Raw genomic sequence first — 115,343 nt, 5'->3', positions numbered from 1 at the left:
AACCACTGGACTGCAGCCGGTGCCACCTGGGTCCAATGGCACGACAGCTGGGTCGATACCTACCATCTCACTCGCATCCGCTTCTCCGCTGATGGGCCCAGTCGTGTCCTGCGACTGAAAGACGCCCACGGCAACAAAATCCAATCGTTCAAGATCAGCGAGATCCAGCGCAATCCCGACCTGTGGTATCTGGTCTACAACGGCATCCTCCACTCCGTCGCCTTCGGCAACTGCGACATCGACGCCAAAACCCGCCACATCCTGAAGATCCCCTACGAACTCGGGCCGCGCCCCTCCCGAAGCGAGCGCACCAGAGGGCGACGCCGCAGATGATGAGCCCGCCGTACCTACGGCAGTCGTGAGGCCAGCAACTCGGCCAGGTGCATGCCGCGCCGCGTCGTGAGGTCGCCGAGCTGGGTACGGCACGAGTACCCGTCGGCGAGGATCACCGCGTCGTCGGATGCCGCCTCGACCGCCGGCAGCAGTTGGGTTCGCGCGACCGCCACCGACACGTCGTAGTGCCCGCGTTCGACTCCGAAATTCCCGGCCAGACCGCAGCAGCCGGCGAGGCGCTGCACGTCGGCACCCGCGCGTCGCAACAGGGCGGCGTCGGCGCCCCATCCCATGACGGCGTGGTGGTGGCAGTGGGGTTGTGCGACGATCCGTGTGCCGTCCAGCGACGGTGGTTCCCAGTCGGCGAGGAGTTCGGCGAGGGTCGTGGTGCTGTCGGCCACGAGACGCGCGGGTGCGGACCCGAGCAGTTCGACTGCGTCGGAACGCAGGACGGCGGTACACGACGGTTCGAGACCGACGATCGGCATGCCGCTGCGGAAGAGTTCGGCGACGGTGCGGCCCAGGATCTCCCGGGCCTGGTCGAGCTGGCCGGTGGTGATCCACGTCAGGCCGCAGCAGCGGGGTTCGTCGGTGAGGTGCACGCTGTGTCCGGCGGCTTCGAGCACGCGCACGGCGGCAACCCCGGTCTCCGGGGTGAAGTACTCGGTGAAAGTATCGACGAACAGCAGCACCGGATCGCCCGTGCGGGATCGTCGCGAGAGGGTGTCGGCGAACCACTTCCGGAAGGTGCGGGGCGCGAACCTCGGTACACGGCGGCGGCGGTCGAGACCGGCGACGGTCAACCCGAGCGGGGCGACCCCCGGAACACGGACAAGGGCGTTGACGGCGCGTGGCGCACGGGAGGCAATCGCCGCCCACTGCGGCAGCCTGCCGAGACCGTAGTGACTGGTGGGCCGTCGCCGTCCCCGGTAGGTCTGGTGCAGCACTTCGGATTTGAGGGTTGCCATGTCGACCCCGGTCGGACAGTCCGACAGACATCCCTTGCACGACAGGCACAGATCGAGCGCCTCGTGCACCTCCGGCGACTGCCACGACTCGTCGACGAGGTGCCCGTTGAGCATCTCCTGCAGCGCCCGGGCTCGTCCGCGCGTGGAGTCCTTCTCCTCGCGGGTCGCGAGGAAGGACGGGCACATCACCCCGCCGGTGCCGGTATTGTCGGCGCGGCACTTGCCGATCCCGGTACACCGGTGCACTGCCTGCGTGAAGTCGCCGCCGTCCTCGAGATAGCGGAAGGCCAGGCCCTCCCGGATCTTCCCGGCCGCCGGGACGCGCAGGTCGGCGTCGACGGGCCGCGGGTCGACGAGCACGCCGGGGTTGAGGACGTTCTCCGGATCGAAGACCGACTTCACAGCCCCGAACAGTGCGAGCGCGTCGGGTGAGTACATCACGGGCAGCAGTTCGCTCCGGGCACGCCCGTCGCCGTGCTCCCCCGACATCGACCCGCCGTACTCGGCGACGAGTTGAGCTGCCTCGAAAAGGAATTCGCGGAACAGACCCGGAACCTCGAGGGGGATGTCGAGGCGGATGTGGATGCAGCCGTCGGCGAAGTGCCCGTAGGGATAGCCGGTGATGTCGTATCCGGCAAGCAGTTCCTCGAAGTCGCGGAGATAGTCGCCGACGCGGTGGGCAGGGACGGCGGCGTCCTCCCATCCCGCGTGCGCGGGCAGTCCCTTCGGACTTCTCGCCGACAGGCCGGCTCCCTCCTCCCGGATACGCCACAGCGCAGCGGCACGCGCCTGGTCCTCGACGTGCAGGACGTCGGTCGCGGCGGCGGCCTGCGCGAGTGCCTTCGCCCGGCCGCGCACCTCGTCGGCGTCGTCACCGGCCAGTTCGACGAACAGCCAGGCCGCACCCGACGGCAGGGGCGGTACCGCCTGCGGTCCGCGCCGGTGCCGGACGATGTCGACGATCCGCGAGTCGAGCCCTTCGCACGCCGTGGGCCGGAAACCCAGTAGTCCGTGCGCGGCGTTGCCGGCGGCGACGATGTCTGGATAGCCGAGCACGACCATTGTGCGGACGGCAGGGTCGGCGACCAGCTGCACCGTCGCCTCGGTCGTGATCCCGAGTGTGCCCTCGCTACCGACGAACAGCTTCCGAACGTCGAAACCGTTCTCCGGCAACAGATGCTCGAGTGCATAACCCGACACCTGCCGGCCGAAGCGACCGAATTCGGTGCGGATGGTCGCGAGGTCGCGGGCGACGATCTCCCGCAACGGTTCCAGCACCGGATCCTCGCCGGGCAGCGTCAGCGGGTGCCCGGTGCCGGTGAGCACTTCGAGCGCGACGACGTTGTCGGACGTGCGGCCGTAGCCGAGCGCCCGCGCCCCGCACGCGTTGTTACCGATCATCCCGCCGATCGTGCACCGGTTGTGGGTGGACGGATCGGGGCCGAAGCGCAGACCGTGCGGTGCCGCGGCGCGCTGCAGTTCGGCCTGCACGACACCCGGTTGCACCCGCGCGGTCCGGGTCTCTGGGTCGACGGAGAGCACCCGGTTCAGGTGACGCGAGAAGTCGATGACCACGCCAGGCCCGACAGCGTTGCCCGCGAGCGAGGTGCCGGTGCCGCGGGAGGTGAGGGGGACACCTTCCCGGCGGCACACGTCGAGGGTCGTGGCGACGTCGTCGATCGATCGGGCGCGCACCACGGCCTGTGGCGGGACGCGATAGAGAGAAGCGTCGGACGAGTACAGCGCGCGCGTGGTCGAGTCGTCGCAGACCTCCCCGATGCCCGCCGCGCGCAGAGCGCGCCCGATCGGGGTGGAAGTCCTCATAGACAGCGATGCTAGTGGCGGGAGGCATCACTCCGGACGTGGTCGGACAGAACCGCGGAGTACCCGCGAGTGGTGCGAGCGGAGCGGCACGCGCCGGCCCCGTGACGGGACTCGCCTAGCATCGACGCTTGTGCCAGCCGATACCGCTTCGCCCGGGAAAACCGATTCGTCCGACCCGACATCGCGCGTCCGCACAGCTCGGATCGTCGCGATCGTGTCGGGACTGCTCGGGTTCGTGCTGGCTCTGACCCTTCCGTTCCTGCCGGTCCGGCAGGAAACCGGCGAACTGCAATGGCCGCAGAACGGCAGCATCGACAGTGTCGAGGCGCCGCTCGTCACCTACGCCCCGCTCACGCTGCGGGCCAGCGTGCCGTGCGCGGCAGCAGCGCAGCTCGGTTCCGACGGCGGCACCCTCGTCTCGACCATCCCGTCCGGCTCCCCCGACGCCACGGCGGAGGGCCTGGTGATCCGCGCGATACCCGGTGAGGACGGCGCTCCCGGCACCGTCGAGGCCGTCCTGCGCAACTCGGTGCTCGTCTCGGCGCCGCTCGACGAGCCGTGTACGGCCGTGACGGTCGCATCGAACTCCGAACGCACCGCCGCCGAGATCGTGGGCGCCGACCCGCCGGTGGCGATCGAGCTCGAGGGCGACGAGCGGCCGCAGATGGTCGGTGTCTTCAGCGACCTCGGCGGCCCGGCCGGCGCCTTCGAACCCGACGGTGACGACTCCACCGAGCGGTTGTCGGTGCGCGCCGAGCTCGACTCGCGGTTCACCTCGACCCCCACGGTGCTCAAGCTCCTCGCGATGATCGTGTGCGCGCTCGCGACGCTGGTCTCCCTCGTCGCTCTGCATCGACTCGACGGGATCGACGGGCGCCGCGCGCGCCGGTTCCTGCCGGCCCGCTGGTGGCGGTTCACCCTCGTGGACGCGGTGGTCGTGAGCACTCTGCTGCTCTGGCACATCATCGGCGCGAACACCTCGGACGACGGCTACATCCTCAACATGGCGCGGGTGTCCGGCGACGCCGGATACATGGCCAACTACTTCCGCTGGTTCGGTGTGCCCGAGGCGCCGTTCGGCTGGTTCTACGACGTGCTCGTCGTGTTCGCACAGGTCTCGACGTCGAGCGTGTGGATGCGCCTGCCCACGCTCATCGCGGCGATCCTGTGCTGGATGGTCATCAGCCGCGAGGTCATCCCCCGGCTCGGCGTCGCTGTCCGGCACAGCCGGGTGTCGCTGTGGACGGCCGGGCTGGTCTTCCTCGCCTTCTGGCTCCCCTACAACAACGGTCTGCGCCCGGAGCCGATCATCGCGGTCGGTGCGCTGCTGACCTGGTGTTCGATCGAACGCGCGATCGCGACCGGGCGCATGCTGCCCGCCGCGATCGCGGTCCTCATCGCGGCCTTCTCTCTCGCCGCCGGCCCGACCGGCCTGATCGCGGTGGCCGCACTCGTCGCCGGGATGCGCCCGCTGGTGAAGGTTCTTATCGCGCGCCGGCATCTCGTCGGTGTCGTCGCGCCCCTCGCGCCGATCCTGGCGTCGGGCACCGTCGTGCTCATCGCCGTCTTCGCCGACCAGACGCTCGCGTCGGTCCTCGAAGCGACCCGCGTGCGTTCGGCCGTGGGCCCGAACGTGCCGTGGTTCGACGAGCGACTGCGGTGGGACGCACTGCTCACCGTCTCCCCCGACGGTTCGCTGGCCCGCCGGTTCGGCGTGTTCGTGATGCTGTTGTGCCTGGTCGTGTGCGTCATGCTGATCCTGCGCAAGGGCCGCATCCCGGGCACCGCTATCGGACCCTCGCGGCGCATCCTCGGCATCGTCTTCGCGTCGTTGCTGCTCATGATGCTCACGCCGACGAAGTGGACACACCACTTCGGTGTGTACGCGGGCCTGGCCGCGTCGGTGGCTGCGCTCGCCGCGATCGGAGTGGGCTCGGTCGGCATCCGATCGGCCCGCAACCGGGCGCTGTTCACCGCCGGGGTGCTGTTCGTCCTGGCGATGGCCTTCACCGGTTCGAACGGCTGGTGGTACGTCTCGAGCTACGGCATCCCGTGGTGGGACAAGCCGCCGTCGATCTCCGGTTACGCCTTCTCCACGGCACTGCTCGGCCTCACGGTGCTCGCCCTGCTCCTCGCCGCGTGGTTCCACCTGCGCGAGCCGTTCACCACGCCGCGACCCGACCGCAACGGCAGGGTGCGGGCCCTGGCGTCGGCCCCGCTCACGCTGGTCGCGGCGGCGGTGGTGCTGTTCGAGGTGCTGTCGCTGCTCAAGGGCGCGGTCTCGCAGTACCCGGCCTATTCGATCGCCAAGTCGAACGCGGCGGCCCTCACAGGCAACTCCTGCGGACTCGCCGACGAGGTGCTCGTCGAGTCCGAACCGAACGCGACCATGCTTCAGCCCCTCGACGGTGATGCGGGCGAGGCCCTGGGTGCGGGCACGGCCGTCGGTTTCACCCCGAACGGCGTGGCCCTCGACCTCACCGCCGACGCGGAGACCACCACGACCGGTGGCGCCAACACCGTCGACAGCGAGGAGGGCGGCACCACCACATCCACCAGCGCCGGCACCGAGGGCGGTCGCACCAGCGACGAGGGCATCAACGGCAGCACCGTGAAGCTGCCCTTCGGCCTCGACCCGCAGACCACGCCCGTCCTCGGCAGCTACCGCTCCGGCGTGCAGCAGTCCGCCGAACTCGAATCCGGCTGGTACGCGCTGCCGGAGCGCACCGACGAGACACCGCTGCTGGTCGTGACCGCGGCGGGACGCATCCGCTACGTCGACCCCGACGGTGTCATCACCCCCGGTCAGGACGTGCTGCTGGAGTTCGGTTCGTCATCCGGGGACGACGTGACGCCGCTGGCCACGCTCGCCCCGATCGACATCGGCCCGTCGCCGTCCTGGCGCAACCTGCGCGTGCCGAGCGACGCGATCCCGGCCGACGCCGACGCCGTGCGGATCGTCGTCGACGACGGTGACCTCTCCCCCGACCAGTGGGTCGCGGTCACGCCGCCGCGGATGCCGCGCATGCAGACCCTGCAGGAGGTCGTCGGATCCGACGCCCCGGTCCTCATCGACTGGTCGGTGGGTCTCGCCTTCCCGTGCCAGCGACCCTTCGGGCACCGCAACGGTGTCGCCGAGGTCCCCGAGTACCGCATCCTCCCGGACCGGGTCGGGGCCGACGCGACGAACGGCTGGCAGGACGACATCGGCGGCGGACCGCTCGGCTGGATCCCGCTTCTGCTGAACGCCGAGGCCGTCCCCACCTATCTGAACCACGACTGGGATCGCGACTGGGGATCGCTCGAGCAGTACCGTCCGATCGACCCGGATGCCTCCCCCGCGGAGGTCACCACCGACGTGACGACCCGCTCCGGCCTGTGGTCGCCGGGCCGCATCCGTGACGGGGTCCCCGTCCTGCTGGAGTAAGGGCGAGTGCCGTCACACCACGTCGCCGGATACCATCGACTCCCGTGCCCGACGACGTGACGACCTCACCCGCGCCCGCTCCGACCGCCCCCCGGTCGATGGGCGAGGACCTTCGCACTCGGTACCGGACTGCGCGACTCGTCGCCGTCGTCGCCGGGTTGCTCGGCATGATCTTGGCGCTGGCCACACCGTTTCTCCCGGTCCGCGTGACCGAGGCGACGATGTCGTGGCCGCAGGACGCGGCGGCGACCGACGTCGAACTGCCGCTGATGTCGCAGGTCCCCCTCCAGCTCCGCGCCACCGTGCCGTGCAGCGCCGTCGCGGAGATGCCCGGCGACGGCGGGATGCTGCTCGCGACCGCCCCCACCAACGGGCAGGACGCCGCCCTCAACGCGATGTTCGTGCGGGTCGGCGCCGAGAACGTCGACGTGCTCGACCGCAACGTGGTGGTCGCGACCGCGCCGCGCGCCGACGTCGAGTCGGGTGCGTGCAGCGAACTGCAGATCTTCTCCGACTCCGAACGCACCACCGCCGAGTTCGTCGGCCTCTCGGACGAGAACGGCAACCCGCGGTCGGGTGAGCTCACCGGCGACCTGCGGCCGCTCGTCGTGGGCGTGTTCAGCGACCTGCCGACCGCGGTTCCCGGCCTCGACGTCACCGTCGATGTCGATTCCCGGTTCACGTCGTCGCCGACGCTGGTCAAGTCCCTCGCGATGGTCCTCGCGGTGCTGTCGACGGCACTCGCGCTCGGCGCGCTGGCCAAGCTCGACGGCACGGACGGTCGCGGTCACCGCCGCTTCCTGCCGTCCCGCTGGTGGAAGTTCACCGGCGTCGACGTCGTCGTGGTCCTCACGCTCGTCGGCTGGCACTTCTTCGGCGCGAACACCTCGGACGACGGCTACCTGCTGACCATGGCCCGGGCGGCGGAGAACTCCGGCTACATGGCCAACTACTTCCGCTGGTTCGGTGTCCCCGAAGCTCCCTTCGGCTGGTACTACGACGTGCTGGCGGCGTTCGCGAAGATCTCCACGGCCAGCCCATGGATGCGCATCCCGGCACTGATCGCCGGAATCCTGTGCTGGATGGTCATCAGCCGTGAGGTGGTGCCGCGTCTCGGCCGGGCCGTGCGGCACAACCGCATCGCACTGTGGACCGGCGGACTGGTCTTCCTCGCCTTCTGGCTGCCCTACAACAACGGTCTGCGGCCCGAGCCGATCGTCGCGCTCGGTGCGCTGCTGACCTGGTGCTCGATCGAACGCGCCATCGCGACCGGTCGTCTGCTGCCCGCCGCGACGGCGGTGTTCATCGGCGCCTTCACCCTCGCCGCTGCACCGACCGGCCTGATGTGTATCGCCGCGCTCATCGCCGGCATCCGGCCGATGACGCGGATCATCGTGCGCCGCCACCGCGAGGTCGGCACCCTGCCACTGCTCGCCCCGATCGGCGCCGCCGGGATGCTCGTGCTCGTCGTGGTGTTCTCCGACCAGACCCTCGCCGCGGTCCTCGAGGCGACCCGCGTGCGCACCATCATCGGCCCCAACGAGGAGTGGTGGAACGACTTCCTCCGCTACTACTACCTGATGGTGCAGACCGTCGACGGGTCGCTGCCGCGCCGCTTCGCGTTCCTCACGATGCTGCTGTGCCTGTTCACGACGCTGTTCGTGCTGCTGCGCCGCCGCCGGATCCCCGGCGTCGCCGTGAGCCCGACCTGGCGTCTGCTCGGCATCGTCTTCGGCACGATCTTCTTCATGATGTTCAACCCCACGAAGTGGACCCACCACTTCGGGGCGTACGCAGGCATCGCCGGATCGCTCGCGACGGTCACCGCCGTCGTGGTCTCCGCGAGCGCATTGCGGTCGCGGCGCAACCGCACGATTTTCCTCGCCGGAGTGCTGTTCGTCCTGGCGGTGTCGTTCGCCGGCATCAACGGCTGGTGGTACGTCTCGAGCTACGGCGTGCCGTGGTTCGACAAGACCGTCTCGCTGAGCGGCTACCAGTCGAGCTCGCTGTTCCTGGTCCTGTTCGGACTCGCCCTGGTGCTCGTCGCGTGGCAGTACCTCCGCGAGGGCTACGCACCGCCGCCGGAGTCGCCCGAGACGAAGAAGGGCCGGCGGATCCGCGCCCTCGCGGCTGCGCCGCTCACGGTCGTCGCCGCGGTGATGGTGCTGTTCGAGGTGCTGTCGCTGCTCAAGGGCGCGGTGTCGCAATACCCGGCGTACTCGCTCGCTCGCTCCAACATCGGGGCGGTCGCCGGGCAGACCTGCGGTCTCGCGAACGACGTGCTCGTCGAGGCCGACCCCAACGAGGGACGCCTCGCACCGATCATCGACCCCGCCGATCCGCCGGCAAACGACGACCCGCTCGCCGGTGCGGCGCCGCGCGGTTTCACTCCCGACGGCGTGCCGTCCGACCTGACCGCCGACTACGTCGAGGTCAAGCCGGGTCAGGGCAACACCGACAACCAGAGCGTCGGCCCGACCTTCGAGACGGGCGCGGGCGGCGGCACCACGGGTGGTTCCGGTGAGCAGACCGTCAATGGCAGCACCGTGCGTCTGCCCTTCGGGCTCGACCCGTCCGTCACCCCGGTGCTCGGCAGCTACCAGGAGGGTGTGCAGGAACCCGCCGCGCTCACCTCCAGCTGGTACGCCCTTCCCGGGATCACCGACGAGACGCCGCTGGTGATCATCTCCGCGGCCGGTCGCATCTGGTCGTACGACGACACCGGTGCACTGACCTATGGCCAGTCGCTGCTCGTCGAGTACGGCACCCGCCAGGCCGACGGCAGCGTCGAGGCGAAGGGCACCTACCTGCCGCGCGACATCGGCCCCGCACCGTCGTGGCGGAACCTGCGTGTGCCGCTCGCCGACCTGCCCGACGACGTCGACGCCGTCCGCATCGTCGCCAACGACCCCAACCTCACCGGCGACCAGTGGCTGGCGTTCACGCCGCCGCGCGTCCCCACCCTCGAGCGGCTCGACGCCCAGCTCGGTTCCGAGCAGCCGCTCCTGCTGGACTGGGCCGTGGGTCTGCAGTTCCCGTGCCAGCGGCCGTTCGACCACTGGGCCGGTGTGGCCGAGATGCCGAACTACCGGGTCCTCCCCGACCGTCCGCTCGCGGTGTCGTCGACCGACACCTGGCAGTCGGCCGACAACGGTGGCCCGCTCGGCTTCGCGGAGGTCCTGGCGCGACCCGAGCAGGTGCCCACCTACCTCGAGAACGACTGGGGGCGCGACTGGGGTTCGGTGGAGCGGTACGTGCGCTTCTACCCGAATGCGCAGCCGGCCGAACTGACCACCACCGAGGTGACGAGGTCCGGGTTGTGGAAACCCGCGCCGATGCGCGTCTACGAGTGACGGATGAGGCGCGAGTAACGGAAGTGACGCCGACGGGCGACACACATGGCATGACGACCTCGAGAAAGATCGCATTCACGGCAGCCCTGGGCGCGGCGCTCGCGCTCGGTGTGGTCACCGCTCCCGCAGCGTCCGCGGAGCCTGTGGCGGCTACGACCCTGAGCCCTGTGATCGGCGCGGTCGGTGGCACCGGTTCCGCAGGGTGGGGAGGTCTCCTCGTCAACGAGGGCGTGACCGTCGGTGTGGACCCCGAGCGTCCCGGCTTCTCACGATTCGGCAGCAGCTTCCAGTGCCCGTGCCTCGTGAACTGGACGAACGTCACCACCGGACAGCGTGGCACCGTCACCCTGCCGATCTACCCGCCCATCCCCTCCGCAGGATGGGAATACCCCTGGTTCGAGACCGGCTCCGGACGTATCGAGGCGGTCGTGACGACCACCGACATCACCTTCCTGCCGGGCCGGGGTTCCTGGACCGTTCCCTGACCCCCGGCCCGGTGGGGCGGCGTCGGATACACACGACGGGGCCTGTGCACGCACTGGTGCACAGGCCCCGTCGGCAACGGCTCTACAGCGGCAGCAGGTGATGCTTCCGCGGGTTCTTGAACACTTCCTTGTCGCGAAGAAGGTTCAGCGCCTTGCGGATCTCGAGACGGGTGGTCGACGGCTCGATCACCGCGTCGACGTATCCGCGCTCGGCCGCGATGTACGGCGTGGCCACGTGCTCGTTGTAGAAGTTGATGAGCTGCTGGCGCACCGCCGGAGCGTTCTCGCCCGCGGCCTCGATCTGCCGGCGACCGATCACCGCGACAGCCGATTCGGCACCCATCACGGCGATACGCGCGGTGGGCCACGCGAAGTTGATGTCGGCGCCGAGCTGCTTCGACCCCATCACGGCGTAACCGCCGCCGTAGGCCTTGCGGACCACGACGGTCACCTTCGGGACCGACGCCTCGACATATGAGAACAAGAAGCGGCCGCCACGCTTGATGACGCCGATCTTCTCCTGCTCGACACCGGGCAGGAAGCCGGGGGTGTCGACGACGAACACGAGCGGGATGTCGTAGGCGTCGCACACGCGCACGAAGTGCGCGGCCTTGTCGGCAGCAGCCGCATCGAGGGCACCCGACAGGTACAGCGGCTGGTTCGCCACCACGCCCACCGCCCGGCCGTCGACGCGGGCGTAGCCGGTGATGATGTTCGGCGCGGTCTGTGCGCGGACCTCGAGGAACTCGCCGTCGTCGAAGATCTTCAGCAGGATGTCCTGCATGTCGTAGCCGGAGTTGTCGGCGTCGGGCATGAACGTGTCGAGTTCGAGATCGTCGGGCGTGAGCTCCGGTTCGAGACCGGGATTGATGATCGGAGGCTTCTCCTGCGCGTTGGACGGCATGTAGCTCAGGTACTGCCGCACCCACTCGAAAGCGGCCTTCTCATCCGGCGCGACGTGGTGCACGTTGCCGTACTCGGCCTGCTGACGGGCACCGCCGAGCTCCTCGAGGCTCACGTTCTCACCGGTGACCGCCTTGATGACGTCCGGGCCGGTGACGAACATGTGCGAACCCTCGGTGGCGACCACGACGTCGGTGTTGATCGGCGCGTAGACCGCACCACCGGCGCAGTTGCCGACGATCACCGAGATCTGCGGGCACAGACCCGACAGCGGCTCGTGACGCTTGCCGATCTCGCCGTACCAGGCGAGCGAGGTGACGGCGTCCTGCACGCGGGCACCACCGGAGTCGTTGATGCCGACGACGGGGCAACCGATCTTGAGGGCGAAGTCGAGGACCGCGGCGACCTTGCGGCCGAACATCTCACCGACGCTGCCGCCGAAGACGGTCTGGTCGTGGGAGAACACCGCGACGGGGCGGCCGTCGACCGTGCCGTGCCCGACGACGACGGCGTCGCCGTACATCGCATCGTCGCGGCCCGGCATCTTCATCAGCGCGCCGATCTCGACGAAGCTGCCCCTGTCGAGCAGCATGTCGATGCGCTCACGAGCGCTCGGGATGCCCTTCTTCGCGCGCTTGGCGATCGCGAGTTCGCCGGCAGGCTCCTTCGCGATCTCCAGCTTCTCGCGCAACTCGGCCAGCTTCTGTGCCGTGGTGCTCACTTCTTCGTTCAGCTCCTCGAGGCCTCGATGTCGGCCAGCTTGCGGGTCAGGTCTTCCCCCACCTTCGAGATGTACGGCTCGTCGACGATCTGCAGGTGATCGCCGCCGACGTGCACGACCTCGAGATCCGCGACGACCTCGCCCCACCCACCGTCGGGCTGCCGGGTCCCGAAGGCCGGCTCGAGATCGATCGCGTCGTCGTGATACTTGTCGGCCATGTACAGCACGACCTTGCCGTCGTAGGGCAGCAGATCCGCGGTCTGGATGGCGCGGTTGTCGAGCCACGACGTGCGCTGGTGCTCGATGATGCCGCCGGGGATCTGCGCCCCGCTCAGCTCGAGCAGACCCATCAGGATGCCGATCTGCTCCTCGTCGCTGCCGGCCTCGGCCAGCAGGTCGTAGGGCAGCGGCGCGTCGACCCCGTAGGTCTTCTTCGCGAACGCCGAGTAACGCTGCCAGCGCTTGCGGATCTCGTCGGGCGTGTCCTCGACCTTCTCACCGGCCATGACGGTGTCGATGAGGCCGACGAGACGCACGTCCTTGCCCTCCTCGCGGAGCAGACGGGCCACCGCGTAGGCCAGGACACCGCCGAGCGACCAGCCGCACAGCACGTACGGGCCGTTGCCCTGGATCTCCTTGATGAGCGGCAGGTACGCCTGTGCGCGGGTGTCGATCGGGCCCTCGGTGCGCTCGAAACCGAACACCGGGGTGTGCGCGGGCAGGCGGCGCAGCAGGGGCTCGTACGCGACCGTCGAACCACCCGCGGGGTGGAAGACGAAGACCGGCACGGTGTCCGATCCCTCGGCGCGGGGCCGCAGGGTGCGCACGAGTCCGTCGATGCGATCGGCGGATTCGAGATGCTGACGGACGGTCTCGGCGAGCTGCTCGACGGTCGGGGCGGAGAGCACGTCGTCGACGGTGATCTCACCCTCGGCCCGCTCGGTCAGCCGTGCCGCGAGCTTCTCGGCGACATCGCGGTCGAGCTTCGGCAACGGGTTGAAGATGCCCTTGGCCGACTTGCCCGTGACCACGGCCCACGAGGCGAAGGTCAACCGTTCCGCGGCGTCGCGCGGCGGCACGTCGACACCGCTCGACTCCTGCTCGGGCTCGGCCGTCTCGGGCGCGGTCTGTGCTTCGGCTTCGGCTTCGGCTTCGGCTTCGGCGAGAATCTGCTCGGCCTCGCCCACCGCGGTGGTGTCCTCGACCTCGGGAAGATCGTCCTGCTCCGCAGCGGCGGCGCGTTCGGCTGCCTTCTCGGCGGCCTGCTGCTCGGCGAGCTGCGCGACCTCCTCGCGGTTCTCGACGGCGTATCGCAGGTACTTCGCGACGTCGCGCAGGCTCGCGTCCTTGACCGCCGACAGCTGCAGCTGCGGGATGTCGAACTCGTACTCGACGCGGTTCTTGATGCGGACCGCCATGAGCGAGTCGAGGCCCAGCTCGATGAGCGGGATCTCGGCGGGCAGATCCTCGGGCGCATAACCCATGGACTCGGCGACGATCAGCGTCAGGCGGTCGTCGAGGCTCTGCGATCCGTTGGGATCCCACTGGTCGCCGAACGACTCGACGACCTCGGGAAGCTCCTCGGCCTGCGCGGCCGGCTTCGCGGCCACCGCGACGGGCGCGGGCAGCGGCTCACCGGAGGTGACGACACCCTCGTGGACGAGCGTGAAACCGTCGCCGGTGTTCGCGTGCACCTGCAGTGACGCGCCACCCGGGTGCCGGGTGAGCGTCGTGGTGAGGGTGCCGGTCGCGGGGACGTCGGTGTGCGGGATGGACGCGGTGAGCGTGACATCGGACAGCACCTGCGAGGCCGCCGCGACGACCAGCTCGGCCGCATCGGTGACGGCGGATGCCTGCACCTCCCACACGTAGCGGCCGTCGGGCAGTGCGACCCGGGCGCCGGGCGCGCGGCCGTTGCCGGAGGTGCCGATGCTGGCGTCGACCCAGTACGGCTTGCGCAGGAAGGCGGTGCGCGGCAGGTCGGCGTAGTCGCCTTCCGGCAGCAGCGTCCTCAGATCGACGGACTGCCCGTGCACGTACAACTGCGCGAGCGCGGTCAGCACACCGAGGGACTCGTCCTCCTTGCGCTTGAGCGTCTGGATGAACTGGCCGTCCTGCACACCGGCGTCGAAGGCCGTCGCCGCGACCGACATGAGCGTCGCGGGGTTGGCGTTGAGCTCGACGAAGGTGGTGTGCCCGTCGGACAGCGCCTGCCGGATCGCCTGCGTGAAGTACACGCTGTGGCGCATGCCCTTGGTCCAGTACTCGACGTCGTGGATGCCCTCGTGACCTGCACGGTAGAGGGTCTCCTGGTCGACCGACGAGTACAGGTCGACCTTCAGGCGGTGCGGTTCGATGCCGGCGAGCTCGGCCGCGAGCTCGCCGAGGATCGGATCGACCTGCGAGGTGTGGCTCGCGCCCTTGGTCTGCAGGACCCGGGCGAATTTCTCCTCGGCCTCGGCACGCGTGACGATCGCGTTGACCTGCTCCTGCGGGCCACCGATGACGGTGTGCGTCGGCGCCGCGTAGACGCAGACCTCGAGCTGCGGGAAGTCGGGCAGCACGTCGGTGATCTCGGCGGCGCTGTACTCGACGAGCGCCATGAGGCGGATGTCGTCGCCGGTCAGGCCGGATTCGGCCTCACCCATCAGACGCGAACGCGAGCAGATGACGCGCACGGCGTCCTCGAGCGAGAGTCCGCCCGAGATGTAGGCGCCGGCGGCCTCACCCATCGAGTGGCCGACGACCGCGGCGGGCTCGGCACCGTGGTGGCGCAGCAGCGCGGCGAGACCGATCTGGATCGTGAAGATGCCGACCTGCGCCGTCTCGACGTCGTAGTCCTGCGCGTCGTCGAGGAACTTCTCCTTCATGGAGTAGCCCGACTCGTCGTAGATCAGCTCGTCGACCTCGTCGACGGCCGCCGCGAAGACAGGGTTCTCCAGGTACAGCTGCTTGGCCATTTTGCGGTGCTGGGCACCGAAGCCGGAGAGCACCCACACCGCGCCCTTGGAGGCGGGAGCGTCGGCGGTGAACACGCCCTGCGCGGGCTTGCCGGCGGCGACGGCACGCAGACCGGCGATCGCCTCACCGTGGTTGCTCGCCACGACGATCGCGCGGGACCGGCCGTGGTTGCGACGAGCGAGCGTGCGGGCGACGTCGGCGAGCGGCGTCGTGCTGCCCTTCTCGGTCTCGAGCCAGTCGGCGAGATCGGCGGCGGCACGGCGGCGACGCGACGGCATCGCAGCGGAGACGGCGAGCAGGACGGGCAGCTCGCGGGCCTGCTCGGTGGTCTCCGCGGCGGGGATCTCCTCCGGCAGGACCTCGACCTCGGCCTCGGACGCTTCGAGCCCCTCGGGGCCGGTGTACTCGCGCACGACGACGTGCGCGTTCGTGCCACCGAAACCGAAGCCGGATACACCGGCGACGGCGCGACCGGTGTAGCGCGGCCACTTCGCGCCCTCGGGGATGACCTTCAGGTGCGCGCTGTCGAACGGGATGTACGGGTTGGGCGCGGTGTAGTTGAGCGTCGGGGGCAGCTGATCGTTCTGCATCGCGAGAACGACCTTGATGAGACCGGCCGCACCCGCGGCGGACTCGAGGTGACCGAAGTTGGTCTTGGCCGAACCGAGCAGGACCGGCTTGTCGTCCTCGCGGCCACGACCGACGACGCGGCCGAGCGCGTCGGCCTCGATCGGGTCGCCGAGCACCGTGCCGGTGCCGTGCGCCTCGATGTAGTCGACACCGGACGGCAGGATCTGCGCGTCGCGGTAGGCGCGGCGCAGCACGTCGACCTGCGCTTCGGGGTTGGGAGCAGCCAGGCCGTTGGAGCGGCCGTCCTGGTTGACGGCCGAACCGGCGATCACCGCGAGGATGTCGTCGCCGTCGCGCTCGGCGTCCTCGAGACGCTTGAGCACGACGAGACCCCCGCCCTCGGCGCGGATCATGCCGTCGGCGTCGGCGGAGAACGCCTTGATGCGGCCGTCGGGTGCCATGACGCCGAGTTCGTCGAAACCGAGGGTGCCGGCCGGGGCCAGCAGCATGTTGACGCCACCGGCGAGGGCGACGTCGGCTTCGCCGTTACGCAGCGCACGTACGGCCTGGTGCACGGCGACCAGCGACGACGAGCACGCCGTGTCGAGCGTGACCGACGGGCCGTGGAAGTCGTAGAAGTACGACACGCGGTTCGCGATGACCGCGGTGGAGGTGCCGGTGAGCGCGTAGGGATGCGCTGCGGACGGATCGCCGACCGCGAGGAGCATGTAGTCGCTCGCCGAGCTGCCGATGAACACACCGACCGAGCCGCCCTTGAGGTCGCTCGGCGGGATGTGCGCGTGCTCGAGTGCTTCCCAGGTCAGCTCCAGCGCGAGGCGCTGTTGCGGGTCGACCATCTCGACCTCGCGCGGCGACATCGCGAAGAACTCGGCGTCGAAGCCCTTGACGTCGTCGAGGTAGCCGCCCCTGGTGTTGGCGTTGCGGATCGACTCCCACACGGCGGGATCGTTCTCGAACTCCGACCAGCGGCCCTCGGGCAGATCGGAGATGCCGTCGCGTCCGGACGCGAGCAGCTCCCACATCTGTTCGGGGGTGTCGACGTGGCCCGGCAAACGGGTGGACAGACCGACGATGGCGACGTCCTTCGAACCCGCCGCGGCACCGACCGTGTACAGGGCGGAGTCGTCCTCGGCGGGTGCCTCGGGCTCACCTTCGATGATGCGCGTCGCGAGCGACGCGATCGTCGGGTGCTGGTAGGCGATCGTCGCGTTGAGGGTGACACCGAGGAGTTCCTCGATCTCACCCGCCATGGCGACGGCGTCCCGGGAGGACAGCCCGAACTCCTCCATCGGACGATCGTCCGAGATCTGGGAGACCGGCTGCCCGGTCGCGTCGGCGATCCAGTTGCGCAGCCATTCGCGCAGCTGCGCAACCGTCATTTCAGTGTCAGACATCAACCCACCACGCTACCCGGGAAAGAGGACATTCGTTCTTACACGCTGTCCGGGAATGCCTGCTGCTGGTAACCACCACGCAGCGTTCCCTCGACATATGCGGTCTTGCACGCCCGACGCGCGATCTTTCCGCTGGACGTACGGGGAATCGAACCGGCCGGCACGAGCAGCACGTCGCGGGCGGTGACACCGTGCCGGGACGAGATCGCGGCACGTACCGCGTCGGCGATCGGCTGCGGATCGGCCTTGCCGGCGCCGGGGGCGCGCTCGGCGACGATCACGAGCTGCTCCGACGAATCGTCGGCATCGAACTGCAGGCCGGAGGCGTCGTTGTCGAACACCTCGCGCGGCAGCTGGTTGGCCGGCACCGCGAACGCCGCGACGAAGCCGGGACGCAGCGCGGAGCTGGCCTCCTGCGCCGAGAACTCGAGGTCCTGGGGGTAGTGGTTGCGGCCGTCGACGATCACGAGGTCCTTGACGCGACCGGTGATGTAGAGCTCGCCGTCGATGTAGACGCCGTAGTCGCCGGTGCGCAGCCACTTGCTGTCGTCCGGGGTGCCCTCGGCGTGGCTGCCCTCGGCCAGACGCTTGGTGATGCGGTTGTGGAAGGTGTTGTCGGTCTCTTCCTTGCGACCCCAGTAGCCGATGCCCATGTTCTCGCCGTGCAGCCAGATCTCGCCGACCTGCTCATCGGGCATCTCGGTGCCGGTCTCGGCGTCGACGATCGCGGCCCACTGGCTGCGTGCGACGTAACCGCAGGAGACCTGCGGGATGGCGTTCTCGGCATCGGGCTCGACGCGCATGACCCGGCCCGCGTTGAGTGCGGTGCGGTCGACGTAGATGACCTTCGCCTCGTCGCTGTGACGGGTGGAGGAGACGAACAGGGTGGCCTCGGCCATGCCGTAGGACGGCTTGATCGCCGTGCGAGGCAGACCGTAGGGCCCGAATGCCTCGTTGAACTTGCGCATCGACGACGTGGTGACCGGCTCGCTGCCGTTGATCAGGCCGATGACGTTGCTCAGGTCGAGTTCTTCGCCCGGCTTGGGGACCGCGCGTGCCGCAGCGTGCTCGAACGCGAAGTTCGGGGCGGCGGCGAAGGTGCCGGCACCGTCGGAGACGGCGGCAAGCTCGCGGATCCAGCGGCTCGGCCGGGCCACGAAGGCACGCGGGCTCATGATGGTGATGTACTTGCCGCCGACCGCGGGCAGGATCACCGTGAGCAGGCCCATGTCGTGGAACAGCGGCAGCCAGGTCACGCCGCGCGACGACTCGTCGAGCTCGATGGAGTCGGCCATCTGGATGACGTTGGTGAGCACCGAGCGGTGAGTGATCTCGACGCCGGCGGGAACGCGGGTCGAGCCGGAGGTGTACTGCAGGTACGCGATGTCGTCGGTGCCGATGGGCGGCCGGTTCCAGGACTCGGCGACCGAGTCGGGGATGGCGTCGACGGCGATCACGCGGGGACGCTGCGCAGCGGGGAGCGGGCGGAAGAACTGCCGCACGCCGGCCGCGGACGAGGTGGCGGTGAGGATCGCGCTGGGGGTGCAGTCGCCGAGAACGGCGTGCAGGCGATCGGTGTGGCCGGGCTCGTCGGGATCGAACAGCGGCACGGCGATGGTGCCGGCGTAGATCGCGGCGAAGAAGGACACGACGTAGTCGAGGCCCTGCGGAGCGAGGATCGCGACGCGGTCGCCGGGAGCCGTGACCTGTTGCAGGCGCGCGGCGATGGCCTTGATGCGCACGCCGAACTGATCCCAGGTCAGCTCGTGCACCTCGCCGTCGCGTTCCCGCGAGTAGTCGATGTACCGGTAGGCGAGGTCGTCACCGTTTGAAGCGAAGTTCCCCTCGAGGTGATCGAGCAGGGTCTGCCCTTCAGGCAGCCTGATCCGCCCGTTCTCATCGATGAACTCTTCGAACCCGACGCTCAATTCCTTCTCCCTGTCGAAGCGATCCCACAACCACTCGACATGGTTGCGCCACTAACTTTTCCTCCGCGCCGGCGGATCGTCGTACCGATACCGCCCCCCACGGCTTCCGGCGGTCCGTTCCTCGAACGTGTCCATCGACCCCAGATCACGAATATGTTACAGATCGGCATCACGCGCACCCACGCAAAGTGCGGTCGCCGGGAAGAACGCTTCCCCTCGCACACGGGAAACACAAAGATACGACATGGTCGTCTTCACACACACATTCCGCGCCCGTCGAACGAGACGAGCACACGATCCGATTGTGTGCGAGGGTTTTTCGACGCCGACACCGACCGACGGTGCAACCCGCCGCCCTCTGCTGCCCAGGATCGGCGCCCCGGTACGTACGCCCGACCGAGGCGAGAGCTCGTGACAAGGATCATTCCCGGTCGCGGGCCGTCGCTACGCCCCCGGAGGGGGCCGGCCGTTCGCCGTGCCGTCACTGGCACCATGAACCTCTTCTCCTGTGGCAGTCGTCGTGCGCCACGATCCCGGACGGCCGGGCCGCAGCCGAGGGATGAGTCTAAAGGCAGTCCGTCTTTCGAGTGTACCGGGTGGTGAGATCGGACACTACCGGCGAGTAATATGTGGGAGGGTTCACTCGGGCCCGAACCTCCCCCGCGTGCAGCGACGGCCGCACCTCATTCTTCTGCGGGTTCCGGTGCGGCATCGATCTTCTCCGCCGCCCAGTTCACGATCCACTGCGTCGCGGTCGTGCCGTTCTCGTCCACGACGTAGGTGTTGTACATCGCGTGGATCGGGTTGTTGACGTACTCGAGCAGGCGCGGAGCGGCCGACATCCAGTTGGCGGGATTCAGCGCGTTCGGTGGTGCGTCACAGATACTGTCCGTGGGCGCGCAGATTTGGATCGTGCGGTCGTCGAGCTCCCCGAAGCCACCGGGACGCGCGCCGGTCATCGTGATCCCCGGCAGCCGCAGGCCGTCGAGCGACAATTCGGCGCCCACTCCGGCGACGGGCGCACCGATGTCGGTGCCCGAGACCCCGTCGCGGCGACCGTCGGCAACGAGTGCGACACCGAGCACCCGGTCGGCGGGGACCGGGCCGTTGCCGGCACCGATCTGCGCGGCGACGTCGCCCACGATCACGGCGCCCTGCGAGAAACCGGTGAGCACGTAGGTGGTCAGCGGGCACTCGGCCGAGCGTCGCGCGAGGATGTCGGTGGTGGCCGCGAATCCCTCACTGCGGCTGTTGTTGTAGGACTGCTGGCCGTCCGGCGGGATCGCAATGGGGTTCGAGAACTGCGCGACGTACGGCACCGTGTAGACATCGGCGCGTTGGGCGTCGAAACGCTCCTGCAGCGGCCTCGTCACGTTGAGCATGAGCGAGTACGGGTTCGCGGCCGGAGCGTACGGATCGTCGCCCACCGCGGACTCCCAGGTGCCCGGCACCGCGACGACCTGCACGTCGGGGCACGAGGCCGGCTGCGACTGCGGCTCCTCCGGCCCGGGCGGGGTAGGAATCGGCGACGGGATGTCCAGCCGCCCCGCGAGCATGTACCAGAGCACCAGCACGATCGCCAGGACGAGCAGCGCCCCCACGACCACGATCCTGCGTCCGCGACGCTGCTTCGTCCTGACCATTCGTGCTGTCCCCGCGTTCCCTAGTTGCAGTACGTCTCGCCGGCGACGGCGATGTACGTGTCGGCCGTCGAGGAGGCCTGATCCTCCGACAACTCGACACCACCGGCTGCAGCATCACTACCCACGAGCGCGGTCACGAACACCTTGATCTCCTCCGGCGACCCGCCCTGCGCCTGGGCGCTGCAGATGTAGTCGGCGATGTTCACCGCGCCGGTCTCGTCGCTGGGCTCGACGCCCTCGGCGCGGAGACCGTCGAGGAAGGCCTGTGCGCCGGGCGTGGGAGCGGGTGCCGCGCCCGTGTCCTCTCCGGCATCGTCGTCTCCGGCAGCGGGCGAGGACGGAGCCGGGGACGCCTCGCTCGTCTCGGTCTCGCCCGTGGTCTCGGCCCCGGCCGCGCCGGGGGATGTCTCGGCCGCGGAGGTCGATGTCGACGCCGAGGTTTCCGTGGCGGCAGACGTCGTCGGCGTGTTCGTCGCGGTGGAGTCGTCGCTTCCGCACGCGGAGAGAACGGCCGTGGCGGTCAGTGCCGCAGCGAGGGCGCCGAGGACTCGGGTCGAGCGTGAGCGGGTCCGTGCAGGCATGTGGTGGGGTCCTCACATCCGGGATGTCGGTCGAACTTGGTCAGATGCGCCCCAGGCTACAGAGCGGCCCGTGCGGCCGGTAGGAGCGTCCCTCCTCCCCCGGTTACACGGGCCGACCCTGCTGTCGTTCGGTTACGGCTGCAGCTTCACTTCGTCGCCGTCGAGGGTGATGAAGCCGTTCTGAAAGTTCTGCTGGACACCCTTGCCGTCCACGGCCGGGAACTCGTCGCTGATCGGCAGGCCCAGACGTCCTTCGGCACCCTTCTCGGCGAGCCACGCCTCGAGGATCTTGCCGCGGACCGGCCAGGCACCGGTGAGCGGGCTCCAGTAGATGTTGCCGTGCTGGAACTCGTTGAAGCGACCGTCACGCCCTGCGGGCTGCTCGCTGGCCGTCGGGTAGCCCAGGACTCCCGTCTCGTAGCCGAGCTGGGAGTACTTGTCGAGGATCATGCCCTGCACGCCGTGGGCGCCGGTGTCCTCGCTCCAGTACATGGCGCCGATCTCGAAGCCCTGGACCGCGCCGCGGCCGTCGGGGGTCGCCGCCTCGTCGAGGATCGGGTAGCCGAGCGGTCCGCCCTCCCAGCCCTGGTTCTTCCATTCCTCGAAGATCTTTCCGCGGAGCGCATGGGCGCCGTGCTCGGGCGTCCAGTAGATCGCGCCGTTCCGGAAATGGTTGAACCGTCCGCGTCCGTCGGGTGCGACGCGTTCCTCGGTGGTCGGATAGCCGAGCTGCCCGGCCGGACCGCCGACACCCTGGTAGGCGCCGCCGATCGCACCCGCGACCGGCACCGTCGTGCCGTCGGACGAGAAGACGCGGCCGAAGCGGAAGTCCTGCACCTTGCCACCGGCGACGTCGTATTCACCGGTGAGGCAGTCGCCGAGCCAACCGTTCACGTTCGCCACATCGCCGAAGGCGCCGGTGGGGTTGCACTCGGGCTTGTCGACCTCGACCCCGAGGGTGTTGGCGAGCTGCGGCCACAGCTGGTGCAGTTCGAACTCCCAGTACTTCCACGTGTGGGTGCCCGACGGCCGGTACACGATCTGGGCGGGGATGCCCTGCTTCTCGAGCTTCGTCGCGAACGCCTGCGAGGTGAGGCGCGAGAGGATCTCGAGGCCCATGCCGGCGTAGTTGGTGCTGACCCCGGGGATGCCCGACGGATCGTCGTGGGGGCCGGTGGTGCCGCTGCCGCTCGAGACGTACAGGCTCACGCCCTCGAGCTTGTCGGCGAGCAGGTAGGGATCGTGCGACTCCCAGCCCTCGGAGCCGGGCGCACCCCACATCGCCTCGGAGTCGAAACCACCGGCGTCCTGCATCGCGTAGTGGATGGCCTCGGGCATGCCGAGGGTGGTGGTGGTGAGGATGCCGGACAACGACGCCGCGAACTGCGCGAAGCCCGGGTTGCGGGCGGGTAGGAACATCGCGGCGGTACCGCCCATCGACAGGCCGACGACGCCACGCTTGTCGGTGGTACGCCAGTCGCGTTCGAGCAGCGGAGGGAGTTCCTTCGTCAGGAAGGTCTCCCACTTGTAGTTCTGTCCGTTGTTCTGATCGATCCAGTCGGAGTAGAAGCTCGACTGGCCGCCCACCGGCAGCACGACGTTGACGTTCTTGTCGGCGAAGAAGGCCTCCGCATCGGTCTCGAGCGTCCACCCGTTCTCGTCGTCGCGCGCGCGCATGCCGTCGAGCATGAACACCGACGGGAACTTCGCGTCGGGCTTGCTGTTCCAGTCGCGCGCGAGCAGCAGCTGCACCTGGATCGGCGTCCCCATCGACGGCGAGTCGATCCACAGAGCGACGCGGCGATCGGTGAGCCAGTCGACAGAGCGGACGGTCGCACCGGCAGTGCTCGTGGGGCCGGACTGGGCGATGAGCGGATCGGCGGTAGCCACCGAGACAGTGGTCAGACCTGCGGCGACGGGCGCGACGAGAGCTGCGGCGATCAGTGCGAGCGCACGGGATCTTCTGCGCCGCGCACCCGCGACGCGAGCCGCTCTCCTGCTCGGACCCGTCCGTCGCTCACCGTGCTCGAGCTCAGTTCGCATCTGCATCGCTCACTTTCTGCGTTGCCGGATTTCCTGCCGAAGTGCGGCTTCGGGTGGACCGCGACGGCGGCAGTGGCAGGGCGCCCCGGCTGGGTATGCCGACTCGGGATACCGGAGTCCCGGATGTTGTTTCTACACCGGCGGCACCCGGAATCGCGGGTGCCGCGCTGTGACAGGTGAGAAAATTGTTGCAGAAAGTTACGACGCCGCCCACTCACCGGATCGGTGAGCGGGCGGCGTCGTTGCTAGCAGTGCGTACCGGAGATCAGAACGCGTTCAGCGCCTCGAGGATCTGCGGGCGTGCCTTCCACAGCTGATCCTCCCAGTACTTCCATGCGTGCGTGCCGCGCGCCGGGAAGTCGAAGGTAGCCGGGATGCCGAGCGTCGCCAGCTTGAGCTGGAACGCGCGGGTCTGGGCGAGGGACAGCGCCTCGAGCGCCATGCCGTTGGCGGTGTTGTAGTAGCCGACGAAGCCCTGCGGGTTGTCGTGCTCACCGGGCAGACCGCTGGCGGCCGAGATGTACAGCGACAGACCCTCGAGCTTCGGAGCGAAGACGAACGGGTCGTTGCGCAGCCACGCCGGGCTCCACGGCGGGCCCCACATCGAGTCGACGTTGAAGCGGCCGGCGTCGAGCATCGCCACGCGGATGGCCTCACGCATGCCGGGAGCCGACAGGTTCAGGTAGCCGGACAACGACGACGCGAACTTGAACTGGTCGCGGTGGTAGGCGGCCAGGGTCAGGGCGGCGGAACCGCCCATCGACAGGCCGAGAATGCCGTTGTTGTTGCGCGACACGCCACGGGTGGCGAGATAGTCGGGCAGCTGCTCCGTCAGGAACGTCTCCCACTTGTAGGTGATGTCCTGGCCGTTCAGGTTGGACGGCGCGTACCAGTCGGTGTAGAAGCTCGACTGTCCGCCGACCGGCATGATCAGGCTGACGTTGTCGTTCGCGAACTGCTGCAGGGCGTTCGTCTCGAACGTCCAGGCGTTCGCGTCGTCCCGAGCGCGCAGGCCGTCGAGCATGTAGAGCGCCGCGTCGCCACCGCGCGCGGCCCACTGGATCTGAACCTTGATCGGGCCCATGTCGGACTCGACGAAGACCTCTTCGAAGCCCCCTGCAGGCGCGCGGTGCGAGACCGGCGCTCCCTGCGCCGGCGCGGCGACGGCGGCGGTGGTTCCGACGAGGCCGGCAGCCACGGGGAGGACCAGAGCTGCGGCGGCGGTGCCGAGCAGTCGCCGTCGAAGGCCCTGCCTCAACCTCGGGACAAAACGCATGAACAATGCTCTCTTTCTCGTCTGCGGCGTCCGCGTTCGCGTCCCCCGGATTCCGGCGATGACGACCGCGGAAGGCCGCCCCAAGTCACACTGCGGTCAAAACTGTAAAGGACCGCGTGATCTCTGACAAACCCTGGTTTCAACAGCTCTTGGGCACCTCTTGACCTATAGGTCAAGCACGCGCTGCCGGAATGTTACCCATCCGTGATGCGTCGTGATCCTATCGAGACAGTCGAAGGGGGCCAAGTTGATCTCGGTGTCCGGCCGTCACCCCCGCGGCGGTGGCATCGGCAGGTCACAGCGCTGGATCTCGTACTTCGGCACCCGTTCGATCCGGTACGAGGCGTAGTCGAACGCGTTGCGCAGGTTCCTCTTGAACAGTGCCCACGTGAGTTCGGCGCTCGAGGAATCGATCATCTCCCGGGTCTCGGGACAGGTCAGCGCGGTCTTCGCCATCGCGACCCAGTCCTCGTCGAGATAGCCCGGCATCCACGGATGGACGTCGACCATGCCCGAATCGGCGACCACCCAGTCGGGGAACAGGATCTTGTCATGGCCGATCCGGCCGTCCTCGAGACGCTCAGTGTGCGCGGCGAGCGGGTAGGCCAGGCCCATCTGGTCGACGACCCGCACGTCCAGACCGGTGTTCATGCTGGTCATGCCCAGGTTCAGGAAGAACACCGTGTGCCCGGCACCGCCCGGTGGGATGGGCTCGGGTGGCGGCACGACGTCCCACGCGTCGAAGGAGGGGGTCGGCAGCAGCAGCCCGCCGTTCGGGGTGTTCGCGATGGCCTCGACCATGGCCCGCATACGTGGGTAGTCGAGATAGTCCTCGGCCAGGATGGGATGCAGATGCCCGGTGTTGAGGGCGTAGAAGGCGCGCTCGTCGACGATGCCGGATCGGCCCACCACGGCGCCCTCGGTCATGCCGGTCGTGTTGGCCGCGGCGGCCGTCCACACGACGGTGCCCAGCCACAGCACGGCCAACGCACCCGCGACCTGCGTCGGCCGGTTGTTGCCGAGCTCCGCCCGGTCCGGGATCCGCAGCGGGACGACGGCGACGGGCAGGAGCAGGCAGAACAGCGGCGGCAGGAGGACGCGGCCGTGCATGAAGTCGCCGCCCACACGCAGCGAGTACAGCGCGAGCAGCACACCGGAGCCGAGGAACAGCACGACGACGGCGGTCGGCGTGCGCAACAGCTTCTGCGCCCAGGTCAGCGTGGCCCGCACGTCGCGCGGATCGGGACGCGCCGCCGCTGCGGTGAGGCCCACCACCTCACGGCTGGTCGCGAGGACGAGCGCGGCGAGGACCGCGAGGACCAGCAGCGGCAGCCACAGCAGGTACGGCGAGACGAGGTTGCCGAGATATTCGAGGCCCTGCGACCACTTGGCACCACCGGCGTCCTTGGCGACCGCGGTGTTGGGATAGGGCAGTCCGTAATAGCCCATGCGCCAGATCTGGTAACCGATCGGGATCATCCCGGCGACCGCGACCATCGCGACCCGGATGCGCAGGTCGAGGCCGGGCGCGAGGAACAGCATCGCGAGTGCGAGCACCGCGACCAGCGCGAGTTCGGGTCGCACGAGCGGGCCGAGTCCGGCGACGAACGCCGTGGCGAGGATCTGCCCGGTACCCGGGAGCGATCCGTCCCCTCCCGGCGTGGGGGTCGCCCACCGGGCCATGAGCAGCCACAGCAGGCCGAGCCAGCAGATCACCAGGCAGGACTCGAGGCCCGAGGTGGCGAAGTCGCGGGCCGGGGGCACCGCGATGTAGACGAGGACACCGGCGGGCAGGAGCAGCACGGCGCCCGTGGTGGCGCGCAGTCGCCACCGGTACAGGCGTGCGGCGCCGAGCATGGCGAGGACGATCGCGCCCGTCGACAACACGAGCGCGATCGTGAGCACCACGTATTCGAGGCGGAGGCCGGTGAGCCATCCGCCCGCGTAGACGATGTACGTCCACGCGGTGGAGGTGTTGGCCTCCACACGCTCCCCCGCGTTGAACACCGGCCCGTTGCCGGCGAGGAGGTTGCGCACGGTTCGCAGGACGATGAGACCGTCGTCGGCGATCCAGCGCCGCTCCCACGCTCCCCAGAACATCAGGAACGCGGAGACGACCACACCCGCGGCGAACACACCGCCGGTGAGGCGGTCACGCCGAACGGGCCCGACCGTACTGGACGGTCCGGCCTCGGTGTCGTGGACGCCGTGCACGACGTCAGAAGAGGTAGACAGCACCGCCGACCACCAGGATCCACACCACTGCGAGCAACTGCAGCACCCGGTCCTTCAGGGCGATCTCCTCGGGTTCGCCGGCTTCACCGCCGTCGACGTCGACCGCGTAGCGCAGGATGGCGACGACGAACGGGACCATCGAGATGGCGTACCAGTTGGAACCGGCCACGTTGTCCTGTTCGAACGCCCACAGGCCGTAGCAGAGCACGACCGCCGTCGCCGCGACGGTCCACACGAACCGCAGGTAGGTCTCGGTGTAGTACTCGAGCGACTTGCGGATCTTCGCGCCGGTGCGGGTCGCGAGGCGCAGCTCGGCGTACCGTTTGCCGGCCGCCATGAACAGCGACCCGAACGCCATGATCAGCAGGAACCACTGCGACAGCGGGATCTCGGCGGCCACGCCACCGGCGATGGCACGGATCAAGAAGCCCGACGAGACGATGCAGATGTCGAGCACGGCCTGGTGCTTGAGCCCGAAGCAGTACGCGAGCTGGATGCCGATGTACACCGCCATGACGACGGCGAGCTGCCAGTTCGCGATGAACGACAGCGCGATCGAGCCGACGAGCAGCACCGTCGCGAGGATGTACGCGAGTCGCACCGGGAGCACGCCGGCCGCGATGGGCCGGAACCGCTTGGTGGGGTGTGCACGGTCGGCTTCGACGTCCATCGCGTCGTTGACGAGGTAGATGCCCGAGGCGGCCATACAGAAGACGACGAAGGCGAGCGCGACGGGCAGCAGCACGTCGACCTGGGTGACCGAGCCGGCCGCCATCGGGGCCGCGAGCACCAGGACGTTCTTCACCCACTGTCGGGGACGGACCGCCTTGACGATCCCGGCGCCCAGGCTCTTGGGCGCCTCCTTGACGGGCGCCGGTTCCTCGCTCATCGATCTCCCCACTTCGTCTCTGCCCGCGCCACGACGGCCGCGGACGCCGCACCGAGTGCCGCACCCGCCAGCACATCCGTCGGATAGTGCACGCCCAGCACCAGGCGGGACAGCATCATGGGCGGCACGAGCACCGCGGGAAAGGGTAGCCCGGTGGTGCGGGCGAGTAGCACGGCCGCCGCAGTCGTGGACGTCACATGCGACGACGGGAAGCTCAGCCGGCTCGGCGTGGACACGTTGACCTGCACCGTCGGGTCCACCGGCCGCGGACGGCGCACGACCCGCTTGATGACGACGGACGCCGCGTGGGCACCGAACGCGCCGACCGCCACGCTCGCCCACTTGCGGCGACGGGGACGGTCGACGAGGGCGCCGGCGGCGCCGATCGCGATCCAGCCGAGAGCGTGCTCACCGAAGTGCGACATGCCGCGGGCGATCGTCGTCGCTGCGGGTACGGCACCGGCGGTGGCCTGGACGGTCTGCAGCACCCGCACCTCGGTGTCGGTGCTCTTCCAGTGACGTGCAGCCGCAGTGCCGGGGTCAGTTGCCGATTCCGAAGACACGCTCCCACTCCTCCTTGCTGGTCAGGGCGGGAACCGCGTCCCGGTACCGCTTCTTCATCTCGGGGAACCGGCGCGCGAGTTCGCGTCGCAGCCTGAGCGCCTCGGTGAGCAGGGCCTGGGCCTGAGCACGGTCGCGCTTACGGTAGACGACACCCCGACCGTCCGCCGTGGTGACCGTCACGCCGTCGACCTGCGAGAGCAGGAACCACCGCGCGTCGATGGTGGGCACGTTCAGCTGCGGCCGCTCGTGGTGCTCGCGGTTCTCGGGGCGCACGTTGTGCAGCACACCCTTCGCGAGACGCCTGACCTTCGCGACCGCACCCTCGGGCAGTCCGACGGCCCCGACCTCGGCGCCGGATGCCATCGGCAGTTCGGTCGACGACGGCAGCACCACGGCGTCGGGGAAGTTCTTCCGGAGCGCGTGCACCTCGCCGAGGGCACGCGGCAGCAGCTCGAACAGGTTCTCCGGACCGGCGAGGAAGTCCTCGATGGCCTTGTTCTGGATCGCGACCGTCGAGTACTCGAGACACACGAGGTGCTTGATCGTGGCCTTGATCGTGTCGAGCACCATCGGCTTGGCGTCGCCGTGCTGGTGCAGCGCGGCCACGACGAGCCGGTTGCGCAGATGGAAGTACGCCTGCCAGTCGATGGCGTCGTCCTTGTCGCTCCACGCCATGTGCCAGATCGCGGCGCCGGGCATCGTCACCGTGGGGTAGCCGGCGTCCCGTGCCCGCAGGCCGTACTCGGCGTCGTCCCATTTGATGAACAGCGGCAGGGGCTGGCCGATCTCCTCCGCGACGACACGCGGGATCATGCACATCCACCAGCCGTTGAAGTCGACGTCGATGCGTCGGTGCAGGAGCTTCGAGTTCTCCCGGTCGCGCAGCGGCTTGGTGGAGAAGTCGTGGTCGTACTCGACGTTCGGCGCGGCACCCCACATGAAGTTCGAGCGGTGGATGACCTCGCCCATGGTGTGCAGGTGGCTGCGTTCCTGCAGGTTGAGCATCTGCCCGCCGACGAGCATGGGCTTCTTCGCGAATCGCGACAGGGCGAGCGCGCGCAGGATCGAGTCGGGTTCGATCTCGATGTCGTCGTCCATGAACAGGATGTACGGGCTGGAAGTGGTCTTCAGCGCCTCGTACATGATGCGGCTGTAGCCGCCGGAGCCACCGAGGTTGCCCTGGTCGTGGATGACGAGACGGTCGCCGAAGGGTTCGGCGGCCTCCGCGAAGTCGGCCTCGTCGCGAACCTTGCGGGTGCCCTGGTCGGGGATGATGACGGCGTCGACGACGTCCATCACCAGCGGGTCGGACGCGAGCGCACGCAGCGCCTTCACGCAGTCGGCAGGGCGGTTGAAGGTCGGGATGCCCACTGCGACCGAGGCGTGTCCGGGCGCCTCGACAGGTGCGTACCAGCCGGCGGCGTGCAGCGTGACCTCGCTGTCGGTGGTGACGTCGAACCACAGCCAGCCGCCGTCCTCGAACGGCCCCAGGTCGGCTTCGATCTCGACGACCGTGTCGGACCCGCGGAACTCGCGGCCGGTGACGTGGATGCGGCTCGAGTCGGCCTTGCTGCGGTACAGGTCGACGCGGCCGTGGCCGGTGAGTTCGAGTCGCAGCACCACCGAGCCGAGCGTGCTCCAGCGACGCCAGTAGCTCGCCGGGAAGGCGTTGAAGTAGGTGCACAGCGACACCTCGGACTCGGCGCCGATCGCCAGCGTCGTCCGGCTCGTCGCGTGGGCGCGACGCGCGTTGGTGGGCGACTCCTCGAGGTAGAGCGTGCGCACGTCGAGGGGCTCGCCCGGGCGCGGCAGGATGATGCGCTGCAGCAGCGACCGGCCGAGCAGTTCGTCCTCCGTGGCGGGGGTACTCGCCGCCTCGTGCTTGGCGACGGCCGCGTGCTTCGCGGCGCTCACGAGGCGTCCCCGGCGATGGGCGCTCCCGAGTCGAAATGCGGGGCGAGGACGTTGTCGAACATCGAGAGCGCGCTCGCGATCGCCATGTGCATGTCGAGGTACTGGTAGGTGCCGAGCCGGCCACCGAAGAGCACCTTGTTGTCCGCGGCTTCCTTCTTCGCGAGGGAGCGATAGGCGTTGAGTTTCTCGCGATCCTCGGGGGTGTTGATCGGGTAGTACGGCTCGTCGTCGTTCTCGGCGAAACGCGAGTACTCACGCATGATGACCGTCTTGTCGGTCGGGTAGGTGTCGCGCTCGGGGTGGAAGTGCCGGAACTCGTGGATGCGGGTGTAGGGCACGTCGGCGTCGTTGTAGTTCATGACCGGGGTGCCCTGGAAGTCGCCGGTGGGCAGCACCTCGGTCTCGAAGTCGAGGGTGCGCCATCCGAGCCGGCCCTCGGAGTAGTCGAAGTAGCGGTCGAGCGGGCCGGTGTAGACGACGGGGGCTTCCGGGCTCGCGGCACGGACCTCATCGCGCACCTCGAACCAGTCGGTGTCGAGCCGGACCTCGATCCGCTCGTTCTCCGCCATGTTCTCCAGCCACGCCGTGTACCCGTCGACCGGCAGGCCCTCGTAGGTGTCGTTGAAGTAGCGGTTGTCGAAGGTGTAGCGGACGGGCAGCCGGGCGATGTTGCCGGCGGGCAGTTCCTTCGGGTCGGTCTGCCACTGCTTGGCCGTGTAGTCGCGGACGAACGCCTCGTACAGGGGGCGGCCGATCAGGGAGATCGCCTTCTCCTCGAGGTTCTTCGCCTCGGCGGTGTCGATCTCGGCGGCCTGCTCCTTGATGAGGGCGCGTGCCTCGTCGGGGCTGAAGTACCGGCCGAAGAACTGCGACACCAGTCCGAGACCCATCGGGAACTGGTAGGCCTGGCCCTTGTGCATCGCGAACACGCGATGCTGGTAGCCGGTGAAATCGGTGAACTGGTTCACGTAGTCCCACACCCTCTTGTTGGAGGTGTGGAACAGGTGGGCACCGTACTTGTGGATCTCGATTCCGGTTTCCGGTTCGGGCTCGGAGTATGCGTTGCCACCGAGGTGGTGGCGACGCTCGATCACGAGCACTCGCTTGCCGAGCTGCGTGGCCGCGCGCTCGGCGATCGTCAGTCCGAAGAATCCGGAGCCGACGACGATCAGGTCGTACTCACCGGTGGAGGGCTGGGGCGCTGATGCAGCAGTCACGGGAGACCAGGGTATGCGACTCCGTCGCGGAGGTGCCCTCTCGGTCCGGGCGGACCGAGAGGGCCGTCACACTCACACGTAGTAGGTGAGCGCGTCACGGACGAATTCGGCGCCCTCCCGTCCTCCGTAGTTCGCCGCGAAACGCTCGTCCTCGACGTACATGTCGGCGAGACCGAGCACGTACTCCCGCGGACTGCCCGCCGCAGTGCCGCCTCCCGGGGTGCCCGGAATCGACGACAGCCAGGCGACGTGCCGCCGCGCGAGGTCCTGCGCTTCGGGGCCCGCCGGGTCGAGACCGGCCCGGGCCGCCGCGATCCAGTCATGGTTCAGCTGCTCGACCTGCTTCATCCAGTCGTGCCTGGCGGCGTCGTCCATGCCCCGCCACCAACGATCGCCCGAGTCGTAGGCGTCCTTGCCCCACCGTTCGATGACCTCGTCCCGGTACTGCGTGTGGTCGAACCCGTCGAACACTTCGTCTGCCACGAGTTCCTCCCCTCTCTCCGTCTTCGCCAAGGTGGTGCGCACCGCCGCGATACGGCGGTCCAACTGCCGGCGCTCGTGTTCGAGCAGGTCGAGGTGGGTGCGCAGTGCGCTCGCGGTGTCGTCGTGACCGGCGAGCACGTCGCGGATGGCGGGCAGGGCCAGTCCCAGATCGCGGAGCAGCAGGATGCGCTGGAGACGCACGAGTGCGTCCTCGTCGTAGAACCGCATGCCGTTGCTGCCGGTGCGGCTCGGATGCAGCACCCCCACGTCGCCGTAGTGCCGCAGTGTGCGGCTGGTGACACCGGCGGCGCGTGCCAGTTGCTGGATCGACCATTCCCGCACGTGCCCACCTCCTTCTTTCCGGCTACGCCCAGCGTGCATCTTGACGTTGCGTCAATGTCAACCATCGTCGTCGCGGTGCCGGAACGCCACCGGCCGGCCGCCCTGTTCGGGGCGACCGGCCGGTCGAGATGTGCCGTCGGGTTACTCGGCGCTACCCGTGCTCGGGAACCAGTCCTTCAGGAAGCTCGCGTCGATGACCTGAGCACCGAGGTCCGGTGTCCACACGATCGCGCCGCCGGTGAAGATCCGGAACTTGCCGATCTCGTCGGGCAGCATCAGCTCGGGGCCGATGGGCGAGCCGAGCACGCTGTCGACGCCGCCGAGGTCCAGATAGGCCTGCTCGATGGGCGAGGTGCCGGTACCGCTGCCGAAGGGATCGGTGCCGGTTTCGGGGCCGGGTTCGGGTGCCGGAGTGATCTCCGGGGCGTCCTCGTCGATGCCTTCCTTGACGGTGAACCAGTCGGAACGCAGTCCCAGCTTGGTCCGTGCCTCGGCGCCCGTCGTTTCGATGGTGCGGTCGGAGCCGACCACGCGGACCCGGGTCACGCGACCGCCTTCGGGTCCGAGATTGTTGCGGGAGAGCACCTCGAATGCCTGGAGGTCGCCGACGCCGAACTTGCTGCCGATCTCGGCCGCGGTGAAGGTCTTGGCCCATTCGCGGTTCGGGGCGACCTTGTCACCCTCGTCCTCGACGGGCGGGAAGGTGCCGCCGGCCGAGTAGCCGCCGGTGGAGGCGGAGAACTCGCTGCGCACGACCTCGCCGTCCTTCATCAGGACGGTTCCGCGGGTGGTGCGCACACCGTCGTCCGTGCGCGGATCCTCGACGCCCGACCCGCCGTAGACCTGACAGTCCGTGGTGTCGCAGGTCTGCCACTTCTCGTGACGCTTCTCGGCGAGGGCGTAGGACCGCGCGGCGATGGCCTGCGCCCGCAGCGCCTCGGCACCACCGGTGTCGGCCCAGGCGGGCAGCGCCTCGGCGGGGACCACGCTGCGCAGGTAGTCCTCGACGTGGAGGCGGTTGACGGTGCGCGGGGCGGTGCCGTCGAGCACCACACCGAGGGCACCGCGGTAGGTCTTGTCGTCCGAGCACATCGTGAGGTGCTCGTTCGCGGGACGGTCCTCGGCGAGGTCGATCGGGTCCACCCACGGCAGGTCGGTGGCTGCCTGCCACAGCACGTCGCCGCTGCAGCCCTCGGTGACGACGACGTTCGCGCCGCCGTCCGGGGTGGGTGTCAGGTGCGCGGCCTCGCCGGGCGCGAGTTGCTTACCGGCGACGATCATGCCGGTGTCGGAGTAGACGTCGAGGGTGTGGTCGTCGCGCGCCATGAGACGGACCGCGATCATCGCGTCGTCGACCGTGCCGAGTTCGGTGCCGCCGTAGTAGTGGCCGATGATCCGCTCGGCGGTCCACCCGTCCTGGGCGTAGCCGTAGGCACCCCACTGCCCCATGCCACGACCGTGGCCGTGACCGAAGCCACTGAACGTGAAGGGCGTGTCGGCCGAAACCGCTTGCACGACACCTGGTGCCGCCTGGTTGCTCTGGACGAGCGCGCCCACGCCGGCTCCGACGAGCAGCGCGGGAGCGACCCCGATCGCGGCGGCACGGGCGACGGAGGGACGCCATCCGTTGCGCAGCGGCCTGCCGAGGATGATGCGCCGCCTCCGGATCTTGCCTCTGCGCCCGATGGACTGTCGTGACATGACGTTGCTCCCTCGTTGTCGCTGTAGGCGCGAACTCGTGATCCGCGATATCGGACAATTTCGACCGATCCTCAAGCTCAGGTTGAGGCTTAAGGTTTGCTGCGTCTAGTGTGACAAGAGTGACGGAGCTAGGCAACAAATGTCACAGAAGCAACACAAGAATCACGAGTTACAGAACTTTCGTGTCCGAACCGGGCCACGGAAGCGACACGTAAGGGACGATCCGAAGTCGGAACCGTCCGCTGGAGCACCAACGACAGGGAGTAGCAAACAGTGCCGCATCGCCGCCCCAAGCCGTCGATCGTCCTGGGTGCCGTCGCCGCCCTGGCCGTCGCGACGCCCTTCGCCGTCACCGGGCTGACCAGCACCGCTCCCGAGATCCGGAATGCCAACGACACCGTCGAGGCAGTGGCACCCGATATCGCGGAAGTCGTGCTCGCCTCGGTGCCCGACCTGATCATCCCGCTCGAGGAGCTCACCGGTCTCAACCTGCCGGACCTCAGCCTGAAGGAGATCGTCGACGGGCTCCCGCAGATCACGACTGCTCCCGACCCGAACGGCGGACTCGTCCAGCGCGTCGGTGCGACCGTCAAGGAACTCACCCGCGACACCCCGTTCAGCCTCGTCGCGCTCGCCGCCGAGGACGTCGCCGCCACCGACGCGCTCATCCGCGCGCAGCAGGACGACGGCAGCTGGGGTCCCTGGACCGCGACCGAGCCGATCGAGACGCGCGCAGACGACGCCACCAGCGAGGGACGCACGGGCACGGAGCCGATCTACGTCGGTGCCACCCGTGCGGTGCAGGTGCTGCTGACGCCGCGTCCCGGCCCCGAACCGAATCTCGCCGGCGCGGAGGCCCCGCCGGCACCCGAAGCCCCCGCTCCCACTCCCGAGGCACCCGCCCCGGAGGCACCGGCGCCCGAAGCTCCTGCTCCTGCAGCCCCGGCGGAGGCCCCGGTCCCCGCCGACGAGGCACCCGCGCCGGTCCCTGCACCCGCAGCCGATGCACCCGACCTCGGATACGTGCCCGCGTCCTCGTCCAAGCCGCTGCGCGAGAACCCGCTGCAGGCGGCCGCCGAAGCGGTCAGTGCCGTGCTCATCTCGCCCGGCAGCAGCGAAGCGGACGCGCGACTCGAGGACATCGCGAGCCCGCTCGGTAACTCCGGCCTGAAGGTGATCACCCGCCAGCAGTGGGGCGCCGACGAGTCGATGCGCTGCCAGACCCCGACCTACGACGACTCCCTCGGTGGCGCGACCGTGCACCACACCGCGGGCAGCAACAACTACTCGAAGGCCGAATCGGCCGAGATCGTGCGCGCGATCTACGCGTACCACGCACGCACGCTCGGCTGGTGCGACATCGGATACAACACCCTCGTCGACAAGTACGGCCAGATCTTCGAGGGTCGCGCCGGTGGTCTCGACCGCAACGTCCAGGGCGCACACGCGGGTGGATTCAACGAGAACACCCACGGCATCGCGATGATGGGCGACTTCTCGACCCAGGCCCCGCCGCAGGCCGCGGTGGAGTCGGTCGGCAAGTTCCTCGGCTGGCGTCTGGCCCGCGCGGGACTGAACCCCAAGGGCCGCACCACGATGTACTCCGAGGGCACATCGTTCACCCCCTACCCGCAGGGTGCGGCGGTGGATCTGCCGATCATCTTCGCGCACCGCGACGTGGGCAACACCAGCTGCCCGGGTGATGCCGGCTACTCGCAGATGGGCAAGATCCGCGATATCGCCGTCGCTGCGGCAAAGGGCGGTGGCGGTGGCACTGCCCCGCAGCCCTCGAACCCGTCGCCGTCGAACCCGCAACCCTCGAACCCGCAACCCTCGAACCCGTCGCCGTCCAATCCGTCGCCGTCCAATCCGTCGCCGAACGTGCCGGACATCAACGTCGGAGCGCTCGCCTCGGGCTCGGCCGGCACCGCCGAAGGTGTCGTCGACGAGCTGATCCGCCTCAGCGGTCACCCGCTGGTCCAGAAGTGGCTCGCCGAGGGCGGCGAACTCGGACGGCTCGGACAGGCGGTGACCTCGATCCTTCCCGCGGTCAAGAGCGGTTTCGAACGAGTGAATTTCGTCAACGGGGCCATCTACACGTCACCGAACGGCGGCACGTGGACGGTACTCGGCGAGATCTACAAGGCGTGGGAGAAGAACGGACTCGACGCTGGTGAGCTGGGGTTGCCCACCAGCGACGAGTACCGGGTGCCGGACGGTTGGCGTTCGGACTTCGAGTTCGGCTCGCTGATCTTCAACGAGGTCACGGGTGTCGTCACCAAGGTGCTGCGCGCCTACGACGACGCCTACGACCAGGCGATGCAGGATCAGCCGGCCGACGTCGCAGGACCCGCACCCGAGGGTGCTCCTGCGCCCGGACCCGAACCGGCACCTGCGCCGGAACCGGCACCCGAACCGGCGCCCGCGGGCTGACCCGCAGCGCACCGGTAGGAACGAGTCACCGCCACCACCGTTCGAGAACGCGGGCCACCCCGTCCTCGACGTTGGTGGCGGTGACTTCGTCTGCGACCGACTTCGCGTCCGGATGCGCGTTCTCCATCGCCACACCGTGACGCGCTACCGACAGCATCGGAATGTCGTTGGGCATGTCGCCGAAGGCCACGAGATTCTCGTGGGAGACACCCAGTAGCCGGGCCATCTCCTGGAGACCGGAAGCCTTCGTGACCCCCGCCGCGGAGATCTCGATGAGCCCGTGGGTCGTCGAATAGGTCACGTCGACCAGCCCGTGCAGTTTCGGCACGAGAGCCTCCGCCATCTCCCGGCTGGTCGCGCCGGGGAGCCGGACGAGCAACTTGATGGCGGGCTCACTGATCACCTCGTGCTCGGCGAGTTCGGTGTTGTCCGGATTCAGCCAGGCATGTTCGTAACCGGGAGCGCTGACGAACTGCGGCGTCGCCGCGTCGTGGGCCCGATCCCCCACCCGCTCCGCGGCCAGACCGCAACCGGGAAGCACCGACGAGGCCACCTCGGCGAGCCACGCCAGTTCGTCGACCTCGAGCACCGCGGCGCTGAGCACACGGTCGGTGGAACTGTCGTAGAGCACGGCACCGTTCGCGCACACCGCCATGGGCGCGTAGCCCAGCTCTTCGACGACCGGCGCGATCCAGCGCGGCGGGCGGCCGGTGGCCAGGACGAACGGAACACCGGAGTCGACCACCGCATGTACCGCGGCGCGGGTCCGATCGGACACCTTCTCGGTGTCGTCGATCAGGGTGCCGTCCACGTCCGTAGCCACCAATCCGGGACGCACCGCGTCCGTGGAAGCAGGACGCACCGCGTCCGTGGAAGCAGGACGCACCGCGTCCGTGATGTGGTCCCGATACGGCTCTCGACTCGACTGTGCGTTCACTCCGTCATTGTGCCGAAGTACCGCGGTCGCCGCCTGCGTCATCGTTGCCGCTACCGGCAGCACCTTCACGGGCGGCACGTTCCCGGGCCTTCCGGGCGCGACGCTCGGCGGCCGCGGCCTCGTCCAGGGCGGTCGCCTCCTCGAGGGTCGGCGCGGATCCGCCCAGGCGGCGGGGCACCCAGTAGGCACCGTCCTCGTGGATGTAACCGTCCTGGACCCGGTGAAGCATCTTCTCCATGGTCGCGTGGAGCTGCGCGGTCATCTCCGCTGCCGGCTCGAACGGATGGATGGGGGCGCCCACCTCGATGGTGATCGGGGTGTTCGTACGTCCGAGCCGCTTCGGGTGGCCCTTCGTCCACACCCGCTGCGACCCCCAGATGACCATGGGGACCACCGGGACACCGGCTTCGTTCGCCATCCGTGCCGCGCCGGACCGGAACGCCTTGAGTTCGAAGCTGCGGCTGATCGTCTCCTCCGGGAAGACACCCACGAGCTGACCGGCACGCAGCGCCTCCACGGCGAGTCGGTAGGACTCGCCGGCGTCGCCGCGGTCGACGGGGATGTGCTTCATCGCGCGCATCATGGGGCCGGAGATCTTGTGGTCGAAGACTTCCTTCTTCGCCATGAAGCGGATGTACCGCTTGGTGACCCGGGCGGGGATCCCGGCGTAGGTGAAGTCCATGTAGCCGGTGTGGTTGATCGCGATGACCGCACCACCCGTCGCCGGGATGTTCTCCGCCCCGGTGATCGCGAACTTCAGCCCTTGCGCTGCGAAGAGCGTGCGGGCGACACCGATGATGGTCCGATAGAAGGGTTCCACGCCGGTCAGCCTAGCGGGGGCCGGTGGAGGAACGACCGTGATCATCGTCGAAAGGCCACTACTGTGCGCACCCTCGCCCGAAAGCCCGACGTACTCGCATTCGCCGGCCTCGCCGTCGCCGTGGTCCTCACCGTCGCCGGTTGCGAGGGCGACGGGCAGTCCGGCATCCCGACCGAGAGCCCGGAACCGACCGCGGCGGAAACCGTCGAGGAGACCACCCCCGCCGCGACGCCCGCGGTGGTCGTCGGGGACGTCCCCGGTAATCCCGCCGCCACCGCGGCGCTGCAGGCATGGACGAACGACCTCGTCGGCGGCATCGATGTGGTGGACAAGTGCTGGACGATCGCCCCGGAACGGGCCCGGCAGATGTACGCCGACGTCGACGCGATCACCGCCGCGGTGCAGCAGCCGGGCAGGGACGGCCAGTACGCGGTGACGTGGTCGGCCGGTGGCATCGACCTGTCCGTCCTGCGCAGCGAGATCGCGTCCGGCTACGCGTGCCCGTATGTGAACCCGACCGGCGCGCCGGGCTACACCGACGAGGACGCCCGCTATGCCGTCGAACGATTCCTCGGACGGGCGATCGGCGCGCCGGTGGATCCGGACGACACCGAGGAGCGGTACCCACTGGTGTGCGAGGCGCGGGGCACGTGGGATCCCTGGGGCACCGGGAACCCCGGAGTGCCGCCGCTGGCCACCGATCCCGACGTCGTCGGTGACCTCGAATCCTTCGACGCCGCGGCCGCTTCCGTCACCCCGGTCTCGGAGGTGTACACGAATGTGACGATTCCGATCGTCGAGGCCGGTACACCCCGTGACCTGGTGGTCCTGCTCACCACGGGCAGCAACGGGTACTGCCTGGGCGCAGTGGACTGACGGGCGGCGCCTACTCTGGTAGGCGTCGGTCAGCACGTCAGGAGGGTACGAAGTGCAGATCACCAGCGTCGGACACGCCGGTTTCCACATCCAGACCGAAGCGGGGTCCATCCTGTGCGATCCGTGGGTCACGCCCGCGTACTTCGCCTCGTGGGTGCCCTTCCCGGACAACACCGGTCTCGACTGGGACGCTCTCGGCAACGTCGACTACCTGTACGTCTCGCATCTGCACAAGGATCACTTCGATCCCGACACGCTGAGCAAGCACGTCAACAAGGACGCGACCGTCCTGCTGCCCGACTATCCGGTACCGGACCTGCGTCGCGAGCTCAAGAAGCTCGGTTTCTCGAAATTCTTCGAGACCACCGACTCCGTCAAGCACCGGCTGCGGCACGGCACTATCGAGGTCGCTCCGCAGGCTCCGCTCTCGCCGGGCGATCTCGACATCATGATCATCGCGCTGCGTGCGCCGGCCGACGGACCGATCGGCGACTCGGGCCTGATCGTCTCCGACGGTGAGTCGACCGTGTTCAACATGAACGACGCGCGGCCGATCGACATGGACGTCATGCACGAGGCGTTCGGGAAGATCGACATCCACCTGCTGCAGTACTCGGGCGCCATCTGGTACCCGATGGTCTACGACATCCCGAAGAAGACCAAGGCCAACTTCGGCAAGCAGAAGCGCCAGCGCGGCATGGACCGTTGCCGCAGCTACATCGACCAGGTCGACGCGACGTGGATCGTGCCGTCGGCCGGTCCGCCGGTCTTCCTCGACGACGACCTGCGCGACCTCAACGACGACCACGGCGACGAGGGCAACATCTTCCCCGACCAGCAGGTCTTCCTCGAGCAACTGCGCATCCACGGCCGCGAGGGCGGTCTGCTCATGATCCCGGGTTCGGTGGTGGATCTGAAGGGCAGCGAGCACATGACGCTCACGCACCCGATCCCCGACGAGCAGGTCGAGGCGATCTTCACGAACAAGGCCGCCTACATCGAGGACATGGCGCAGCGCTTCGCTCCGGTGATCGCGGCGCAGAAGGCGGCCTGGGCTCCCGCCGAGGGCGAGCCGCTGCTGCCCGCACTCAAGGCGAAGTTCGAGCCGATCATGGCGCAGTCCGATCTCATCTGCGACGGCATCGGTTACCCGGTGGGTCTGGTGATGGGCGACGAGACCGTGGTGCTCGACTTCCCCAAGCGCGTCGTGCGCGAACCCATCGAGGGAGAAGGCAAGTACCGCTACGGTTTCCGTATCGCTCCCGAGCTCGTGCGCACGGTTCTGCGCGACGACGAGCCCGACTGGGTCAACACGATCTTCCTGTCCACCCGGTTCACGGCCTGGCGCATCGGCGGATACAACGAGTTCCTCTACACCTTCTTCAAGTGCCTGACCGACGAGCGCATCGCGTACGCCGACGGCTGGTTCGCCGAGGCGCACGACGACTCGGCGTCGATCGAGTTGGGCGGCTACGAGATCCAGCGTCGCTGCCCGCACCTGAAGGCCGACCTGTCGAAGTTCGGTGTCGTCGACGGCACCACGCTGACCTGCAACCTGCACGGCTGGCAGTGGGATCTCGAATCGGGCCGCTGCAAGACCTCGAAGGGTCACGAACTGCGCAGCACCAAGCTGTGATCCGCATCCGGTAGTCACCGCTCCCGTTCGGTCCCGGCGGGTCGCGCCGCGGGCAACAGCCTCGGCACGACCACGCCCAACCCGACCAGCGGGAGCACCGTCACCGCGACCAGCGCCGCCATCGGCAACCACAGCGAGCCGATCGCGTAGGCGGCGAAGACCGCCACCGACAGCACCTCGCTCGTCAGGCCGACGACGGACGAGACGGTCGCGCGGGCACGACCGGACATCGTGTCCTGTAGGCGCGCCTCGGCGACGATCGCCGTGTTGTGCAGCGCGCCGTAGCCCACACCGATCGCCGTGAATCCGGCGATCCCCCCGGCGAGTGCACCACCGGCGATCAGTGCCGATCCGACGATCACGACGGCACCCATGGTGCGGCCGCTCATCGTCGCAGTCCGTCCGGCGGTCGCGGCACCGACCACCTGTCCGACGGCCGTCAGCGCGACCAGCACCGGCACGAATCCGGTCTCCGCTCCCGATTCGCGTGCGAGGAGAGCGAAGTACTCGTCGAAGGCGAGGCAGGCGAGCAGGGCGGCCGCGAGGACGACCGATCGTCGCACCACCCGGTCGGTGCGGATCTCGGACGTTCCCGCGCGCAGCGACGACATGTAGCGGACGAGGACGGTGTCGCCTCTGCCGGCGATCTCATCGGCCTCCTCCACCTTCGGTGCGGCGGGAAGCGTTCCCACGAGCGCGATGTCGACGACGGTGATCGCGACCGACACCCAGCCCACGAGCGCGTAGCCGCCGAGTTCGAACAGCGGTGCCGCCGTGAGGATCGCGACGAAGACACACGTCATCTCACCCGCGTTGGCGTATCCCATGATCGCCGCGTACCGGTGTTCGCACCCGCGCGCGACGAGTTCGTCGTACACGAGGGCCTCGAAGGTGCCGGATTTCATCGACTCGCTGATGCCCCATAGGACGAAACCGAGCGCGAATCCCCAGTAACCGGGCCACACCAGCCACATCGTGAACGCTGCCGTGAGCAGGGCTCCGCTGCCGAACAGCAGACCGCGACGGGAGACGGTGTCGGCCCACGCACCCGACGGCACCTCGGAGACGAAGGCGACCACCGACCACAGGACGAACAGCGAGGAGATGGAACGGGTGTCGAGACCGTGATCCTCGAACAGCAACGCGTACAGGCCGTAGAGCGGCACGAACTCACGGACGGACGCGTACGCGACCACCCGCGCGGACAGCGAAGTCACCGGATCGGATCAACATCGACGGCGCATGCAACGAGAATGGCACGCCCGGCTCCACATGTCACCCCTCCGGAGGTGGGATACGGTCGGTCATCGTGAGCACGGACGAGCAACAGCAGCGGCAGCGTACCTACACGTGGGAGGACCCGGCACCGACGTCGGCGGCCAACCGCGACATGCACGGACTCGACTTCCTGCGCGGGCTGATGGACGGGACGATCCCGCACCACCCCACCTCCCGCACGCTCGGCTTCACCGTCACCGATGCCGGCGAGGGTTTCGCCGAGGTCACCCTCGAGCCGCAGGAGTTCCACGCCAACGCGGTGGGCAGCATCCACGGCGGCGTGCTCGCTACCCTCTTCGACACCGCGATGGGCTTCTGCGTGTCGAGCACCCTCGAGGCCGGGGTCGGGTACACGACCCTCGACCTGCAGGTCCGCTACGTGCGTCCGGTGCAGACCGGCAAGGGCGTCATCCGTGTGCAGGGCTTCTGCGAGCACACCGGACGTCGCACGGCGACGGCGCGCGGCGAGGCCCGTGACTCCGAGGGCCGCCTGCTCGCGACGGGTTCGACCACCTGCCTGATCCTGCGCTGAAGATCAGCCGGCGGGTTCGAGCACCTCGCGTCCCACGAACGGGACGAGAGCCTCGGGCACCTTGACCGAACCGTCGACCTGCTGGTGGTTCTCGAGCAGCGCGACGAGCCAGCGGGTGGTCGCGAGCGTGCCGTTGAGGGTCGCGGCGGTCTGCGGCTTGCCGTTCTCGTCGCGGTAGCGGATGTTGAGGCGACGCGCCTGGAAGGTCGTGCAGTTCGACGTCGACGTGAGCTCGCGGTAGCGCTCCTGCGTGGGCACCCAGGCCTCGCAGTCGAACTTGCGGGACGCCGACGACCCGAGATCGCCGGCGGCGACGTCGATGACGCGGTACGGCACGTCGATGGCGGCGAGCATGTCGCGCTCCCAGGCCAGCAGACGCTCGTGCTCCGCCGCGGCCTCCTCGGGGCGGCAGTAGACGAACATCTCGACCTTGTCGAACTGGTGCACGCGGATGATGCCGCGGGTGTCCTTGCCGTAGCTGCCCGCCTCGCGACGGAAGCACGACGACCAGCCCGCGTAGCGCTTCGGCCCCTTCGACAGGTCGAGGATCTCCCCCGAGTGGTAGCCCGCGAGCGGCACCTCGGAGGTGCCCACGAGGTAGAGGTCGTCCTCCTCGAGTCGGTACACCTCGTCGGCGTGCCGGCCGAGGAAGCCGGTGCCCTGCATCACCTCGGGGCGCACGAGCACGGGCGGAATCATCATGGTGAACCCGTTCGCGGTGGCCTTCTGGGCGGCCAGCTGCAGCAAACCCAGCTGGAGCAGCGCGCCGTAACCGGTGAGGAAGTAGAACCGGGCACCGGAGACCTTCGCGCCGCGCTCCATGTCGATGAGCCCGAGCGACTCGCCGAGCGCGAGGTGGTCCTTGGGTTCGAAGTCGAAGGTGGGCAGCTCGCCGACGGTCTCGAGCGTGACGAAGTCGTCCTCGCCGCCGGCGGGCACGCCGTCCTGCACGACGTTGGAGATCGCGAGGTGCGCGCGATCGAAGGCCTCCTGCGCGGCGTGCTGCTCGGCCTCGAGTTCCTTGACCTTCGCAGCCAGCTCCTTGGCGCCGTCGAGCAGCGCGGGGCGCTCCTCGGGAGACGCCTTGCCGACCTTCTTGCCCAGGGCCTTCTGCTCGGCGCGTGCGTTGTCGCCGGCGAGGACAGCGGCGCGACGGGAGGCGTCGGCCTCGAGCAGCACGTCGACGAGGCCCGGGTCCTCTCCCCGCATGCGCTGCGACTCGCGGACGGCGTCGGGATTCTCGCGGAGGAACTTGAGGTCGATCACGGAATCGAAGCCTACCGCTGCCAGAGTTCCAGGTAGTCGTCGCGCCCGAACATCTTCGCTGTGTCCTCCGCGGTGGGGTGCCCGTGACGCGGGTCGGCACCGGCCTCGGCGAGCACCCGCACCACTGCCTCGACGCCCTTGAAGACCGCCCCCGAGAGAGGCGACTGGCCGCGGTCGTTGAGCCGGTTCACGTCGGCTCCCCGCTCGACCAAGACCTGTACGGCCTCGGCATGACCGTGGTAGGACGCCAGCATGAGCAGCGTGTCGCCGGTCTCGTTGGTGAGGTTCACCGGTACTCCGGCGTCGACGTACGCGGTGAGGGTCTCGACGTCTCCCTGGCGGGCGGCGTCGAAGGTCTGCTTGGCGATCTCGAGAATCTCGGGATCGATCGGGTCGTCGGCCATGAGCCGAAACTACCTGCGTCCACTCGAACAGGCATGATGGAAGTGATGGCCGAAGACAACAAGCCCAAGCCCGACCGGCGCCCGCCCTCGGCGCGGTTGACCCGACGCGCCCTCGTGCTCGTTGCGGCCGGTGCCGTCCTGGCGGCGATCGCGACGTTCGTCGTCGCGGGGTTCCAGGGCGCCGGCAGCGGGGACGACAGCGCCGGCGCCAACATCAGCACGACCGGCGCGGTCGCGGGGGAAGCGTTCGGTACCGCCACCACCGGCGATTGCCTGACCTGGAGTGCTCTCGACGCGAGCGACCTCGCGAAGGTCGACTGCGCCGAGACGCATCTGTTCGAGGTGGTCGCCGACATCGACCTGAGCCTGTATCCCGGCACCGAATGGGGACCGGGATCACGCTTCCCGTCGGTCACGCGCTTCACCGAGCTGCGCGACGAGCAGTGCGCACCCGCCGCGATGGACTATCTCGACGGCCGGTTCGACCCGCACGGCAAGTTCAGCATCGGCCTCATCAACCCCGGCGAGGCGGGCTGGGCGGCCGGCGAACGCACGCTGCGGTGCGGTCTGCAGTTCTCGTCGACCACCGGCAACCTGCTCCCCATCAAGGGCCGGGTCGCCGATCAGGACCAGTCGCGGGCCTGGGACGTCGGCGTCTGCATCGGCATCAACAACGGTGTGCCTGCCGACCCGGTGGAGTGTTCCAAGCCGCACGCCTTCGAGGTCGTCGCGGTCGTCGACCTCGGTGGGCAGTTCCCGGGCGGTCTGCCGAGCATCGAGGACCAGGACGGCTATCTCGAGGAGACCTGCACGCGCCTGGTGAACGAGTACCTCGGCGACCCCGAGGCTCTGCGCAACAAGACCCTCACGTTGTTCTGGGACAACCTCGACTACGACAGCTGGCTCGCCGGCAGCCGCAAGGTGAACTGCTCGATCGGCAAGCAGGTCGAGGGGGGCGGATTCTCGTCGATCACCGGCAGCGCCAAGGGCGACATCCTCATCGACGGCCAGCCGCCCGTGCCGCCGCCGCCCGTGCCGGAAGGCCGGTCGCTGCCGACGCCGCTGCCGGGCGCCGTTCCCCTGCCGGGGTCGTGACGTGCCGGTGCACCTGGAGGACGAGCACTTCGAGGAGCTCGTCTCGGAAGCGCTCGACGAGATTCCCCGCGAACTCGCGCGGGCGATCGACAACGTCGTGGTCCTCGTCGAGCCCCGCCACGAGGAAGAACCCGACCTGCTGGGTCTGTATCAGGGCGTCGCGCTGACCGAGCGCGACAGCCACTACGCGGGATCGCTACCGGACACGATCACGATCTACCGCGACGCGATCCTCGACATCTGCGAGAGCGACGACGACGTCGTGCACGAGGTACTGGTCACTGTCGTCCACGAGATCGCGCACTATTTCGGAATCGACGAAGAGCGCCTCCACCAGCTGGGCTGGGGCTGAGGCGCTCTTCGCGATCGGTACCGGGTGCTACTTGTTGCGGGCCGCGGTCGCCTTGTCGAGGCGGGGTCCCTTGGCCTTGCGCTGACCGAAGTGCGGGCTGAGCGTCGACACGACGAACATGATGACGGTTCCGACAGCGACGACGGCCACGGTGAGCCACACGACGATGACGCCGAAGAGTTCCAACATGCCCGGTTACCTCCACAGTCGATGTCACTTCGAGGCAAACGGCACACGTCCGCCCCGGGGGTCACCCTACCGTCCGCGTTCCGCCGGGTGACGACCGACTCCGCCCGCGCTCCGGTGGGGGACTCAGAGGGTGGTGAAGTGCTCGAGCTTCGGCGCTCCCGCCAGGAGGGGTCCGAGTTCGGTGATGGCACCCTCGCCGGCGCGGAACTTGCGGTAGGCGGCGTCGTGCTCGGCCGAGCGCCACTTCTCCACGACCACCCAACGGGCCTCGTTCTTCTGATCCACAAGGATCTCGATGCCGTCGCATCCGTCGAACTGTCGCGTCTCGTCGAGCGCGCGGGTCATGACCTTCTTCGCGTCGTCGAGGGAGTCGGCCTTGAATTCGAGTTCGATCAGAGCGGTGAGCGCCATGGGAGACCTTCCGTGATGTGCGAGGTGACTGCTCATCACATTTCCCCATGGATGAGAACTGCGCAATACCTCTGCGGAAACGGGACTATCGGGAGGCCGAGGCGAGAGCGGGAAGGACGTGGTGCTCGAGCAGCGGCGCGAGATCGTCGGGCAGCGGAAGGGCCGCCGGGTCGAGCCAGCGCGTCTCCGCGATCTCCGCGGCGGCGCCGGCGACCTCCACGAGCGGGTGTTCGTAGACGGTTCCTTCGAGCCGGTAACCGGGCTCGTTGGCGGCCTCGGCGTCGAAGACCCCGACGAGACGCAACGACGACAGATCCAGTTCGGCGCCCAGTTCCTCGGCGCACTCGCGCACGGCGGTCTCGGCGGGGGTCTCCCCCGGATCCGGCTTTCCTCCGGGCAGCATGAACCGCGACGTGTTCCGCTTCCGCACGGTGAGCACCTCACCGGCGGCGTTGCGGAGAACGACGGCGCTCACTCTGATCACACGGTCACGAATCGCGGGGTGCTGGTTCACCGGACCAGCTTAGGACCGGTCAGAACATGCTGTAGCCACCGTCGATGAGCGTCGTGCTGCCGGTCTGGAAGGACGACGCATCGCTCGCGAGATAGACGGCGATGCCTTCGAAATCCTCCGGGGTGCCCCACCGGCCGAGCGGCACACGGCCGACGACGTTCGAGTTGAAGACGTCGGACTCCTGCAGCGGACCGGTCATGTCGGTGGCGATCCGGCCCGGCAGCACGCTGTTGACCCGGATCCGGTGACGCGCGAACTCGACGGCACAGCCGTTCGCGAGCGCGAGCACCGCGGCCTTACTCGCCACGTACGGCCCACCGAAGTCGTCGACGAGCGCCGCGACACCGTCGGTCACGGCCTGCTCGTCGGAGACGTCGACCGTGCGGGTCGCCACACGGCCGGCGAACCTCCCGATGTCGGCCGCGGCCTTCGCGAGCTTGTCCTCGCTCCGGCCCCACAGGGTGACATCGGCGCCGGCACGGGCGAGACCCCGGGCCATGCCGAGACCGATCCCCGCGGAAGCACCCGTGACGAGAGCGCGCTTGCCTGTGAGGTCGAAGATCGAATCCCTCTTCCCTGAAACGATTACGCGTACCCGGCAGCGATGTCGCGGCCGATGATCTCCTTCATGATCTCGGTGGTGCCACCGTAGATCGTCTGGATGCGTGCATCGACGTAGGCGCGCCCGATCGGGTACTCCATCAGATGCACGAAGCCGCGACCCTCGGTGCCGAGGAGGTTCCCGGCGGGGACGCGGGCGTCCTCGAAGACGAGCTCGGCGGTGTCCTGTGCGGCGAGACCGACCTTGTGGAGTTTGCGGCCCCTGCCGAAACCGGGGGTGTCGCGCTCGACGACGATGAGCGAGAAGCCCTTCGACCCCGCGTTCGGATCGGTGCGGCACACCACGATGACGAGATCGGAGTGGATTCCGTTGGTGATGAACGTCTTCTGTCCGTTGATCACCCACTCGTCACCCTCGCGTACGGCGGTGGTCTTCACGCCCTGCAGGTCGGATCCGGCGCCCGGTTCGGTCATGGCGATCGCGCCGATTCGTTCGCTGGTGGCGAGTGCCGGCAGCCAGCGCGCCTTCTGGTCCTCGGTGCCGAGGTGGAGGATGTACGGGATCGCGATGTCGTCCTGCAGTGCGAGTCCGGCGCCGAAGGAGGTCGTTCCGGTGCGCGCGATCTCCTCCTGCACGATGTGCCGGAAGCGGTAGTCGGTCACGCCCGAACCGCCGAACTCCTCGGGTACCCCGAGGCCGACGATGCCGGACTTGCCCGCGGCGATCCACGCCGACCGGTCGACGAGGCGCTCCTCCTCCCACCGCTCGTAGTTCGGTTCGATCTCGCGGGCGAGGAACTCGCGCACGGTCTCCCGGTACGCCTCGTGATCGTCGTCGAAATGGTTGCGTTTCATGGCTTCCTAGGCGTTCACGCGCGACATCATGCCGCTCAGACGCTCCGCGATGAGACTCTCGGCGTCGGCGACGATGCGCTCGACCAGTTCCCCCGCGGTGGGGATGTCGTGGATGATTCCCTGGACGGTACCGACCGTCCAGATGCCGGCCTCGGGATCGCCGTTCTCGTAGACGAGGCGGCCGCGGGCACCGGCGACGAGTTCGCGCACGTCCTCGAACTGTCCTCCGCGGTCGAGGATCTCGACGACCTCGCGACTGACGGTGTTGCTCGCGACGCGGGCGGTGTTGCGCAGCGGACGGAAGATGAGCTCGGTGTCGGTCTCACTCGCCGCGACGATGGCTTCCTTGATGGTGCGGTGGATCGGCGATTCCTCGGTGCACATGAAGCGGGTGCCCATGTTGATGCCGTCGGCGCCGAGCGCGAGGGCCGCGACCAGACCACGACCGTCACCGAAGCCGCCGGAGGCGATCATCGGGATGGTGATCTTCTCGGCCGCGGCGGCGATGAGCACGAGGCCGGGGACGTCGTCTTCACCGGGGTGCCCGGCGCATTCGAAACCGTCGATGCTGATGCCGTCGACACCGATGTCCTGCGCCTTGACGGCGTGCCGGACGCTGGTGCACTTGTGCAGCACCTTGATTCCGGCAGCGTGGAAGTCGGGCAGGTGCGGCGCGGGATTCGATCCGGCCGTCTCCACGATCTTCACACCGGAGTCGATGATGACCTGGCGGTACTCCTCGTAGGGCGGCGGGGTGATCGCCGGCAGGATCGTGAGGTTGACGCCGAACGGCTGGTCGGTGAGCTCGCGGGTGCGTTCGATCTCCTTAGCGAGATCCTCGGGGGTCGGCTGCGTCAGAGCGGTGATCATGCCGAGCGCGCCGGCATTGGCGACCGCTGCGACGAGTTCGGCACGGCCGACCCACTGCATCCCTCCCTGCACGATGGGATGGCGGACGCCGAAGGTTTCGGTGAAGGCGGTGGTCAGCACGGCATGGACTCCTTGCGTGGAGGTGGTTGGAAAGACTCTCAGGCGGCCGGGTGGTGACCCACGACCCGCAGTGCGATCACGATGTACCGCTGGGCAATCCGAGCGGGAGTGAGGGGACCGCCGAGCTGGTACCAGCGGACGATGGACTGGAACATCCCGAGGAGGGCGCGCACGGCCTCCTCGACGTCGTCTACGTCGAACACCTGCTGTTCGACGCCCTCGCGCACCAGGTCGAGCATCATCAGCTCGAGACGCTTGCGGGTCGCGGCGTAGGTCCGGCGGTTCTCCGGGGAAATGTGGCGCACCTCGGAATCCAGGCCCGAACGCTGTGCACGGTGGGTCATGTTCAGCACGATCGCCTCGACGGCGTTGACGAAGCGGGCGACCGGGTCGTCGCCGCCGTCCGCGACCGCGGCCGACACACGGTCGATGAGGTCGAGGACGGCGGCGTCGAGCAGCGTGACGAGAACGGCTTCCTTGTTCTCGTAGTGGTAGTACAGCGCGGGCACCGTCACGCCGACCCGGCCGGCCAGGTCGCGGACGGTGGTGCCGTGGAAGCCGTTCTCGCTGAATGCTTCCAGGGCGTGTTCGAGGATGGGGTCGAGCCCCAGAGGCTGGAACTCACGCCAGTCCGCGCACGGCACGTCCGCGTGGGGCGTGTCGGATTCCTCGGCCTCGTATGCCGGGGTCATCGACCCCCTCCTCTCACAGTCGGTGCTCGGGTCAGCGCGGAGCCATGCGGATCGCGCCGTCGAGGCGGATGACCTCGCCGTTGAGCATCGGGTTCGAGACGATGTGCGCGGCGAGGGCACCGTACTCGGACGGATCGCCGAGGCGGGCCGGGTGCGGCACCTGTGCGCCGAGCGAGGCCTGGGCCTCCTCCGGCAGCGAGCCGAGCAGCGGGGTCTTGAACAGGCCCGGTGCGATGGTGACGACGCGGATGAGCAGCGACGCGAGGTCGCGGGCGATCGGCAGCGTCATGCCGACGACACCGCCCTTGGACGCCGAGTAGGCGGCCTGTCCGATCTGGCCGTCGAAAGCGGCGACGGAAGCGGTGTTGATGATGACGCCGCGCTCGCCGTCGATCGGCTCGGTCTTCGCGATGCGCTCGGCGGCGAGACGGATGACGTTGAACGTGCCGAAGAGGTTGACGTCGACGACCTTCTTGAACGCGTCGAGCGGGAAGGCACCCTTCTTGCTGACGGTCTTGATCGCGTTGCCGATGCCGGCGCAGTTCACCGCGACACGCACGGGTCCGAGCGACTCGGCGACGTCGAGGGCCTCGGTGACGGCGGCCTCGTCGGTGACGTCGGCGGCGACGAAGCGGACGCGGTCGCCGAGTTCCTTGGCGATGGTCTCACCGTTGGACGACGGCAGATCGATGATGACGACCTGGGCACCGTCGTTCAGCAGGGCCTTGACGGTGGCGAGACCGAGGCCGGAGGCACCACCGGTGACGACGGCGACGCTGTCGTTGACGATCATTGATTACCCTTTCGAGAGTGGTTGCGGTTCGGAGATCTTCGAGACTTCGAGAAGTCAGAGACGTTCGATGATGGTGGCGTTGGCCATGCCCGCGCCCTCGCACATCGTCTGCAGGCCGTAACGACCGCCGGTGGCCTCGAGGTGGTTGACGAGGGTCGACAACAGACGGGTGCCCGACGAGCCGAGTGCGTGGCCGAGCGCGATCGCGCCACCCCACGGGTTGAGCTTGGCCGGATCGGCACCGAGTTCGTGCGCCCAGGCGAGCGGCACGGGCGCGAACGCCTCGTTGACCTCGTAGGCGTCGATGTCGTCGATGCCCAGACCCGCGCGGGCGAGCACCTTCTGCGTGGCCGGGATCGGGGCGGTGAGCATGAAGACCGGGTCGTCGCCGGCGACGGAGAACGAGTGGAAGCGGGCGCGCGGGGTCAGGCCCAGCTTGTTCGCCATCTCCTCGCTCATGATGAGCGCGGCCGACGCACCGTCGGTGAGCGGCGACGAGTTGCCGGGGGTGATGACCCACTGCGCCTCGGGGAACCTGGCGGCGTACTCCTCGGTGTAGAAGGACGGCTTCAGGCCGGCGAGGCCCTCGGCGGTGGTGGAGGCGCGCATCGTCTCGTCGACGGTGTGCTCGACCTGCTCACCGGCTGCGTTCTCCACGGTGATCGGGACGATCTCCTTGTCGAACCGGCCGGCCTCGTGGGCGGCGGCGGCGCGCTGGTGCGACTGCGCGGAGTAGGCGTCGAGCGCGTCGCGGTCGAACTTCCACTTCGCAGCGATGAGCTCGGCCGAGATGCCCTGGTTGACCAGGCCCTCGGGGTAGCGGGCACGGATGCTCGGGCCGTGGGTGTCCTTGCCGAGGGTGGCGGTGCCCATCGGGATGCGGCTCATCGACTCGACACCGCACGCGATGACCATGTCGTAGGCACCGGCGATGATGCCCTGCGCGGCGAAGTGCGCGGCCTGCTGGCTCGATCCGCACTGGCGGTCGATGGTGGTCGCGGGCACCGACTCGGGGAAACCGGCGGCGAGGAGCGCGGTGCGCGAGATGTTGAGGGACTGCTCGCCGACCTGGGCGACGCAGCCGCCGATCACGTCGTCGACCTGCGCGGGGTCGATGTCGTTACGCTCGACGAGCGAGCGCAGGACGTGGGCGAGGAGTTCGACGGGGTGGGTGCCGGACAGGGCACCACCCGGCTTGCCCTTACCGACAGCGGTACGGACGACGTCGACGATGACAGCGTTGGCCATGACGATCCTTTCGAAAGTGCAGCGTGCGGGCCGGAGACGTTCCCAGCGGTGTACTTATCGATCGCTAAAAGCTCTACCACGGACTTAGCGCTCGGTCAATGATCTCTGAGAGCTAGCGCACGCTAAGCCACTCTGATAGTGATGGATCACGACCCGAGTCGAGGAGACGCCCGTGCGCGCAGCGCAATTGACCGAACACGCCGGCCCCGACGCCGTCCGCGTGACCGACATCCCCGAACCCGAGGCAGGCGATTCGCTCGTCCTCGTCGACCTACACGCCGCCGGCGTGCCCTTTCCCGATCTGTTGCAGACGACCGGCGGCTACCAGATGGTCCGGTGCCGTGCGTGCTCGGCGCCGAAGCAGCGGGCATCGTCCGCAGCGCACCCGAGGGCAGCGGCCTCACCGCCGGACAACGCGTCGCCGTGCTGTCCATCGACGGATCGTGGCAGCAGACCGTCGCACTGCCGCGCGAGCTGGTCTTCCCGCTGCCCGACAGCGTGTCGCTGACCGCGGGCGCCGGGATGCTCATGAACTACTTCACCGCGCACTTCGCGCTCGACGAGCGCGCCCGGTACCGGGCGGGTGAGACCGTCCTCGCCCACGGTGCGCCGGGTGGACGGGCCGTCGTTCTCGGATTCACCGGCGGCAGCATTCCCACCGAGAAGGTCAATCGCCTTCTGCTGAAGAACATTTCGGTCGTCGGCGCGGGGTGGGGCGAGTACCTCCGCACCGACCCCGGCTACCCGGCGCGGCAGTGGGCCGCACTCGAACCGCTGCTGCGCGACGGGACGCTCGTCGTCCCCGAACCCACCCTCCATCCCCTCGACGAAGCTCCGGCAGCACTGCGTTCGCTCGAGAACCGTTCCGCGACCGGCAAGGTCGCGCTCGACCTGACGTCCCGACCCTAGGAGAACAGCCATGACCGACGACCTGCCCGGTGTCGACACGACCGTCGACGACGGCGTCCTGCGCGTCACCCTGAACCGTCCCTCGCGGATGAACGCCGTGAAGACCGAGACGCTCGAGGCGATTGCCGATGCGTTCGAGAAGTACGCCGACGATACCTCCGTCCGGGTCGCGGTGCTCACCGGCGTCGGTCGCGCGTTCTGTTCCGGCGCCGACCTTTCCGGTCGTGACCTGAGCGCTCCGCCCTCCGCCGACACGATCGACGCCGCCAACCGCGCGGTTGCCGCGATCCGGGTGTTCCCCCGGCCGGTCGTCGGAGCGATCAACGGCGCGGCCGCGGGTGTCGGCGTATCGCTCGCTCTGGCATGCGATCTCACCGTCGCAAAGGAGTCGGGATACTTCCTGCTGGCCTTCACCCGGGTCGGTCTGATGCCGGACGGGGGTGCGTCCGCGCTCGTCGCCGCGTCGATCGGTCGCGCGCGGGCGCTGAAGATGGCCCTGCTGGCCGAGCGACTTCCGGCCGGTGAAGCGCTGGCCTCCGGACTCATCTCGGACGTCTACGCGGACGACGAATTCGACAGTGCGGTCGAGACTCTCGTGCATCGGCTCGCCGACGGCCCGTCGACCGCCTTCGCTTCGACGAAGAATGCGATCAACGACGCGACGCTCACCGAACTCGACCACGCCTTCGCCCGCGAGCGCGAAGGGCAGCTCGTCCTGCTCGGCAGCGCCGACTTCACCGAGGGTGTGACGGCCTTCCAGGAGAAGCGCACCGCGAACTTCCGTCGTTGAACCGTCGACGATTTCGGTGGATCCGGCCTCGCTGAGCGGGGTCGGATCCACCGAAGTCGTTTCAGGCGTCGGGGATCACGCGTTCGACGGCCGCCCGCACCAGTTCGGCGACACGGTCCTCGTCGACGATCCCGGGGAGGGTGAGTCGGTCGAGCACGAGCCAGTTCAACGCGAGATAGAGCAGCACGACGGCGTTCTCACCGCCCGGCAGGCCGGAGTGCCGGTAGTTGGCGATGTTGAAATCCAGGTCGGCGCGCACCCGCTCGGTGAGCAGGGCCTGCAGTTCGGGCCGTCGGGTGGCTTCGAGGCGTAGTTCGAGGAGCGCGAGATAGCCGGCGCGGAACCGGATGAGCCGGTCGACCACCTCCGTCATCAGCTCGATCATGGATTCGCGGGTCTGCGGCGCCTGCGACTGTGCCATGACCTCGTCGGCGGGCAGGAGCCGCTCGTAGTAGCGGTGACCCACCTGGACGAGCAGGTCGTCGCGGTTGGCGAAGTAGTTCGACGCCGTCCCCGTGGGCACCCCTGCCTCCTTGTCCACCGCGCGGAAGGTCAGCCCGCGCGCACCGTCGCGCGCCAGCACCTCGATCGAGGCATCCAACAAGGCCTGTCGTCGTTCCGGATTCGTCCTGACCACTTGACACCACTCCATATGTAGCACTACCTTCAAACCACTCCATCCATAGTACTACGAATGGCGGTCCACCATGCGAAAGCTCGTCTACTACGTGGCAGTGACCCTCGACGGCTATATCGCAGGGCCGAACGGGGAGTACGACTTCTATCCGATCTGCGACGACATGGCAGCGGCGATGAGCGCGAGATATCCGGAAGCCGTCCCCACCGCGCTCCGCGAACAGGTCGGCATGCCGGCCGACACGCCGAACAAGGAATGGGACACGGTGATCATGGGGCGCGGTGCCTACGAACCCGGTCTCTCGCTGGGGCTCGCGAGTCCGTACAGCCACATGCAGCAGTACGTCGTGTCCCGCACTCTCGCGCCGGTCGAGCTGGTCCGAAAGCTGAAGGCGGAAGAGGGGCTCGACATCTGGCTCTGCGGTGGCGGCAACATCGCGGGGCAACTGTTCGCCGAGATCGACCGGCTGATCTTCAAGAGCTATCCGGTGATCGCGGGCGACGGCATCCCGGCACTGTCGGGCAACTTCGTCCCCACGCGATTCGACGTCACCGCGCGCGAGGAGTTCAGCAACGGCACGCAGGTCACCTGGTTCGACCGACGCTGAACTTCGACCGCCGAAGTTCGATCGACACCGGATCCGGCCGTCAGACCCCGACGGTCTTGAGGGCGATACCGACGTACTTCTGCGCGACGGCCTCGGGGCTGAGCGTGCCCTCCGCGTGGTACCAGCGCGGGATCGACTGGCACATGCCGAGCAGGGCACGCGTGGTCTCGGCGGGATCGTCCACGTCGAACACGCCCGCGGCGACGCCCTCCTCGACGATCTGGCGCACCAGCTGCTCGACGCCCTTGCGCACCGCACGGTAGCGCTGGCGGTTCTCGGGGCTCAGGTAGCGGGCCTCACCCTCGAGGGCGGCGAGGCGGGCCCGCAGGGTCATGCGCAGCACAATCGCCTCGATGACGTTGGACAGCCTGCGCACCGGGTCGCCGTCGGCGTCCTCGGCGGCGGCGTGGGCTCGGGAGAGCACGTCGCTGGTCGAGAGCTCGAGAAGGGCGATGAGCAGCCCTTCCTTGTTCTCGTGGTGGTAGTAGAGCGCCGGGACGGTGACGCCGACGCGGCGCGCGATCTCCCGCACCGAGGTGCCGTGGAAGCCGGTCTCGTAGAAGGCGTCGAGGGCAGCGGTGAGGATGGGACTGAGCTGCATCGGTTCGAGGATGCGCCAGTCCGGGATCGCCTCACCGTTGGTGAGGGTGTCGGCCCCGTCGCTCGAAGCACCCATGAAACCGCACCTACCTACCGATCGCTACTTCATACGGACGCCCCGAGGATACCCGTACGTTTTGCGCTCGAAGGATCGAAAGGTGGGCGGTATCACCCCATCGGGTCGTCGGCACCACCGCGCGCGGTGTCGTGGAAGGGCGCGAAGAAGGTTCCCCAGCGCGCGCACTCCCAGCCACCGCCGGCCACCGGCACCAGCTCGACCGTCTCGGTGTTGGCCAGGTGGTTGGTGATGGCGAAGCCGGACGGCACCTTCCCCAGATAGGCGGCGACGAGCCGGATCGCGGCACCGTGACTGACGACCACGACGTCACCCGAACCGGCATCGAGATAGTCGCTGCGCAGCGACTCCAGGACGGGCAGGTACCGGTCGAGCACGTCGAGCGCCGACTCACCGCCCGGGACCCGCGCCCGCAGGTCGCCGTTGTGCCACTCCTCGTAGACCTTCATGAACAACTTGTGCGACTCCTCGTCGCTGCGGTCCTCGAGCTCGCCGACCTGCACCTCGTGCACGCCCTCGCGGACGACCGTCTCGAGCGACACCACCGGTGCCGCGTGCTCGGCCGTCTGCCGAGCGCGGAGCGCCTGCGACGCGACGAGCAGCGACGGCGTCTGCTCGACGAGGTTCTTCCCGAGCGTGCGGGCCTGTTCGACGCCGAGCTCGGTGAGCTCCGCGCCCGGGAGTTTCGTATCGAGCCTCCGGGCGACGTTCGCCACCGTCTGGCCGTGCCGGGCCAGGATCAATCTGCCGCTCACCGTCAGTCCTCTCCGCGCCGCAGTCGGTCGAGCCACCGCGCATCCTCGTCGTCCGACACGGGTGGGACACCGTGTTCGGACACAGCGGGCCACGATCCGAGGAACCGCACCTGCGCGAAGCGGTGCAATCCCTGCAGCGCCTCGGCGACCAGCGCGTCGTCGATGTGACCCACACAGTCCAAGTGGAAGAAGTAGGTGCCGTATTCCCTGCGGGTCGGCCGGGACTCGATACGCGACAGATCGATTCCGCGCGTGGAGAACTCGGTGATGGCGCGCACCAGCGAGCCGGGCTCGTTGGGGAGTTGCAGCACCACCGAGGTGCGGTCGACACCGGTGCGCTTCGGCACGGGCCGCGGCCGGGTGATGAGCACGAAGCGGGTGCGGGCGCCCTCGAAGTCGGCGACCTTGTCGGCGAGGACGGACAGGCCGAGCCGCTGTCCGGCGAGCGCCGTGGACACCGCCGCGTCGACCTTGCCGGACGCGACGTCCTCGGCGGCTCCCGCGTTGGAGGCCGCGGTCACGACCTCGGCGTCGGGCAGGTGGTCCTCGATCCAGCGACGCACCTGCGCTGCGGCCACCGGATAGGCACCGATAGTGCGGACCCGATCGCGGGTGATCCCTTCGCGGGTGACCACCGTGAACGCGATGTCGAGTTCGACCTCGGACACGATCTGCAGGCGCGGCCCGAGCGCGAGGGCGTCCATGGTGGGCGGCACCGAACCCTCGACGGAGCTCTCGATGGGGACGACGGCACCGTCGGCCTTCCCGTCGCGCAGGAGTTGCAGGGCAGCGGGCGGGCCGGCGGCCGAGACGCGCTCGACGTCGGCGGATCCGTCGCCGAGCACGTCGAGTGCACCGAGGCTCTCGAAGCGGTCGAGGGCCATCTCGGTGAACGTTCCCGAGGGTCCGAAATAGGCGATACGTGGCACGTGTACGAGGTTACGCATCGGTCGTGACGGGAAGGCGGACTCTGCGTGAACCGCACCCGAGCGGTGGCCCGTGTCAGCCGGTGGTGAGGTCGAGCGCCTCGAGCTCCCGGACGACGGCGTCTGTGTCGTCGACCTCGACGACCAGCAGGATCTCCCGCACCGCCGCGGCGGCCTCCGGTACGAGTCGCCGGAGCCGGGCCACGTCGGGAGTCCCGAGGGCTTCGCGGACGTCGAAACCGCTCAGCGCCGCGACGGTGGCGGAGAGTAGGGCGACGACGTCGTCGGTGCCGGTCGCGCGGGCGGCGTAACCGGTGTCGGCGTGAGCGAGGACGGAGAGGAAGTCGGCGACGGCGTCGCCCCCGCGACCTGCGGTCAGGCCGGGGATGTGACCGGCCTCGGTGAGCGCGCGGGCGGCGTCGGCGAGCGCGGCGTCGGGCACGTGCGGGTAGACGACCAGCGGTGCCGGCGCGGTGATCGCGAGAACGTCCTCGAGGTCCTCGGCCGTGCAGTCGACCTGATACCGGACCGGACGCCACCCGGCGGGCGAGGGGAGTTCGGCCGAGGCGTCGAGCTCGACGACGAGTTCGCGGGTGGGTGATCCGGTGACGGCAGCGGCCGGGACGATCGGTGGGGCGAGCGTGCGGCCGGTCGCGGCGAGGGCGTCGGTGAGGCTGTCGTGCCGGTGTGTGAGCAGCGCGTCGAGCAGTCCGCGGGGCTCGTCGCGGGACGGCGGCATTCCGAGGGGAAGTGGGATCGGCACCGATCCAGGCTACCGACGGACCACTTGCGACCGCGATCACAATGACTTAGGTTTGCCTCACCTACATCGAGAAGGAGGGTTGGCATGCAGACCACCACATCCGTCATCCCCGCGCCGACCACGGCCGAACGCGTACGCACCGCCCTCATCCGCGCCGACACGACGCAGCTCGCGATCGACGGCTGCGATCCACTCCCCACCTCGGTTCATCATCTCCTCGACGACGGACAGGTCGCGGTGGTCGTCGCCGAGGACAGCCTCCCCGTCGCACTCGCCTGGCAGTCCGGCAGCGCCGGCATCCCCGCCATGCTCGAGCTCACCGACCACTCCCCGATCGCCCTGCGCAATCCGGTCCGGTCGCTCATCTGGCTCAGCGGCACCCTGCGTCCCGTGGAGCATCCGCGCCGCGTCGCCGCCGAGATCGCGGAGATCCTGCCGCATCCCGAACTCCTCGACGTCGGACACCGCTCCGAACTGCTGTGCCTGACGCTCGACTCCGTCGTCGCCGCCGACACCACCGGGGCCGAGGCCGTCGACGTCGCCGACGTCCTCGACGCCGCTCCCGACCCGTTCGCCGCACTCGAGACCGGGTGGCTCCAGCACCTCGAAGAGGACCACGCCGACATCGTGCGGCAGATCGCGCGACGCATCCCGCCCGCGCACCGCGGCGGACGAATCCGCCCCCTGGGCCTCGACCGCTACGGACTGCGGCTACGCGTCGAGTCCGAAGGCGACGACCACGACGTGCGGATCCCCTTCCACGAACCGGTCGACGATCCCGCCGCCCTGAGCCGCGCGCTGCGCCTGCTCGTCGGCTGCCCCTTCCGAAACGGACTGCCGCCGCGCACCTGAGCGGTACGCGGCGGCAGGGATCATCCGAATGATCAGACCTTCTGCAGGTCGATACCCTTCGTCTCCTTCATGATCAGCGCAGCGATGCCGGTCGCGACGCACAGCACCATGATGTAGACCCCGAAGACCCAGCCGATGTCCCAGCCGGTGAGCAGCTGGTTCAAGTAGGGCGCAGTGCCACCGAAGACCGCCACCGAGAAGGAGTAGGCGAAGCCGATGGCCTGGGTACGCAGGCGGGTCGGGAAGCTCTCCGACAGGGTGCACGACAGGATCGCGCCCGGGATCGACACGATGAGCAGGGCGAGAGTGGTCGACACGAGCAGCGTCCACCCGGCCGACGTGATCATCGACGTCAGCGGGATCTGCAGCGCGAACATGAGAACCGCGAAGCCGCCGAGCATCGGGCGCCGGCCGATCCGGTCGGAGAGCAGACCCCAGAAGGGCAGCGACACCAGCGCGATGACCTGGGCGATGACGAGCATCCAGTAGGCGGTGTCGGCGTCCATGCCCTTCTGCGTGATCGCGTACGTCGAGACGTACGAGGTCCACGTGTAGTGCGCCGCCGTGACACCCGAGGTCATGCCGATCATCAGCAGGATCGCACGCACGACCACCTTGCGCGGGATGCGCGGTTCGTCGACCCGGGTCTCCTGCTGGTCGAAGACCTCGCTCTCCTCCATGCTGCGTCGCAGGTAGAGGGCGAACAGTGCCAGGAAGAAGCCGAGGAGGAACGGCACGCGCCATCCCCATTCGCCCACGGCGCTCTCGGAGAGTGTCGAGGTGACCGCTCCGCCGATCGTGTACGCCAACACGGAACCACCGAAGATCGCGACGAAGGCGACGCTGCCCCACATGCCGCGGCGATGCGGCGGCGCGATCTCGCTGACGTACGAGTAGGCGGTCGCCGACTCGCCACCGTGCGCGAAGCCCTGCACCACGCGTGCGAGCAGCAGGAGCACCGACGCCCACACGCCGATCGACGAGTAGGTGGGCATGAGCCCGATGACGAGGCTGCCACCGGCCATCATGAGCATGGTCGTGACGAGCACGAACTTGCGGCCGCGCTTGTCGGCGATGCGGCCGAACACGATGCCACCGAGCGGTCGCATCAGGAATCCGACGGCGAAGACCGCGAGTGTGGACAGCAATGCCGAGACCGGATTGTCGCTGTTGAACATCGCTGCGGCGATGAACGGAGCGAACACAGCGTAGGCGCTCCACTCGTACCACTCGAGGATGTTGCCCACGGAGCTGGCGAGAAGAGACTTCTTCTTCGATGCGAGAGTCACCGAAGTTGTTGCAACAGAATTCTTCTCAGGTGTTTCGATGTTCATGTCCCTACTTCCGGGTCGCAGATTCCCCTCGGCCCCCAAGGCCCCTATCCGCACCCGAGCGATCGATCGGTCGGGCGATGTGAAGTGTGATGGGTCACATGGACCGCTGTCAAATTGGACACATCACCGCGAACCGGTGGGGTGCCTCTCCGCGGCGAAGGGACCGGCCACGCAGGGTCCGGCACAATCGCTCCGGTGACGACCCTTCGCGACTGGCTGCGGCCCGCATCCCGCAACCCCGAGCCGCCCCTCGACCCCACCGAGCGCCGCGCGCTGTGGATCGAGATCACCATCGTCCTGCTCGTCACCTTCGGCCTGAGCGGGATCTCGTCGATCCTGTCGCTGGCCGAGGCGGCGCTGGCACCAGAACCGCTGTCGGATCAGACCGTCGCCCTCAACACGCCACGCTCGTCGCAGGGGTTCATCGATCTCGCCCGCCAACTCCTCGGCATCGTGCGCCTGCTCGCCTGGGGTGCCCTCGGCCTGTACCTGCTCTGGCGCAGCGGTGTCGGACCGCGACTCGCGGGCCTCGCCCGACCCGGTCTGCGCCGGGACCTGCTGCCCGGCCTGGGGCTGGCCGCCCTGATCGGACTCCCCGGACTGGTGCTGTACCTGGTGGCGCGGGCCGCCGGCCTGAACCTGACGGTCGCGCCGAGCCTGCTCGAGGACTACTGGTGGCGACTGCCCACCGAGGTGCTGTGGGCGATCGCCAACTCCGGGGCGGAGGAGATCCTGGTCGTCGCCTATCTCCTCACCCGCCTGCGGCAGCTCGGCTGGTCGGAGAATTCGTCGTTGCTCGCCTCCGCCCTGCTGCGCGGCAGCTACCACCTCTACCAGGGCGTCGGCGGCGGGTTCGGCAACGTCGTCATGGGCCTGGTCTTCGGGCGCTACTGGCAGCGCACCGGCCGGTTGTGGCCGCTCGTGATCGCCCACGCGCTCATCGACACCATCGCCTTCGTGGGCTACCAAGCACTGAGAGGCCACGTCTCCTGGCTGCCCTGAACGTAGAGTTGTCCGGGTGAACGGCGACCCTCGCGACCCTCGGAACCGGCCGCGGCCTCCGCAGGGACTTCCCCCGCAGGGCCCTCCTGCCCGGCGGGCAGTACCGCCGAACCCGCAGCGCGAGGTGCCACCGCAGCGACGGGGCGCTCCTCCGTCACAGCGACGGGGCGCTCCTCCGTCACAGCGTCGCGGCGGCCCCCCGCCGTCCCCCGAGGGCACCCAGGTGCTCCGGCGCGACGGACGACCGCAGTCACCGCAGGCGTGGTCGCAGGCACCCGCCCCGAACTACCGGCCCGCTCCGCGGCAGGACCGGCAGCAACCGCCCCCGCAGCAACGACGCGACTGGGCACCGACGCAGCGACCCGAACGGATCGCCGACCCCGCCCCGAACCGTCGCCCGCCGCGCGGGAACACACCACCGCCCGCACCCCCGCGACGCCCTGCGGCACCGCCTTCACGACCGGGCCCGCCCTCACGACCGGCACGACGCCGCCCGCTCGGTGCCCGGCGCATCCTGCGGCGACTCGCGATCGTCCTGGTGGTGCTCGTCGTCGCGATGGGCGCGAGCATGGTCTACCTCGACGGCACACTCGCGCGCGTCGATGCGCTCGCCGATTACGACGGCCGGGTCGGCGACACCCCCGGCACGAACTGGCTGCTCGTCGGCTCCGACAGCCGCGTGGGCCTCACCCCCGAGCAGGAACAGGAACTCGCGACCGGCGGGGAGGTCGGCGCCGACCGCACCGACACGGTGCTGCTCGTCCACATCCCGCCCGGTGGGGGCGCCACGACGATGATCTCGCTGCCCCGCGATTCCTACGTGAGCGTCCCGGGCTTCGGCCAGGACAAGCTCAACGCGTCGTTCGCGTTGGGCGGACCGCAACTGCTCGTGCAGACGGTCGAGGGCGCCACGGGCGTGCACATCGACCACTACGCCGAGATCGGCTTCGGCGGGTTCGCGTCGATCGTCGACGCGGTCGGCGGGGTCGACATCTGCGTGCCCTATCCGATCGACGACCCCCTCGCCGGACTCAGGCTCGAACCGGGATGCCAGGAGCTCAACGGAGCGCAGGCCCTGGGCTTCGTGCGCACCCGCGCCACCCCGCTCGCCGACCTGGACCGGATGAACAACCAGCGCCTGTTCCTGTCGGCGCTGCTGAGCAAGGCCACCAGTCCCGGCACCTTCCTGAACCCCTTCCGGGCATGGTCGCTGATGTCGGGTGCGGCCGGGTCGCTACGGGTCGACGACGGCGACCACCTGTGGAACCTCGCACGACTCGCGTGGGCGATGCGCGGCGAGACGGTCACCACGACGGTTCCGGTGGGCGGATTCGACGACGTCTACGGCATCGGCAACGTCTTGCTGTGGGATCGTGAGCGCGCCGTGCCGTTCTTCGGAGCCATCTCGGAGGGCGACCCGATCCCGCCGGAACTGCTCGCTCCGGCCCCCTGACGGACGCCGCGAATCGTCGTCGATCTTGGGGAAGGCTGTCCGAATTTTCCGTAGGGTAGCCGATGCTGCGTTGCCCAAGGGTAGCCAAGGCTTGGATGAAAAGCGCGTTGACCTGCACTAACGTCGTGATCATGACGACGATGGGCGACATGACCAAGACCAAGTTCCACACGCTGCTGCACGACCAGATCCGCCACGAGTTCACGGCGTCGCATCAGTACATCGCCATCGCGGTCTTCTACGACAACACCGATCTCCCGCAGCTGGCGAAGCACTTCTACGCGCAGGCCGTCGAGGAGCGCAACCACGCCATGATGATCGTCCAGTACTTCCTGGACCGCGACATGGCCGTCGACCTCACCGGCGTCGACGCGGTGCAGTCGATGTTCGAGGATGCCCGCGAGCCGATCGCGCTGGCCCTCGCCCAGGAGAAGAAGGTCACCGACCAGATCGTCGAACTCGCCCGCACCGCGCGCGACGAGGGCGACTACCTCGGCGAGCAGTTCATGCAGTGGTTCCTGCAGGAACAGGTCGAGGAGGTTGCGACGATGACGACCCTGTTGACCGTGGCCGACCGTGCCGGTTCCAACCTCTTCAACCTCGAGGACTTCGTGGCCCGCGAGCTCAACTCGAAGGTGCGCGAGCCGCGCGGCAATGCCCCGCTCGCCGCCGGCGGCGCCATCTGATCGTTCCTCCATCCGGGGACAGCCCACCCGGAACGACGAAGGCCACCTCCCGCAGGAGGTGGCCTTCGTGCTGTCGTGAGCGGGTCAGCGCAGGGTGACCTGGCGGCTGCGCAGGCCGTCGCGCGACCGGCGCTCGGCGGCGGTGAGCGGTTCGTCCACGGCGAGGGCCTCGTCGAGGCGCTGCCCGAACTCGATGGTCGGGGTGACCCATTCGTCGGGGTGCTTCTCGCGGTCGAGGTCGAAGACCGGCACCAGCAGACCGTGGGTGCGGAACGAACCAGCGAACCGCGATCCCTCACCGAGGTGCAGACCGCCCGCCGCGTGCACGCGCGACAGCGCCGCCATCAGCGCGTCCTCGTCCTCGGGGCGCACCCAGCGCAGGTGCGCCTTCTCGCCCGGATCGACCCACCACGCGCCGCGGAGACCGTCGCCTTCGAGACGCACGGACGGCAGCACGGCTTCGTTCGCGTGCTTGACGGTGTGCGCGATCTCGGCGCTCGGTTCGACACCGGCCGGGATCCACCAGTCGAAGTCGTTGTGGACGGTGATCGCCGGCACGGCTGCCGGGTCGATCAGCTCGGCCAACGGCGGGGTGTCGTCGTCGACACTCGCGACCTGCAGCGACGAGCCCGGCTCGGCCGTGTGCGCCCAGTACAGGGCCGCGGCCAGTTCACCCGCCGGGTCCGGGCCGAAGCCGGTGGCGAGCTGCAGGCCGACGTACGCGACCGGCTCACCGTTCTCCTCGCGGACCAGGGCCGCTACCCCGCCGGGGAGGATGGTCGCACCCACGACGCGACGGCCGTCCTCGGCCGCGGGCAGCTCCGCGAGGGCCGACGGCACGAACTCGCGCAGTGCCACGAGATCGCATTCGAAGGCGAGTCCTTCGAAGGGCCGGGACGTCGCGGCGGCCGCTGTTTCCCGCTCGAGTCGGCGCTGCTCGAGCTTCGCGGCGCGGTTGCTGCCGGGCTTGGGTCCGCTGTTTCTCTTGCTCTTCTTGGCCACGGCGTCAAACTACACGGCGACCCGTGTCGCGATGTCGAGGTCGCGGGACCGGGTGGGGGTGCTCACCGATCGAAGGCGGCGTCGAGCTGCAGCTTGGTGCGCCCGGGATGGTTGGTGGCGACCCACTCGACGCCCAGCTCGCGGCACAGTTCGACGTCGGCGGGGTCGTCGACGGTCCAGCAGTAGGTGGCCCGGCCCGACAGCGCAGCCCGGTCGACGAGATCGCGGTGCTCGCGCAGCGTCGCGATCGAGGGACCGACAGCGGTCGCGCCGACGGTGGTCGCGGCACTGCCGCGCAGGTAGCGCGAGGTCTCCCCCAGCAACACGGTGGGCAGCAGCGGCGCGGCCCGGCGGATGCGCCAGACGGCCCCCGCCGCGAACGACATCACCACCACCCGGGAGAAATCGGCCGATGCCGGGGTCGCGAGACCGAAGCGGGCCAGTTCGGCGAGCAGTTTGCTCTCCACGAGACCGCCGTAGCGGACGGGATGCTTGGTCTCGACGAAGACCTTCACCGGGACACTCGTGAAGTCCATGGCGAGTTCGAGCAGTTGCCGCAGCGTGAGCAGGTCGGCGGGCTCGCCGGGGCGTCCGTAGTCGTACTGCGCGAGCTCGTCGAGGGTCATCTCGCTGACGACACCTGTGCCGTTCGAGGTGCGGTCGATCGTGCGGTCGTGCACGCACACGAGGTGACCGTCGCGGGTGAGCCGCACGTCGCATTCGACGCCGTCGGCACCTTCCTTCAACGCGAGCTCGTAGGCGCCGATCGTGTGTTCCGGGAGGGCGGCGGACGCACCGCGATGCGCGACGACCCGGGGATGCGCGCTGCGGGTCACGGCGCCACCGCCTCAACGCGCTCCTCGTCGTCCGCTCGTTCTCCGGCCGATTCCGGAGCGTCGTCCTGTTCTTCGCGGGCCTGTTCCTGCTCGCGCACGGCGGCGGGGACGATGGGCGCGATCGGCGACGAGGCCGGACCTGCCGCGTGGGTGAAGCGGCGACGGCGCAGCGGCCGTCCCCACAGGTCGGCGTCGTCGAACAGGCGCAGGACGTGCAGGGTCGACAGCGCGACGACCGTCCCGAGCGCCGCGAGGACGGCGGTGAGCAGGACGCCGTCGGCGCGGGCCTGCAGGGTGTCGCGCTGACGCCACGCGAGCAGCGCCACCATGAGCACACCGTTGACCACCCACAACACCCACCAGGTGCGGATCGCGCGGAGCAACCGCGGGTCGCGGTCGGCGATCTCGGTGAGGAAGACACCGGGCATCGCGAGGTTGAGGCCCGGAACGACCAGCCCCGCGAGGATGGACAGCGGCGACCGCGACTCGGCGAGACCACGCTCGGCGTAGATGCGCCGGCGCAGGTCGATCAACCGCAATCCGGATGCGACCGCCGCGGCCAGCGCCACGACCGGCCCGACCACCTGGGTCGCCCACACCGCGGCATCCGACAACGCGAGCACGAGCGGGTCGACGAGACGGGTGCGGTTGTACAGCAACACTCCGTACCGGACGGCCTCGGCGACCGCCGCGAGACCGAAGACGACGGCGGCGCCGACGAGCAGCGTCGGCGCGAGGTCGGCGGCGGTCTCGGCGCGATCGGGTTCGACGTCCTCGTCCGGGAGCGGATCGAGCAGTCCCCAGCGGGGCATCTCACGATAGGACGGGGTCTCTGGAGCCGGACACCCGTGCGCAGGCGACGTCGGTTCGGTCGTCGGAGCACCACCCGCGGGTCGCGCGACCCAGCGGAAGTTACGGCGCGACGGAGGAACCGTCCCGTCGGGGGCGACGGGTGAGAGCAGCACACCGCGGCAGGCCGGGCACCACTGCCGCGGCTGATATGTCACCGGCCAGCGATTCTCACAGCGCACACAGATCTGATAGGCCGACATCAATAGATCTTTGCCGGTTCGTCGCGCTCGGAGACGAGCGGGAGTCCGTGCTTCTGCCACGCCACCATGCCGCCCGCGACCTGGAAGGTCTCGTACCCGATGCGGGCCAGGTACTCGACCGCTCCGAGGGAGCGGCCGCCCTGCCTGCAGATCACGTAGATCTCGGCGTCGGGGTCGAGTTCCTCGATGTGGGCGGGCACGTCGGCGAGCGGAATGTGCAGCGCGCCGGGGGCGTGTCCGAGTTCCCATTCGTCGTCCTCGCGGACGTCGAGGAGGACGACCTCGTCGCCGAGTTCGGGTACCAGGTCGACCGACACGGTGGGCACGTCGGAAAAGCTCACGTCTCAATAGTGGCACGCGGCGTGAACGGATGTGGGTGTGGTCGTACCGATACTGTTCCGCAGGTGGGGCAGGTGGGTCTTCCACAACACTCCCCATCAACCCCATCCGCTGGAGTTATCCACAGTTTCCACAGGTTCATCAACAGGCCTATCCACGCATGGGGAATCACGCTCGAGACATCTCACAGTGGACAAGCACCCGCCGATGGCCCGCGCCGGTTCCGTCGCTGAAATGATCGGGTCATGGAATTACGCATCTTCACCGAACCCCAGCAGGGCGCCACCTACGACGACCTCCTCGCCGTCGCACAGACCGCGGAACGACTCGGCTACGGCGCGTTCTTCCGCTCCGACCACTACCTGGCCATGAACGCCGAGGGCCTGCCCGGACCGACGGACGCATGGATCACGCTGGCCGGTCTCGCCCGCGACACGTCGACGATCCGCCTCGGCACGCTCGTCACCTCGGCGACCTTCCGGTACCCCGGCCCGCTCGCGATCTCCGTCGCGCAGGTCGACGCCATGAGCGGCGGACGCGTCGACTTCGGATTCGGAGCCGGCTGGTTCGAGGAGGAGCACCTCGCCTACGGCATCCCCTTCCCCACGCTGAAGGAGCGGTTCGACCGCTTCGAGGAGTCCCTCGCGGTCATCACCGGCCTGTGGGACACCCCCGAGGGCGAGACGTTCTCGTACGAGGGCGAGCACGTGCGGATCGAGAACTCCCCGGCGCTGCCGAAGCCGTACCAGCGTCCCCACCCACCGATCGTCATGGGCGGCGCAGGCAAGAAGCGCACGCCGGCACTGGCGGCGCGCTACGCCGACGAGTTCAACGTGCCGTTCAAGTCGCTGGACGAGACGAAGGTCCTGTTCGAGCGGGTGCGCTCGGCCTGCCGGGATGCCGGACGCGACCCCGAGGAACTGACCTACTCGAACGCACTCGTGCTGTGCTGCGGCCGGGACGAGGACGAGATCGCGCGTCGCGCGGCACGGATCGGCCGTGAGGTCGACGAACTGCGGGAGAACGGACTCGCGGGCACGCCGCAGGAGTTGATCGAAAAGATCCGCACCTTCGCCGAGGCCGGGACGCAGCGCATCTACCTGCAGGTCCTCGATCTCGCCGATCTCGAGCACCTCGAACTGGTGGCGAACGAGGTCATGTCCGCCGTCGCGGATCTCTGACGCGCAGGCGGTGCCTGCAGTCCTAGCCGGGTCAGTGGCTGCTGGTGGAGCCGAGGAACGCTTCGATGTCCCGGCTCCACTCACGGCTGCGCCGCACCTCGAGACGCCAGTGCGCGAGGGCGAACAGCCCGGCCGCGGCGGCGGCGGCGAACGTCCACAACCACACCCCGAACAGCACGGCGGTGAACTTCGCGGCGGAGGTGGTCAGCGGGGGCTGCGTGTATTCGCCGGTGCTCGCCTCGACCCAGACCTGCACCTCGCTGCCCGCGGTCGCGAGACTGTCCACTTGGACGAGCGCGTGGCGCGTCTCGTCGCCCCAACCCCAGGTCGCGGGGGCCGAGGAGATCTTCACGGTCTCGCCCCATCCGGAGGAGTCGCTCAGGGCATCGGCGTCGAGGACGGCCGTGACGCTGACACGTTCGGCGTTCTGCTTCTCGGAGAGTTCGAGCTGGGAGCTCCACATGGTGGCGGACACCCACACCGCGACGGGGATCATGATCGCCATCACGGCGATCATGAGGGTGAAGCAGCGCGCCTCGAGCTTGTCGGTGCGACGCACGAGCGGATCCCGCCTGCGCAGACTTCGCCGTGTACGCCGCAGATACCCCGCTCTGGTCGTCATGTCGGCAAGCCGTCCCTTTCCCCCTCTGGAATGATCCCTTCTTCCAGAATGCGTCCGCCTTCGGGGAAGTTCAAGGAACGCCAACGCATCTCACACTCGCACTGCGAGCGGAGATGTGGTGCGCGACACCGTCGAACCCTGAGGCCCGACGCTCTCTCAGGCGCCGAGGCCCACCGGGCAACTCACGCCGGTGGCGTGGACGGGGCAGTAGCCGTTGGGATTCTTCGCGAGGTACTGCTGGTGGTAGTCCTCCGCGTAGTAGAACTGCGTGAGCGGGGCGATCTCCGTGGTGATCTGCCCGTATCCGGCGTCGGCCAGTCGCTTGCCGAACGCTTCGGCCGTGGCCTCGGCGACCTCGATCTGCGTCTCGTCGTGGGTGTAGATCGCCGAGCGGTACTGGGTGCCGTGGTCGTTGCCCTGCCGCATGCCCTGGGTGGGGTCGTGGTTCTCCCAGAACTGCTGCAGGATGTGTTCGTAGCCGATCACCTTCGGGTCGAAGACGACGAGCACCACCTCGGTGTGCCCGGTCCGGCCGGAACACACCTCCTCGTAGGTGGGGTTGGGGGTGTAGCCGCCGGAATAGCCGACCGCGGTCGAGTAGACGCCGTCGAGCTGCCAGAACTCCTTCTCGGCGCCCCAGAAGCAACCCATGCCGACGACTGCGGCCTGCAGGCCCTCGGGGAAGGGGGGAACGATGCGGTTGCCGTTGACGTAGTGGGTCTCGGGGACGGGCAGCGGTTCGGCGCGACCGGGGAGCGCGTCCTCGCGCGTCACCATCTGCGACTTCGAACCTGCACGGGCGAGGATCTCGTCGAACCAGGACATGACCCGATGCTACGCGCGGGTCGGAGCGACAGTCCGTTCGTCGGAAGCGACCTGCTTCGGCGCGAGCCAGCGGCTCTTGATCCAGTGCGCAGCCGGAACCTCGACGCTGCGGTACAGCACCTCGGCGACGAGACCGCAGCCGATCAGCAGCAGCACGATCGCCGCGGTCGTGCCGACGATGCCCACGGTGTTCTCGTAGATCCGGTACATCACGAGGGTGTGGGTCAGGTAGATGCAGTAGCTGCGGGTCGCGACCCAGGAGACGACGGTCGAGCGCGCGAGGCGCCCGTCGTACCGCGCGACCAGCACGATCGCCGCGAAGACCACCGTCACCGTCCACAGATAGCGGCTGCCCGACCAGTAGACGTTGATGTCCGTGGCCATCACGATCACCGCGATCTGCGCGAACATCGCCGCCAGCAGGGCGCGCAGCGAAATCAGGCCGGCCCAGCCGAAGTACACGATCTGCCCCAGGAACAAGGTCGGCAGCGTCGACGCGATCTTCGACAGGAACGGCACCGTGTACGGCTCGGGCACGTACAGGTTGTAGAGGAGCACCAGCATGCACAGCACGGCGCCGAGCATCGGCACCGCCACCGGCGCCGTCCGCAGCAGCGACCGTCCCGCCACGCACCACAGGTAGAACGAGATCTGTGCGGCGAGCGTCCACACCACGCCGAGCACGATCACCTGTGGTTTCAGGAAGAACGCAGCCAGGAAGAAGGACAGGAACGCCTCGGAGACCGACACCGTGGTGTGGCCGCTGAAGGTGCCGTTGATGCCGAGCCACACGAGCACGACCGCGGCGAGGATCGCCACCCAGAAGGCCGGCAGGAGCCGCGCGGCCCGGGCGATGAGGAACTTCCGGCGGTCCTGCCGGATCGCGGACCGGGTGACGAGCATGCCCGTGAGCATCATGAACGCCGTCACCCCGACGGACGACAGGTGCTGGTTGAGGCCGGCGCCCTTGACGAGTACCTCGTAGGTGAGGTCGATGCCCCACCAGCCCGTCCCGAGGTCGTCGATCAGGTAGAAGGCGATGTGGGAGTAGAGCACGGCCGCGACCGCGACGAACCGGACGACATCGACGCCCGGCAGATCCACACGCGGTGCATCGGCCCCGCGTGTCGGTTCGTTCAGGAAGGGCCGAAACACGCGCCAATGTTAAGGTCCCGTTCACGCAGCCGTTGCCGACGGTCCCGATATCCGACTGTTTGCGCTGGTGAGAGCTATTTTCCGGACGCGTGGGCCGTTCCGGGTGCTCTCCGACACAGTCGCGGTCCGATCGTGTCCGCATTACGGGGAATGTTGCGGACGGTGTAGTTATGGACTTGGGTGGAAACCCGAGAAGGTACGGAATAACTGCACGGGCCGGACGGCCCGGTGAAGAAGGGACCCTTCGTGGCTGAATACACACTTCCGGACTTGCCCTACGACTACGCAGCGCTCGAGCCGCACATCTCGGCGAAGATCATGGAGCTGCACCATTCGAAGCACCACGCCACCTACGTCGCCGGTGCGAACACCGCTCTCGAGAAGCTGGCCGAGGCCCGCGAGAACGGCACCATGGCGGCCCAGGCGACCAAGCTCGAGAAGGACCTCGCCTTCCACCTGGGTGGTCACACCAACCACTCCGTCTTCTGGAACAACCTCTCCCCCGAGGGTGGCGACAAGCCCGAGGGTGAGCTCGCTGCTGCGATCGACGATGCCTTCGGTTCGTTCGACAAGTTCCGCGATCACTTCTCCGCGAACGCGAACTCCATCCAGGGCTCCGGCTGGTCGATCCTCGCGTGGGATTCGATCGGACAGCGTCTGATCATCGTCCAGCTGTACGACCAGCAGGGCAACATCCCGATCGGCCTGACCCCGCTGCTCATGCTCGACATGTGGGAGCACGCCTTCTACCTGCAGTACCAGAACGTCAAGGCCGACTACGTCAAGGCCTTCTGGAACATCGTCAACTGGGCGGACGTGCAGGCTCGCTTCGAGCGCGCTCGCACCGCCACCTCGGGCCTGATCGTCTAGTACGGATCGGTCATACAGGTCGCGAGACCGACAGCGAGGGCGCCGGGACACCGGCGCCCTTCGTCGTCTCCGGGCCTGGTCTTTCCTATCCGCTACAGGAATCGCTATCCGCCGCAGCAATTGCCGAGGCGGATAGCAAGAGGTGTAGCGGCAGTGCTGGCACTCGACACCTCTTGTGTGCCAACGAAGAAAACGGGCATTCTCCCCTTACCGACCGAGAGGGAGGAGTGGGATGAACGCCGAGGAACACAGCCGCATCGAGCTGTCCGCATTCCAGTCCGCCGGGTCGCTTCGAGGTTTCGTCGTCTCGGGCAGATGGCCCGCGACCACCCGCGAATGGGCCCAGGTGCTGGCGATGACGGTGCGGATCGCGTCGCTGCCGGGACTGCTGCCCACCTCGACGGTGTTCGGGGTCAAAGAAGAACTGCCCGACGACCCCGAGCCCGGAACCGTGGGCCTCGTGGTCGCCGAAGGTCCGGTGCTCGGCGAGCGTGCCGTGCAGCCCGGACGGTTCGCCGAGCATCAGCCGCCGGCACTGATCATGCTGCATCCGCCGTCGGAGACGACGCCGTCACTGCCGGAGAACGCCGGCGCCGCCTCGGGCTGCGTGCTGCTCCCCGGGATCCCACATCTCGGGCTCGAGCATCGCGCCGCGTGGGTCGAGGCCGAACCGGACGGCACGGTGACGGCACTGGTCAGCAAGGTGGGAGTGGATCCGGGCAACGACCCCGACACCGCGATTCTGGCCATGCTGCTCGCTTCGTGAGGGCGCCCTGAAAACGAGAGTTCGGTTCTCCGAAAGTTAGCATTGCCTTTACAGAATTCGGTTCGCCGGGCTAACGTTGTCGTCGGCGAAGGGGAGTAGCCCCCAATCGCAGGGTCGACATACTGGCGGCGCCCGACAACGGCACTGCCCGGCCCCGCGGACCGGATCATCCTCCGGTGGGCGAGACCTTCGGCCGCTGGTCGCACCGTGCGTCCGGCGTCCGGAGGAAGCCCCGTTTCCTCCATACGAAAGGAGGAAACGCATATGTGGTCCGCGCTCGTCTTGTCCTTCGCAGTCGTCTTCGTCGCCGAACTCGGCGACAAATCCCAGCTCATGGCGATGACCTTCGCCCTGCGGTATCACTGGTGGGTCGTCCTGTCGGGGATCCTGTTCGCGACCACCGCGGTGCACCTCGTGTCAGTGGCTGTCGGGCACTATCTGGGTGTCGCGATCCCCGCGACCGCCATCTCCATCGTCGGCGGCATCGCCTTCCTGATCTTCGGCGCGTGGACGCTGCGCGGCGACTCCCTCGACGACGACGAGCAATCCAAGGCCGGACGCGTCGCGCGCTCCGCCTTCCTCGCCGTGACCTCGGCGTTCTTCCTCGCCGAACTCGGCGACAAGACGATGCTCGCGACCATCACGCTCGCGACCGACAACAACTGGGCCGGGGTGTGGATCGGGTCCACCGTCGGCATGGTCGCCGCCGACGCGCTGGCCATCGTCATCGGTGCCGTGTTCGGCCGGCATCTTCCCGACAACGCCATTCGCTACGGTGCTTCCGCCCTGTTCTTCGGCTTCGGCGCGTGGATGCTCGGCGACGGCCTGTTCCCGGCGACCGGCGTCGTCGGACCGATCGCCGGCGCGGTGGCCCTGCTGCTGTCCGTCGCCGCGATGGTGGTCGTCCGCCGGCGCGCCCGCCGTATCACGGAGGACGAGGCCCCGGCGCTCATGCGTCCCTGATCACCGTTCCGAACAGTGTCTTTCCACTCTGCACAGGAGTATGCTTGCCGATAGGCAAATAAATTCGGAGGTGGTTCCATGTCTGAACTCACGGACAGCACCCCTCGATCCGAAACTCCTCCGTTCGACGCGGAAGACGTCCATCGTCTGCGTATCGCGATCGGACGGATCTCCCGCCGCATGGGCATGTTCGCCTCGGAGGAAGGGCTGACGCGTTCGCAGTCGACCCTCCTCACGACCGTCGCCCGCCACGAGACGATCGGAGTCCGCGACCTCGCGGAGATCGAAGGGCTCAACCCCACCATGTGTTCGCGCATGGTGGGCAAACTCGAAGACGCCGGGTTGCTCACCCGGTCCCCCGACACCGACGACAAGCGTGTCGTCCGCGTCCACATCACTCCCGCCGGTGCCGCACTCTCGGCGGAACTGCGCGACCGCCGCACCGCCCTGTTCGCCCGTCACCTCACCGAACTGAGCGACCGGCACCTCGAAGCTCTGCACGACGCACTGCCCGCCCTCGAGGCACTCTCGCAGCGCGTCGCCGATTCACCGCGCCCCTCCGCCGAGAGGGGTCGCCCGTGACAATGCTCGCCGACATCAGAGGACAGACCTTCGCCGCCCTGCGCGGCCCCAACTTCCGCCTCTACATCAGCGGCCAGGCCGTCTCGCTCATCGGCACGTGGATGCAGACGGTCGCGCAGTCGTGGCTCGTCCTGCAGCTCACCGGCTCCGCGACCGCCATCGGCATCGTGCTCGCACTGCAGACCGTGCCGATGCTGCTGCTCGGCCCCTACGGCGGCGTGGTCGCCGACCGCTCCGACAAACGCCGGCTCATGATCGGGTTGCAGACCCTCATGGGTGTGCAGGCCCTGATCCTGGGGCTGCTCGTCGTCACCGACACGATCGCCCTGTGGCACGTCTACGTCCTGGCGGTCGCGCTCGGCCTCAACCAGTGCTTCGAGAACCCCGCCCGACAGTCGTTCATGCTCGAACTGGTCGGTCCGGAGGATCTGCGGAACGCCGTGAGCCTGCAGTCGGTCCTCGCCTCGTGCTCCCGCATGATCGGCCCGGCCGTCGCCGGCCTGGTCATCGCCGCGGGCGGACTCGGCGTGTGCTTCCTGCTCAACGCCGCGAGCTTCGTCGCCGTCGTCACCTCCTTGCTGCGACTCGACGTCTCCCGGCTCCAGCGCTCCCCCGCCGCCGCCCGCGCGAAGGGACAACTGCGTGAGGGTTTCGCCTACGTCCGCAGCACGCCCGACCTGGCCGTCCCGCTGTCGATGATGGCGCTCGTCGGATGTCTGGCCTTCGAGTTCCAGGTGGTTCTGCCGGTCCTGGCCGACCACACCTTCGCTGCCGGTGCCGGGGCCTACGGCTTCCTTACCGCCGCGATGGGCGCCGGATCGGTGGTGGGGGGCCTCGCCGTCGCCACCTGGGGTCGCACCGGAACCCGGCCGCTGATACTCACCTCCCTCGCGTTCGGCATCGCCATGACGGTCGCCGCCGCGGCCCCGAACCTGACCACGCTCATCGTGCTCATGGTGATCGTGGGCGCACTGAGCGTGACGTTCACGTCCACCACCAACAGTTCGCTGCAACTCGCCTCCGCGCCGACGATGCGCGGACGGGTGATGGCCCTGTGGTCGGTCGCCTTCCTCGGCTCCACGGCCATCGGCGGTCCCATCGCCGGATGGGTCTGCGAGCAGTGGGGTGGCCGGGCCGGATTGCTGCTCGGTGCCGTCGCGTGTCTCGTCGCCGCGGCGATGGGAGTCGTCGCACTGCGCCGCCGGACCGCGACCCCCGCGGAACCCGCGGCCGTGACCGGTTAGGGTTCGTGACGAACGACACTCACACGCCGTAGGGCTCTGTGAGAGAACCCGACGGAGTCGGACTCGGTGCCAACGAGCCCGAACCCGTCGGGTTCACGCAGCCCTCGGCTCGGGACAGGAGATACGAACAGTGGAGATTCAGGGATCCGCCGCACTGGTGACCGGCGCCGCATCCGGTCTCGGCGCCGCAACCGCACGCCGTCTCGCCGACGCCGGAGCCACCGTCTTCGGCCTCGACCTGCAGCAGTCCATCGACCGCGTCGGCGATGCCGCACCCGCGGGTGTCACGCTCCTCGCCACCGACGTGACCAGCGGCGACGAGGTGCAGGCCGCCGTCGACCGCATCGTCGAGTCGGGTGTTCCGCTGCGCATCGTCGTCAACTGCGCCGGTGTCGGCTGGGCCGGCCGCATCCTGTCGAAGAACGGCCCGCACGACCTCGAGCTGTTCCGCACGGTCATCACCGTCAACCTGCTCGGCACCTTCAACGTCATGCGCCTCGCGGCCGACGCGATCTCCAAGACCGAGACGGTCGACGAGTCGGGTCAGCGCGGCGTCGTCATCAACACCGCCTCGGTGGCGGCGTTCGAGGGCCAGATCGGTCAGATCGCGTACTCCGCGTCGAAGGGTGGCGTGCACGGCATGACCGTCCCCGCCGCACGCGACCTCGCGCAGTTCGGCATCCGCGTCAACACCATCGCCCCCGGCATCGTCGACACCCCGATGCTCGCCGGTGTCACCGAGGAGTACCGCAAGGGCCTCGAGGCCGGTGTGCCGTTCCCGTCGCGGCTCGCCCAGCCCGCCGAGTACGCGCAGCTCGCGCAGATGATCGTCGAGCACGACTACCTCAACGGTGAGACCATCCGCATGGACGGCGCGCTGCGCATGGCGCCGCGGTAACCCTTCCTCCGGTAACCCCGCCTCTTCCGTGCGCGTTTCCGGCAGTTCCGGCTGCCGGGAACGCGCACATGCGTTAGACCGGACCCATGCGGATCGTTCTCGCCGTGGTGCTCGTCGTCGCGCTCGTCGGCGTCGCCGGGTGGGCGCTGCAACGACGCCTGATCTACCTGCCCGACAGCTCCACTCCCCCGTCCGCCGCGACCGTCCTGCCCGGTGCGGAGGACGTCGTGCTCACCACCTCCGACGGTCTCGCGCTCGACGCCTGGTTCGTGCCCGGTCGCGCTCCCGACGGCCCCGGAGCCGGCTTCACGGTTCTCCTCGCTCCCGGTAACGGCGGCAACCGACTCGGCCGCGTCGACACCGCCGCCGACCTCGCCGCGGCGGGTTTCTCGACGCTCCTGTTCGACTACCGCGGGTACGGCGGCAATCCCGGCGCCCCCACCGAGGAGGGTCTCGCCGCCGACGCCCGCGCGGCCCTCGAGCATCTCCGTTCACGCGACGACGTCGACCCCGCCCGGGTGCTGTACTTCGGGGAGAGCCTCGGCTGCGCCGTGGTCACCGCGCTCGCCGTCGACGAACCTCCCGCCGGGATGCTGCTGCGCTCGCCGTTCACCGATCTCGCCGCCGTGGCCCGGCACCACTATCCCTTCGTGCCCGCCGCACTGTTGAAGGACGAGTTCCCCGTCGCCGAACTCGTCGGCCACATCGACGTGCCGATCACGGTCGTCTACGGCACCGCCGACAGCATCGTCCCGCCGGCCCAGAGCTCGGCAGTCGCCGATGCCGCCCGATGGCTGCACGAGCGGGTCGAGCTCGACGGTCTCGAACACAACGATCCGCCGATGTTCGGCGCGCCCGTGGTGGACGCACTGATCCGGCTCAGAGCAGGCCTGTGAGCCTGGCGGAGCCGTCGACGAGGAATCTCACCAGATCGGGATCGGGTTGCACCTTCGCGGCCGACCCGTGCAGGTACAGGCCGCCGACGACGAAGGACGACGAGTCGCGGATCGGGACGGCCAGCGCCGCCCTGCCCAGCCGGGTCTCCTGGCACTCCTTCGCGTAACCGGACGAGATGATGTCGCGCAGCTCCCGCGCCAGCGACTCGCGCTCGCACATCGTGAACTCGGTGAGCCGGCGAAACTCGGCATCCGGAGCCGCCCCCGGCACGTGTGCCAGCATCAGCTTGCCGATGGCATTGGCGTGCAACGACTTCGACAGCGTGGTGATGGCGACGATCTCGTGGTCCGGATCCTGGTCGACGAAGCGGAGCCGGCTCCCGGCGAAGGACGCGACGTGCAATCCGAAACGCGTGCACCCCCGCAGGTCCTCCATCACGTCGTGGAGCGACTCGGACGGGGTGGATTCCGCTGCGGCCTGGGCGAGTTCGGCGGTGCGACGACCGAGCGCGAAACCCGACAGGTCGGGGACACGCACGAGATAGCCGTCCGCGACGAGCAGGTTCAGCATCCGGTAGGCGGTGGCGGGAGGCACTCCGGCGAACGCGGCGATCTCCTTGGCGGTGGTGCCGGGACCGAGCTGTGCGACGGCCTCGAGCATCCCCAGCGCCTTCTGCACGGCGTGGGGTTGTCGTCCTCCGAAAGTAGTCTCGGAGGACCGGATCGGCACGTGGGCGGTCACATCCGCTCCTCCTGTATGCCCCCCGTGACGATCCGCGGCCGCCCGTGCTCGTCGAGGACCAGTGTCCCCGCACCCGGCAGCAGATCCGAGGTCTCGACGGTGTCGAATGCTCCGATCGTCGCGAGGCTCTGCGGGCGGAGCCGGCGCAGCACCGCGCGCCAGACGGGTCCCGACACCAGGAGCGCGACGAGCGCCACCGGCACGACGAGCAGCGAGTGCGTGACCCCGTCGACGGCCGTGGCCACCAGCAGACCACCACCGAGCAACGCGACGAACACCGCCGCGACCCGCGTCCACGTGGTGTCCTCACCGATGCGGTGCAGGAACCGCAGGGATGCCACCGCGACCAGCGTGTACGCCGCGACCAGCGCGACCTCGACGACACCGTCGAAGACGGACGAATCCGCTTCCGCCACCAGGGTGTACAGGACGGCACCCGCGACACTCACCGCGACGAACGTCGTCACCGCGAGGTAGGGGGTGCGCAGGGTGCCGTGTACGCGGGCCAGAGCGGACGGCAGCACCCGTTCGACACCCATCGAGTACAGGAGCCTCGAGCCTGCCTGTGCGCAGCCGAGTGTCGACGCGAACCACGAGCACGCCATGCCCGTCTTCACGGCGAGCACGACCACCCACGACGCACCGGAGTCGACACCGTCGAAATACGCTCCGATGATGAGCGATCCACGCCCGGTCAGCGAGGCGACGGCCGTGAAGACGAACAGCGCCCCGACGACGAGAGGGGTGATCAGCACCGTCCGGCTGACCGTGACGAGCGGCCGACGGGCCTCGGGTCCGAAGAACGCCGCGCTCTCGAATCCGGCCATGGACAGGACGGTCATGAGCGCCAGGAAGGGCAGCAGGCTCAGCGGTGAGACCGGCAGTTCGCTTGTCGTCGTTCCGCCCGCCGGCGCGACCAGCATCGTCGCGACGATCAGTACCAGCGAACACGTTTCGACGAGCAGGATCGCGCGGGTCGCGAACCGCACGCCGCGGATCGCGATCAGGGCGACGACCCCACCGAGCACCGCCGCCGTCACCAGCCACGGTCCCGTCCCCGGAAGATTCAGTCCCACAAGCTCACCGAGATCCAATACTGTGCGTGCTCCCTGGGCCAGCACGGAGATCGAGATGCCGAGATATCCGACGATGAGCGCCGTGCCCGTCACGAGCGCCGCGCGCGTACCGAGTCCCTGGAAGACGAAACTGTAGAGCGAACCCGCCGCGGCCAGGCGTCGCGTGAACTGCGTGATGCACCATGCGACCAGCACGACGACGCCGGTCGTCGCGGCGATGGTGAGCACACCCCCGAGTCCCGGAGCGCTCACGGTCATCCACAGGGCGATGAACACCATTCCGGTTGCGGGAGCGATCGTCGACAGCGACTGCCCGATCAGATCGAGCTGGGACAACTGCCGGCGGCCGAGCGCATGCAGGGGTGAGCGCACGTGATCCCCGGTGGGTTCCGCGTCCTGCGCGCGGTCGATCGCCGCCCGGAGTGCTGACGTCACGGCCGTGGTCCTTTCACTGGATTCGTCCGGACGCTAACCCCGTTCTGTTACAGCCGCATTACCTGCGCGAACACGACGTGCCGTCCAAGTGGGAATCCGCTCGCAGAGGCGATGCGAGGTGCATCACGCCACCGCCTTCCGCGCGGACTCGGGCGAACGCAAAACCCCACGTCGCCGAGCCCCGACGTCCCTGAATTCGAAGGCTCGCGTTCTCGTTCAGGGTGTCCCCGTTCGTTCCTCCGGCGTCGCACGCCCGACTCGAGACCGCAGCAGGATGTGTCCATCCCCACCTGCGAGGGATCCGCCGGGACCTCGACGAGGTCCCGAAGCGAAACGGAAGGAGTGGTCGCACACATGCTGTGGGTGCTGATCGCATCGATCGTCGGAGGCACGCTGTTGCTCGCCGGCATCCCCAAGACCCGGGACCGCCAGGGTCTGCTGCGCACGGTGCGCGGGTACAAGCTGCTGCCTGCGCCGCTCGAGGACGCGGTGTCGTTCGCGCTGCCGTGGGCCGAGATCGTCCTCGGTGCCGCGCTCATCACCGGCATCGCCGGACGATGGGCGGCCGCAGGCGCCGCACTGCTGTTCCTGTGCTTCTTCGGCGGCCTGACGATCAACCTTCTCCGAGGCCGTCGTGACCTCGACTGCGGCTGTTTCGCATTCGATTCCCACGACATCCCGCGGATCGGGTGGTTCCACGCGGTGCGGGCCGGTGCGTTCGTGCTCGTCTCCGCAGCCCTGGCCCTCGTTCCCGCCGGCGCACCGTCGCTCGCCGAGCACCTCCTCGCCGTCGCGCTCGCCGCACTGGTGCTGGTCGTGGTCGTCACCGCGGTGCAGTTGCGGTCGATCGTGCATCCGGGCCGACGCCCGGTCGACGACCACCTGACGAAGGCCTCGATCGAACTTCGTGCCGCCTCGCCCCTCTCGCGGTACTGACACATCCGAACGGAGAAATCTGTGAACACCTTCCTGCTGATCGCGGTCATCGTGCTGGCCGTCGCCGTCGCGGCACTGTTCCTCATGCTGCTCGCCCTCGCCCGCGAGATCGGGCGCGTGCAGGTGCGTCTCGGCCCCCTCGGCGCCCGGATGATGGACACCGGCCCGAAGATCGATCAGGTCGCTCCGAGCTTCCGCGGCCTGCAGGACCACCTCGGCCGCGAGGTCGGCGTCGGTGGCCACCGCGACAAGGCGCAGCTGCTGCTGTTCACCGCGCCGTCGTGCTCGACCTGCAAGAGCCTGCTGCCCGGCGTCAAGGCGATGGCGAAGGCGGAGAAGGACCTCGAGGTCGTCATCATCTCCGACGGCACGCCCGAGGAGCACCAGAGTTTCCTTGCCGGTTCGGGTATCGGTGCCGAGCTCAGCTACGTCGACGCCCGCGATGTGGGCATCGCCTACCAGGTGGGCACCACTCCGTACGGCGTGATCCTCGACGAGCACGGCAAGATCCAGGCCAAGGGCCTGTGCAACCACATGGCGCAGGTCGAATCCCTCCTCAACGCACTCGAATCCGGCACGCCCTCGCTGCAGCACCTGCACGAGGCAGCCAAGACTCGCGCCGCAGCCGGTCTGTGATCTGCGAGCGCCGACCGCCCCGTCGGTACGGGCGGAATCTCATCCCCTTCTCGAGATCGGAGTACGTCGTTGGACCTCAGACCCTCATCCGGGGAACCGGAGATGCACGAGAATCGATATCCGGTGGACGAAGCCACCGTCAAGGAACAAGCCGAATGGATGGCCGGCCGCGGCGGATCCTTCATCGGCCGCACCGGCCGCAGGATGTCCGAGCGGGTCTCCCGCCGTTCGGTGATCAGCAAGATCGGCCGGTGGACCATGGGTGTTTCCGGTGTGGCACTGATCAGTTCGCTGCCCGTCACCCGCACTGCGCTGGCGCAGGAGCCGCCGGCTCCGACCCCCGCCGAACCCGAACCGCTCGTTCCGGTCTACGACGGCAAGGACCCCGCCGAGTGCGAGTACTGGCGCTGGTGCAACATGGACGGCACCTCGTGCGCGGCCTGCAACGGCGGCGGTGTCACCACCTGTGCGCCGGGAAGCCGTCCCGGAGCGGAGTTCTGGGTTGGATGCTGCACGCATCCCGACACCGGTAAGACCTACCTGATCGCCTACTACGACTGCTGTGGTGCACCGTCGTGCTCGAACGCCTTCTGCGGTGAACCCGACATGCAGGCCATCATGTACAACCCGGTCTCGGGCAGCTTCGACCAGGAGATCATCTGGTGCGTGTCCGACGAATCCCAGTCGTACACCTGCACGATGGCACCGATCATCGGTGAGGACTGCCAGACCCGTCCCGCCGCACGACCGAAGGTGGGCGCCGGATCATGAAGCGCACCCAACGGGCGGTCGCCGCGACCGTCCCGCTCGCTCTCGCACTGTCCCTCGCGGCGTGCTCGAGCGACGACGACTCCTCCTCCGCGGCGGGCGAGGTCACCTACCCGACCGTCCCCTACACCACTCCCGGTGAGGGCATCTCCCTCGGTCACGACGATCAGGAGATCGGCGACACCATCCCGGAACCCGTGCATGTCTCGGAGATCCAGCCCGCGAGCGAGAACGACCTGCTTGCGGTCCTCCGGACTCCGGGCGGGCTCGAGATCGGTGTGAACGTCCTCGACCCGGTCACCGGTGTCGCGGGCAGTCGCATCGTCGTGGGTCCCGGCATCTGGGATCCGGTCATCCACGGGTTCGTCGGCGAGAGTTCCTCGGACCCAGCGGTTCTCGCCGCCGAAGTGTGGCGGCCGCGCGGTTCGCGCGGCCAGGCGGACTTCACCGTCACCACCTACTCGGGCGACCTGCTCGAGCCGGACGAGATCGAACTGCCCGACTACGCCCGCGCGCACTCGCGTCCCGGGTCCAGTGCCGTCACCTCGGACGGGAAGTACTTCGTGACGTGGGACGACGGCCTGTACGGCGTCCGCGTCGTCGATCTCGAGGCCGGCAAGGAGAGCGGCGCGCTGCAGATCATCGGGTGCGGTCCGTTCACCTGGCTCGTCGACCACAAGCTCTACAGCGTGTGCGAGGACACCCGCGAGCTGATCCAGATCTCCATCGACGATGCCGGTGTCCCCACCGAGACGGCGCGCACGAAGGTGCTGCCCGACGACTTCGTCAGCAACCGCAAGGTGACCTGGGCCGCGGACGCGAAGAAGGCACTGCTCGTCGGCGCGACCGGCGACGTCTTCGTCTTCGACTTCTCGAACGGTCTGCCGGAGGATCCCGTCGCTCCCATCGGGAACGCCGGACAGGACGGCGGCCGCTTCGCGGAGAACGCCATCAACAACACCGGCGACCGGATCGCGATCGAGTACACCGACAGCGAGATCCATCCGCACTCCGCGCGCGGTGGCGACATCGTCACGATCGAGCTGTTCGACGCGACCGGCCTCGCTCCGATCCGCACCCTCGATCTCGCGGCACTGGGGATGACGGACATCGCGTCCATGGCCTTCTCCGTGGACGGATCGATCCTGTATGTGGTCGGTTCGGGCCCCGAGGTCGACGGCGAGTCGGCCCAGCGCATCGTCGGTGTCTCGGCGAGCGACGGCACCGAGGTCAGTGCCGCCGAGGTCACCGGAACCGTCGACGACATCCGTTCGCTCCTGACCCCGCAGGTGATCCGATGACACGACCCGGTTCCGGGCTCGTGCTCGCTCGCCGACGCTTCCTCCGCCTGGGCACCCTCGGTGTCGGGGCGGTGGGGCTCGGCGCGCTCGGGTTCGGTGCCACCGCCTGCAGCTCCGGTACGTCCGGACAGCAGGCGGTGGCCACCGAGCTCGACTACATCCGTCCCACCGATCCCGAGGTGGCCGCGGCCGAGGCGGCCCGCGCCACCTCGGGGGCGACGGCAGCCTTCGCGCTCGCTGCGGGGGTGGGCGCCGTGGACCTCGGTGGGCGGATCGTGAACACGTGGACCTACGGCGGGGCCGCCGTCGCACCCGAGCTGCGGTTGTCGAAGGGCGACCGGGTGCGGGTGTCGGTGGACAACGGGCTTCCGCAGGAGACCACGCTGCACTGGCACGGCATCCGGATCCGCAACGACATGGACGGTGCGGCTCCGGTCACGCAGGAACCGATCGGCGCCGACGGTGGCCGGTTCGAATACGACTTCGTCGCACCCGATCCGGGCACCTACTGGTACCACTCGCACAGCGGACTGCAGGCCGACCGTGGTCTGTTCGGGGCTATGATCATCGAGGACCCGAACGACGCCACCGGCGCGGACGCCGACGCGGTGCTCGTGCTCGACGACTGGGTCGACGGTCTGGGCACCACCCCCGACGCGGTCCTGGCCGCGCTCAACCCGCAGGTCGCCGGGCACGGTCATGCCGGGCACGGCTCGGGGCCGGCCGAGTACACGGACGCCGATGCCTCGGTGGCGCAACAGATCACGTCGGCGGGCCACGGGGACTCCGTCCCGCTCGGCGGCATGACCCAGCACATCGCGTACCCGCTGCACCTGATCAACGGGCGTCCGCCGAACGATCCCGCCGTGGTGGAAGCCGCTGCGGGGCAACGGTTGCGTCTACGGGTCGTCAACGCGGCCGCGGAGACGCCCTACCGTTTCGCCGTGGCCGGTCACGAACTGACCGTCGTCGCCGTGGACGGCTTCGACGTGCAGCCGACGACCGCCGACACCGTGATCCTCGGCATGGCGCAGCGGGTGGACGTGCTCGTCACGGTGCGTTCCGGTGCGTGGCCGATCGTGGCGAAGGTCGAGGGGCGCGACGGCTACGCGTCGACCGTGCTGCGGTCCCACGACGCGGTGCCGATGTCGAACCCCGATGTGGGATTCGACATTCCGGAGCTGAACGGGCGACTCGTAACCGAGAGCGAACTGCGGCCCGCCGAATCGGTACTGCTCGAGAAGCGGGACGTCGACCGCGACTACCGCGTCGAGCTGATCCAGGCCGGCGACCGCTACGTGTGGGGCATGGCCGGCCCCGACGCCGGCCGACTGGTGATGAAGGAGGGTGAACGGATCCGGATCACGATGGTCAACTCGTCGCCGATGTGGCATCCCATGCACACCCACGGCCACACCTTCGCCGTACCGGGTTACGGCGGTCTGCGACGCGACACCGTCAACGTGCTTCCGGGGACCGAACTCGCCATCGAGTTCGACGCGGACAATCCGGGCGAGTGGATGTTCCACTGTCACAACGCCTATCACTTCGAGGCAGGAATGACCGCGAATCTGCGGTACATCCGGTGAGGACGAGATATGAAGAAGTTTCTTTCCGCGGTCGCGGGCACGACACTCGCGATGGGACTGCTGACCGGATGCGGCAGTGCGGACGCCGACGAACCCGCGGTCGTCATCGAGGTCTCCAACATGTCGTACAGCCCCGCATCGGTCACCATCGAGAAGGGCCAGACCGTGCAGTGGCACTTCGACGACTCGGGACTGCCGCACGATGTGGCGGGCGACGGACCGCTCGAAGGTGACCTGAAGAGCGAACTGCTCACCGAGGGCACCTACGAGTACACCTTCGACGAGGCCGGCACGTTCACCTACCACTGCACGCCGCACCCCGCGATGGTCGGCACGATCATCGTCGAATGATGCGGATCCGGTGGGGGGTGGCCGCGTTCGCGATGCTGGCCGCGACCTGGTGTGCCGGCTCCCCCACCGGGCCGGACGCGGAGATCGTCGTGCGCGACGTGCACTTCGCGCCGGTGGACGTGACCGTACCGGTGGGCGGCACCGTCCGGTGGACGTTCGACGACGGCGGGGTCCTGCACCACGTCGGATCGGAGGGCGAGTTCGACAGCGGCATCATCCCCGAGGGGAGCTTCGAGCACACCTTCACGACGCCGGGCGTCTACGAGTACCACTGCTCGGTCCACCGGTACATGACCGGAACCGTCACCGTGACCGGTTGACGGACAACGCCGTCCGCCGTCCGGTCGTATCCGTAAGCACCACAGCAAAGGAGCATCCCGATGACAGAAACACTCGTGCGTGAGCCTCTGGCTCACCCGCCCCTCGGAGTCGACGTACCGGAGATACGCCCGACGCTCGAGAGCGCCGTCGCGAAGAAGACCCGCGGCGGCCTGATCGCCGGTGCCGCGGTGGTCGGCGCCGCCGCCGGTCTCGTCGCGGCCGCCTCGACCCCGACGGCCATGACCGCCGCGGTGATCGCCACCGGCGCGGTGACCGCACTGGCCGCCAACTGGTCGACCTGCGGTATGTCGGTGGCCGGCGTGGTCGCCGCACCGAAGCAGCCGGGACGCCGTGGGTCGTCGACCCCGATCCGCCGGCTCGGCTGGCACACCCTCGGATCGCTCGCGACGGGCATCCCCACCGGCGCGCTCTTCGGTGCGCTCGGCGCGCTCGTGACCGGCTCGGTGCCGTGGGCGTGGATGCTCGCGGCCTGGGGCGTGATCGCGCTCGGTTACGGCCTGCACGAGCTGGGCATGATCACCCTGCCGACGCCCATGCGGCGTCAGCAGCTCCCCCGCCACCTGCGGCGCACGATGGCGCCGTGGAAGGTGTCGCTGCTGTTCGGTGCGCTCATCGGCCCCGGCTTCATGATCTTCATCCGGTCCAGCGCGTACTACCTGCTGGTCCTCGGCGTGATCGCCTCGGGTTCGCCGGTGCTCGGCGCCGCGATGTTCGCAACCGTCAGCCTCGGCCGCTGCATGCCGAGCGTACTGGCCATCCTGCACACCCACCGCGGGGGTTCGATGCCTGGCTTCCTGTCGGCGATGTGCGTCGTCGACCGTCGTGTCCAGACCCTCACCGGCGGTGTCCTCATCGCCCTGGCGGCCTTCGCTCTTGCCGCACTGGTCTGATCTCCCGTGCGTGGTTCCGGTGGCCGAGGCCACCGGAATCACGCACGTGGCATGCTCTGCGCTACAGGTCCTCGACGAACGGGATGTCGAGCACCGCACGATCACTCATCCACTCGCGCAGGACCTTCGTGGCGATCACGTCGTCCTCGTTGTACTCGAGCAACCGCACACGCTGCGCCGGATCGGGCTCGCCCGCCATGCCCACGGCCTCGCGGTACCAGCTCATCGACGCCTCACCCCCGGCCTCGGCGTCGCGCCAGTGATGCCCCGCGATCGGTGCGATCTTCTTCAGCCCCTTGCCGTTCGGACACACGAACTGGTCGGTGACGGCCTGGAAGATGTCGACCCACTCGTCCGAACCGATGAACGCCTTGACCTCCGCGAGCTCCGGCACACCCGGGAAGCCGTGGAACCGCCGCGCCGACGACAGCAACCACTTGTCCTCCGCCGACCGCGAATAGCAGTAGGCCGCAAAAGTCTTCCCGCGACGTTCGGCCGCGCGCCGCTGGTCCGACAGCCAGCGCCAGAACTCGGCGAACGAGCGTGCCTCGTCGTCGGTCGGCACGGGCTCCCACGTCGCGAACGGGATGTACTCGGAGGACGATCTCGAATTGAGCAGCGTGCCCCACAGATAGGCGCCGTGCTCGTGGTAGCTCTCCATGTCGATGTCGACCTCGACGTCGGCGCGGTGGACGTGCACGTGCCGGTAGCGACGCACGAGCGGCGCACCGGCGATCCACGCCCGCGCCGTGACGATCGCGTCCTCGAACGAACCCTGCGGCCACGCTTCCGGTTCCCCGCCCTCCCACCGGGCGAGGCCGTCGATGGTGTGCACCTCGAGTTCGCGCAGCACGGCGGCACGTTGCCCCGGCGCGACGAGCGACACATCCCGGGTGACGGTGAGTTCGGCGCGGCAGCGGTCCCACCACGGGCAGGTCTTGCACTCGCCGATCTGCGACGGCGCCGTCGGAGTGAGACCCCGCGCGATCTCGAGTCGGTCCGCCAGGCGGGCGTCGTAGTCGTCGAGGATCTGGTCGAGATCGTGCACGAGGATGCAGTCGCCGCCGTAGCCGATCGCGCCGGCGACCTTCGCGGGGCTCGCAAGTCCGTGACGTTCGAGCATCCGGTACAGGTGCGCGAGGCGCATCTGGTCGCGCACCTGACTGCGCACCTTGCGGGTCTCGTCGACAGCGGGTGCCCACGCGAACAGATCGGTGGTGAGCGCGCCGTGTCCGGGATCGGTGACCTTGTGGTTGACGACGATCACCGGGATGTAGCCGCCGTGTTCGGCGTCGCGCAGCAGGATCTCCGAGCGGCCGCGGCGTCCGGTGTCGGGTTCGCTCGGCAGCACCGCACCCCAGATGCGGTCGGCGCCCGCGCGGCACGCGTCGAGTGTGCGCTCGGCGCGCTGCGACATCGGTCCTTCGGGGGCGACGAGCACCCACCCGTCCGGGTCGGCGTCGAACAGCGTCTGGCGGATCGCCTCGCGATGCGCAGCCGCCGCCTCCTGGCGTTGCCGCGCACCCGGATTCTCGGGTGCATCTGCGAGTTCGTCGGGGAAGGTGGCGTCGAGATAGACCCGGTGGCGGCACCTCGTCAGCGCAGCGGCCTCGAGGGAGACGGCTGTGCGCTGTGACACTCCGCGTCGGGGCCGCGGTAGTTCTCCGGTTGCGTCCACGACATTCCAGGGTATTCCCTGCACAGGCGACGGCTCGCAGCAGCACCGTCACGTTAGGCTGACGCGGGGCGCCGGAGCGTCGTGTCGTACCGAATGGAGGGTGCTGTTCGATGGGGTTGTTCACACGGAAGCGTCGCGCGACTCGCAGGGCGGAAGCGAAGGCGCTGAGGACCAAGGCGAAGATCGAGGCCAGACTGGTCGCGAAGAATCGGCTCGAGAACGACCGGCGGGCAGCGAAGGCCAAGGCGAAGATCGACAAGAAACTCGCGAAGTCGCAGGTCAAGCTCGACCAGGAACTCGCGAGGTCGCAAGCCAAGGTCGAGAAGGAACAGATCGCGACCCTCAAGGCACAGAAGAAGGCCGCCGAGAACCAGGGGCTCACCGCGGCGAAGGTGCGCCGTTATCTCGGCGTCGCGCGTCTGCTCGCGCCGGTGCTCGTCCCGATCGTCTACCAGGCCGTGACGGCGCTGCGCGGTCAGCTCGACTCGCGTCGCGCGCAGCAGCTCGGGGTGCCGATCGAGGAACTGGGTTCGTTCACCGGTCACGGTGCCCGGCTCAGTGCCCGCATCGCGGGTGCGGAGCAGTCGCTCGCGAAGGTCGAGCAGCGCAACCCCAAGGACGCGGAGACGCAGAAGTTCGCCACCGCGACCCGCGAACGTCTCACCGATCTGACTGCCGCCGTGCAGACGGCCGAGCAGATGCCGGCCGCGCGCCGGAAGTCGGCACACGCGGCGATCTCGTCGGAACTCGACGGCATCGAAGCGGATCTGCTCGCGCGCCTCGGCGTGCGCTGACGCGGCCTGCACATCAGGAACGAGCACGACCGACAGTGACCAGGTATCCGACCGTTCTCGGCACCACCGCGGGCATCGCCACCGCGGTGCTGGCGGTGGCCGCCCACGGCGCCGCCGGCGGTGGTGTGCCGACGGGACCGGTCGCGGTACTGCTGGTCGCGGTCGCGGCGATCGTCGGGATCCTCGGCGCGCACCAGCCGTCGCTGTCCCCGCTCGTGCTCCTCGCCGGTGGGCAGGCGGCCACGCACGTCGCGCTCACCGTGCTGGTGCCCGGTCACGAACATCTGTCGGTGTCCATGCTGGGCGCCCACATGCTCGCCGTCGCCGTGTGCGCGGTGCTGCTCACCGCCGCGGCCCACGTGTACGCGGCGTGCGGCACCGCGCTGCGGGTCGTGCTGCTGCGCGGCCCCCGGGTCGCCGCGCCCGCCGTGCTCGCCCCGACCTCGTCGACCGACCGGCTCGTGTGGGGACGTGCACCCCCGGCCATCTCGCGGAGAGGACCACCGCTCGCCACGGCTGCGCTGTGACGATCGATCCTCCAACCACGAGAAAGACCCATACATGTTCGAGTTCTCCCGTCGCGCCCTCGTGGGCGCGACAGCAACCGCTGCGCTGATGGTCGCGGGCGCCGGCATCGCTTCGGCCCACGTCACCGTCGTCGCACCCGGAGCCGAGCAGGGCGGTTACACCGTCCTGACCTTCCGGGTCCCCACCGAGTCCGAGACCGCCGGCACGACCGCCCTCACCGTCGAGCTTCCGGGGCTGCGCTCGGCGCGCACCGAGCCGCTGCCCGGCTGGACGGCGACCGTCGAGAAGGATCCCGAGTCGCAGCTCGCGACCTCCGTGACGTGGACCGCCGAACCGGACGTGCAGGTCGGGCCGGGACAGTTCCAGCAGTTCGTCCTGTCCGTCGGGCCGCTGCCCGAGGAGGACGAGGTCGCCTTCCCCGCGATCCAGACCTACAGCGACGGCGAGGTCGTGGCGTGGGACGAGATCACGACCGGCGACGAGGAACCCGAACGTCCTGCCCCCAGCCTGACCCTCGCGGCGAGCAGCGGCGACGGGCACGGCGGCAGTGGTGACGCGCACGCCACCGAGACCGAGCAGACCGCCGGCGCGTCGGAGGACACCACCGACAGCACCGCGCGGTGGCTCGGCGGTATCGGCCTGGTGCTCGGTGCGCTCGGCGCCGCACTCGGCCTCGGCGCCGTGATCCGGGGGCGGCGGGCATGAAGCGCATCCTCGTTCTCCTCACCGCGTTGATCGCGGCGCTGACCCTGTCCGTCGGTTCCGCAGCCGCCCACTCGGTGGTGCTGTCGAGCTCGCCCGAGGACGGCGAGCAGATCGCCGAGGCACCCGATCGGGTGACCGTGACGTTCAACGAGAACCTGCAGGAGCAGTTCGCGGCTCTGACCGTCGTCGGGCCGGACGGCAACCTGTGGTCGAAGAGCGACCCGATCATCGAGGGTGCGAACGCATCCGTCGAACTAGACGGTCTCGGCCCCGTGGGCGAGTACACGATCGCCTACCGGGTGACCTCCGCCGACGGACATCCCGTCAGCGGAACCCGCACCTTCACGCTCACCCAGGAGGGAACCGGCACGCCCGGTGAAGCGGCGTCCGGTGACACCGCGACCGGCGAGACCGGCGCGGAGTCGGGCGAGAGCGACAGCAGCGGACCTGCCGTGTGGTGGTTCGTCGTCGCAGGTGTCGTCGTGGTCGCCGCAGGTCTCGCCTTCGCGCTGCGCAAGCCGAAGGCCTGACCCGCATGATCCCGGAACGCCGGCAGTGGCTCGTCGTGGCCGCTGCCGGCGTTGCCTTCGGAACCGTCGCGGGCATCGCCGTGGCCGGTTCCCTCGCCCTGCCCGCCCCCTCGAGTTCGGTGCGGGCGATCGGGCTGTGTGTCGGCTCGACCGTGCTCGGACTCGCGGTCCTGGCCGTGATGGTGCAGCGGCAACGCCGTCCCGCGGTTTCCTCCGACACGCTGTGGCGGACGATCGCCACGCTCGGCGGTGTCTGGCTCGTGCTCGCGAGCATCGACCTCGCCTGGGCCGCGTCCACCGCGGCCGATGTTCCCGCCGCGGACCTGGATGTGGGGCGGTTCGGGCAGTTCGTCGGCACCACCACGGGACGCGTGGATGCGGCGGCATGGGTGTGCATCGCCGCGATCGTCGTCGTCGCCGCTGTGGCGTACCGCCGGTCGGCGGCGTGGTCCACCCTGCCGGTGCTCGTCGCCGCGGCGCTCGCGTTGATCGCCCGGCCAGTCACCGGCCACATGGCGCAGCAACCGCTGGGGTCGCTGTTCAACGCCGTGCATGTGCTCGCGGCCGCGGTGTGGTTCGGGGTGCTCGTGGCGCTGGCCGTCACCGTGCGGGGCCGCGGAGCGTGGGCGGAACTGCTGCCGCGCTACTCGCAGCTGGCCCTGCGGTGCGTGGTGGCGTTGGTGATCACGGGCGTGGTCGACGCGGCGGTACGGCTCGGCTCGGTCTCCGCGCTGCTGGGCACCGGCTACGGACGCGTCGTGCTCGCGAAGGCAATCGTGCTGTGCGCCCTGCTGGGGCTCGCGTGGAACTGGCGGCGCAACTGGCTCCCCGCTGCCGCGTCCCACCGTCTCCCGGAGGAGGAGTCGCTGCGCAACGCCGTCCTCGAGGTGTGCGCGATGTCGGTGGCGCTCGGGCTCGCGGCCGGATTGGCGACCACCGGCTGAGCCGTCACAACGTGGCCGCTCGTTCCAGGTCCTGCACGAACGAGCGGAACATGTCGTCGCGCTGCGATTTCGCCCGCAACACCGCCGACGGGTGCACGGTGACGACCACCGCCGGATCGCACGACCCGCACAGCTCCTCGGGCAGGTGCAGGACCTCCCCGCGGTGCTGCGTGAGCTTGAAGTCCTTACCGAGCAGCGACTGCGCGGCCGTGGCTCCGAGGCACACCACCACGTCGGGGCGGACGGCGTCGAGTTCGGCCTCGAGCCACGGCCGGCACGCCGCGACCTGCCCACCCGACGGTTTCTTGTGGATGCGTCTGCGGCCGTTGGCGGACCGGTCGAAGCGGAAATGCTTGACGGCGTTGGTCACGTACACCGTCCCGCGATCGATGCCCGCGCGTTCGAGGGCCTTGTCGAACAGGTGCCCCGCGGGCCCGACGAACGGTTCTCCCGCGAGGTCCTCCTCGTTGCCCGGTTGTTCGCCGACGAAGAGCATGCGTGCGTCGCGCACCCCTGCCCCGAAGACCGTCCGCTCGGCGGCCTTGTAGAGATCGCATCCCCGGCATCCCGCGGACGCGGCGGCGAGTTCGGCGAGGTCGCGGCTGTCGGGTACGTACTCCTGTGCGCCGGGATAGGTCACCATGGCTGTCGCATACCCGGCTTCACCGCGGTTGCACCAGTCGCTCGATCCAGGCGCGGCTGTCGGCGGGGTCGATGACGTCGTCGAGTTCGAAGCTCGTCGCCGCTTGCAGGGCCTTGCCCTGCTGGTAGGCGAGGGCGACGAGCCGGCCGAACAGCTCCTCGCGCTCCCGGGGTGTCTCCGCGGCGTCGAGTTCCTTGCGGAATCCGAGACGCACGGCCCCTTCGAGTCCCATTCCGCCGATCTCCCCCGTCGGCCACGCGACGGTGAACTCGGGTGCGTGGAAAGATCCGCCGGCCATCGCCATCGCGCCGAGGCCGTAGCCCTTGCGGAGGATGATCATGCCGAACGGGACCGTCAGGCGTGCGCCGGCGACGAAGAAGCGCCCGAAGCGGCGCACGGTGGCGTCCTTCTCCGATTCCGGTCCGACCATGAATCCCGGTGTGTCGCACAGACTCACCACGGGCAGCCGGTGCGATTCGCACAGTTCCAGGAAGTCCGCGGCCTTGTCGGCGGCCTCGGCATCGATCGCCCCACCGAGGTGGGCGCTGCTGTTGGCGAGCACGCCGTAGGAGGCGCCTTCGACGCGCATCAGGGCGGTGACGATGCCGACGCCGTAGTTCGGGCGCAGTTCGAGCACCGATCCGAGGTCGGCGATCGCGTCGATCGCCGACCGCACGTCGTAGGCGCGGAGACGGTTCTCCGGCACCACATGTCGCGCGAGACGCGGGTCTGGTGCCTGCCGGTCCTCGTGCGGCGCGGTGAAGTACGCGAGATATCGCCGGGCGACGTCCACGGCGTGCGCCTCGTCGCGCGCCGCGACGTGCACGACGCCGTTGCGGCGTTGCACGTCGATCGGCCCGATGTCCTCGGGGCGGTGCACGCCGAGTCCTCCGCCCTCGATCATCGCGGGGCCGCCCATGCCGATGTTGGCGTCGGGGGTCGCGATGAGCACGTCGCACACCCCGGCGAGCGCGGCGTTGCCCGCGAAGCAGCGGCCGGAGACGACCGCGACGGTGGGCACGCGTCCGCGCAGCGACGCCATCGAGCGGAAGGTGGGCAGGTCGAGGCCCGCACCGGAACCGGCGTCGACGTCCCCGGGTCGACCGCCACCACCCTCGGCGAACAGCACGAGTGGCACCCGCCGCCGGGCGGCGAGTTCGAGCAGCCGATCGGTCTTGCGGTGGTTGTTGCGGCCCTGGGTACCTGCGAGGACGGTGTAGTCGTAGGACATCACGACCACCTCGGCCCCGCCGATCCGTGCGGTGCCGCCGACAAGTCCGTCCGCCGGGGTGTTCGCGATCAGGTCCTCCTCGCTGCGGCGGCCGCGCTGGGCGGCGAGGACGAGCGGTCCGTATTCGACGAAGCTACCGTCATCGACGAGGTCGGCGATGTTCTCGCGCGCCGTGCGCCGGCCCCGCCCGTGCCGCTTCGCCACGATCTCGGGCCGCGCCGCATCGGTGGTGACCTCGTGCCTGCGGCGGATCTCGTCGAGGTCGGCACGGTCGGCGTCGAGGTCGGCCGCGGCGATGTCGTCCGTCGCGGTGTCCGTGTCGAGCACGCGGACCACCGCGAGCACGGTGCCCGGCTCGACGGTGCGTCCCGGCTCGACGAGCACACGTTCGACCACGGCACTGCCCGGTGCCCGGATCTCGTGCTGCATCTTCATCGCATCGAGCACGGCGAGCGGCGCACCGGCCGGAACGGTGTCGCCCGCGCGAGCGATCTCCACGACCGTGCCGACCATCTCGGCGTGCACCGCCTGTTCGTCGGCGCGCAGATCCGTGTACTCCACCGGTGCGGTCGGGGCGGTGTCGACGAAATCCACGAGCCGCTCCCCCAGCCACGTGGTGCGGACATTGCCGGACCGGAACTCCTTGTCGTCCAGTATCTTCTGCAGGAGGTCGCGGTTGGTGCCGACACCGTCGACGATGAACTCGCCGAGTGCCGTCGACGCCTTGCGCAGCACGGCCGCGCGATCGCCGGAACGCACGTACGCGACGACCTTGGCGAGCAGCGAGTCGTAACGTCCGGTCACCTCGAGGCCGGGCCGGCCGTGGGTGTCGACGCGGATGCCCGGTCCGGTGGGTGGCGTGAACGCGGTGAGCGTCCCGGCTGTGGGCAGGGCGATCCCGTCGGGGCGCGGCGTCTCGGCGTTGACGCGCACCTGCACCGCGATGCCCTGCGCCGCCGCAGGACGTCCGCTGATCTTCTTGCCGTCGAAAGTGATTCCTTTCGGGAGACCGAGTTCGTCGAATCCCGTCCCGCGAGCGATCGCGAGCTGGGTCGCCACGAGGTCGACGCCGGTCACCTCCTCGGTGACGGTGTGCTCCACCTGGATCCGGGGGTTGACCTCGAGGAACACGAAACCGTCGTCGTGGACGAGGAATTCGACGGTGGACAGCCCGTGGCACCCGACCTGCCCGATCAGCCGGACCGCCGCGCCGTGCAGCGCCTCCCGCAGGGCGTCGGGCAGGTCGGGCGCGGGTGCGATCTCCACGAGCTTCTGGTGCCGGCGCTGCACGCTGCAGTCGCGATCGCCCAACGCCACCGCGCGGGTACCCGACCCCGACTCGGCGGCCACGACCTGCACCTCGACGTGGCGGGCACGCTCGACGAGCGCCTCGGCGTACAGCCGGTCGTCGTCGAAGGCGGCGTGTGCTTCGGCGGCGGCGAGCCGGAGCGCCTCGTCGAGATCGGCAGCATCGCGGACCACGCGCATGCCGCGACCGCCACCACCCGACAGTGCCTTGACGACGATCCCGCCCGGACGGTCGCGCAGGAAGGCCCGCACGGACTCCGGATCCGTCGTCTCGACGGCAGCGGTCACCGGGATGCCGAGTTCCTCCGCCACCGAGCGGGCGGCCCGCTTGTCGCCGAGGACGCGCAGTGCTTCCGGGGACGGCCCGACGAAGGTGAGTCCGGCGTCCGCACAGGCCTGCGCGAAGGCGGCGTTCTCGCTGAGGAATCCGTAACCGGGATGCACGAGCGTGCATCCGGTCGCTCGGGCGACCCCGATGATCGCCCCGGGGTCGAGATAGGCCGAGGGACCGGACTCCGGTAGGGCCTCGGCTCGCGTGGCGGCGCGGACGTGCGGAGCGTCGGCGTCGTCCGCGGCGTGGACGGCGACGGTGTCGAGTCCGAGGTCCCCGGCCGTGCGGACGACACGCAACGCGATCTCACCCCGGTTGGCTACGAGCAACATCGACGATCCTTCCCTCGGCAGCGGTTGTATCAACTCCTACTCCGGTCGGCACCCGCACCGCAGACCGCCGTCTCACGCAACGACCACGGGACGGTAGCGCAGGGCGCGACCGAGACCGAGCGCCATCAGCACGGACGTGATCGACGCCGTCGCCATGATCGCGGCGAGCACGACCACCTGGAACCGTCCGGCCTCCACCGGCGACAACCCGCCGAAGATCGCGCCGACGAACGCCCCGGGCAGCGTCACCAGACCGGTCGTCTTCGTCTGGTCGGTCGACGGGATCATCGCCGCGTGCACGGCGAAGCGTGCGGGTGAGAGTGTCGCCTGCCGCATCGTCGCGCCGAGTGCGAGCCAGCCCTCCACCTCGGGCCAATGGTCGTCGACGGTTTCGTGGAAGCGGCGACCGGCGAGGGCCGCGACCGTCATGGTGTTGCCGATGATGATGCCGCCGAGCGCGAGCGCGTAGCGCGGGGTGGCCTCCACCGCGCCGGTCGCGAAGACGATGCCCGCCGAGACGAGCACGCCGGTCAGCATCGCGGCGGCCGTCACCCCGCGCACGACGGCCTCGCTCCCGATGCGTCGGCAGGCCGTCCACCACGCGACGGTGAACATCACGACGAGCACCACCGCGACCCACCGGGCGTCGGTGATGACGCCGGAGAGCACGACGCTGATGAGCGCGAGTTGCACCGCGCCGCGGGCGATGGCACCGACGGGCGCGAATCGGTGCGGGACCCGGAACGCCCACAGCACCGCCGACGAGATCACGGCGAGGGCGAGGATGCCGATGATCGTGGGGATCAGGACGGTCGGGTCGATCACAGGGTCGACGTTAACGTCCCGGTCGCCGGGTGAGGCCCTATCGTCGCTCGGGCGCGGCGCGTCCCCAAAGGCGCTCGGGCGCGGCGTGCGGCAGATCCGCGGTGGACGCCACGGGCCAGTGCAGCGGATCGGGGCCGAGCGTGCGGAGCTGCTCCACCTGCTCGCGGCACCACACCGACACCTCACGGCGTCCCTCGACGACGTCCTCGGAGAACTCCGTCCAGTCGGCCCATTCGGTGTCGTGCACCTCCGACGGTTCGGGGGTGGGCGCCGGCCCGTCGTAGAGCACGCGGAAGACCGGGCAGATCTCGTTCTCGACGATGCCGTTGTCCATCACCGCCCGGTAGCGGAAGGACGGCAGGACGACCTCGATGTCGTGCGCGTCGAGCCCGAGTTCCTGACGCAGCCGGCGGCGCACGGCCTCGATGAGCGGCTCGTCGGGCGCCGGATGACCGCAGCAGCTGTTCGTCAGGACACCGGGGAAGGTCGACTTGTCCAGGGCGCGCCGGGTGAGCAGAACGTTGCCGTGGTGGTCGAAGACGTACGACGAGAAGGCGAGGTGCAGCGGGGTGTCGGTGGTGTGCACCGTGGCCTTCGGCTCGATCCCGACCGCGCGGCCTGCGTCGTCGAGCAGCACGACCTGTTCCATGTGATGTCCTGTTCTGTATTCGTGTCCGAATGCCGGCTCGGCCGGTCGGGCCTCACCGGCCGAGCGGCGCGGTGGGCATCCCCAGTCTCGACCGTGAACGCAGCGTGGTCCAACCGGCCGAGGCCAGCCGCGGTGCCGCCACCGACAACCGCCGGCGCCGCGACACGCGTGCGCGCTGGTGGAGTACCCGGTATCCGCTCTCCTCCACCGCCCGCAGGATGTCGCCGTAGAGGACGAAGGCGGTCCGCATCGCGGGACGCACCTTCGGGTCGAGCAGGTCGATGCCCGGTTCGGCCACACGGTAGATCGAGCGGGTGTGCGCGATCAGGTGCGCGAGGGCGCGTTCGAACCGCACGTCGCGCTGTCCGGTCCGGCGGCAGTGCCACAGCAGGTCCTCGTCCACGTCGAAGGCGGCGAGGATGTCGGCGGGCAGGTAGATGCGGTCGCGGTCGAGGTCCTCACCCATGTCGCGGATGAAGTTGGTGAGCTGGAAGGCCTCACCGAGTGCGGCGGCGGGAGCCTCGGCCTGTTCGCGTTCGCCCTCGATCCCGAGGATGGGCAGCATCTGCAGCCCGATGACGGCGGCCGAGCCGTACATGTACTCCGACAGTTCGTCCATCGTGCGGTACCGCGACCGGAACAGTTCGGTGCCGGGGATGTCCATCCGCATCGACCGCAGGAAGGCGTAGTAGTACTCGTGCGGGATGTCGTACCGCTGCGTGGTGTCGACGAGGGCCCGCAGCACGAGACCGAATTCGTCGTAGGTCGGCGGCCTGCCCCCGAGCGCGTCGGACAGACGGCGTTCGAGCGCGTCGAGAACCGGTGCCGCGTCGACCGGTTTCACGTCGACGATGTCGTCGACCATCCGCGCGAAACCGTAGAGGGCGTGCACCCCGGCCCGTTTGGACGCCGGGAAGATGCGGGTCGCGAGGAAGTAGGTCTTGCCATGGCGCCGGTTGAGCTCACGGCACAGTTGATACGCCTCGTGCAGATCGGGATCGATCCCGTCGAGTTCACCCATGGGCAACCGCACCTGCTTCCATCGGAATCGACATCGTCGTGAGCCCGGCAGTCGCGCCACCGGAGATACGTTCTGCGGCAAGACGTCCGGAGATGATCACGGTCGGGACGCCGACACCCGGCGTGGTACCCGACCCGGCGAGGACGACATTGTCGACGCCGTGCACGAGGTTCGGGCGGCGGAAGGGCCCTGTCTGCCGGAACAGGTGCGCCGCCGAGAAGGGGCTGCCGTCGAGCATGCCCTTGTCGGCCCAGGTCCGCGGGGTGTCGATGTGGTCGACTCGCATCGAACTCGCGAGTCCCCGATAGCCGCGCTGCTCGAGGACCTGCTGGATCTCCCGCATGTACGGCCTGCCGAGTCGGCCCCAATCGAGGGGTGCGGCAGCGAGATTCGGGCACGGCGCCAGCACCGAGACCGGTTCGCACTCGACACCGCCGCGCACGACCCGCAGGGACGGATCGGTCACGGCAGGTCGCGTGATGAGCAGGGACGGATCGGCCATCAACCGGCCGCGGCCGCACGGGGCGGTGATCCGCGCGAAGGTCTCCGCCCACTCCTCACCGAAATCGATGGTGTGGTGGGACTCCGGCCAGGCCTGTGTCACCTCGGTGGGTACCGTGCCGTGGAAGACGACGGCCGAGGGCGACGCGACGGTGGCGCTGCGGGCGCGGCGGCGCGGCGGGACCCCGGCGCGCAGCAGCAGGTCGTCGACCACGGGCAGGTCCACGGTGAGGACGACGGCGTCGGCGGCGAACTCTCGGCCGTCCGCGGAACGCACGCTCTTCGCGCGGCCGCCGTCGACGCGGAGTTCCGACACCTCGACCCCGGTGTGCACGGTGCCGCCGTTGCGGACGAGCGCATCGACCATCGCGGCGGCGATGGTGGACATGCCGCCCTTCGGAAAGTAGACGCCGAGCGAGGTGTCCATGTGGGCGATGGCGCCGTAGACCGCCAGGGCCGTCGACGGTGCGGTGCCCGCGTACAGGGCCTGGAAGGTGAAGATTCGCCGGAGCCGGTCGTCCCGGATGAACGACCCGACGCGCGATCCGAGCCGGCCGAAGCCGCCGAGCCGGACGAGGTTGGCGGTGTCGCGCAGCGCCGCGGGTGTCGACACGAGGTCGAGCGGCGAATCGAAGTTGGAGTCGATGTAGCGGTCGAACTCGGCGTCGAAGATCGACGCGAGCCAGCGGCGCAGCCGCCGATATCCGCCGGCCTCCTCGGAACCGCACACGCGCGCGATCTCGGCGGTCATCTCGTCCGGATCGGAGTACACGTTCAGGGCGGTGCCGTCGGCGAAGCGCGCGTGGTAGCCGGGTGCGAGCGGGGTGAGGTCGAGCGCCGGGATGGTCGAGTCGAAGGATTCTCCGACGGCCGCGAGCGCGTCGGCGATGAGGTTCGGCATCGTCAGCACACTGGCGCCGTTGTCGATGTCGTAGAGATGCCGCCCGTCCTCGAACACCGGGTACGTTCCCACGCGACCACCGACCGTGTTCTCGCGTTCGAGGACGGTGACGCGCTTGCCGGCACCGGTGAGGTGGAGCGCCGCGGACAGTCCCGCGAGGCCCGCACCCACCACGACGACGGACTCGACGGAGCCGCCGACCGACCTCACGCCTTGCCTACCTGCGCGCGCGGGGTCGTCTGCTCGGTGCGCGTGCGCGCTTCCATGAACAGCTGGAGGAAACCCACGGACGGGTACGGGTGCCGATTCTCGTTCTGCCGGGCTTCGTAGTTGGGCATGATCGGTGTTCCTCTGGTCGTCGCCTGAGCGGCGTGGGCGTGCGTAGTGGTTCGTGTCGGTCGGTTCGGGTGACGGCCCTCACGCCGTCTCTCCCCGTATTCGGAGCCCGTCGTCGAGCGGATGGGTCGGGTCTGCGGATTCGTCCCGGCCCTGGACGGGCGCGATACGGTCGAGGTATGGCTGCCCGCAAGACCGCTGTACTCCGACGGCCGTCGGAGACCGACGACTACCTCTACGAACCCGTCGATCGCAGGATCAGAGGTGAGTGGTTCGGCCGGACGGTGGTCGACAGCACCCGGGCCGTGCTGGTGTGGGCACCCGGCAAGCCCGTTCCGTTCTATGCCTTCCCCCGCGAGGACGTCCGGCTCGACCTGATCGCGGCCTCCCTGTCACCGAGCCGCTCCCGGCAGGACGTCTGGCAGTGGTACGACATCGTCGTCCGCGACCATCGGGCCTATTCACCGGTCTGCCAGCTCGACGTCGACGGTCTCGACGACCGTCTCGTCTTCCAGTGGTTCCGGTGGGGCGAGACCGGGCCGGGCGACGACGTCGACGAGGGCGAACGGTGGTTCGAGGAGGAGACCGAAGTGTTCACCCATCCACGCGATCCCTATCACCGCGTCGACGCCCTGCGCAGCTCCCGGCACGTGCGGGTGACCATCGGCGACGTCGTGGTCGCCGAGACCCGCAACCCCGTACTCGTGTTCGAGACCGGCCTCCCGACCCGCTACTACCTCCCTCCCGAGGACGTCGACTTCTCGGTGCTCGAGGAATCCGAGTGGCGGACGAGCTGCCCCTACAAGGGCGCCGCTCGATACTGGTCGTTCTCCGGCACACCGCCTGCCGAGAACGTCGCATGGTCGTATCCCGAGCCGTTCCCCGGCATGGAGCCCATCGAGGGATACGTGTGCTTCTACGACGACGCCGTGGAGATCACGGTCGAGGAGTGAGTGCGTCGGCTGCTGGACGCAGCGCTGCCCCGATCCCCGAGCCGCGGGCCTGGCGCGCACTGGCGGCCCTGTGCGTGGGTCTGTTCATCACCCTGCTCGACCAATCGCTCGTCGCGGTGTCGCTGCCGCGTATCCGCGAGGATCTGGACGCGAGCATCAACCAGGTGGTGTGGGTGTCGGCGGCCTATCTGCTGACCTTCGCGGTGCCGCTGCTGGTCACCGGTCGTCTCGGCGACCGTTTCGGTCAGCGCAACGTCTACCTGGTGGGCATGGCGATCTTCACGGCCGCGGCCTTCGCGTGCTCGATGGCTCCGACGATCGAGTGGCTGATCGCGCTGCGTGCGGTGCAGGGGCTCGGCGGGTCGCTGATCAACCCGCAACCGCTGAGCATCATCCACCGGATCTTCGCGCACGACCGGCGCGGTGCGGCCACCGGTGTGTGGAGCGCGGTGGCCAGCTCGGCGGGTCTGTTCGGGCCCGTCCTCGGTGGGGTGCTCGTCGGTACCGGTGGGTGGCGGTGGGTCTTCTTCGTCTACATCCCGCTGGGCCTGATCTCTCTGGTGATGGTCGCGCGGTACGTGCCGAAACTGCCGACCGGGGCGCGTCGCATCGACGTGCTGAGCGCCGTCGTCTCGCTGGTCGCGGTCACCGGCGTGATCTTCTCCCTGCAGCAGGGTCCCGATGCCGGCTGGACCGTGTGGGTGTGGGTCGTCCTCGGTATCGGGATCGTGGCGTTCGGGGTGTTCGTGCGTCTGCAGCGGACCGCGGTGGCCCGCGGCACCGAGGCGCTGGCCCCGCTCGGGTTGTTCACCCGCCGCAACTTCACCCTCGGGGTGACCGCCGTGGCGACGCTGGGTTTCACGGTCTACGCCGTGAACCTGCCGATCATGCTCTACCTGCAGGTGGGTCAGGGACTGTCCGCGCAGGTCGCAGGTCTGATGCTGGTACCGATGGGCGTGATCTCGGTGATCATGGCGCCCTTGATCGGGCGGGTCACCGATCGGGTCGCGCCGGGCCGGATCTCCCGGATCGGTTTCTCCGCGATGATCGCGGCGATGCTGTCGTTCGGTGTGGCGATGCATCTCGAGGCCACCGTCGGCTGGCTCCTGATCCCGATCGTGCTGCTCGGTTTCGCGAACTCGTTGTGCTGGGCCCCGAACTCGACGATCGCGTTGCGCGACCTGCCCGGTGACCTCGTAGGCGCCGGATCGGGTGTGTACAACACCGCCCGGCAGGTCGGTGCGGTACTCGGTGCGGCCGCCCTCGGTGCGGTGATGCAGATGGGTGAGGGGACGCTCGGGTTCGGTGCCGCGATGGGCAATGCGGTGTTGCTCCCGGTGGTCTTACTCTTGGTGGGACTGGTGGCGGTCTCCCGTTTCCGAGAGAGTTCCACCGTCACCAGCGCAACGGGTGCGTGAGCAACCGTCATCGGCGCAACGGGTGCGTGAGCGACCGTCATCGGCGCAGCAGGTGCGTGACCAGGCGTCCGCCTTCCTCCAGGGACATGTGGGGAAGATAGGCACGACCGACCGCGATCCCGATGGTCGGCAGCGCCGCCGGGTCCGGGAACACCATGTACAGCGGGCGGTAACGGGGCTGGAACTTCGCCTTGAACGCCAGCAGCGAGCGGAATCCGTATACCGGTTCGAGCGTGCGGCCGAGCAGATCGAGCAGGGCGTCGAGGGCTCCTCGGTCGAGTCCGGACCCACCGTCCATACTCGCGAGGGGCGCCCCCGACAAGCTCAGGAATTCGAGGCCCTCGTCGGCGTCGGACCGTGCCGCGGACGCGATGAGGAATTCCATGGCCGGCCGGAAGCCGTCCGAACGTCGCCGCATGAAGTCCAGCGTCAGCCCGACCACCTTCCCGTCCCGGTGGACCGGCATCCACGACGTGATCGCATGGACGTGGTCGTTCGCGTCGACCGCGAGCAGCAACCGGACTTCGGGATCGCGCAGTTCGGCGACTCCTCCGAGCGTGAACCCCATCTCGGGCAGTCCCTTGTCGGCCACCCATTCCTCGGAGATGTCGACGATCTGCTCGGTCACCGACAGCGGCGCGGCGGCGAAGGTCGTCCATCGCGCTTCGATCCCGTCCTTGGCAGCACGGTTGAGGGCGGTGCGGACGTCCTGGAACTTCTTGCCCTTGAAGGCGAGGTCCGCGAGATCGACGACGGTCTCCTCACCCACCTGCAAACAGGTCCAACCGTGGTCCCGGGCGATCGTCGCCGTCTCCTCGCCCACCGAGTACAGGCACGGTGTCCATCCGTTGCCGAGGCAGTACGCCGCGAACTCGTCGATCGTCTCGGTCATCGAGGCGCGCTCACCGATCGGATCCGTCGCCGTCAGGGCGACACCCGAGTGGACCCGATACGCCACGGCGTGCCTGCCGTCGGTGCCGAACCAGTACCGATTCCCCGCCCAGGTGGTCATCCACGACATCGATCCGCCGCCCGGGTCGTGCAGGAGTTCTCGCACCCGCTGCTCGTCGCCGAGGTCGACCCGGCAGGGGGCACGAGGAAGCTGCGCCACAGGAGCACGCAGAAGGCGACCCAGACGATCACGCCGATCCACTCGAACAACAGGGTGGCGGCGGTGTCGAGGGGCATCACGGGAGGCTCGAAGAGCTGGAGGTAGACCGGTGGAAGGAGCCGGCGCGGCGCGTCGCGGAGCAAGGTGCCGATGCCGGGATCACGATCGAACCCGTCCGCCACCAGCGTGCCCACCACCACGTACGTCACGAGCGCGATGCCTGCGGCGGCTGCGGTTCCGGCCCATACCCGGCGATAGGTTCCCTACGGTGCACGGACATCGAACAGGGTGCGGGTCAGCAGTAACAGGGCGAGCACGGAGACCAGCGCGAGGAGTGGCGCGAGTTCCATGGATACGGAGCTGTGCCGGTGGATTCCGTACAACAGGGAGCGGGTCTCGTCCTGTTCGGTCACGCGGACGATCGTGCTCGCGGCGGCCACGACGATCAGCACGATGTGTCCTCCGACCGAGAGGAACCATGCTGCCCGCCGCCCTCGACGCAGCCCTTCGGCACCGGTCGCAGGCAGATCGTCCGACGCCGACCAGTCCTCCACCGGCACGGTCTGCGATGCCCGGAGGGAGGGGTCGTCGAAGGGGACGGTCCGGTAGTCGCTGATTCCGAGAACAGTCCGAACGGTGGGATAGGCGTCGTAGACCGCGTCGATCCGGCCCGCGGCGGAGATCACGACGAGTACCGCAGACACCACGAGTGCCGTCGCGACGAGTGGTCGGGCCCGGTCGCGACGTCGCACGAACCATCGTCCGATCAGTAGGGAGACGGCGAGCAGTGCCGTTGCCGCCCACCCGTACACCGCCCACGGCAGACGATCCGGGAACGGTTTCCACACCTTCTCGATCAGGAGCGCGGCTACCACCGTCGAGCCGAGGGCGGCGGTTACTGCGAGGGGTACTCCGTGTGCGAACCACACCCGGTAGCGGCGGAGGAGCAACACGATCAGACCGATGACCGTGAGGATCGCGAACACCGCGGTCGCCGTGGGGGTGGTGAGCGGTATTCCCAGCACTCCGTTCACCATCCTGGTCGAGGACATGGCGATCAGTATGCGCGGCCTTACACCCACCTGTCCGACATCACCGTCGAGACCATCGCAGAACAAGCGGAGGTTTCTACACGCACGCGCTGATCGCCGCTACGGCGGCCGGTGCGGTGCTGTTCGTCGCGGTGGAACGACGCGTCGCCGAACCCGCGATCGGCTGGTGCTCCTGTCGACCCTCGGCGCGGACACCCCGATCTGGGTGCTGGGCTGCTGGTTCGCCGTGCTCGGCATCGGATTCGGCACGTCCATGCAGCTTCTCGTGCTGATCGTGCAGAATTCCGGTTCTCGAGGCGTACAACGACGCGCTCGTGCCGATCTACCTGTACATTGCGCCGCTCGTGGTGGTCGCCGGGGTCCTGCTGTGCCTCGTCGTCGAGAAACCCCTCGCGACCACCATCGCGTGGAAGAGCGATCCGGCTCCTAGCGACCCGGCAGCCACTGCATCGACTTGACGAAGGGGGCGAGCACCTTCGCCCACACCCGCCGCGGAAGTCCGCGCGGGCCGTCGAGATTGAGCAGGCGCGTCGTCGCGATCGTCTGCGCTTCGGTGTACTTGTACAGGCCCTCCGCGCCGTGGCGGCGTCCCATGCCGGAGATGCCCATACCGCCCATCGGTGCGTCGGTGCTGCCCCATGCCGGGGCGTATCCCTCGTCGACGTTCACCGTGCCGGCACGCACCCGCGCGGCGATGGCCTCGCCCTGCGCCTTCGTCGCGCCCCACACCGATGCGTTGAGCCCGTACTCGGTGTCGTTGGCCTCGCGGATCGCTTCTTCGACATTCTCCACCGGATAGATCGACACCACCGGGCCGAACGTCTCGTTCCGGTAGCACTCGGCGTCCTCGGGCACGTCGGTGAGCACGGTGGGTTCGAAGAACAGCGGTCCGAGGTCGGGCCGCGTCTTCCCGCCGGCGACGACGGTCGCGCCCTTGGCGACGGCGTCCTCGATGTGCCGGGTCACCGTCTTGACCTGGCTCTCGCTGATGAGGCAGCCCATCTCGGTACCGAAGTCGTAGTCGGGACCGAGCGACATCTCGCGCACCCGTGCCCCGAACATCCGGATGAACTCGGGGGCGATCGACTTCTCGACGTAGATCCGCTCGATCGAGATGCACAGCTGCCCGGAGTTCGAGAAGCATGCCCGCACGGCGGCGTCGGTGACCTCGCGCAGGTTCACCCCGGAGGTGACGATCATGGGGTTCTTGCCACCGAGTTCGGCGGAGAACCCGATCAGGCGCCGGCCGGCCTGCTCGGCGAGCAGACGTCCCGTCTCCGACGAACCCGTGAACATCAGGTAGTCGGTGCTTTCGACGATGGCGGTGCCCACCACGGTGCCGGGACCGGTGACCACGGCGAAGACGTCGCGGGGGACCCCGGCCTCGTAGAGGAGTTCGACGACGGCGAGCGCGCAGTAGGGCGTCTGGCTGTCGGGCTTGAGCACCACGCTGTTGCCGGCGAGCAGGGCGGGGATCGCGTCGGAGACGGCCAGCGTCATCGGGTAGTTCCACGGCGCGATCACGCCGACGACGCCCTTGGGATGGTGCAGGACGGTGGTCTTCGTCAGGACCGGCAGCATGCCCGTGGCCTTGCGGGGGCGCAGGAGCTTCGGTGCGACGCGCGCGTAGAACCGCGCGGTCATCGAGATGTCGAGCACCTCTTCTTGCGCGGAGACACGGGACTTGCCGGTCTCGGCCTGCGCCATGTCCATGAGCTGCTCGCGTCGGGACAGCACGAGCTCGCGGTAGCGGTGCATGATCGCGGCGCGCTTCTCGACGGGCAGCTTCGCCCACGCGACCTGCGCGATGCGGGCCCGGTCGATCGCGGCCTTCGCGTCCTCGGCCGTGCCGACCGGCACGGTGGCCAGCTCCCGGCCGGTGAACGCCTCGACGACGGGGCGGGTGGTCCGCTCGGCGGCGTCGGGGATCGCGATGAGGTCGGCAAGACGCTGGAAGGTCGCAGCGCTCGGAGCTGGCATGTTGCACCCCTACCGGTGAGTAGTACTTGCAGTTTCACTAAACTTACCCGGGTGCGTGTGTGCTGTCACACAGGCGTGGCGTCGAGGCCCGTCTCCCGATCGTCGCGTCGCTCGGGACCTGCTTCGACGATCCCCTGAGCGACCTCCGCGAGGGGGACGTTGCTGTCCTGCGAGAGCCGGCGCAACAGTTCGAAGGCCGCAACGGCATCGATACCGAAACGCTCCATGATCATGCCCTTGGCCTGCCCGATGATGTCGCGGGTCGCCAGGGCGGACGCGAACTGTCCCCGACTGCGGGCCGCGCTCATCGCCATCGCGGCATGAGCGGCCAGGACCTCGGCGGTCGCCTCCGCCGGAGGACCGAACGCCTCGGCTTTCGCAGAGAACATGTTCAGCGCTCCCATGCTCTCCTGATCGAGATACAGCTGGAACGACAAGGCACTGAGTACACCCGCGTCCACCGCGGCCTTCGCGAAACGCGGCCAGCGGGTCTCCGTCCGCAGGTCTTCGGAGCGCACCACGAGATATTTGAAGCTCGCATCGAGGCACGGACCTTCCCCGAACTGTTCCTGGACGTCGTCGAGATGCTCGGCGAGTTCCGACGTCGCGGCGAGAGAGCGGAAATGCTTCCTTCCGGTCACGATGAGGACGTCGGCGCAGTCGGCCCCCTCCACCAGTTCGACCGCGGCCGCGGTCACGCCGCGCAGGGTCTCGTCGAGATCGGCCGGATGGTAGAAGCCGCGAGCGAGCTGGGCCATACGCCGCCCGAGATCGCCCGCTTCCGACGCACGTGTCATGGGTTCATCCCTTCTCCATCGAGTTCGTAACCCCGCGGATCCGCCGACCGTATTGCCCGACTCAGCGAGCTCTACACCGCCGTCCTCCTCATCAGAACACGACCTCTTCCATTTCTACCCCGATAGTCCGGACTGATGGATCCGCCCGTGACCCGGTATCTACCCCGCGATGGTCACAATCCGGCCTACGGGGTGGCCGGAACCGGCCCCACCGACGTCGTGTGGTTCTTCGAGGTCCAGATGCGTCTGGACCTGTTGTAAACCGATCCGTACATGCACTCGCTCTTCGAACGCCTCGCCACCTGTTCGCGCGCCGTCTTCTTCCAGCGCCGCGGTTTCGGGCTCTCCGATCCCGTCGACCACGTGCCCACGATCGAACAGCAGGCCGAGGACGTCCCCGCCGTCATGGGCGCCGAGCAGATCCGGCACGCCACCCTCATCGAGGATCGGCCCGATCGCCCAGGAAGCCGGCGTGGGAACCCCGGTGCTCCCGCACATGGTCCCGGGCAATCGGCCCGATTCCACCTGGGAAGGATGTGGCGCCGGATTCGACGGGCGCCTCGTCATCGGCAACGACCTCGACGTGATCGGCGTCGGAGTCCCGGCCTGACCCCGTGCGTCGGAGACGCAGCGTGAGCCCGTTCTATTCGCCCGTGTAGAACGCACTCGTCCGCTCGGCGGCTGCGCGTGCCTGTTCGGGGTCCTCGCCCGCGGCGATCTCGGCCTCGCACCAGCCTTCGCTGCTGTCGCGGACGAACTGCAGACCTTTCTCGGACATCGACCAGGTCTCGAATTCCTTCGGATCCACCGTTTCTCCCGATTCGATGTGCAGTCCGAGTCCGAGAAGCGCCTGGTCCCAGCCGATACCGACTGCGCCCGGACCGTACTGCTCCCAGTGCTCGTCGGGGTGGGCGATGTGCGTCAGTTCCAGGCGCGCCCGGTCTCCCGGTTCGGGCAGGACCGACACCTCGATCCAGCTCACGCGACCAGCGAATTCCCAGGTGGCCCTGAACGTCCGGGGCGGTTCGCAGGTGAGGACCTCACCGCCGGCGTTGCCCTGGAGCTGGTACCGGCCACCGACCTCGAGGTCGCCCTCGACGGGCAGGAACCAGCGGGGGATGCGCTGCGGGTCGGTGCACGCCTCCCACAGGTCCTCGGCGCTCGTGCGGTAGCTGCGCGAGATCGTGACAACCTTGGCCTCGTGGCCCTCGACGGTGCGACGACCGACCGTGCGGCGACTCGTCTCGTTGCTCGTGATCACGTTCTTCATGAGGATTTCCTTCTCTCGTCGGAAGCACGGAGCGCGGGCGGGGCGGCGTCGCGGCTCCGCCGCTCACGCTTGCCGCGCGCGATCTCGGTCTCCAGGGCGTCCAGCGCCGCGAATACCTGCGTATGCAGACCCGCGAGCCAGTCCTCGAGTTCGACGAGGACCTCGGGATCGAGTTCGTAGTAGCGGCGGGTGCCGTCCTTGTGGACGGCGGCGAACCGCTGGTCGCGCAGGATCTTGAGATGTTGCGAGACCGCCGGCTGGGAGATCGAGAACTCCCGGCCGATCGCCGCGACGATTTCACCGGCCACCTGCGGACCGCCCGCGAGCAGTTCGAGAATGCGGCGGCGAACCGGATCTGCGAGGACCTCGAACCCGTGCATGAACCAACTATATAAGTTCCTACTTATATTCACCAGAAGGACGGTTCCGCTACCTAGACTTCGACATATGACGACAACGACGCGCGTCTCCGAGGAAAAGGTCGACCGAGCGGTCATCGACGAACGGGCCCCCTCGGTCGCCCGCCTGTTGCTCGATCGAGTGGCCGCCACACCCGACGCCGAGGCCTTCCGCTACCCCGACGGGAAGGACGGCTGGACGTCGGTCACCTGGGAACAGACCGGGGATCGGGTACGACTGCTCGCGGCCGGCTTGATCTCCCTGGGTATCGAGGCCGAGGACCGCGTGGCCCTCGCGTCGTCCACCCGCTACGAATGGGTGCTCGGCGACCTCGCCGTCATGTGCGCGGGCGCCGCGACCACCACCGTCTACCCCACCACCCACGCCGACGACGTCGCGTTCATCGTCGCCGACTCCGGCAGCCGGATCGTCATCGCCGAGGACGCCGGGCAGGTCGAGAAGCTCGTGAGCCACCGCAGCGATCTGCCCGAGGTGGCGAAGGTCGTGGTCGTCGAGGGCACCGGCGACGGTGATTGGGTCATCAATTTCGACGAGCTCGCCGACCTGGGCCGTGGCCTGCTCGCCGAGGACTCCGGAGCGGTGCTCAACCGCATCCACAGCATCAGGGCCGAGCACCTGGCCACCCTCATCTACACCTCGGGTACCACCGGCAAGCCGAAGGGCGTGCGCCTGCCGCACTCGGCGTGGACCTACGAGGCCGCCGCCATCGACGCGCTGCACATGCTCAGCTCCGACGACCTGCAGTATCTGTGGCTGCCGCTGTCGCACGTCTTCGGCAAGGTGCTGCTCACCCTCCCTCTGCAGATCGGCTTCCCCACCGCGGTGGACGGACGTGTCGACAAGATCGTCGAGAACCTCGCGGTGGTCCGCCCGACCTTCATGGGTGCGGCCCCGCGCATCTTCGAGAAGGCCCACGCGCGCGTCGAGGGAATGATGGAGGAGGAAGGCGGCGCCAAGAAGAAGATCTTCGACTGGGCCGTAGGCGTGGGCCGGAAGGTGTCGAAGGCGAAGCAGGCCGGCAGGTCGCCCGGACTGCTGGACAAACTGCAGCACGGCCTCGCCGACAAGCTGGTCTTCTCCACCATCCGCGAACGCTTCGGCGGTCACCTGCGGTTCTTCATCTCCGGTTCGGCGGCGCTCAACCCCGAGGTCGGCGAATGGTTCGACGCCGTCGGCATCCCCGTCCTCGAGGGTTACGGACTCACCGAGACCTCTGCGGCGACGTTCGTCAACCGTCCCTACGCCAACCGCATCGGCACGGTCGGCTGGCCCGTCCCGGGCACGGAGGTCCGCATCGCGGAGGACGGCGAGGTGCTCGTCCGCGGCCCCGGTGTGATGACCGGCTACCACAACCGGCCCGACGCGACCGCCGAGTCGCTCTCCGACGACGGATGGTTCCACACCGGCGACATCGGCAGCCTCGACGACGAGGGCTACCTGCGCATCACCGACCGCAAGAAGGACATGTTCAAGACGTCGCAGGGCAAGTACGTCGCCCCGTCGTCGCTGGCAGCGACCTTCAAAGGCATGTGCCCGTACGCGTCGGAGATCGTCGTCTACGGCGAGGGCAAGCCCTACTGCGTGGCGCTGGTGGCGCTCGATCCGGAATCCGTCGGCGAGTGGGCGAACAAGAACGGTGTGAGCGGATCGTTCGAGGACATCGCACGGCACGACAAGACCCACGATCTGATCTCCGGATACATCGACGAGCTGAACCTGCAGCTCAACCGGTGGGAGCAGATCAAGAAGTTCACGATCATCGAGCGTGAACTGTCGGTCGAATCGGGTGATCTGACGCCGAGCATGAAGCTGCGCAGGAAGGTCGTCGTCGACAACTTCGCCGACAGGCTGGCAGGCCTCTACGAAAGGTGACGGCCTATCCTGGGTCTCATGATGAGTAGTGCACGACCGAATTTCCTGCAGCGGATCGGCTACATGTTCGGTCGCGCGCTACCGCCCGAGATGCGGGAGTGGGTACGCGACGACGTCCTGGGCCCCGGCGGAACACGCCGCTACCTGCTGCGATGGAACCTGCCGATCATCCCGCTGCTCCTGCTGTTCCTGCTGATCCCGGGGCCGGTGTGGATCCCGATCGCGATGATGCTGTTGCTGCTGCTGCCATGGGTCTACTTCTCGGTGGCGTTGATGCCCATCTGGCAGCGGCACCGTCTCCAGCAGCACGGTCTCGATCCGGAACTGCTCAGCGCGAAGGCACGCGCCCGCGCCGCCCGCGAACGAGAGGACTACGAACGCCGTTTCGGTCGCGCGTCCTGACCGGACCTCCCACGGTGCGGGGCAGCGTGTCCGCTTATCCTCGCACCATGAGTGACACCCCTGCCTTCACAGCCACAGCAGACCTCGCCGACGAGATCGGCCCGGACATCCGCAGCTGCGACACGCAGTTCATCCAGTTCGGCGGCCGCACCGAGTTCGTCGGCCCCATCACCACCATCCGCTGCTTCCAGGACAACCTGCTCGTCAAGCAGACCCTCTCCGAGCCGGGCAACGGCGGCGTGCTCGTCGTCGACGGCGGTGGCAGCATCCACACCGCGCTCGTCGGTGACATCATCGCCGGTCGCGGTGTCGACAACGGCTGGGCCGGGGTCATCGTCAACGGCGCGGTCCGCGACTCCGCCATCCTGCGCACACTCGACATCGGCATCAAGGCCCTCGGCACCAACCCGCGCAAGAGCACCCAGACCGGCTCCGGCGAGAAGAACGTGCCCGTCGAGATCGGCGGCGTGACGTTCAACCCGGGCGAGATCGTCTACAGCGACTCCGACGGCGTCGTCGTCCGCGTCGAGAACTGATCAGCCGAGCGCGCGGGTCGACCCGCTATTCGTGCGCGACCCGCGCGCTCGCCCCGGCGATCTCCACCACGTCGCCCACCTTCAGCTGACGGCCGCGACGCACCTCCACCTCACCGTTGACCGACACCAGGCCGTCGGCGATCACTTCCTTGGCCTCCGCACCCGACTCGATGAGGCTTGCGAGCTTGAGGAACTGACCGAGCCGGATCGACTCGTCACGGATCGGTACATCGAATGCGTCGGACATGGCACCCATTGTCCCCGACACTGGATCCATGGCCCGCCCCAGCATCATCTGGTTCCGTCGTGATCTCCGACTGAACGATCTGCCCACCCTGCTCTCGGCCACCGAGGCCGCCGACGACGTCCTCGCCCTGTTCGTCCTCGACGACGCACTGCTCCGCCCGTCCGGTGCCCGCCGGCGCGACTTCCTCATGGGATGCCTGCAAGCCCTCGACCGGGATCTCGGCGGGCGCCTGCTCGTCGTCCAGGGAGACCCGATGGTGCTGGTGCCGCAAGTCGCCGCCGAGTTCGATGCGGCCGCGGTCCACATCAGTTCCGACCACGGTCCCTACGGCACGCGACGCGACCGAGCGGTCGCCGAAGCGCTCGGCGACGTCCCGCTGGTGGCCACCGGCTCGCCGTATGCCGTCACGCCGGGCCGCATAACGAAACCCGACGGCACTGCATACAAGGTGTTCTCGGCCTTCCGCCGCGCCTGGAACGACCACGGATGGCACACACCCGCGGCAACCGGACCGGACACCGCCGACTGGGTCGACCCGAGCGGCTGCTCCACACGCGTGCCGATTCCCGAAGCCGGCGACGAACCCACACCTCCCCCCGGAGAGGCGGCCGCACTGGAGCGATGGCGCGAATTCCTCGACGACGGTCTCGAGCGGTACGCCACCGACCGTGACCGGCCGGCCTACGACGGCACGAGCGGCCTGTCGCCCTATCTGAAGTTCGGCTGCATCCATCCGCGGACCCTGCTGCACGACATGAGGAACCGGTCGGACGAGGGGGCCGTCACCTTCCGCAGCGAACTGGCGTGGCGCGACTTCTACGCCGACGTCCTGTTCCAGCGGCCCGAGACCGCCCGGACCAACTACAACAGCGACTTCGACGCCATCACCTACGATTCCGGACCCGACGCCGACGCCCTGTTCGCCGCGTGGTGCGAGGGCCGCACGGGATTCCCGATCGTGGACGCCGGGATGCGGCAGCTCCTCGCAGAGGGCGTCATGCACAACCGGGTGCGGATGATCGTCGCGTCGTTCCTGACGAAGGACCTGCACCTGCCGTGGTGGCGTGGGGCGCGACATTTCATGAAGCATCTGGTGGACGGCGATCTGGCCTCCAACCAACACAATTGGCAGTGGACGGCGGGCAGCGGCACCGACGCCGCTCCCTACTTCCGGGTGTTCAATCCGACCCGGCAGGGCGAGAAGTTCGATCCGACGGGTGAATACGTACGCAGATGGGTACCCGAACTGCGGAGCATCGACGGCGCTCGTGTGCACAGCCTGCCCGACGGCCCTCCGGACGGATACCCGGAACCGGTCGTCGATCACGCACACGAACGCCGCGTCGCTCTGGACAGATACGAGCGGATTCGCTCACCCCGATGAAGAAGACGGCGAAACGACCCATCCGGTCGTGGCGGTGCTCCGAACAACTTCTGGACGGACAACCTGTTCGCCGTACACCCAACGAAAGGACATCGCAGTGCGCGCTCTCGTCGAGGCAGCTTTCATGGCCATCCACAACCCGCTCGTCGACGCATACACCTTTCTGATCAGCGTCCTTCCTGCTTGAGTGGATACGGTGCAGGAGTCCGCCCCGGCGCCGTCACCACCGGGCGCCCCGGCGCCGTCACCACCGGGTGAGCATCACTGCAAACAGGAGGCAGGGCATGGGCATCGAATTCTCGAGCGTCGTCGACGCACCGCGTGACGAGGTGTTCGACTGGCACTCCCGGCCCGGCGCCATCCTCCGCCTGATCCCGCCCTGGCAGCCGATGAACGTCGTCGCCGAGGCCGACTCCCTCGAATCCGGTACGGCCGTCCTCGGTCTCCCCGGCGGTCTGCGCTGGATCTCCCGGCACAGACCCGAGGATTACGACCCGCCAGCACGTTTCGTGGACGAACTCTCCCACGACGGCCTGTTGTCGCGCCCCGCCACCGTCATCGGCTCGTGGCGCCACGAACACCGCTTCGACGTCGTCGACGAATTCCGCACCCGCGTCACCGATCGCGTCGACACGCCGGTACCGGGCTGTTTCCTCACCCAGACCTTCCGTTACCGGCACCGCCAGCTCGCCGACGATCTCGCGAGCCACCGCTGGTCGCACGCGCAGGGCATCCGACCCGGGACGATCGCGGTGACCGGATCGAGCGGACTCGTGGGTACTGCCCTGACGGCCTTCCTGTCCACGGGTGGCTACCAGGTAGTCCGCCTGGTGCGCCGGAAACCGCAGCGCACCGACGAACGATGCTGGGACCCTCAGGATCCGGCGCCCGACCTACTCGAAGGCGTCGACGCCGTCGTCCACCTCGCGGGCGCGTCGATCGCGGGACGGTTCACCGACTCCCACAAGGCCGCGATCCGCGACAGCCGCATCGAACCGACACGCCGACTCGCCGAACTCGCCGCGACCACACCCAACGGTCCCGCGACCTTCGTCTCCGCGTCCGCGATCGGCCTCTACGGTTACGACCGAGGAGACACACCGCTCGACGAGAACGCATCACGTGGAACGGGTTTCCTCGCCGACGTCGTCTCCGATTGGGAGGCCGCGGCACATCCCGCGGAGAAGAAGGGCATGCGGGTCGTGCACGTGCGCACCGGCATCGTCCAGACACCCCGCGGCGGAACGCTCCAGTTGATGCGGCCGCTGTTCGCGAGCGGTCTCGGTGGCCGGATCGGCGACGGCCGGCAGTGGTTCTCCTGGATCGACATCGACGACCTCCTCGAGGTCTACCACCGTGCCCTCACCGACCCCGGCCTGACCGGACCGGTGAACGCCGTTGCACCGCAGCCGGTGCGCAACGAGGAGTACACCCGGGTACTGGCGTCGGTGCTGCACCGGCCCGCACTGCTGCCCGTCCCCGGTTTCGGCCCCCGGTTGCTGCTCGGCGACGAGGGTGCACGCGAGGTCGCCCAGGCCGATCAGTTCGTCGTCCCGAAGGCGCTGATCGACGCCGGGCACCGGTTCCGGCGTCCCGATCTCGAAGCGTCGCTGCGCCACCAACTCGGCCACATCCTGGAGGAACCGTGAGCGGAAAGCGTGTCCTGGTCACCGGAGCGACCGGCTACATCGGCGGCCGGCTCGCTCCGCGCCTGCTCGAGGCGGGTTACCGGGTACGGGTGCTCGCGCGCAGCCCCGACAAATTGCGCGACGTGCCGTGGGCCGACGACGTCGAGATCGTCCGTGGCGACCTCGACGACGCCGAATCGCTGCGCGCGGCATGCCGCGACATCGACGTCGTGTACTACCTGGTGCATTCGATGGGTGGTCGCGACGAGTTCGTCGACGCGGAGAAGCGAGCGGCGCAGAACGTCGCCGACGCGGCACGCGACCACGGCGTCTCCCGCATCGTGTACCTCGGTGGGCTGCACCCGGAGTCGGGTGATCTCTCACCGCACCTGTATTCACGGGCCCAGGTCGGACGTATCCTGACGGATTCCGGTGTTCCGACGCTCGTGCTGCAGGCCGGCGTCGTGATCGGTTCGGGTTCGGCGTCGTTCGAGATGATCCGCCATCTGAGCAACCGGCTCCCCGTCATGACGACCCCACGCTGGGTGAACAACCGGATCCAGCCCATCGCGGTGCGCGACGTCCTGCACTATCTGCTCGCTGCCGCAGATGCTCCCCTCCCCCGCAGTGGCACCTACGACATCGGTGGGCCCGACGTCCTGCGGTACGGCGAGATGATGCAGCAGTACTCGGAGGTCGCCGGTCTGACGAAACGCCGGATCCTCGTCCTGCCCGTCCTCACACCGAAGCTCGCCGGTTTGTGGATCGGTCTGGTCACGCCGATTCCTCCGCCTCTCGGTCGCGCGCTCCTCGAATCGCTGTCGACCGACGCGGTAATGCGCAACCATGACGTCGACTCGATCATCCCCCCACCGGAATCCGGCCTCACCGGCTACCGCGACGCGGTCCGGCTCGCCCTCGGCCGTATCGAACGGGGAGAGGTCGAGACGACGTGGACGAACGCATCACCGGTCGGCGCACCCGCCGATCCGCTTCCGTCCGACCCGGACTGGGCCGGCGAGGTGGTCTTCACCGACGAGCGGTCACTCGAGTCGGATTCGTCCCAGGAGAAGGTGTTCGCCGTCGTCGAGAGCATCGGCGGCGAGAACGGTTGGTATTCCTTCCCGTTGGCGTGGACCATCCGCGGCTGGCTCGACCGGTTCGTCGGCGGCGTCGGACTCCACCGCGGTCGCCGCGACCCGAAAACCCTGCATACCGGTGACGCCCTGGACTTCTGGCGCGTCGAACGGATCGAACGTCCGACGCTGCTGCGCCTGCGCGCGGAGATGCGGGCACCCGGCGGAGCGTGGCTCGAGTGGCGGGTCGATCCGCTGGAGTCGGGCCGGTCGCGCGTGCACCAGCGGGCGATCTTCTTCCCGCGCGGAGTCGCCGGTCGTCTCTACTGGTACGCGCTGGTTCCCTTCCACGGCATCATCTTCCGCGGCATGCTCGAGAACATCGCGGGCACCGCCGGCCGCTAGAGCGATCCGCTACGTTGTTCGCCATCCGCTGCAGCAATTGCCGTAGCGGATGGCGAATTCGCGAGCGGATGTTCTCGGGACGACGGATCTGGGTGGTGTGCGGGGAGTGGTCGGGGTAAGCACACCACCACGATCGACCGAGAGTTACACGGCGCAGAGCGGTTTGATTTGGTGCAGGCGCGCGCGGGTT

Annotated in this window: 107 protein-coding genes and 1 pseudogene (1 of these 108 running past the window's edge); 47 read left to right on the top strand and 61 right to left on the bottom strand. The window is 68.8% G+C overall.

Annotation, left to right across the window (positions count from 1 at the left end; translation table 11 throughout):
- On the top strand, positions 1-333 hold the 3' portion of the coding sequence (locus A5767_RS21195) for a hypothetical protein (RefSeq protein WP_064853087.1). It extends 327 nt beyond the left edge of the window; the window shows 333 of its 660 coding nt (coding positions 328-660); the start codon falls outside the window, past its left edge; the stop codon is at positions 331-333.
- 14 nt (positions 334-347) lie between these two features.
- On the opposite strand, the gene A5767_RS21190 is transcribed toward A5767_RS21195, so the two are convergent.
- A complete protein-coding gene (locus A5767_RS21190; protein WP_064853086.1) occupies positions 348-3,125 on the bottom strand; it encodes an FAD-binding and (Fe-S)-binding domain-containing protein in 2,778 nt (925 codons plus the stop codon).
- A 130-nt stretch (positions 3,126-3,255) separates the two neighbouring features.
- Here A5767_RS21190 and A5767_RS21185 point away from each other — a divergent pair, with 130 nt between their 5' ends.
- Genes A5767_RS21185 through A5767_RS21175 form a run of 3 tightly spaced genes read left to right on the top strand, consistent with a single transcriptional unit; the run spans position 3,256 to position 10,390 of the window.
- Complete coding sequence (locus A5767_RS21185) at positions 3,256-6,552, top strand: arabinosyltransferase domain-containing protein (RefSeq protein WP_064853085.1); 3,297 nt, start codon at positions 3,256-3,258, stop codon at positions 6,550-6,552.
- Positions 6,553-6,596: 44 nt separating this feature from the next.
- Complete coding sequence (locus tag A5767_RS21180; RefSeq protein ID WP_064853084.1) at positions 6,597-9,905, top strand: arabinosyltransferase domain-containing protein; 3,309 nt, start codon at positions 6,597-6,599, stop codon at positions 9,903-9,905.
- 50 nt (positions 9,906-9,955) lie between these two features.
- Complete coding sequence (locus A5767_RS21175; RefSeq protein ID WP_033097841.1) at positions 9,956-10,390, top strand: hypothetical protein; 435 nt, start codon at positions 9,956-9,958, stop codon at positions 10,388-10,390.
- An 82-nt stretch (positions 10,391-10,472) separates the two neighbouring features.
- Here the strand turns inward: A5767_RS21175 and A5767_RS21170 are convergent, their stop codons facing one another.
- From A5767_RS21170 to A5767_RS21105, 14 genes are all read right to left on the bottom strand, one after another.
- Positions 10,473-12,014: an acyl-CoA carboxylase subunit beta gene (locus tag A5767_RS21170; protein WP_039583414.1), complete on the bottom strand. Its 1,542-nt coding sequence runs from the start codon at positions 12,012-12,014 to the stop codon at positions 10,473-10,475.
- Positions 12,015-12,022: 8 nt separating this feature from the next.
- The gene (gene pks13, locus A5767_RS21165) at positions 12,023-16,945 is read right to left on the bottom strand and encodes a polyketide synthase Pks13 (RefSeq protein ID WP_156665182.1); all 4,923 of its coding nucleotides are present in this window, start codon (positions 16,943-16,945) and stop codon (positions 12,023-12,025) included.
- A 53-nt stretch (positions 16,946-16,998) separates the two neighbouring features.
- Positions 16,999-18,888 (bottom strand): long-chain-fatty-acid--AMP ligase FadD32, encoded by a 1,890-nt coding sequence (gene fadD32, locus A5767_RS21160; RefSeq protein WP_006553446.1) that lies wholly within the window; start codon positions 18,886-18,888, stop codon positions 16,999-17,001.
- A 683-nt stretch (positions 18,889-19,571) separates the two neighbouring features.
- Positions 19,572-20,531, bottom strand: a complete 960-nt coding sequence (locus A5767_RS21155; protein ID WP_024102678.1) for a cutinase family protein — start codon at positions 20,529-20,531, stop codon at positions 19,572-19,574.
- Positions 20,532-20,551: 20 nt separating this feature from the next.
- Positions 20,552-21,112 carry a DUF732 domain-containing protein gene (locus A5767_RS21150; protein ID WP_033097843.1) on the bottom strand — a complete coding sequence of 187 codons (561 nt, stop codon included), beginning with the start codon at positions 21,110-21,112 and terminating at the stop codon, positions 20,552-20,554.
- Between the two features lie 132 nt (positions 21,113-21,244).
- Positions 21,245-23,161 carry an alpha/beta hydrolase-fold protein gene (locus A5767_RS21145; RefSeq protein ID WP_064853082.1) on the bottom strand — a complete coding sequence of 639 codons (1,917 nt, stop codon included), beginning with the start codon at positions 23,159-23,161 and terminating at the stop codon, positions 21,245-21,247.
- 259 nt (positions 23,162-23,420) lie between these two features.
- A complete protein-coding gene (locus tag A5767_RS21140) occupies positions 23,421-24,431 on the bottom strand; it encodes an alpha/beta hydrolase (RefSeq protein WP_006553442.1) in 1,011 nt (336 codons plus the stop codon).
- 267 nt (positions 24,432-24,698) lie between these two features.
- Positions 24,699-26,645, bottom strand: a complete 1,947-nt coding sequence (zomB, locus tag A5767_RS21135; protein WP_082937762.1) for a flagellar motor control protein ZomB — start codon at positions 26,643-26,645, stop codon at positions 24,699-24,701.
- A gap of 4 nt (positions 26,646-26,649) precedes the next feature.
- Positions 26,650-27,555, bottom strand: a complete 906-nt coding sequence (locus A5767_RS21130; protein ID WP_033097846.1) for a decaprenyl-phosphate phosphoribosyltransferase — start codon at positions 27,553-27,555, stop codon at positions 26,650-26,652.
- On the bottom strand, positions 27,552-28,049 hold the full coding sequence (locus tag A5767_RS21125) for a phosphatase PAP2 family protein (protein WP_024102673.1): 498 nt from the start codon (positions 28,047-28,049) through the stop codon (positions 27,552-27,554). Before A5767_RS21125 ends, A5767_RS21130 begins: the two co-directional genes overlap by 4 nt.
- A 46-nt stretch (positions 28,050-28,095) precedes the next feature.
- Positions 28,096-30,033: a glycosyltransferase gene (locus tag A5767_RS21120; protein ID WP_006553438.1), complete on the bottom strand. Its 1,938-nt coding sequence runs from the start codon at positions 30,031-30,033 to the stop codon at positions 28,096-28,098.
- Positions 30,030-31,250: a UDP-galactopyranose mutase gene (gene glf / locus A5767_RS21115; protein ID WP_006553437.1), complete on the bottom strand. Its 1,221-nt coding sequence runs from the start codon at positions 31,248-31,250 to the stop codon at positions 30,030-30,032. The genes A5767_RS21120 and glf overlap by 4 nt, the downstream gene beginning before the upstream one ends.
- A 72-nt stretch (positions 31,251-31,322) precedes the next feature.
- A complete protein-coding gene (locus A5767_RS21110; RefSeq protein ID WP_006553436.1) occupies positions 31,323-32,075 on the bottom strand; it encodes a MerR family transcriptional regulator in 753 nt (250 codons plus the stop codon).
- A 141-nt stretch (positions 32,076-32,216) separates the two neighbouring features.
- Positions 32,217-33,776, bottom strand: a complete 1,560-nt coding sequence (locus A5767_RS21105; protein ID WP_024102671.1) for a SpoIID/LytB domain-containing protein — start codon at positions 33,774-33,776, stop codon at positions 32,217-32,219.
- Between the two features lie 273 nt (positions 33,777-34,049).
- Between A5767_RS21105 and A5767_RS21100 the strand changes: the two genes are divergently transcribed.
- Complete coding sequence (locus A5767_RS21100) at positions 34,050-36,209, top strand: N-acetylmuramoyl-L-alanine amidase (protein WP_064853080.1); 2,160 nt, start codon at positions 34,050-34,052, stop codon at positions 36,207-36,209.
- 25 nt (positions 36,210-36,234) lie between these two features.
- Here A5767_RS21100 and A5767_RS21095 read toward each other — a convergent pair whose 3' ends face one another.
- Entirely contained in the window at positions 36,235-37,188 is a 954-nt protein-coding gene (locus A5767_RS21095; protein ID WP_231412381.1) for an HAD family hydrolase, read from the bottom strand.
- On the bottom strand, positions 37,151-37,966 hold the full coding sequence (locus A5767_RS21090) for a lysophospholipid acyltransferase family protein (RefSeq protein WP_006553432.1): 816 nt from the start codon (positions 37,964-37,966) through the stop codon (positions 37,151-37,153). Before A5767_RS21090 ends, A5767_RS21095 begins: the two co-directional genes overlap by 38 nt.
- Before the next feature lie 63 nt (positions 37,967-38,029).
- Between A5767_RS21090 and A5767_RS21085 the strand changes: the two genes are divergently transcribed.
- Both A5767_RS21085 and A5767_RS21080 read left to right on the top strand, forming a co-directional pair.
- On the top strand, positions 38,030-38,842 hold the full coding sequence (locus A5767_RS21085; RefSeq protein ID WP_006553431.1) for a hypothetical protein: 813 nt from the start codon (positions 38,030-38,032) through the stop codon (positions 38,840-38,842).
- Positions 38,843-38,894: 52 nt separating this feature from the next.
- Positions 38,895-40,478, top strand: coding sequence for a Rieske 2Fe-2S domain-containing protein (locus A5767_RS21080; protein WP_064853079.1), 1,584 nt, complete (start codon positions 38,895-38,897; stop codon positions 40,476-40,478).
- Positions 40,479-40,492: 14 nt separating this feature from the next.
- On the opposite strand, the gene A5767_RS21075 is transcribed toward A5767_RS21080, so the two are convergent.
- Positions 40,493-41,695, bottom strand: a complete 1,203-nt coding sequence (locus A5767_RS21075) for an MFS transporter (protein WP_006553429.1) — start codon at positions 41,693-41,695, stop codon at positions 40,493-40,495.
- 92 nt (positions 41,696-41,787) lie between these two features.
- Between A5767_RS21075 and A5767_RS21070 the strand changes: the two genes are divergently transcribed.
- The gene (locus A5767_RS21070; RefSeq protein WP_006553428.1) at positions 41,788-42,288 is read left to right on the top strand and encodes a PaaI family thioesterase; all 501 of its coding nucleotides are present in this window, start codon (positions 41,788-41,790) and stop codon (positions 42,286-42,288) included.
- A 3-nt stretch (positions 42,289-42,291) separates the two neighbouring features.
- On the opposite strand, the gene serS is transcribed toward A5767_RS21070, so the two are convergent.
- A complete protein-coding gene (serS, locus tag A5767_RS21065) occupies positions 42,292-43,554 on the bottom strand; it encodes a serine--tRNA ligase (RefSeq protein WP_064060556.1) in 1,263 nt (420 codons plus the stop codon).
- An 11-nt stretch (positions 43,555-43,565) separates the two neighbouring features.
- Positions 43,566-43,958, bottom strand: coding sequence for an ankyrin repeat domain-containing protein (locus tag A5767_RS21060; RefSeq protein WP_006553426.1), 393 nt, complete (start codon positions 43,956-43,958; stop codon positions 43,566-43,568).
- Positions 43,959-43,994: 36 nt separating this feature from the next.
- Between A5767_RS21060 and A5767_RS21055 the strand changes: the two genes are divergently transcribed.
- Positions 43,995-45,053, top strand: coding sequence for a septum formation family protein (locus tag A5767_RS21055; protein ID WP_037217412.1), 1,059 nt, complete (start codon positions 43,995-43,997; stop codon positions 45,051-45,053).
- A gap of 13 nt (positions 45,054-45,066) precedes the next feature.
- Positions 45,067-45,405 (top strand): metallopeptidase family protein, encoded by a 339-nt coding sequence (locus A5767_RS21050; protein ID WP_033097890.1) that lies wholly within the window; start codon positions 45,067-45,069, stop codon positions 45,403-45,405.
- Between the two features lie 27 nt (positions 45,406-45,432).
- Here A5767_RS21050 and A5767_RS23485 read toward each other — a convergent pair whose 3' ends face one another.
- From A5767_RS23485 to A5767_RS21010, 9 genes are all read right to left on the bottom strand, one after another.
- Entirely contained in the window at positions 45,433-45,594 is a 162-nt protein-coding gene (locus tag A5767_RS23485; protein ID WP_016933301.1) for a hypothetical protein, read from the bottom strand.
- Between the two features lie 123 nt (positions 45,595-45,717).
- On the bottom strand, positions 45,718-46,005 hold the full coding sequence (locus A5767_RS21045; RefSeq protein WP_006553423.1) for a putative quinol monooxygenase: 288 nt from the start codon (positions 46,003-46,005) through the stop codon (positions 45,718-45,720).
- Between the two features lie 85 nt (positions 46,006-46,090).
- Entirely contained in the window at positions 46,091-46,489 is a 399-nt protein-coding gene (locus A5767_RS21040; RefSeq protein ID WP_170318549.1) for an NUDIX hydrolase, read from the bottom strand.
- 49 nt (positions 46,490-46,538) lie between these two features.
- Positions 46,539-47,081 carry an SDR family NAD(P)-dependent oxidoreductase gene (locus tag A5767_RS23945; RefSeq protein WP_064853106.1) on the bottom strand — a complete coding sequence of 181 codons (543 nt, stop codon included), beginning with the start codon at positions 47,079-47,081 and terminating at the stop codon, positions 46,539-46,541.
- Between the two features lie 23 nt (positions 47,082-47,104).
- Positions 47,105-47,935 (bottom strand): acyl-CoA dehydrogenase family protein, encoded by an 831-nt coding sequence (locus tag A5767_RS21030; protein WP_064853078.1) that lies wholly within the window; start codon positions 47,933-47,935, stop codon positions 47,105-47,107.
- Positions 47,936-47,941: 6 nt separating this feature from the next.
- A complete protein-coding gene (locus A5767_RS21025) occupies positions 47,942-48,925 on the bottom strand; it encodes an NAD(P)H-dependent flavin oxidoreductase (RefSeq protein ID WP_019290366.1) in 984 nt (327 codons plus the stop codon).
- 38 nt (positions 48,926-48,963) lie between these two features.
- Positions 48,964-49,617, bottom strand: a complete 654-nt coding sequence (locus A5767_RS21020; protein WP_006553419.1) for a TetR/AcrR family transcriptional regulator — start codon at positions 49,615-49,617, stop codon at positions 48,964-48,966.
- Between the two features lie 31 nt (positions 49,618-49,648).
- The gene (locus A5767_RS21015) at positions 49,649-50,410 is read right to left on the bottom strand and encodes a 3-hydroxyacyl-CoA dehydrogenase (protein ID WP_019290368.1); all 762 of its coding nucleotides are present in this window, start codon (positions 50,408-50,410) and stop codon (positions 49,649-49,651) included.
- Between the two features lie 54 nt (positions 50,411-50,464).
- Positions 50,465-51,658: a thiolase family protein gene (locus A5767_RS21010; RefSeq protein ID WP_064853077.1), complete on the bottom strand. Its 1,194-nt coding sequence runs from the start codon at positions 51,656-51,658 to the stop codon at positions 50,465-50,467.
- 172 nt (positions 51,659-51,830) lie between these two features.
- On the opposite strand from A5767_RS21010, the pseudogene A5767_RS21005 reads away from it, so the two are divergent.
- Positions 51,831-52,567, top strand: a pseudogene (locus A5767_RS21005) (alcohol dehydrogenase catalytic domain-containing protein).
- Between the two features lie 10 nt (positions 52,568-52,577).
- A complete protein-coding gene (locus A5767_RS21000) occupies positions 52,578-53,357 on the top strand; it encodes an enoyl-CoA hydratase (protein ID WP_006553415.1) in 780 nt (259 codons plus the stop codon).
- A 61-nt stretch (positions 53,358-53,418) separates the two neighbouring features.
- On the opposite strand, the gene A5767_RS20995 is transcribed toward A5767_RS21000, so the two are convergent.
- Positions 53,419-53,994: a TetR/AcrR family transcriptional regulator gene (locus A5767_RS20995; RefSeq protein ID WP_006553414.1), complete on the bottom strand. Its 576-nt coding sequence runs from the start codon at positions 53,992-53,994 to the stop codon at positions 53,419-53,421.
- Positions 53,995-54,064: 70 nt separating this feature from the next.
- On the opposite strand from A5767_RS20995, the gene A5767_RS20990 reads away from it, so the two are divergent.
- Positions 54,065-54,601, top strand: coding sequence for a dihydrofolate reductase family protein (locus tag A5767_RS20990; RefSeq protein WP_064853076.1), 537 nt, complete (start codon positions 54,065-54,067; stop codon positions 54,599-54,601).
- Between the two features lie 40 nt (positions 54,602-54,641).
- Here the strand turns inward: A5767_RS20990 and A5767_RS20985 are convergent, their stop codons facing one another.
- The 4 genes from A5767_RS20985 to A5767_RS20970 form a co-directional block, all read right to left on the bottom strand.
- Positions 54,642-55,277, bottom strand: a complete 636-nt coding sequence (locus A5767_RS20985) for a TetR/AcrR family transcriptional regulator (protein ID WP_006553412.1) — start codon at positions 55,275-55,277, stop codon at positions 54,642-54,644.
- A 92-nt stretch (positions 55,278-55,369) separates the two neighbouring features.
- Positions 55,370-56,032, bottom strand: coding sequence for a histidine phosphatase family protein (locus A5767_RS20980; protein ID WP_037217338.1), 663 nt, complete (start codon positions 56,030-56,032; stop codon positions 55,370-55,372).
- A gap of 2 nt (positions 56,033-56,034) precedes the next feature.
- Positions 56,035-56,961 (bottom strand): prephenate dehydratase, encoded by a 927-nt coding sequence (gene pheA, locus A5767_RS20975; protein WP_006553410.1) that lies wholly within the window; start codon positions 56,959-56,961, stop codon positions 56,035-56,037.
- 73 nt (positions 56,962-57,034) lie between these two features.
- Positions 57,035-57,697, bottom strand: coding sequence for a hypothetical protein (locus tag A5767_RS20970; RefSeq protein ID WP_064853075.1), 663 nt, complete (start codon positions 57,695-57,697; stop codon positions 57,035-57,037).
- A gap of 108 nt (positions 57,698-57,805) precedes the next feature.
- Here A5767_RS20970 and A5767_RS20965 point away from each other — a divergent pair, with 108 nt between their 5' ends.
- A complete protein-coding gene (locus tag A5767_RS20965; protein WP_024102653.1) occupies positions 57,806-58,573 on the top strand; it encodes a DUF2470 domain-containing protein in 768 nt (255 codons plus the stop codon).
- Between the two features lie 32 nt (positions 58,574-58,605).
- Here the strand turns inward: A5767_RS20965 and A5767_RS20960 are convergent, their stop codons facing one another.
- The gene (locus tag A5767_RS20960; RefSeq protein ID WP_033097859.1) at positions 58,606-59,907 is read right to left on the bottom strand and encodes an MFS transporter; all 1,302 of its coding nucleotides are present in this window, start codon (positions 59,905-59,907) and stop codon (positions 58,606-58,608) included.
- 195 nt (positions 59,908-60,102) lie between these two features.
- Between A5767_RS20960 and A5767_RS20955 the strand changes: the two genes are divergently transcribed.
- The 3 genes from A5767_RS20955 to A5767_RS20945 all read left to right on the top strand — a co-directional run bounded on the left by A5767_RS20955 (position 60,103) and on the right by A5767_RS20945 (position 63,048).
- Positions 60,103-60,909, top strand: a complete 807-nt coding sequence (locus A5767_RS20955) for a CPBP family intramembrane glutamic endopeptidase (RefSeq protein ID WP_006553406.1) — start codon at positions 60,103-60,105, stop codon at positions 60,907-60,909.
- Between the two features lie 223 nt (positions 60,910-61,132).
- Positions 61,133-62,362, top strand: a complete 1,230-nt coding sequence (locus A5767_RS20950) for an LCP family protein (RefSeq protein ID WP_231913244.1) — start codon at positions 61,133-61,135, stop codon at positions 62,360-62,362.
- Between the two features lie 140 nt (positions 62,363-62,502).
- Complete coding sequence (locus tag A5767_RS20945) at positions 62,503-63,048, top strand: ferritin (protein WP_229568520.1); 546 nt, start codon at positions 62,503-62,505, stop codon at positions 63,046-63,048.
- A gap of 84 nt (positions 63,049-63,132) precedes the next feature.
- Here A5767_RS20945 and A5767_RS20940 read toward each other — a convergent pair whose 3' ends face one another.
- The 4 genes from A5767_RS20940 to A5767_RS20925 all read right to left on the bottom strand — a co-directional run bounded on the left by A5767_RS20940 (position 63,133) and on the right by A5767_RS20925 (position 66,264).
- Complete coding sequence (locus A5767_RS20940; RefSeq protein WP_064853074.1) at positions 63,133-64,050, bottom strand: DUF5926 family protein; 918 nt, start codon at positions 64,048-64,050, stop codon at positions 63,133-63,135.
- Between the two features lie 62 nt (positions 64,051-64,112).
- A complete protein-coding gene (locus tag A5767_RS20935; RefSeq protein ID WP_064853073.1) occupies positions 64,113-64,886 on the bottom strand; it encodes a glycerophosphodiester phosphodiesterase in 774 nt (257 codons plus the stop codon).
- On the bottom strand, positions 64,883-65,938 hold the full coding sequence (locus A5767_RS20930) for a DUF4328 domain-containing protein (RefSeq protein WP_064853072.1): 1,056 nt from the start codon (positions 65,936-65,938) through the stop codon (positions 64,883-64,885). Before A5767_RS20930 ends, A5767_RS20935 begins: the two co-directional genes overlap by 4 nt.
- Positions 65,938-66,264: a rhodanese-like domain-containing protein gene (locus A5767_RS20925; RefSeq protein ID WP_006553400.1), complete on the bottom strand. Its 327-nt coding sequence runs from the start codon at positions 66,262-66,264 to the stop codon at positions 65,938-65,940. The genes A5767_RS20930 and A5767_RS20925 overlap by 1 nt, the downstream gene beginning before the upstream one ends.
- A 258-nt stretch (positions 66,265-66,522) precedes the next feature.
- On the opposite strand from A5767_RS20925, the gene A5767_RS20920 reads away from it, so the two are divergent.
- Positions 66,523-67,458 (top strand): LLM class F420-dependent oxidoreductase, encoded by a 936-nt coding sequence (locus A5767_RS20920; RefSeq protein ID WP_064853071.1) that lies wholly within the window; start codon positions 66,523-66,525, stop codon positions 67,456-67,458.
- 31 nt (positions 67,459-67,489) lie between these two features.
- On the opposite strand, the gene A5767_RS20915 is transcribed toward A5767_RS20920, so the two are convergent.
- The 3 genes from A5767_RS20915 to A5767_RS20905 all read right to left on the bottom strand — a co-directional run bounded on the left by A5767_RS20915 (position 67,490) and on the right by A5767_RS20905 (position 70,009).
- Positions 67,490-68,080 (bottom strand): Rv1733c family protein, encoded by a 591-nt coding sequence (locus A5767_RS20915; protein ID WP_442978769.1) that lies wholly within the window; start codon positions 68,078-68,080, stop codon positions 67,490-67,492.
- A 156-nt stretch (positions 68,081-68,236) separates the two neighbouring features.
- Positions 68,237-68,905, bottom strand: coding sequence for a peptide-methionine (S)-S-oxide reductase MsrA (gene msrA / locus A5767_RS20910; RefSeq protein WP_006553397.1), 669 nt, complete (start codon positions 68,903-68,905; stop codon positions 68,237-68,239).
- Positions 68,906-68,914: 9 nt separating this feature from the next.
- Entirely contained in the window at positions 68,915-70,009 is a 1,095-nt protein-coding gene (locus A5767_RS20905; RefSeq protein ID WP_033097862.1) for an acyltransferase family protein, read from the bottom strand.
- 297 nt (positions 70,010-70,306) lie between these two features.
- Between A5767_RS20905 and A5767_RS20900 the strand changes: the two genes are divergently transcribed.
- From A5767_RS20900 to A5767_RS20870, 7 genes are all read left to right on the top strand, one after another.
- Complete coding sequence (locus A5767_RS20900; RefSeq protein ID WP_006553395.1) at positions 70,307-70,930, top strand: superoxide dismutase; 624 nt, start codon at positions 70,307-70,309, stop codon at positions 70,928-70,930.
- Between the two features lie 232 nt (positions 70,931-71,162).
- On the top strand, positions 71,163-71,696 hold the full coding sequence (locus A5767_RS20895; RefSeq protein WP_024102643.1) for a hypothetical protein: 534 nt from the start codon (positions 71,163-71,165) through the stop codon (positions 71,694-71,696).
- A gap of 264 nt (positions 71,697-71,960) precedes the next feature.
- A complete protein-coding gene (locus A5767_RS20890; RefSeq protein ID WP_064853069.1) occupies positions 71,961-72,659 on the top strand; it encodes a TMEM165/GDT1 family protein in 699 nt (232 codons plus the stop codon).
- Positions 72,660-72,737: 78 nt separating this feature from the next.
- Positions 72,738-73,241 carry a MarR family winged helix-turn-helix transcriptional regulator gene (locus A5767_RS20885; protein WP_006553392.1) on the top strand — a complete coding sequence of 168 codons (504 nt, stop codon included), beginning with the start codon at positions 72,738-72,740 and terminating at the stop codon, positions 73,239-73,241.
- Positions 73,238-74,485, top strand: a complete 1,248-nt coding sequence (locus A5767_RS20880; protein ID WP_197483284.1) for an MFS transporter — start codon at positions 73,238-73,240, stop codon at positions 74,483-74,485. Before A5767_RS20885 ends, A5767_RS20880 begins: the two co-directional genes overlap by 4 nt.
- 130 nt (positions 74,486-74,615) lie before the next feature.
- Complete coding sequence (locus A5767_RS20875; protein ID WP_006553390.1) at positions 74,616-75,383, top strand: SDR family NAD(P)-dependent oxidoreductase; 768 nt, start codon at positions 74,616-74,618, stop codon at positions 75,381-75,383.
- Between the two features lie 86 nt (positions 75,384-75,469).
- Positions 75,470-76,279 (top strand): alpha/beta hydrolase, encoded by an 810-nt coding sequence (locus tag A5767_RS20870; RefSeq protein WP_024102640.1) that lies wholly within the window; start codon positions 75,470-75,472, stop codon positions 76,277-76,279.
- Here A5767_RS20870 and A5767_RS20865 read toward each other — a convergent pair.
- Positions 76,263-77,021, bottom strand: a complete 759-nt coding sequence (locus tag A5767_RS20865) for an IclR family transcriptional regulator (RefSeq protein ID WP_006553387.1) — start codon at positions 77,019-77,021, stop codon at positions 76,263-76,265. The two genes, A5767_RS20870 and A5767_RS20865, sit on opposite strands and share 17 nt — an antisense overlap.
- Positions 77,018-78,532, bottom strand: coding sequence for an APC family permease (locus tag A5767_RS20860; protein WP_064853067.1), 1,515 nt, complete (start codon positions 78,530-78,532; stop codon positions 77,018-77,020). The genes A5767_RS20865 and A5767_RS20860 overlap by 4 nt, the downstream gene beginning before the upstream one ends.
- 354 nt (positions 78,533-78,886) lie before the next feature.
- Between A5767_RS20860 and A5767_RS20855 the strand changes: the two genes are divergently transcribed.
- The 8 genes from A5767_RS20855 (at position 78,887) to A5767_RS20820 (ending at position 85,345) form a co-directional block, all read left to right on the top strand.
- The gene (locus tag A5767_RS20855) at positions 78,887-79,468 is read left to right on the top strand and encodes a MauE/DoxX family redox-associated membrane protein (RefSeq protein WP_019290382.1); all 582 of its coding nucleotides are present in this window, start codon (positions 78,887-78,889) and stop codon (positions 79,466-79,468) included.
- A 21-nt stretch (positions 79,469-79,489) separates the two neighbouring features.
- Entirely contained in the window at positions 79,490-80,104 is a 615-nt protein-coding gene (locus tag A5767_RS20850) for a redoxin domain-containing protein (protein ID WP_006553384.1), read from the top strand.
- A gap of 102 nt (positions 80,105-80,206) precedes the next feature.
- Entirely contained in the window at positions 80,207-80,875 is a 669-nt protein-coding gene (locus A5767_RS20845; protein WP_033097867.1) for a methylamine dehydrogenase light chain, read from the top strand.
- Positions 80,872-82,173, top strand: coding sequence for a hypothetical protein (locus tag A5767_RS20840; protein WP_006553382.1), 1,302 nt, complete (start codon positions 80,872-80,874; stop codon positions 82,171-82,173). The genes A5767_RS20845 and A5767_RS20840 overlap by 4 nt, the downstream gene beginning before the upstream one ends.
- Positions 82,170-83,762: a multicopper oxidase family protein gene (locus A5767_RS20835; protein ID WP_064853066.1), complete on the top strand. Its 1,593-nt coding sequence runs from the start codon at positions 82,170-82,172 to the stop codon at positions 83,760-83,762. Before A5767_RS20840 ends, A5767_RS20835 begins: the two co-directional genes overlap by 4 nt.
- A 9-nt stretch (positions 83,763-83,771) precedes the next feature.
- Positions 83,772-84,113 carry a cupredoxin domain-containing protein gene (locus A5767_RS20830; protein ID WP_006553380.1) on the top strand — a complete coding sequence of 114 codons (342 nt, stop codon included), beginning with the start codon at positions 83,772-83,774 and terminating at the stop codon, positions 84,111-84,113.
- Positions 84,110-84,433, top strand: a complete 324-nt coding sequence (locus A5767_RS20825; RefSeq protein ID WP_082937761.1) for a cupredoxin domain-containing protein — start codon at positions 84,110-84,112, stop codon at positions 84,431-84,433. The genes A5767_RS20830 and A5767_RS20825 overlap by 4 nt, the downstream gene beginning before the upstream one ends.
- 60 nt (positions 84,434-84,493) lie before the next feature.
- A complete protein-coding gene (locus tag A5767_RS20820) occupies positions 84,494-85,345 on the top strand; it encodes a hypothetical protein (RefSeq protein ID WP_006553378.1) in 852 nt (283 codons plus the stop codon).
- A 61-nt stretch (positions 85,346-85,406) separates the two neighbouring features.
- Here the strand turns inward: A5767_RS20820 and A5767_RS20815 are convergent, their stop codons facing one another.
- Positions 85,407-86,984 (bottom strand): TM0106 family RecB-like putative nuclease, encoded by a 1,578-nt coding sequence (locus tag A5767_RS20815; protein ID WP_033097870.1) that lies wholly within the window; start codon positions 86,982-86,984, stop codon positions 85,407-85,409.
- A 149-nt stretch (positions 86,985-87,133) separates the two neighbouring features.
- On the opposite strand from A5767_RS20815, the gene A5767_RS20810 reads away from it, so the two are divergent.
- From A5767_RS20810 to A5767_RS20790, 5 genes are read left to right on the top strand one after another with little or no spacing between them, the layout of a single operon-like run.
- Positions 87,134-87,817 (top strand): DUF6474 family protein, encoded by a 684-nt coding sequence (locus A5767_RS20810; protein ID WP_024102631.1) that lies wholly within the window; start codon positions 87,134-87,136, stop codon positions 87,815-87,817.
- A 35-nt stretch (positions 87,818-87,852) separates the two neighbouring features.
- Positions 87,853-88,344 carry a hypothetical protein gene (locus tag A5767_RS20805; RefSeq protein WP_024102630.1) on the top strand — a complete coding sequence of 164 codons (492 nt, stop codon included), beginning with the start codon at positions 87,853-87,855 and terminating at the stop codon, positions 88,342-88,344.
- Positions 88,345-88,378: 34 nt separating this feature from the next.
- Positions 88,379-89,050 carry a YcnI family copper-binding membrane protein gene (locus A5767_RS20800; protein ID WP_024102629.1) on the top strand — a complete coding sequence of 224 codons (672 nt, stop codon included), beginning with the start codon at positions 88,379-88,381 and terminating at the stop codon, positions 89,048-89,050.
- Entirely contained in the window at positions 89,047-89,580 is a 534-nt protein-coding gene (locus A5767_RS20795; protein ID WP_006553373.1) for a copper resistance CopC family protein, read from the top strand. The genes A5767_RS20800 and A5767_RS20795 overlap by 4 nt, the downstream gene beginning before the upstream one ends.
- A 5-nt stretch (positions 89,581-89,585) precedes the next feature.
- Positions 89,586-90,524 carry a copper resistance D family protein gene (locus A5767_RS20790; protein ID WP_064060569.1) on the top strand — a complete coding sequence of 313 codons (939 nt, stop codon included), beginning with the start codon at positions 89,586-89,588 and terminating at the stop codon, positions 90,522-90,524.
- Between the two features lie 4 nt (positions 90,525-90,528).
- Here A5767_RS20790 and A5767_RS20785 read toward each other — a convergent pair whose 3' ends face one another.
- The 7 genes from A5767_RS20785 to A5767_RS23940 all read right to left on the bottom strand — a co-directional run bounded on the left by A5767_RS20785 (position 90,529) and on the right by A5767_RS23940 (position 98,604).
- Positions 90,529-91,167, bottom strand: a complete 639-nt coding sequence (locus A5767_RS20785) for a UdgX family uracil-DNA binding protein (RefSeq protein WP_006553371.1) — start codon at positions 91,165-91,167, stop codon at positions 90,529-90,531.
- 19 nt (positions 91,168-91,186) lie between these two features.
- Positions 91,187-94,369, bottom strand: coding sequence for an acetyl-CoA carboxylase family protein (locus A5767_RS20780; RefSeq protein WP_064853064.1), 3,183 nt, complete (start codon positions 94,367-94,369; stop codon positions 91,187-91,189).
- A 72-nt stretch (positions 94,370-94,441) separates the two neighbouring features.
- Positions 94,442-95,194: an ABC transporter permease gene (locus A5767_RS20775; RefSeq protein ID WP_039583619.1), complete on the bottom strand. Its 753-nt coding sequence runs from the start codon at positions 95,192-95,194 to the stop codon at positions 94,442-94,444.
- A gap of 37 nt (positions 95,195-95,231) precedes the next feature.
- Complete coding sequence (gene idi / locus A5767_RS20770) at positions 95,232-95,843, bottom strand: isopentenyl-diphosphate Delta-isomerase (protein ID WP_064853063.1); 612 nt, start codon at positions 95,841-95,843, stop codon at positions 95,232-95,234.
- Positions 95,844-95,895: 52 nt separating this feature from the next.
- Entirely contained in the window at positions 95,896-96,864 is a 969-nt protein-coding gene (locus tag A5767_RS20765) for a phytoene/squalene synthase family protein (protein ID WP_006553367.1), read from the bottom strand.
- Positions 96,857-98,476: a phytoene desaturase family protein gene (gene crtI / locus A5767_RS20760; protein WP_064853062.1), complete on the bottom strand. Its 1,620-nt coding sequence runs from the start codon at positions 98,474-98,476 to the stop codon at positions 96,857-96,859. The genes A5767_RS20765 and crtI overlap by 8 nt, the downstream gene beginning before the upstream one ends.
- Positions 98,473-98,604, bottom strand: coding sequence for a hypothetical protein (locus A5767_RS23940; RefSeq protein ID WP_019290392.1), 132 nt, complete (start codon positions 98,602-98,604; stop codon positions 98,473-98,475). Before A5767_RS23940 ends, crtI begins: the two co-directional genes overlap by 4 nt.
- A gap of 177 nt (positions 98,605-98,781) precedes the next feature.
- Between A5767_RS23940 and A5767_RS20755 the strand changes: the two genes are divergently transcribed.
- Positions 98,782-99,555, top strand: a complete 774-nt coding sequence (locus A5767_RS20755; RefSeq protein WP_006553365.1) for a DUF427 domain-containing protein — start codon at positions 98,782-98,784, stop codon at positions 99,553-99,555.
- Positions 99,552-100,973, top strand: a complete 1,422-nt coding sequence (locus A5767_RS20750; RefSeq protein WP_064853061.1) for a DHA2 family efflux MFS transporter permease subunit — start codon at positions 99,552-99,554, stop codon at positions 100,971-100,973. Before A5767_RS20755 ends, A5767_RS20750 begins: the two co-directional genes overlap by 4 nt.
- Before the next feature lie 37 nt (positions 100,974-101,010).
- Here A5767_RS20750 and A5767_RS23845 read toward each other — a convergent pair whose 3' ends face one another.
- The 6 genes from A5767_RS23845 to A5767_RS23475 all read right to left on the bottom strand — a co-directional run bounded on the left by A5767_RS23845 (position 101,011) and on the right by A5767_RS23475 (position 106,342).
- A complete protein-coding gene (locus A5767_RS23845) occupies positions 101,011-101,985 on the bottom strand; it encodes a bifunctional lysylphosphatidylglycerol flippase/synthetase MprF (RefSeq protein WP_231913243.1) in 975 nt (324 codons plus the stop codon).
- Positions 101,982-102,293, bottom strand: a complete 312-nt coding sequence (locus tag A5767_RS23840) for a hypothetical protein (protein ID WP_162483968.1) — start codon at positions 102,291-102,293, stop codon at positions 101,982-101,984. The genes A5767_RS23845 and A5767_RS23840 overlap by 4 nt, the downstream gene beginning before the upstream one ends.
- Positions 102,294-102,347: 54 nt before the next feature.
- Complete coding sequence (locus tag A5767_RS23480; RefSeq protein WP_231913242.1) at positions 102,348-103,136, bottom strand: hypothetical protein; 789 nt, start codon at positions 103,134-103,136, stop codon at positions 102,348-102,350.
- 426 nt (positions 103,137-103,562) lie between these two features.
- Positions 103,563-105,116 (bottom strand): succinic semialdehyde dehydrogenase, encoded by a 1,554-nt coding sequence (locus tag A5767_RS20735; RefSeq protein ID WP_006553362.1) that lies wholly within the window; start codon positions 105,114-105,116, stop codon positions 103,563-103,565.
- Between the two features lie 65 nt (positions 105,117-105,181).
- The gene (locus tag A5767_RS20730) at positions 105,182-105,913 is read right to left on the bottom strand and encodes a GAF and ANTAR domain-containing protein (RefSeq protein WP_006553361.1); all 732 of its coding nucleotides are present in this window, start codon (positions 105,911-105,913) and stop codon (positions 105,182-105,184) included.
- Positions 105,914-106,072: 159 nt separating this feature from the next.
- Positions 106,073-106,342, bottom strand: a complete 270-nt coding sequence (locus tag A5767_RS23475; protein ID WP_197483283.1) for a hypothetical protein — start codon at positions 106,340-106,342, stop codon at positions 106,073-106,075.
- Positions 106,343-106,385: 43 nt separating this feature from the next.
- Here A5767_RS23475 and A5767_RS23210 point away from each other — a divergent pair, with 43 nt between their 5' ends.
- The gene (locus A5767_RS23210) at positions 106,386-106,523 is read left to right on the top strand and encodes a hypothetical protein (RefSeq protein ID WP_197483282.1); all 138 of its coding nucleotides are present in this window, start codon (positions 106,386-106,388) and stop codon (positions 106,521-106,523) included.
- A gap of 33 nt (positions 106,524-106,556) precedes the next feature.
- On the opposite strand, the gene A5767_RS20725 is transcribed toward A5767_RS23210, so the two are convergent.
- Together A5767_RS20725 and A5767_RS20720 are read right to left on the bottom strand one after the other, a co-directional pair.
- Entirely contained in the window at positions 106,557-107,183 is a 627-nt protein-coding gene (locus tag A5767_RS20725) for an SRPBCC family protein (protein ID WP_064853060.1), read from the bottom strand.
- Positions 107,180-107,563: an ArsR/SmtB family transcription factor gene (locus tag A5767_RS20720; RefSeq protein ID WP_064853059.1), complete on the bottom strand. Its 384-nt coding sequence runs from the start codon at positions 107,561-107,563 to the stop codon at positions 107,180-107,182. The genes A5767_RS20725 and A5767_RS20720 overlap by 4 nt, the downstream gene beginning before the upstream one ends.
- A gap of 67 nt (positions 107,564-107,630) precedes the next feature.
- On the opposite strand from A5767_RS20720, the gene A5767_RS20715 reads away from it, so the two are divergent.
- The 3 genes from A5767_RS20715 to rraA are packed head-to-tail and all read left to right on the top strand — an operon-like array spanning position 107,631 to position 110,413.
- Entirely contained in the window at positions 107,631-109,475 is a 1,845-nt protein-coding gene (locus tag A5767_RS20715; RefSeq protein ID WP_006553357.1) for an AMP-dependent synthetase/ligase, read from the top strand.
- Positions 109,476-109,493: 18 nt separating this feature from the next.
- Positions 109,494-109,877 (top strand): DUF5313 family protein, encoded by a 384-nt coding sequence (locus A5767_RS20710; protein WP_006553356.1) that lies wholly within the window; start codon positions 109,494-109,496, stop codon positions 109,875-109,877.
- A gap of 47 nt (positions 109,878-109,924) precedes the next feature.
- Positions 109,925-110,413 carry a ribonuclease E activity regulator RraA gene (rraA, locus tag A5767_RS20705; RefSeq protein ID WP_006553355.1) on the top strand — a complete coding sequence of 163 codons (489 nt, stop codon included), beginning with the start codon at positions 109,925-109,927 and terminating at the stop codon, positions 110,411-110,413.
- A 25-nt stretch (positions 110,414-110,438) separates the two neighbouring features.
- On the opposite strand, the gene A5767_RS20700 is transcribed toward rraA, so the two are convergent.
- Complete coding sequence (locus A5767_RS20700; protein ID WP_006553353.1) at positions 110,439-110,660, bottom strand: RNA-binding S4 domain-containing protein; 222 nt, start codon at positions 110,658-110,660, stop codon at positions 110,439-110,441.
- 28 nt (positions 110,661-110,688) lie between these two features.
- Here A5767_RS20700 and A5767_RS20695 point away from each other — a divergent pair, with 28 nt between their 5' ends.
- The 3 genes from A5767_RS20695 (at position 110,689) to A5767_RS20685 (ending at position 115,153) form a co-directional block, all read left to right on the top strand.
- The gene (locus A5767_RS20695; RefSeq protein ID WP_064853058.1) at positions 110,689-112,044 is read left to right on the top strand and encodes a cryptochrome/photolyase family protein; all 1,356 of its coding nucleotides are present in this window, start codon (positions 110,689-110,691) and stop codon (positions 112,042-112,044) included.
- Positions 112,045-112,328: 284 nt separating this feature from the next.
- Positions 112,329-113,693: a TIGR01777 family oxidoreductase gene (locus A5767_RS20690; protein WP_064853057.1), complete on the top strand. Its 1,365-nt coding sequence runs from the start codon at positions 112,329-112,331 to the stop codon at positions 113,691-113,693.
- Positions 113,690-115,153, top strand: a complete 1,464-nt coding sequence (locus A5767_RS20685) for an SDR family oxidoreductase (protein ID WP_064853056.1) — start codon at positions 113,690-113,692, stop codon at positions 115,151-115,153. Before A5767_RS20690 ends, A5767_RS20685 begins: the two co-directional genes overlap by 4 nt.
- The last annotated feature ends 190 nt before the right edge of the window (positions 115,154-115,343 follow it).

It is taken from the genome of Rhodococcus sp. 852002-51564_SCH6189132-a (assembly GCF_001665495.1).
In the GTDB taxonomy this organism is placed as follows: domain Bacteria; phylum Actinomycetota; class Actinomycetes; order Mycobacteriales; family Mycobacteriaceae; genus Rhodococcus; species Rhodococcus pyridinivorans.
This window is presented reverse-complemented; position numbering and strand designations above follow the sequence as displayed.

What these genes read in the sequence shown, in the direction of transcription:
- A5767_RS21190 (WP_064853086.1), bottom strand. Translation starts at nt 3,125, where the DNA reads ATGAGGACTTCCACCCCGATCGGGCGCGCTCTGCGCGCGGCGGGCATC.
- A5767_RS21175 (WP_033097841.1), top strand. Translation starts at nt 9,956, where the DNA reads ATGACGACCTCGAGAAAGATCGCATTCACGGCAGCCCTGGGCGCGGCG.
- pks13 (WP_156665182.1), bottom strand. Translation starts at nt 16,945, where the DNA reads ATGACGGTTGCGCAGCTGCGCGAATGGCTGCGCAACTGGATCGCCGAC.
- A5767_RS21155 (WP_024102678.1), bottom strand. Translation starts at nt 20,531, where the DNA reads ATGGTCAGGACGAAGCAGCGTCGCGGACGCAGGATCGTGGTCGTGGGG.
- A5767_RS21150 (WP_033097843.1), bottom strand. Translation starts at nt 21,112, where the DNA reads ATGCCTGCACGGACCCGCTCACGCTCGACCCGAGTCCTCGGCGCCCTC.
- A5767_RS21145 (WP_064853082.1), bottom strand. Translation starts at nt 23,161, where the DNA reads ATGCAGATGCGAACTGAGCTCGAGCACGGTGAGCGACGGACGGGTCCG.
- A5767_RS21140 (WP_006553442.1), bottom strand. Translation starts at nt 24,431, where the DNA reads ATGCGTTTTGTCCCGAGGTTGAGGCAGGGCCTTCGACGGCGACTGCTC.
- A5767_RS21130 (WP_033097846.1), bottom strand. Translation starts at nt 27,555, where the DNA reads ATGAGCGAGGAACCGGCGCCCGTCAAGGAGGCGCCCAAGAGCCTGGGC.
- A5767_RS21105 (WP_024102671.1), bottom strand. Translation starts at nt 33,776, where the DNA reads ATGTCACGACAGTCCATCGGGCGCAGAGGCAAGATCCGGAGGCGGCGC.
- A5767_RS21095 (WP_231412381.1), bottom strand. Translation starts at nt 37,188, where the DNA reads ATGACGCAGGCGGCGACCGCGGTACTTCGGCACAATGACGGAGTGAAC.
- A5767_RS21060 (WP_006553426.1), bottom strand. Translation starts at nt 43,958, where the DNA reads ATGGCCGACGACCCGATCGATCCCGAGATTCTCGAGATCGCCAAGCAG.
- A5767_RS21055 (WP_037217412.1), top strand. Translation starts at nt 43,995, where the DNA reads ATGGAAGTGATGGCCGAAGACAACAAGCCCAAGCCCGACCGGCGCCCG.
- A5767_RS23485 (WP_016933301.1), bottom strand. Translation starts at nt 45,594, where the DNA reads ATGTTGGAACTCTTCGGCGTCATCGTCGTGTGGCTCACCGTGGCCGTC.
- A5767_RS21045 (WP_006553423.1), bottom strand. Translation starts at nt 46,005, where the DNA reads ATGGCGCTCACCGCTCTGATCGAACTCGAATTCAAGGCCGACTCCCTC.
- A5767_RS21030 (WP_064853078.1), bottom strand. Translation starts at nt 47,935, where the DNA reads ATGAAACGCAACCATTTCGACGACGATCACGAGGCGTACCGGGAGACC.
- A5767_RS21020 (WP_006553419.1), bottom strand. Translation starts at nt 49,617, where the DNA reads ATGACCCCGGCATACGAGGCCGAGGAATCCGACACGCCCCACGCGGAC.
- A5767_RS21015 (WP_019290368.1), bottom strand. Translation starts at nt 50,410, where the DNA reads ATGATCGTCAACGACAGCGTCGCCGTCGTCACCGGTGGTGCCTCCGGC.
- A5767_RS21010 (WP_064853077.1), bottom strand. Translation starts at nt 51,658, where the DNA reads ATGGCCAACGCTGTCATCGTCGACGTCGTCCGTACCGCTGTCGGTAAG.
- A5767_RS21000 (WP_006553415.1), top strand. Translation starts at nt 52,578, where the DNA reads ATGACCGACGACCTGCCCGGTGTCGACACGACCGTCGACGACGGCGTC.
- A5767_RS20990 (WP_064853076.1), top strand. Translation starts at nt 54,065, where the DNA reads ATGCGAAAGCTCGTCTACTACGTGGCAGTGACCCTCGACGGCTATATC.
- A5767_RS20985 (WP_006553412.1), bottom strand. Translation starts at nt 55,277, where the DNA reads ATGGGTGCTTCGAGCGACGGGGCCGACACCCTCACCAACGGTGAGGCG.
- A5767_RS20970 (WP_064853075.1), bottom strand. Translation starts at nt 57,697, where the DNA reads ATGCCGCCGTCCCGCGACGAGCCCCGCGGACTGCTCGACGCGCTGCTC.
- A5767_RS20965 (WP_024102653.1), top strand. Translation starts at nt 57,806, where the DNA reads ATGCAGACCACCACATCCGTCATCCCCGCGCCGACCACGGCCGAACGC.
- A5767_RS20960 (WP_033097859.1), bottom strand. Translation starts at nt 59,907, where the DNA reads ATGAACATCGAAACACCTGAGAAGAATTCTGTTGCAACAACTTCGGTG.
- A5767_RS20945 (WP_229568520.1), top strand. Translation starts at nt 62,503, where the DNA reads ATGGGCGACATGACCAAGACCAAGTTCCACACGCTGCTGCACGACCAG.
- A5767_RS20930 (WP_064853072.1), bottom strand. Translation starts at nt 65,938, where the DNA reads ATGTCGGCCTATCAGATCTGTGTGCGCTGTGAGAATCGCTGGCCGGTG.
- A5767_RS20920 (WP_064853071.1), top strand. Translation starts at nt 66,523, where the DNA reads ATGGAATTACGCATCTTCACCGAACCCCAGCAGGGCGCCACCTACGAC.
- A5767_RS20915 (WP_442978769.1), bottom strand. Translation starts at nt 68,080, where the DNA reads ATGACGACCAGAGCGGGGTATCTGCGGCGTACACGGCGAAGTCTGCGC.
- msrA (WP_006553397.1), bottom strand. Translation starts at nt 68,905, where the DNA reads ATGTCCTGGTTCGACGAGATCCTCGCCCGTGCAGGTTCGAAGTCGCAG.
- A5767_RS20895 (WP_024102643.1), top strand. Translation starts at nt 71,163, where the DNA reads ATGAACGCCGAGGAACACAGCCGCATCGAGCTGTCCGCATTCCAGTCC.
- A5767_RS20890 (WP_064853069.1), top strand. Translation starts at nt 71,961, where the DNA reads ATGTGGTCCGCGCTCGTCTTGTCCTTCGCAGTCGTCTTCGTCGCCGAA.
- A5767_RS20885 (WP_006553392.1), top strand. Translation starts at nt 72,738, where the DNA reads ATGTCTGAACTCACGGACAGCACCCCTCGATCCGAAACTCCTCCGTTC.
- A5767_RS20870 (WP_024102640.1), top strand. Translation starts at nt 75,470, where the DNA reads ATGCGGATCGTTCTCGCCGTGGTGCTCGTCGTCGCGCTCGTCGGCGTC.
- A5767_RS20855 (WP_019290382.1), top strand. Translation starts at nt 78,887, where the DNA reads ATGCTGTGGGTGCTGATCGCATCGATCGTCGGAGGCACGCTGTTGCTC.
- A5767_RS20845 (WP_033097867.1), top strand. Translation starts at nt 80,207, where the DNA reads ATGCACGAGAATCGATATCCGGTGGACGAAGCCACCGTCAAGGAACAA.
- A5767_RS20840 (WP_006553382.1), top strand. Translation starts at nt 80,872, where the DNA reads ATGAAGCGCACCCAACGGGCGGTCGCCGCGACCGTCCCGCTCGCTCTC.
- A5767_RS20835 (WP_064853066.1), top strand. Translation starts at nt 82,170, where the DNA reads ATGACACGACCCGGTTCCGGGCTCGTGCTCGCTCGCCGACGCTTCCTC.
- A5767_RS20830 (WP_006553380.1), top strand. Translation starts at nt 83,772, where the DNA reads ATGAAGAAGTTTCTTTCCGCGGTCGCGGGCACGACACTCGCGATGGGA.
- A5767_RS20825 (WP_082937761.1), top strand. Translation starts at nt 84,110, where the DNA reads ATGATGCGGATCCGGTGGGGGGTGGCCGCGTTCGCGATGCTGGCCGCG.
- A5767_RS20820 (WP_006553378.1), top strand. Translation starts at nt 84,494, where the DNA reads ATGACAGAAACACTCGTGCGTGAGCCTCTGGCTCACCCGCCCCTCGGA.
- A5767_RS20810 (WP_024102631.1), top strand. Translation starts at nt 87,134, where the DNA reads ATGGGGTTGTTCACACGGAAGCGTCGCGCGACTCGCAGGGCGGAAGCG.
- A5767_RS20800 (WP_024102629.1), top strand. Translation starts at nt 88,379, where the DNA reads ATGTTCGAGTTCTCCCGTCGCGCCCTCGTGGGCGCGACAGCAACCGCT.
- A5767_RS20795 (WP_006553373.1), top strand. Translation starts at nt 89,047, where the DNA reads ATGAAGCGCATCCTCGTTCTCCTCACCGCGTTGATCGCGGCGCTGACC.
- A5767_RS20790 (WP_064060569.1), top strand. Translation starts at nt 89,586, where the DNA reads ATGATCCCGGAACGCCGGCAGTGGCTCGTCGTGGCCGCTGCCGGCGTT.
- A5767_RS20785 (WP_006553371.1), bottom strand. Translation starts at nt 91,167, where the DNA reads ATGGTGACCTATCCCGGCGCACAGGAGTACGTACCCGACAGCCGCGAC.
- A5767_RS20780 (WP_064853064.1), bottom strand. Translation starts at nt 94,369, where the DNA reads ATGTTGCTCGTAGCCAACCGGGGTGAGATCGCGTTGCGTGTCGTCCGC.
- idi (WP_064853063.1), bottom strand. Translation starts at nt 95,843, where the DNA reads ATGGAACAGGTCGTGCTGCTCGACGACGCAGGCCGCGCGGTCGGGATC.
- A5767_RS20765 (WP_006553367.1), bottom strand. Translation starts at nt 96,864, where the DNA reads ATGGGTGAACTCGACGGGATCGATCCCGATCTGCACGAGGCGTATCAA.
- A5767_RS23940 (WP_019290392.1), bottom strand. Translation starts at nt 98,604, where the DNA reads ATGCCCAACTACGAAGCCCGGCAGAACGAGAATCGGCACCCGTACCCG.
- A5767_RS20755 (WP_006553365.1), top strand. Translation starts at nt 98,782, where the DNA reads ATGGCTGCCCGCAAGACCGCTGTACTCCGACGGCCGTCGGAGACCGAC.
- A5767_RS23845 (WP_231913243.1), bottom strand. Translation starts at nt 101,985, where the DNA reads ATGACCACCTGGGCGGGGAATCGGTACTGGTTCGGCACCGACGGCAGG.
- A5767_RS23480 (WP_231913242.1), bottom strand. Translation starts at nt 103,136, where the DNA reads ATGTCCTCGACCAGGATGGTGAACGGAGTGCTGGGAATACCGCTCACC.
- A5767_RS20735 (WP_006553362.1), bottom strand. Translation starts at nt 105,116, where the DNA reads ATGCCAGCTCCGAGCGCTGCGACCTTCCAGCGTCTTGCCGACCTCATC.
- A5767_RS20730 (WP_006553361.1), bottom strand. Translation starts at nt 105,913, where the DNA reads ATGACACGTGCGTCGGAAGCGGGCGATCTCGGGCGGCGTATGGCCCAG.
- A5767_RS20725 (WP_064853060.1), bottom strand. Translation starts at nt 107,183, where the DNA reads ATGAAGAACGTGATCACGAGCAACGAGACGAGTCGCCGCACGGTCGGT.
- A5767_RS20720 (WP_064853059.1), bottom strand. Translation starts at nt 107,563, where the DNA reads ATGCACGGGTTCGAGGTCCTCGCAGATCCGGTTCGCCGCCGCATTCTC.
- A5767_RS20715 (WP_006553357.1), top strand. Translation starts at nt 107,631, where the DNA reads ATGACGACAACGACGCGCGTCTCCGAGGAAAAGGTCGACCGAGCGGTC.
- A5767_RS20710 (WP_006553356.1), top strand. Translation starts at nt 109,494, where the DNA reads ATGATGAGTAGTGCACGACCGAATTTCCTGCAGCGGATCGGCTACATG.
- rraA (WP_006553355.1), top strand. Translation starts at nt 109,925, where the DNA reads ATGAGTGACACCCCTGCCTTCACAGCCACAGCAGACCTCGCCGACGAG.
- A5767_RS20700 (WP_006553353.1), bottom strand. Translation starts at nt 110,660, where the DNA reads ATGTCCGACGCATTCGATGTACCGATCCGTGACGAGTCGATCCGGCTC.
- A5767_RS20695 (WP_064853058.1), top strand. Translation starts at nt 110,689, where the DNA reads ATGGCCCGCCCCAGCATCATCTGGTTCCGTCGTGATCTCCGACTGAAC.
- A5767_RS20690 (WP_064853057.1), top strand. Translation starts at nt 112,329, where the DNA reads ATGGGCATCGAATTCTCGAGCGTCGTCGACGCACCGCGTGACGAGGTG.